Source organism: Agrobacterium tumefaciens (assembly GCF_005221385.1).
Lineage (GTDB): Bacteria > Pseudomonadota > Alphaproteobacteria > Rhizobiales > Rhizobiaceae > Agrobacterium > Agrobacterium tomkonis.
This window is the reverse complement of sequence record NZ_CP039905.1, coordinates 113,582-227,500: the sequence shown is the minus strand read 5'-3', so window position 1 is coordinate 227,500 and position 113,919 is coordinate 113,582. Positions and strand designations below refer to the sequence as shown.

Genomic DNA, 113,919 nt, shown 5'->3' with positions numbered 1-113,919 from the left:
ACTGTTCTGACCTCGGGCAACAAGGTCCGCACTGCAATTGCGTAGAGCACGCGCTGCAACTCGCGCCCTTGTCCAAGCGTGATCCGTTGGGCTCTTGGAGGCGGCTTGATACTTTTGTAGTCCGTGATCCGCGCGGCGTCGCCGGTCGCGCGAATATCCAGGCGGTCCATCCGGCCGCCGAAGACCAAGCCCGTCGGCTCAATCGGAACCGCCAAGGTTGCCTCCCATGGCACTTGTTCGGCTACCGGATCGATTTGGCCGAATGGCACCTCGGTCCAGCTTCGCGTGTCGGATCGCACCGGATCGTCGGAAGCAAGGCCTTTCGCCGTCCTGCGGGCCGCTTCTGTTACCGTATGGCGCCAGAGGATCGACGGCGGAACGGATCGTTGCAACGGCCATGCGGCGAGGATAGCCGCTGAAGAGCCTTCGATTGCTGCGTCGATTTCATCGGCGCTTGCGCGCGCGAAACCCGGCGTGGGCTCGAGCGCTGAGATCGCACCGCTGATCAACTCGTGCACGAGCTCGCCGAACGACGTTGGATCAAGCTCCAACGGGTCGGACTCTTGTCGAGCCGAGCGCCAGCCCAACGCATATCGCCAAACAAATCCCAGTGGGTCACGCAACAAACGCTGCAAGGAGGTCGTCGACTGGACCCGCATCAGGGCCGCCTCGATCGCTGGGTGATTGGCGTTCGACAATCCGTCATGTGCGGTGAGATCCGCGCGCCACTGCCAGTTTCGCCAGCAGAGCTGAGCCTGGCGCACATGGGCGAGCTGCCCGGCGTCGCGGGCGCGCGCCAGCAATCTGTCGGCTTCGCTGAAGGCGTGTTCTGGCACACGGTCGCGTTTGTGAACGACCAAGTCGCCCGGCCACAAGGTGCTTGGTGATAGCTGGCCGCCTCTGGCGTTTCGCTGAGCGCGCGACAAGACAAGTTGCTCGCGCGATTGTGCCCTTATGATCTCGAAATGAAGGCGGTCTCGCTCGGCGGTGCTCACCGGATGCAGCTTGCGGCGCTCAAGCATATGATGTGGGATTAGGGGATCGTCATGGTCCGAACGTGGCCAGGATCGGCTGGTGAAGCCAAGGAGACGTGTGAACGGTCGCGGACACGACACCAACTGCGATGCCGGACACCAGACAACGCTATTGGCCGGTTCGCGTTGATCCGCGACGCGTAGTGCTTGGAGCGATAGCGCAATTGCGTGCGGCGGGGCGCTTCGCAGTGCCTCTTCCCACATCGTCAGGCTGGCTCCGCTCAAAAGCCGCGTCCCCGCTTCGCTTCCAGCCTCTGGTCCTCGGGCAAGGAGATCGAGGATCGGCAGAAGCGTTTGCTCGGCCGGCTCGGCCGCGGCCCGCCGGGGCCTGGCCGCCGTCAGCGCTTCGCGCCATTGATCAAGCGTCCGTAACGCTGCGCCTCTCGGAATGCCGGCGAACCAATCTTCGGGAAGCGACCTGGCGAACGGCCGCGCCGGAAGGCGCCGGATTAGGCGCCAGACGCGTTCCTGGGTGAGACCTTTGACTAGAATATCGGCGAGAGCGGCGCAGGTCTGGCCGTCCGCTGTGCTCAGCGCCGGAACGCCGTGAGAAAAATGGACCGGCAGCGCCGCACTTCTCGCGTAGGCAAGAAAGTGGTCGTCCCAGTCTTGCGTCGAAGTCGCGGCGATTGCGATGTCTTCTGCCTTGACCTGGCCCGTCGATAGCAGTCGCCTAGCCCATCTCAGCGCCTCCACGACCTCGGACTTCGGATCGGCGCTCGCTTCGGCAGAAATCTGTGTGGGACCAGGGGCTGCGCACTTTCGGATCGCGCCGCCGAACCAAGGCTGCTCCACACCGTCCGGCATATCCCAGGACAGGTCGGTGACGCGCACGATCGCAGTGAGAAGCGGACGCCAAACCGGATCAACCTCGACGATTCCGGCAAGCGTGACGGATCCTAGCAGACGGCGGGCGTGATTGGCACGTTTGACGGCCGCGTCGCGAAGGTCGCGCGGTAGCAAATGGGTAGCCGGTATGCTCTCACGGATTCTCGCCTCGATCAGGGCAAGGTCGTGGAATCGCGCCGCCTCGTGGGCGAGTGAGGCTAAATCCAAGTCCGTCCGCCAGACCGAATCGAGCGATTGAAGGACCGCCCGTGGCATGCCCGGCAAACCTGCGATGTCGGCAATATCCTGAAAACCGCCGGCAGCAAGTGCTGCCTGGATCGCCGGGTAAAGTACATCGGTCCCTGCGGGTGTCGTGAACCCGCCGACAAGGCGGCCGGCGAGAAGGGGAAGCGTCAGGATTTCGCGGCCGATGGCACCGCCCATGGCGGCTGCAGCGCGAGCGCTGCGCAAAGCTAGCAAACCGTCGACGATGTGGGTAGAGCGAGTGATCATCTTGTTACTTTACGCTATTGTTCGACCGAGTCTCGATCATTGCCCAGGCTCTCGATCTACTCAAATGCTACGTAGTAAAAGCTTATGATTCCCGGGGGGATGCAATGCGTCTGAGCAAGTTGAGCATAAGAAATTTCAGGAACTTTCAATCTATCGATATTCCACTATCTGGCAATGTCGTGCTGCTTGGGCAGAATAGAGTCGGAAAAAGCAATCTGCTGTTCGCAATCCAGCTCATACTCGATCCAACCCTGCCTGACTCGGCCCGACAACTGAAGCTGACCGACTTCTGGGATGGTGGGCCGGCCGATTTCAGTGGGCCCATTGAGGTCCATTTGGAGCTCTCGGATTTCGCTACCGACATGGCCTTGACTGCGCTTTTGACCGATTTTCGCGCCGCTCACGATCCGACGGTCGCGCAGCTCAGCTACGTCTTCCGCAAGAAGTCCGACATCACTGGCGCTCCGCAATCAAGTGCCGATTGTGAGTTTCTCGTTTTCGGTGGCGGCGACGAAACCCGCTCGCTTCCTAGCAGGGTGCGTCGCCGCATCGCGATCGAGTTATTGGACGCCTTGCGCGATGCCGAAGGGCAATTGGGCAGCTGGCGCAATTCGCCATTGCGCCCTCTGCTCGAGGATGCCGTCTCCGGGATCAGCCGCGCGGACATCGACGCAGTGGCTGCCGAACTCGACAAGGCGACCAAGACGCTCGAAACGTTTCCGACGATCAAGACGCTGGAAGATGAATTGCGGGCGGGTATCGTCCATCTTTCCGGAAAGCCACACGACATCGATGCTCGCCTGAGATTCGCGCCGAACGACCCGCTGCGCCTTTTTCGGGCGATTGCGATGTTCATCGACAATGGAAAGCGTGGCATTGGGGATGCCAGTCTTGGCTCGGCCAACGTGGCGTTGTTGGCTTTGAAGCTCGCAGAATTCTCATGGCGCCGGAAGAAGAACGAACGAAACTTCTCGCTCCTTTGCATCGAGGAGCCAGAGGCGCACCTTCATCCGCAACTCCAGCGATCCGTCTTCAAGAAGCTGCTTGGCAACGTCGACGCGTCGCAGTCGATGATCGTCACCAGTCATTCGCCGACCTTGGCAGCAGTCACCCCGTTGCGCTCAATCGTCCAGTTGAAGAAGCAGGCTGGGGCGACCCAGGCATTCTCGTTGGCGAACCTGCCGGTAACGCCGGACGAGATCGACGATCTTGAAACGTATCTCAATGCGACACGCGCTGAGCTGCTGTTCGCCCGAGGCGCCATTTTCATTGAGGGAGACGCGGAGGAAGCGCTCCTGCCCATCTTCGCCTCATCACTCGGTCATTCGCTGGATGAGCTTGGGATAACGGTCTGCAATGTCGGCGGGGTCAACTTCCGCCCCTATGTAAAGCTCGCTGAAGCATTGAAGCTTCCCTATAGCGTGATCACCGACTGGGATCCTCTCGATGGCACCAAGCCTCCTCTGGGAAAGAAGCGGACTCTGGATCTCTGGCAGGATATACTCGCGGTTCGCGGTCTGCCGCTCCTCACGCCTGCGCAACTGGCAACATGGGAGCCAATGGACCATGCCGCGTTCAGCGTGAACGCAGCAAAATCTGGCATATTTCTCAACGATCAAACCTTTGAAGTGTCTGTTGCCAATACGCCCGTCCTGCTGAAACCGCTTCTCGATATCCTGGGTGAGCAGGACTTTGGCTCGGTGCGAACGGGACGCATCGCCGCCTGGCGAGCTGGTGCGGCGGTCGATGCCCCACAATTGCTTGCCATGATCGCCGACATTGGCAAGGGGCGGCTCGGCGCCCGCCTGGCGAAGAAATCCGTAGGCCTCAAGCCGCCGGCCTATATCGAAAGCGCGATCAACGCGGTCGTTGGATTGGTTGCTCATGTCTAGTGATCGCTCGCTTCTTCAGGCCCTAGCGGAGCTCAAGTCGAACCCGGAACAGTCGGCCGCTGTCGTTGAAACCGGGCATTGCATCGTGCTGGCCGGTCCCGGAAGTGGGAAGACCAAAACTCTGACCACGGCTATGGCGCGGGTTTTGGCCCAAGACGTCGCCGAACCCCGAGGTGTCGCCTGCATCACCTACAATAACGAGTGCGCTATCGAACTCGAAACCCGTCTCGCCCGCCTTGGCGTTGTTCCTGGAGATCGCGCCTTCATCGGCACCGTGCACGGCTTTGCGGCGAGCCAGGTGATTGGCCCCTATGCCCGCTGTGTGCCAATCGGCCTTCCTGCGAACTTCAGGGTTGCGACGCGATTGGAAGCGAGAGCTGCGGTGGAGGTCGCGTACAGGAACGCCATCAACGGTACCGACAATCCGCACCAGCGTTGGGAGTTCGCGTCCGAGAAGCGCAAGCGCGACGTTGATCGTTCGCGTCCTGAATGGCGTGGGCGCAATCCCGAACTGGCCGCTTTCATCGAGACCTATGAGGCGGAACTGCGGCGACAGGGTCTGCTCGATTTCGATGACATGCCGCTTCTGGCCTATCGCATGATCAAGGAAAACGTCTGGATCCGTGAGGCACTTCGCGCGCGTTTCCCGGTGTTGTTCGTCGACGAGTATCAGGATCTCGGCCATGCGCTACATGAACTCGTTCTGCTCTTGTGCTTTGAGGGCGGAATCCGACTTTTCGCCGTTGGCGATGCTGACCAGTCGATCTATGCCTTTGCCGGCGCCAATCCCGAACTCCTCGAAAGCCTTACGCGCCGCACGGATGTGCGGACCATCAAACTGCGGTTCAACTATCGTTCCGGCGGAAAAATTATTCGCGCGTCTCTGGGTGCGCTCGGTGAAGAACGCGACTACCGTGGCGTCGACGGCGCGCCCGAAGGAGATCTAAGCTTCTGGGAGGCGCCCTATGGCCTTGACTCGCAGGCGCAAGTCATCGCCGATACGATCATCCCAAAGCTTATCGAGCAAGGATTCGAGCTTGGGCAGATCGCGGTCCTTTACCGAGCCGCGTGGCTCGGCGACAAGGTCGCCACCGTAATGAAAGATGCCAACATTCCCTTTGTTCGAACCGACACCAACGCCCTGGTTAGGAGAAACTCGCGCCTTGCGCGCTTCATTGAGGAGTGCGCGCGCTGGGCGACCGGTGGTTGGCGTGATGCCGATCCACCCTATGCGCGGCTTTTGTCGCAGGCGATCACGCTTGTGTTCGGGCGGCATGCCAGCGAAGGCGAGGAACAGGATTTGTCCGCGCAGCTTATGGCGTTCCTGAATGCATCAATCGGGACTGCGGAGACGACGCATGCGTGGCTGCAGCGTTTCTCGCGAGAGCTCATAACGCCATGGAGTGACGTTGCGCGAAATTCCGAACAAGAATGGCAAGTCTGCGACGAAATGATCGCCAATACGGATCCGGCGCGTGACCTCGATCTCTCGCTGGCGCACTTCGCTGGGCGTATCGAAGGAGCAGGGCGCGTTAACCTCAGTACACTGCATAGCGCGAAGGGCAGGGAGTTTGACGCCGTCATCATGTACGGGGTCAACAACACAGATTTCCCGAGCGATCGGGATAAACGCACACCGGCCGGGCTTCGAGAAGCAAGGCGCTTGTTCTATGTCGGCGTGACTCGGCCGAAAAAACACCTCAGCCTGGTTTTTCAGGAGCAGCACTTTTCCCCTTGGGTCCTTGAACTGTTTCAAAGAAGCCAGAAAGAATAGCAGGCTGCCGCTCACTTGTAGTCGTCAAAAACTGGTCGAGATGAGACCTAAGCGCGCCGGCGAAAGACAATCTTGCGCTGTGAACTTTCAACAAGGTCGTAGGGTGCCCAGGTCATATCCACAGCGATGTTGTCGGCAGGGGTGATCAAGTGGCGTACATAGTCGAATTTGGCGAATTGACCAACGAAGTGCCGGTTGAAACCCATGGCAGTAGCAGCGTCGATTTCTCGATTTGAAAATGCGCCATCGAAGTCGCCGAGGACCAGGCAGGCCATCGTGGTTGGGTTGAGCGTCAACACGAGTTGGTATGGAACCATGCCGGGAAGCGGGAGCGCCATTGCCGGATGGTGCGGAGCGGGCATCGAGAACACTGGAGTTGTTGAGGAACGTAGGGCGATCGGAGAGCGAAGTATCATCATAAGAGCGCCTTTGAAGCTGCTCTCTGCCCATGCCGTTGATGAGGCCATTTGATTCTGCATTGCTTTGGCCAGGTTCGGATCAGCGTGCATCGCCGCGTAGGCGGCGCGTTCCTCATCGGCGAAAGCGATTTCCGCAAGCGGGTCCCTCGCCATCTGCGTGAGCTCATTCATTGTGCTTTGGTAGTGCGGCGTCCGGGCCTCGAGATGCCGTATCAGGGCGTAAAGGATCGCTCTGTCGGATTGATCGAGGGCGTCGGTCCGGCCGCTCACGATTTTTGCCCACGTGTCGCTTTGCGAGATCGGCGTTTCGACGCGACGGTTGATATCCGTTTCGGCCGACACCGGAATGCCGGCGCGCAGGTGCACATAGAAGTCACGTTCGTAGCCGAGGCTCTCGATGGAACGTTCGCCCCAGACCGCCATTGAGCCATGCTTTCCGACCGTCGTTATCCTGGCTTTCGCCTCGTCGACGGCAAAGTTTCGCAGGAAGAACTGTGGAACGTAGTGATGGTCGCGAGGTTCGTTCGTTGCCATTTTTTAAATCCAGCAGCGTGAGGGTTACGGGGTCAAAACCTGAGACCCGAGGTGACCGTGTGATCGTCTGCATGCTACCGCAATAAGTCGGCGCTACCTCGCTTGCGCAGAAAAGCACGCATTGCATCGGAAACAGGGTGCTCGACGTCGAAAACGCCGAAACGCTGGCGGAAGCGGTCCCAATGTCGATCGAGCTGGCCAAGGCGGCGGGCGTCCGGGCAGATCCAAATCCAATCAAGGCGCCACGGCCTTTCACTCGCCCCATCCTGCGGCCGGAAAGAGCACGCGCCGATGACGCGCTCCTCTTCGTCGGAGAATAGGAACCCGATCGCGTCGGGATCGTGCTGGGCTTCTAACGACCACTGTGTGAAGTCGTAGCCGAGTTCGCGCTTAAATTCGAGCGCCCGGCTGTAGACTTCTGCGCGTTTCCATTTCGGGGACCTGGCATCTACCCATGCGGCATTCAGATCTCGATTGAGTGCTTCGCTGAAGCGTCGATGCGGCTTGGGTTCGATGACGGAGAATCGCTTCCGGTGGAAAGAACGATGCAATTGCCCATCGGTCCGAGAGCCCTTGACGTACGTCATTCCGCAATCGGGGCATGTCACTGCTATCGCTTCGGGCCGCTTGCGGTACTTTGGGGACCGAGCGGTGAGCCACAACGCGTGACCGTCGTCGTCAAAGGCACATTCCAAGCGATATCCCGATGATGTCTTGAGCGACGTTATCATGCCCCTCCACTCCCGATGCGGGGCAGAAAGCGTGATCGGCGGGAGGCGGTGCCGGTTCGCCTCGTAGAAGAGCACTGAAATCTCCTCGTCGGTCAGGTGCGTTGTTGCGTCCAGACGCGGGCGAACGCGCGCGCAAAGGTCGGCGACATCGATGCGGAAGCCGAGTCGCTCCAGCCAAATGCAAAGCGCCGCGGTATCGGCCGCTGAAAGCATGTCATATCCAGAGTCGTCGTCGTTGCGGCGCTGCGGTCGAGGGAACACCGAGCGAAAAGGCAGGCCCAGCGCTCCTGCCAAAATTTTGGGGTCGACGACGGCTGGAGGATCGAGTCGGCGATCCTGTGAAAGAAGATAGTCCTCGAGATCAACGGCGGAGGCCCACCCCGACGCCGCGATGCGCCCGTCCATCGCATTTGCGCGACGTGACATCGCCGGTGCGGGCTTTTGCAAGGCACGCCACATTGCTTCTATCGTTTGAGCTTCGATCTCCATGCGGTCGCCATCAAAGTATTGCGAATCAAGAGTTTCACGAATCCGACGATACTCGCGTTACTCAAAGCGGTCTCTAGCCTAAGCCCACAGCGGATTGCATTGTGAAAGATAGGCGCTTGAACTAGCCAACCAGCCTTCGACGTGGCCGCGGATAACTATTCGGCGGCCCTCGTAACCGTTATCCAGTGTAGGACTTCTTTCGCCGTTGCAGCATCTCCAAGATCTATTAAAGCGTCACTGGACACTTCATCATTCGAACCGTCGGCCCAATGCCGAGCAGGATGGCGGCTTGGTAGAAGACTTGAGATCCTCTCCGCATGATCCAGGTCTCGCTCTCTCAGAACCCTTGCTAACAACGCCACGAACAGACGGCGGTCTTGGTCTGAGTTTAAAGCAGTCGCGATCCTATCTATAGCCTCGGTCGTTCCTCGAATGCCAACTACAATGACAAGACCGTCGGCGATCGAGGCAGGAAGTGATATTAAGGATTTAGGGGTTATCCGCGAGACCAGCTCATCGGAAAGGTACTCGACCTGGTTTATGAGAGCACCGCTCGCAGCTTCCCCAACAGCAAGCCGCTTTCCCTTTTGCGACATCTGAAAAACCTCAGATCGACGCGCGTCGTCTCCATGCTTAAGCGCGCACCCAAGGCAAGTTCGCGCGAGAACCCAGTCCTCGGTATGCCTAGCGAGTTCAACCAGCTTTGAAACTGTGGCGTCGCCAAGCGATGGAAACTCCGAGAGGAGGTCGGCCGCACCCCGAGCAATCGGATAGTTGCCATCGTCGGTACCGCGAGGGGAGTGTTTCGACCAATCATCCTGGACCAGGGTCATCAACGCATCCACGTGGTCAACGTGCGGCTTGGCCTGGAGCTGAGCAAGCAGTGCTTTTCTAGTTGGGCTAGATTTCCGCTCTGCAAGTGACAGGATCTCTTGTGGCAGCGGTCCCGCTTTGGGCGCTGCAACCGCAGTGAGCGCCTCTGCGGCTACCTTTGCATATTTGTGTCCCAGGGCGCCATCGACCACATCCGTCATGCCACGCGCGATGGCGACCTTTATGGCAAGTAGAGCGTCATCTAGCGGTCTCTCCGCCTTGATGAAGAGTTTGACGTCTTGGCTGACATCGAGAGGCTCGTGAAAAGCGAGTTCAAGGCGCAGTCTACGCACGTCATCGGGTGCATCCACGATGCTTTGTAGAAGCTCGATGGCGCTCTTCCCAACGAAAGGATGTTTTTCTTGGTAGATTGCAGAGGCCGCTGCGCCGATCTCACGTAGAGTGTCGGGTAACGCCTCAATTTTTGCCCTTGCATCGGCAGGAAGAGCGCCTCTTCTTCTGCCCGTCAATGCGCTTATGTCGGCAAGATCGATCGCCAGCTCAATCGCACTTCGGGCGTCGTTTCGACCCGAAAGCCCTGAGATCACGTTCGAAACAGCCTGCGGGCAATGGTGGAACGCGGCCCGAAGTGCGGCAGAACGGACCGTTGGATCGGGATGGCTGTCCTTCAGCCGGCGTTCAAGCTTCTCAGCAAATGTGGGCATCCAAGACGCATCGAGTGCGGCCCAAAACTCACTTTCATCTTCTGTCCCATATGAAGAAGCGTAGGCTGCCTCAAGTTCTTCAAAGGTTGGCTTTCGCGCGTCTTCCCCAACCATCGAGCGTAGCCAGCGTGAGCGCAGCGATTTTAGGTGGCGATGGGATATGAGGTGAGCGTAGCCAGGCCCCGCCCGCACCGCATCGATGTATGACTCAAGATACTTATCCGCAGTGTAACCGTCTTCATTGTCTGAAAGATGCTCAGCATAGTCCTCCGAAATCTCCTCGTTGACTATAAGAAGATGATTTTCTTCGCTGCGTTTTCGTTCTTCGTCGGTAGTGGTGTAGGCGCGAACAGCTTCATCAACGACCGACTCGAATGCGCTTAGATTCTCGAGAGCGCCGGCGGCGATCGTATCGTCGTTCGTAATGACCCCAAAGTAGACAGATCGCGTGTAAGCCCACGGTGAGGGCCGTCTTGCGAGCTTGATGCGAACATCGGAAGTCCTAGTGCAAACACTAGGAGTAGTCCTATGACGAAGCATCCGATTGAAGTGATCACGTCTGTCGAGCGCCGTCGGCGCTGGTCTCGCGAGGACAAAGAGCGGCTAGTTGCAGCCTGCCTTGAGCCTGGTGCGGTTCTTTCCGAGATTGCCCGTGCGGCCGGCATCCACGTGAGCCAGCTCTTTCGGTGGCGCAAGGAACTCTGCCGAATCGAGGAACCGAGGCCTGATACGGCGAGCACGTTGGTGCCCGTGATCGTGTCGGAGGCCTCGCCGGCAGTCCAGCCCGCCGCCACGGAAACGCCAGTCGCGCCGCAACCCCGTCGGAAGCGTAGCGATGTGACGATTGAGCTGGGCCGCGGTCGCCGTGTCCGTGTGGACAGCGACATCGACACGGAGGCGCTCGGTCGCATTCTCGACTGTGTGCTGGGTCGGCGATGATCCCGGTCCCCGCTGGTGTGAAGGTCTGGCTGGCGACAGGCCATACAGACATGCGCAAGGGTTTCCCTGGTCTGTCACTGATGGTGCAAGAGACGCTGAAGCGCGATCCGATGTGCGGACACCTGTTCGTCTTCCGCGGTCGTGGCGGTGGCCTGATCAAGGTCATCTGGCATGATGGCCAAGGAGCCTGCCTGTTCACGAAGAAGCTGGAACGTGGACGCTTCATATGGCCATCGTCGGCCGATGGGACGGTCGTGATTACCCCTGGGCAACTCGGTTATTTGCTGGAAGGGATCGACTGGCGGATGCCGCAAAAAACCTGGCGACCGACGTCGGCCGGATAAGCAAAAACGCTGGAATCGCTGGATGGAATATGATTCCATCAGGTCATGGACGATGCGGCTGAACAGCTTCCCGACGACCTTGCCGGCGCACTTGCGGCCCTGGCGGCGGAGCGTGCTCTGCGGATTGCGGCCGAGGCAGAGGCCGCGACCGCCAAGGCAGAGGCCGCCAGCGCGAAGGCGCTCGTATCGCATTCCGAGGCGCTAATCGCGCGGTTGAAGCTGGAGATCGAGAAGGTCCGCCGCGAGCTCTACGGCAGCCGCTCCGAGCGCAAAGCGCGGCTTCTCGAACAGATGGAACTGCAGCTCGAGGAGCTGGAGGCTGATGCTGGCGAAGATGAACTGGCGGCGGAGATCGCAGCCAATGCCTCGACCGTCAGGGCCTTCGAGCGCAAGCGACCATCACGGAAACCGTTCCCCGAACATCTGCCGCGCGAGCGCGTCGTCATCGCTGCCCCGACGAGTTGCCCCTGCTGCGGCTCGGCCAAGCTGTCGAAGCTCGGTGAGGACATCACGGAGACCCTGGAGGTCATCCCGCGTCAGTGGAAGGTCATTCAGACCGTGCGGGAGAAGTTCTCCTGCCGCGAATGCGAGAAGATCTCGCAGCCGCCAGCACCCTTCCATGTGACGCCGCGCGGCTTTGCCGGCCCGAACCTTCTGGCGATGATCCTGTTCGAGAAGTTCGCCCAGCATCAGCCGCTCAATCGCCAGAGCGAGCGCTATGCCCGCGAGGGGATCGACCTCAGCATGTCGACGCTGGCCGATCAGGTCGGCGCTTGTGCAGCGGCCCTGAAGCCAATCCATTCGTTAATCGAGGCCCATGTCCTGGCGGCCGAGCGACTGCATGGCGACGACACGACCGTGCCGATCCTGGCGAAGGGAAAGACCGATACGGGCCGCATCTGGACCTATGTCCGGGATGACCGGCCGTTTGGCGGGCTGTCACCGCCTGCGGCTTTGTTCTACGCATCGCGAGACCGGCGACAGGAGCATCCCGAACGCCACCTGAAGACCTTCTCCGGCATTCTGCAGGCGGATGCCTATGGCGGCTACAATCCGCTGTTCAAGGTAGATCGCGATCCCGCGCCTCTGCGCCAAGCACTTTGCTGGGCACATTCACGCCGCAAGTTCTTCGTGCTGGCCGACATCGCCGCGAACGCCAAACGTGGCAGCAAAGCTGCGCCGATCTCGCCAATGGCATTGGAGGCCGTCAAACGGATCGATGCCCTGTTCTATGTCGAACGGGAGATCAACGGTCTTGCCGCCGAGCAGCGTCTGGAGCGCCGCCGCAAAGACAGCCAGCCACTCGCCGAAGAGCTGCATGATTGGCTCCAAACCGAGCGGGCAAAATTGTCGCGCAGTTAGAGCTGGCTCGGGAAATTTGAACAGCGGGGATAAGTGGAATTTCTGCCTGACTTCGGCTTAGATGCCGTGAACAGGAGATACCATGACGAGACGACCGCGCCGGAACCACAGCCCGGCTTTCAAGGCAAAGGTGGCGCTTGCCGCTATTCGAGGCGAACAGACGCTGGTGGAGTTGTCCCAGCAGTTTGACGTGCACGCCAACCAGATCAAACAGTGGAAAGACCAGCTCCTTGAGGGGGCGACAGGCGTTTTCGGTGATGAAGCGAAGGCGGAACCGGCGGGTCCAACCGTCGATGTCAAAACACTGCACGCCAAGATCGGCGAACTGACACTGGAGAACGATTTTTTATCCGGTGCGCTCGGCAAGGCGGGATTGCTGGGCGGAAAGAAATGATCGACCGCCAGCATAAGCTATCCGTCGTGCGCCAAGCGAAGCTTCTCGGCTTCAGCCGTGGCAGTGTCTATTATCTGCCTCGTCCGGTGTCTGAGGGCGATCTGGCTCTGATGCGCCGGATCGACGAACTGCATATTGACTACCCCTTTGCCGGAAGTCGGATGTTGCAAGGGCTACTGAGGGGAGAAGGGCTGGAGGCTGGGCGGCGGCACGTCGCCACGCTGATGAAGAAGATGGGCATCGAGGCGATCTACCGTCGCCCGAACACGTCGAAACCGGCACCTGGGCACAAAATCTATCCCTACCTCCTGCGCAAGCTGGCGGTTACAAGGCCCAACCAGGTCTGGGCGATGGACCTGACCTATGTTCCGATGGCTCGCGGATTCGTCTATCTCTGCGCCGTTGTGGACTGGTTCAGTCGGAGGGTTCTGTCGTGGCGGCTGTCGATCACGATGGAGGCAGCCTTCTGCATCGAAGCAGTCGAGGAAGCGCTGGCCCGTTATGGCAGACCCGACATATTCAATACGGACCAGGGATCGCAGTTCACCTCGGTGGACTTCACGGCGGTGCTGAAGAAGGCGGAAATCGCCATCTCAATGGATGGCAAGGGTGCGTGGCGGGACAACGTGTTCGTCGAGCGGCTCTGGCGTTCGATCAAATACGAGGAAGTCTACCTCCATGCCTATAAAACAGTGTCCGAGGCCCGCGCTGGCATCGGCCGCTATCTGACCTTTTACAATAGCCGACGCCCACATTCATCCCTTGACCGGCAGACGCCGGATCAGGCCTACTTCAACGCGCTGGCACCAATGATGGTGGCAGCATAATCGAGGCGGAAATCCACTTAACAAAAAGCCCGAAACTGTTCAGACAAACCGAGCCACCTCTGTTCTCCCGTCGCCGAGGTGATAGATTACATGCTCAAGCGATGGGATGGCTTCACGTCATTCCTGGAAGACGGCCGGATTTGCCTGACGAACAATGCTGCCGAACGAGCGCTCAGAGGCTTTGCGCTCGGCAGGAAGTCATGGCTGTTTGCCGGATCGGATCGTGGTGCTGAACGTGCGGCGTTCATGGCGACACTGATCATGAGCGCCAAGTTCAATGACATCGACCCGCAGGCCTGGCTTGCCGACGTCCTCGCCAACATTGCGGACACGCCGATCAGCAGGCTCGAGCAATTGCTGCCGTGGAACTGGACACCCAAGACGCTGAGTGCTCAGGCGGCCTGACCTGCGGCCTTCGCCGGATGCTTACGATCGCGTTGCCGCATCGAGAAATGCTTCAGTGCAGTCTCCTGCCAGCTTCCGAACCGTGACATGAAATGAGTTTGGGAAATGTACGTTGTCGCTCGGCAAAACAGTTCGGATAAAATTTTCGAGAACCATTCTGACTTTGGGGTCGCGTTGCATGCGATCATACCAAGCACCATCGCGGTCGGGCTCCTTCCAGGCCAAAAGAGCTTTGAAGGTATGGTCTCGTCTATGCTTCAGCCATCGCGCCAGCTCGGACAAATTCGAATGGGTTGACCCCACCGAAGCGGCAAGATCTAGACGTGCATCGAGCGTGCGTTCTGCCAGATCCGGCATGCCTCGCTCTAGCCAAGCATCGATCCGGGCTTGATGGATATTTCCGATTTGCGGCTTTCCACTCTTTAGCCGCTGGCCGGCGAGGCGCACGATTTGGACGGCGGCTTCAATGCCCCAATCCCCGTCAGAAAGCTCCTCAGAATCAAGCAGTGTCTCGACAAGCGCCCTCAGTGCCCGCCTCACCGATTGCGGGTGATTGTCGAGTGCTGCTTCGAAACCGGCCTCGACCTTGCCGTGATAGTAGCTTAGCGAACCATCGGAGGTCTGCCGCAGGTTCCGTGCGACAATAAAGGCGCCAACCAGCTCATCCAGCTTGTCCTCAAGACCTTCAACAGCGTCTGCAAGGGGATCTTCCAGCGTTCGCAAAACGTTACCGGAAAGGCGACCAAAAGGCTTGATCAACGCCCAGATTATAGCGGCAGCTTTTACTGCTTTGCGGTGTTCAATCTGTTCTATGACCGTCTTCTCGATCGATTTGCTGTGAGCCCTGGCAATCAACTGATACAACGAGCGATCAGGCGAATTCGCGATTTCCTCTCGATCGGCGTCCTGCAGCGCGTCGAAAAACTTTCTGATTTCGAGCGGAAGGATGAGCTCGGACAGGACAGCTTCCTCGCGGGCATGCGCAAAGTTTTGCAGGTCGGTCGGTTCCTGCGCGAGCAGCTTTCTAAAGATCGCCTTCTTCTCTGATTTCCCGTAGTGCTCCGCATCGAGATCAACTCGCCATTTTGCAACGTCATCAAGTGCCCCACTTCCCGTCGCTACGTCTATACGGGTCGTTGCGATGAAAAGCCGGTCGTGCCGAGCGCTTCGAAATTCCTTCTCAAGCTGTTCGTTCCAGGGCCGAGATTCAGGTTCAAAGCGAAACTTACCCCATGGATCTTCAATGTCGTAAAGCACAGGTGGCTGCGTTCTGTCGGCCCGCAACTGATCTGGTCCCTTAGTGATAAGGACGCGTCGAAGCCCCGGAATTTCTTTTCGCAATGCGTGCCAGAGCGCTTCCGATGCCGAGGTCTTTCCACTTCCCGACTGCCCAACAATCATCAGCGCATGGCGGCTTTTGATTGCTTGCTTAAGGTCTCCCCAATTAGTCGGCGGAACATACAGGTCTTGGTCGCTTGATTTTACGATGTAGCCTTCATGCTGGGCGATGATTTCCTCGACCTCTTCTCGGGTCCAGCGGCCGTCGTACTTGCCACGAACGCGATCCCACGCTGCATCCTTCAGTGCTCTCAGGCACGCCCTCCACAAATCGAATGGAACACCGAACCTGCGGATGAGGAGTTCTCGGATATCGCTCTCGAGGCGCTCATCATCCTCACTGGCTATTAGCGCTACTCGCCCGCCAATCTTTTCCGCACTCGCCTCTGCCACCTTCTCTGGCATTTTAGATGCGGCGGGCCAACGACCAGGCCTGCGCACCGCAAGCTTATTGACGGGAGCATTTGCGGCCGCGCTGGTGACCAATAGGTATCGAGCCGATGGGTCTTCTTCCAAACGCTTAATCGCGGACTTTCTTTTTTTGCCGTGTTCGAGGAGATTGATGAGCGCCTTTTCCGTCCACGCATTGCCGGTGCGACGTTTCGCTTGAACTATCAGCCGATAATTCTTCATCGGCACGACCGTCGCGACCTTCTCCGGTTCTGCCTCCTCAAGATCGGTTTCTTTGAGGTCGGCTTCGAGGTCCTCCTCGCTGACGTGCTCCAGTGTCATCTCGCTTGTGAGCTTCGATGCAACCATGAGGTCGAGTGCCAACCATATCGAAACCGCAACCTGATAGTCGAAGCCTGCAACGGCCGAGCCTCCTGAACCGCCCGCGGCCTCATCATCGTTATGATCGTACACTCGTAAACCTTCCACGCTCTGGATGCGTCGCTTTTCGGAGGTATAGCCGATGTTTTCCCTCGAGCGACAGTATTGCTACCGAGATTTGACGAGCTTGGCATCCAACGGGGGGTACAAGTTGAGCCTGAGAAATGAGCTGGGTCAGCTCCCTTCTGGGGGCTGACTTGAGATCCAAGTTTCCTCGGGCAATTTCTAAAAATTGAATCTTCTCAAGGGAATACATATAGGGTCTCGCCGATTTTTGCTCTCCCCTCTATCTCATTTACTAACCGATCATGCCGGTAGAGCAATCGCTTAGTGGCTCGGAAACGGCAATTGTTAGGAGGAAGTTCTGCGGAAGATCCCGAGGCTCGGATTTAGTGCGCGCTGAAAGGCAGAAAGGTAGTTTTCGCCGCTCCCTTTCCAGCCGTTTTATATTGTCAACTCAGACGTCTGGAGCACGTGCGCCTATGCCCGCATCGAGCCACTGCGACCGTGGCATACTCTGCGCAGTACCATGGATAGCCCGAGGAGTTCACTGCTTACAGACTCAGTTTTGCGTGGAAACGAACAGCTGTGTTTTAAAAAAGGTGTATTCGAATATGAAGCGCTACTTCTTTCGAAGCGATTTCGGCACAAATTTATCGATTTCTTCGTCGCGAAAAGTATAGTCTTCATTCTTCTGCAAAGCTCTTTGTGCATCGGCATAGGCTTTGGCGGTAGTTTGTGGCGCCCCTAGATAAATTGCAGCCAGCTTCTTCTGTAGTTCATCCCGGCGCTTTAACACCTCTTCCGATGGGATCCCTCCCATTCGAAGATCGGCCAGCAGAGACAGATATGATTCCCGTATCGGCCATAAATTGGCGGCGGCGTCCCTGTGCTTTTGTGCGGTACCGCCTGGGTCAAAACCCTTCATGTAGCCGGAAGCCCACAGGCCGACGATCGACAGAAATGCTGTGGCAAGCTTCAGCCAAAACTGGTCGAGAAACACCACGGACAACGCCCCGGACGTGGTCAGAACGGACACGCCAATCTGACAGAGCTTATATCGCTGCAGCGTCGCTGAGCAGCGGTCGGCCATCTTTTCGTGAGTCTTGTGGGTGTAGACGACACGGCCAAAGCACTCGCGGATCTGGTCCTCAAGCGGCGAGAAGTCGTCCCGATCTGGTTGCTGTTCAAGCTGCATCAGCGCTTACCTGACTGCCTTGGATAGGAACATGGATGCGATCGGTCGCAACAACAACGCCGTTTTGGACGGCGTAGCATTCAACGATATGATCTCCCCTGAAATTGGTGTGCTCGGTTCGTCTCATGTTGCCTCGATCTCCGTCAATTTGTCCACGGATGCAGTCCCTACGGCGTGCCTCCTCGCCGCGATTCAGCACCTTCCAATAAAGGTTGAAGTCGCCCTGGACGTCGTGATCAACAACGCTGAATGTCAGCGTCTTGGCCGTCTTGAGCGGCAGGTTCAGCCGTAACATCTCTCTTAGGAACCGTTCTCGGAACCCATTTTGCGAGACCTCACAATCTAGGGTGATGCTATTGCGTATATCGACCGGATACCTGTTGTCGATAAACTCCTCGGTGTTTCTCCACGAAGAAGAGGCAAAGGCTGCCTTTTGCGCCGCCTGTTCTGCAGCAGGGAAACCGCGACCATAAATTTTGCGCCACTTTTCATTCTCGGTAGTCGAGCCCGCGGCAGCGATGGCGTCCAAAGCCAGTTCGTAGGCCTTTTTTGCCTTCCTCTGAAATTTCTTCTTCACCTTGACACGCTGGCCGCTCCCAAGAGCGGCGTAATAGTCTTGATCAGGACGTTCTGAGAGGAATTTGAAGAAATCGCGGCTCATGTAATCGTAGTAGAGGTAGCTCTTTTCATCATATTCATTCGTTGATTTTAGGAAATTATAGGTCAGTGTGTCGATCAGCAGCCCACCCATCGCAAGGCCATGTTTGTTCTTCCAAGCTCGAGCCATCTTGCAGAGGCGACGCAGGTTCTTGTTCTTCTGTACGTTCGCCTCTTTCATGGCGGCGATCTCTTCGCGGGGCTTCGTAATTTTCCATGACCCACCATCATAGGTGTCAGGGTATTTGAAGCTTCCGTCCGCCTGTTCAAAAACCGGTTGGACTTCAATATGAAAGTCTCGGTAGAGCACCTGGATGACAAGGCGATCCTTGAGAACAGTTGTGTTCGGGTAGCGGCTCTTGATCGCATTTTTGGTGTCATCGAGAAGACGAGATTGCCCGCCGTCCTTGTAACTATCCCATTTCCCGGCGGGCATAATATACAGCATGTCGAGGTCAGAAATGCCCTTGATTGCGGTCCACCTGCCGTATGAGCCAACTTGCAGAGAGTTCGAAACTTTCGAGTCGGTGTCGCGGAATTTTTTGTTTAGTGCGGCCGTAACCTCGCCGTAGCGAAGGCTAATGGTATCGTCATTGTCTACCGCAATATTGCTGAGAAACTGCTTGAACGTGTCGGCAATGCTCATCGGCCTGTTACCTCAAAAATGTGGTTTGGAGGGGAAATCGATGTGTTCATCTCATGCTGCGGCTGTCTTGCGACGAAGCCGACCCATCGGTCGGTTGGACTGGGAAAAGCTCCAACGTGAAAGGGTCACGCCGCCGGCTCAGTCCGGCACCACGGGTTTGACATGGGTGCTTCACCCTGCTTAGCCCGTCCCTTCCTTCGAAGTGCGCCCAACCGCCGTTGGGCAAGCGCCTTGTCAGGATCGTTGCACCGCACATTCGGCAAGGATGGAAGTAGCTTGTTTTCTCATTCGCATCGGTAGCCTGACGGCGAACGAGAGTCTCACGGACCGAGATGACGTAGCCTGACGACAGCTGTCTCGGGTGCGCCTTGCGTGTAAACCGGTCCTTTTTCATGAATCAGTTCCTAGATCGAGGGTGATCTCTTTGCGAAGAAGCTCTGTAGTTCGATGTATGCCGTGAAGATCCGAGTTGTGCAGGAATCGGTGGTTGATCTTTCTCAGAAAAGAGAAGGCATCTGACCGCTCATTTCAAGAGGGAAGGTTTACAAAAATGCAATTATGGGCTATTTTGTAAACTGAAATCTAGGAGATCGATATGATCGGCAACAAATTGAAGGTCGCTCGGCAAGCGGCTGGGCTGTCATTGAGGGCATTAGCGGATGCAATGAATGGCGTGGTGTCAGCGCAGGCGATTGGCAAGTATGAGCGAAATGAAGATATGCCCGGCTCCAAAGCCTTGATAGCTTTGGCCAAAGCCTTGGGTGTGTCCGAGGAATTCCTTCTAAGTGAAGATCAGCTATCCCTAGAAGGCGTGGACTTCAGAAAAAAGCTCGGAACGTCTTCCAAAGAGGAAGCTGCAGTCCAGGCGCGAGCCATCCATATGCTCGAGCGATATCTTGTGATCGAGGATCTTCTTCACTTGCGCAGTGTCGAATGGGAGCAACCGCGAAGCGCGCCATATCCAGTTTCAGACATTCGCGATGCGGAAGATGCAGCACGCTCGGTCCGTGATGATTGGGGACTTGGAAACGACCCTATCCCGCAGCTAGCCGAGCTATTGGAGGAACGAGGAATAAAGGTCCTCTCGATGGACTTGAACGACGTCGACGGTTTAGCGGCGAGGGTTCGTCGCAAGGACCGCGACGCCGCTCGGGTAATTGTTATCAAGCGGGGAACGTGGTCAGAGCGTAAGCGGTTCAACCTGGCACACGAACTTGGACATATGGTGATTGCACCAGCCGAGGGAGTCGACGTGGAAAAAGCAGCTCATCGATTCGCTGGTGCTTTTCTGATGCCAGCCGACGTCTTGCGAGCAGAAGCCGGTGCTCATCGATCGTCTATAAGTGTTGGCGAGCTTGTCGCGCTAAAGAAAAGGTTCGGGGTAAGTGTTCAGGCACTCGCTTATCGGTGCAAAGATCTGGGAATTATCAGTCAGGCGGCATGTTCACGACTATTCAAAGTTTTCGAAGAGAGAGGGTGGCGGCACTATCCTTACGAAGAGCCAGAGAGCATGGCTCCCGAACTTGAGGAACCCAAAAGGTTCGAGCGTTTATGCTATCGTGCTTTGGTTGAGGGCATATTGGGCGAGTCCCGTGCCGCTGAAATGCTCGATATTTCCGTTCGCGAACTCGACAAACGCCTGGACCAGACGGCAGTCTGACGCATGGCGATTCTGATATCCGATACCTCAGTCTTAATTGACCTGGAAAGGGCCGGCCTTCTCGAGTTCATGTTTCTTTTGCCGTTCGAGTTCGCCGTCCCTGACCTGCTATATGAACGGGAATTGGTCGGCGAAATCGGACAGACGCTTGTGCGACTCGGCTTAAGGGTAGAACCTCTGACGTCTGCTGAGGTTCGCAGGGCCACCGAGGTCAACCGTGCCCACGCTCGCCTCTCTGCTCCTGACACGTTTGCATTCGTGCTAGCGCAAACTCGGGGTTGGGGACTGCTTACGGGTGATGGAGTGCTTCGAGAGCTTGCGATTGCCGAGAGGCTTGAAATGCACGGTGTGCTGTGGGTGATTGATCAGTTCGCCGATGGTGGCCATGTGCAGTTCGAGCATTTGCATTCCGGCCTTAGTCGCTTAGCAAATCACCCCCGGTGCCGCTTGCCATCAGGCGAAATCCGCCGTCGGCTCATCCGCTTCTCGAGATAGGCCACGTTGCGCTCTGCATTGCAGATTTAATTTTTAATCAAATACTTAGCTCAATTGGCAAAGCGGATCGTAGGTTCATATCCGTTCAAGGCGTTCGATGCCAACAGCCGTCCATGCTTATCTGTTCTATCCCGGCAGACGGCAGAACTCGCCAGCCTTCAAGGTTATTGTCGAGGCGTTGAAGATTTGATGTGCCGATCAGCCGGTTGAGCTGCAAATGGCGAGCCTGATCCTCAGTTGAGCCACGCAAGCAGCCCAACCACGCCGACGGCCTGTCTTTGTGCGACTGCGTCTGGTACCGAGATTGCGTGAGTTTCTCCTCGAAGGCCGTGCTCCTCAATGTCCAGTTCCAACAACAATGACGGGCCGCTTAAAACACTGGCCGACGCTTTGCGACAGTCGGCTGCGCGACACCGAGACGCTGGGCAACATCCACTTGCCGGGCCTCGTCCGCCGGAACTGTCGGTTGAAGTCTGCCAACACAGTTTTGATGTCAGCCTCAGGGTCTTCCTCCCGCCATGGCGTCGATGATCCGGCAATCGGCCACCTGACCGAGACGGCATTCGGCTATCATCCGCCGCAGTTCCGTTTTCAGGTTCGTAAGACGGGCGATACGATCTTCCACGGCGTCGAGTTGGCTTTGGGCGATGCGGCTTGCATCCTCACACGATGCTTCCGGTTGTTCCTGGAGAGCCAGAAGAACGCGCACCGATGCCAGATCCAAACCAAGTTCCCGGGCATTCCGGATAAAGCACAGTCGTTGCGCGTCTGCTTCGCCATAGGTGCGACGGCCGTTGGACATCCTGGCTGGGATTGGGAGGACCCCGATGCGCTCGTAATAGCGAATAGTCTCTATGTTCACGCCCGATTTCTCGGATAAGTCGCCGATCTGCATTTTTCGTCTTGCTCCTGTAGTCACTACAGGTAGTACCATGGTCGAATTCGAATATCGAGGACCGACGAAATGGCAGCAGCTGCAACCGACACGATCCGCTATCAGGTGACGGGGATGGATTGTTCCTCCTGCGCCGCCAAGATCGAGGGGGCCGCGCGCAAGGTCGAAGGCGTGGCCGACGTGAAGGTATCGATCGCATCGCAGATTATGACACTGCAAGTTGACGAGCCGGCGAACCGCCTGCCTCTGCTGGAAAGCGCCATCACGGGTCTGGGTTATCAGCTTGACCGCATCGGCCCATCCAGCGACACGGCAGACGGCGATGACGACGACAGGATTCCGGACCTGTCGCATGTCACCCCGGCATATAAGAGGGCGCTCTGGATCGTCGTGCTGCTGAACGTTGGCTACGGAGTCGTTGAGATCGTCGGAAGCTTCCTCGCCGGCTCCCAGGCGCTACAGGCGGACGCCCTCGACTTCCTGGGGGACGGCATGATCTCATTCCTGGGGCTGGTCGCGGTCGGATGGGGCCTCGCCGCTCGCGCCAAGGCGGCTCTTCTACAGGGTGTTTTCCTCGGCCTGCTCGGACTTGGCGTCGTCGCGTCCACCATCTACAGGGTGTTTATCGAGCATCAGCCGGAATCCGTGCTCATGGGCGGCTTCGCGCTTGTCGCCTTCGTCGTCAACGTTCTGGCGGCCGTGGTGCTCATCCCGCACCGCAAGGGCGACGCGAACATGCGGGCGGTGTGGTTGTTTTCGCGAAACGACGCGATCGGCAATCTCGCGGTCGTGGCCGCCGCGGGCTTGGTCTGGTGGACGGGAACACAATGGCCTGACCTCGTGGTCGCGTTCGCAGTTGCAGGCCTCTTCCTTCAATCGGCGTGGTCGATCATCCGGGACGCAAGACAGGACCTCTCTGCGGCGAGGGACAGATGAGGGCGGTTGCTTCAATTGCCGTGGTCCTGGTCGGCGCGGCACTTGACCTGGGAGCGAAGGCGTGGGCGCGGGCGAGCCTTGAACCTTACGGCCCCCCCACGGACTTTCTGCCTTTGGTACCGTTGCGACTGACCTTCAACAAAGGCGTGTCGTTCAGCATGTTCGCAGTCGACGGCGAAATCGGCAAAGCAGTCCTGATCGGGGTTACGGGCATTATAACACTTGTCATCGCTATATGGGCGTATCGTTCGCGCGGCTGGCAACGGGCAGCCCTGTCGATGATCCTGGCTGGCGCGCTCGGAAACCTGATCGACCGCAGCATGAGGGGCGCCGTGACTGACTTCCTGAGCCTCCGCTTTGGTGAATGGGAGCCGTTCGTGTTCAATCCGGCCGATGTCTGGATTTCTTCAGGCGTGGCCCTTCTGTTGGTCCTGCAGACCACGCAAAGCGGAACCGCCGAGGTGGGCGACGGTACGTCAGCACGGTAACGGGGCCTAAGGGCCATTCCTGTCATTGCGGCGAGAGTGGCAGGGCGCGCTTGTGGGCCGTCGCGACGTGCGTCGCGAGGATGCGCTGAAACGCGGGTTCTCCGATCGGCTTTCCTTCCAGGAAGTCGTCGATGTCATCATACGTGACCCCGTAGACGTCTTCATCGGGCCGCAGCGGAGCGTCGGACTCCAGATCGGCGGTCGGCACCTTGAACACCAGGTCCCTCGGCGCTCCGAGATATTCGGCGAGCGCCCGCACGCGCCGCTTGGTCAGTCCGGAAAGCGGCAGGACGTCCGCAGCGCCGTCGCCGAATTTCGTGAAGAAGCCCATCAATGCCTCCGCCGCATGGTCAGTCCCGATCACCAGGCCACGAACCGCGCCGGCGAGCGCGTACTGGGCGATCATCCGCTGGCGCGCCTTGATGTTGCCAAGGTGGAAGTCCAGCCGAACGGTTTCGAACAGGTCGCCTGCGTCCCCGCAGACCTCGGCCATCATCGCGTCGGCTGCGGGCTTTATGTCGATGGTGACTACGCGGTCGGGGCCGATGGACGCGAGCCCTCTCTGAGCGTCGGCCTCGTCGGCCTGCGTGCCATAAGGCAGTCTGACCGCGATGAACTCCGCCTTATGCCCTCTGCCCCGGAGGCGGTTCACCGCAGTCTGGGCAAGCAGTCCCGCGGTGAGCGAATCCACTCCCCCGCTGATGCCAAGGACGAGCGCTCCGCACGACGAGGCTTGCATGTAATCCGCGAGGAAGGCCGTTCTGCGCTCGGCTTCCGCGGACGCGTCGAATTCCTTCGCTACTCCGAGCGCCTCGATAATCTGCAAATGTTGGTCACGCACGACAATCCTCCATAACAGCTGTGAAATCCAAACCAGGCGAGAAAGTTGCAACCTGCCGAATCCCGACTGTCTCGTGAACTTACATGGCTGCAGATCGACACGTAACCGGAGCAGGCGCGAAGTGCGTCGCTGTCGATAACGCACTTTTCCGTGAGACCTCTTCCAACCCCGATGTCTTCGTGCCAGACTATGCGGGTGAGGTTCATGAAGGTCATCCATCGACTGCTGTTCGTGACCGCCCTGCTGGGGATTGTGGTCGGTCCCTTGAGCATCGGGGCGGCGGACAGCGTAATGGCGGCCTCCGGACCCGCGATGCACGGCATGTCCGGCATGGAGATGTCAGGCGACATGCCGTGTTGCCCTGACGAAATGCCGGCCAAGCCCGACTGCAGCGGCAAGTCATGTCCTCTGGCCTTGGTGTGTACGACGGTGATCGTCGGCCAGGTGGCTAACCCGCATTCCTGGTCGTTGAATCTCGGTTGGGTCGCCCATCGGTTCCTCATTGCCCTTCATGCGGAGCTTGCCTCCTCACTGGTCGATCCGCCAGTACGTCCTCCGCGAGTCTGATCCCACGTCAGTGAACACGTCGTCGATCGGCGCGGTCGCAGGTCTTGCGTCCGTGCGGTACCGACGGCGATCCATTTTGACTGAGGACGCGGTCACGGACCCGTCCGGATGAGACATTGAATCATGGAAAATACCACCTTCAACGCGAGGACCGCGCTCCTCGCTGGCGCGATGCTGTTCAGCACCGCCACCGCTTCCTTCGCCGGAGCGCAGGACTACGAATTCCAAGCCGTGAACACGGACATCAAACAGGGACGAGGCTCGACCGTGTCGGTACGGCTGATCGACAAGCGGACGGGCAAGGCAGTCCCCGACGCCGTCATCTTCACAACGCGGATGGACATGGCTCCCGACGGCATGGAGATGATGACCACCACCGTGGAACCCTCACCCTCCACCGAGCCGGGCGTCTACGCCTTCACGACAAACCTTTCCATGGAAGGCGGATGGCGGTTCCAGGTCGCCGCCAAGGTTCAGGGCGAGCCTGAGACGGTCAAAGGCGAAGTCGTCTTCAAGGCTGTCCCGTGAGCACCTCGCGCATCATTGTCACGCTCTCCCTCGCCGCGATCGTCGGCGGGGGAGGCTATTGGGCGGGAAAGAACGATGTCGGTGCGTACCTGCGGCGATACGTTGAAGGCACCGGGATGGCCACCGAGGCTGAACCGCGACACGAAGGAACGGGAGCGGTGATCTACTACCGTCACCCGGACGGTATGGCCGAATACTCTGCCAAACCGACGAACACGGATGACGGGCGGCCATTCACACCTGTCCGGGCAAGCGAGGACATCAGCCTCGGCGCGAGCGGGGCGGTCCTGCCTGCGGCCGACACGTCATCAGTCACACCGGAACGGAAGGTCCTGTACTACCGCAACCCCATGGGCCTTCCCGACACGTCCAAGGTGCCGAAGAAGGATTCGATGGGGATGGACTATCTCCCTGTCTATGACGGCGAAGTCAGCGACAGTTCCACCGTCAAAGTGACGCTGGGCAAACTCCAGCGGACGGGGGTGAAGACCGCGCTCGCTGAAAGGATGAACGTCAGCCGGAAAATCCGAGTACCCGGAACCGTCGCACTCGACGAGCGCATGGTCAGCATCGTTTCCATGCGGGCCGACGCCTTTGTCGAAGACGTCGCGGACGTCACGACAGGAGACAGGATCACAAAGGGCGAGAATCTCTTTCACTTCTATTCGAAGGAGATCGCCACCGCCGGGGCCGAATATGCGACGGAGATGCGCAATGGCGGCAAGCCCGGGCCGGAATCTGGCTCTGCGCTCCGCCTGAAGAACCTTGGGGTGCCCTCGGCGACGATCGCCAGCATTGCGACTGAGCGAAAGGTCCCACAAAGCATTGCCTACACCTCGCCAAGGGACGGCGTCGTGTTGGAGCGCATGGCGGTCAGCGGCATGATGGCCGAGGCTGGAGACATTCTCTTCCGCATCGCTGACGTATCGAAGGTCTGGGTGATCGCCGACGTCCCCGAATACGAACTGGGCTCCGTTCGTATGGGTGCCAACGTTTCCGTCAGCGTCCGAAACGTATCCGGCACGATCTTCCGGGGAACGGTCGACCTCATCTATCCCGAGGTGCAGATGCAGACCCGCACGACAAAGATCCGGATTGAGCTTCCTAATCCCGAGGGGCAGCTGATGGCCAACATGTATGCGGAGGTGGAGATTGAAGCGGGAGCGGGAAACCCGGTCGTTGCGGTCCCCAACAGTTCAGTCATCGACACGGGCGATCGCCAGATCGTCTTCCTCGACAAGGGCGAGGGCAGGTTCGAGCCTGTCGATGTCGCTCTCGGTGTTCGAGGTGAAGACGTGACGCAGATAACCAAGGGTGTCGTCTCGGGTGACCGCGTGGTTGTGTCCGCCAACTTCCTTCTCGATGCGGAAAGCAACCTGAACGCCGCGCTCAGCGCCCTGACCGTTGACGACGAGGCGAAGCCATGATTGCCAACGTCATCGCCTGGTCGGCCCGCAACATTGTCCTCATTTTCGTCGGCGCGGCGCTGTCCATCGCGGGTGGTGTCTATGCGCTGCGCACGCTTCCGCTGGACGCCATTCCCGATCTCTCCGACGTACAGGTCATCGTCTTCACTGACTATCCGGGCCAGGCTCCGCAGGTCGTCGAGGACCAGGTTACGTATCCGTTGACGACCTCGATGCTGACAGTGCCCAAATCGAAGGTCGTGCGGGGGTTCTCGTTCTTCGGCGTGTCTTTCGTCTATGTGATCTTCGAGGACGGAACCGATCCCTACTGGGCGCGCAGCCGCGTGCTCGAATACTTGAACGCGGCCGCAAACCGGCTGCCTGACGGCGTGTCGCCAAGTCTCGGCCCGGATGCCACGGGCGTGGGCTGGGTCTACCAGTATGCCTTGGTCGCCAAGGAGCTGTCGCTCGCGGAGCTGCGTTCACTTCAGGACTGGGTAGTACGCTTCGCCGTCTCCAAGTCCGAGGGAGTGGCGGAGGTGGCCAGCGTCGGCGGCTTCGTCAAGCAATATTCCATCGTCGTTGATCCAGCCCGGCTAAGGGCCCAGAATGTCTCGCTTTCGGATATCGCCGATGCCGTGCGCTCCAGCAACCGCGATGTCGGCGGGCGCACGATCGAACTTTCCGAATTTGAGTTCATGGTGCGTGGCAAGGGCTACCTGCAGGGCATCAGGGACATCGAGAGCATTGTCCTGAACACCAGTGCGGGCGTTCCGCTGCGTCTGTCCGACGTTGCGAGAGTGGAATTGGTCCCGGACGAGCGGCGCGGGATCACAGAGCTGAACGGAGACGGCGAAGTCGCGAGCGGAATCGTCCTCCAGCGCGACGGCGCGAATGCGCTGACCGTCATCGAAAATGCGAAGGAAAGCTTGGCGGCGGTGCAGAGCAGTCTTCCGGCTGGTACCGAAATCCTGCCCGTCTATGATCGTTCGAAACTCATCGAAGCGGCAATCGAGACCTTGAAAGTCACGTTGATCGAGGAATCGATCGTGGTTGCACTGGTGACTATCGCCTTCCTTTTGCATATCCGAAGCGCGCTCGTGGCCATCATCATGCTGCCGATCGGCATTCTCATCGCCTTCATGGCCATGCGGGCGCTAGGTCTGGGAGCGAACATCATGAGCCTCGGCGGGATAGCTATCGCTATCGGTGCGATGATCGACGCGGCCATCGTCATGATCGAGAACGCCCACAAGCATCTGGAACGCGCGCCTCCTGACAAGCCTCGAGCCGAAGTGCTGATCGAGGCGGCAAGCGAGGTCGGCCCGGCGCTTTTCTTCAGCCTGCTGATCATCACGGTGTCGTTCCTGCCGATTTTTACGCTTGAATCGCAAGAGGGCCGCCTGTTCGGACCGCTCGCCTTCACCAAGACCTTCGCGATGGCGGCGGCAGCGCTGCTGTCCATCACACTTGTTCCGGCACTGATGATCCTGTTCGTCCGCGGCCGCATTGTCCCAGAACACAAGAATCCGCTGAACAGACTGCTGATCTGGATATACCGTCCGGTCATCGCGGGCGTCCTTAAGGCCAAGAGCCTGACAATCCTGGTAGCCATCGTGATCCTCGGGGTGACCGTCTGGCCCGTGCAGCATATCGGGAGTGAGTTCATGCCTGATCTCGACGAGGGCACGCTGATGTACATGCCGACAACGCTACCCGGCCTCTCGGTGACAAAAGCGGCGGAGCTCATGCAAACGCAGGATCGCATCATCAAATCTTTCCCCGAGGTCGAGTCGGTGTTCGGCAAGGCGGGTAGGGCGTTGACGGCAACCGATCCGGCTCCGACGGAAATGTTTGAGACCATCATCACCCTGAAACCCAAGTCCGAATGGCGGCCGGGCGTCACGTCTGACAGTCTGAAACAGGAGATGGACGCGGCACTTCAGTTTCCCGGTGTCTCCAACGCCTGGACGATGCCCATCCGCGCCCGCATCGACATGCTTTCGACCGGAATACGCACGCCCGTCGGCGTCAAGGTCTACGGGACCAACCTGAACGAGATGGAGAAGGTCGCTCGCGATATAGAGACCGTTCTCAAGGCGGTGCCGGGAACGTCGAGTGCCTACGCCGAGCGCGTCATCGGTGGATACTATCTCGATATCATCCCTGATCGCATGGCGCTCGGGCGCTATGGGCTTTCGATCGACGATGTCCAGGATGTCATCGGAATGGCCCTGGGGTCCGAGGTCGTGACCTCGACGGTGGAGGGCAGAGAGCGGTACGGCGTCGCCATCCGTTACCCAAGGGCTTTCCGAAGCGATCCCCAGTCCATCGCGAGGGACGTCCAGGTATCATTGCCCGGTGGCGGCACGGTTCCGTTGGGCGAGGTCGCCGAAGTCAAGCTCACGCGCGGTGCCACGACCATAAGGACGGAGAACGGCCAGCTCGCCGTCTATATCTTCGTAGACATCGCCAACCGCGACCTTGGGGGCTACGTTGCCGAAGCCCAAGAAGCCGTCGCGGCGAGCGTCGAGATGCCCACGGGCTATTCCGTCGCATGGAGCGGGCAATTCGAATATCTGGAACGGGCAAAGGACCGGCTAATGATCGTCGTCCCGCTGACGCTGGCGCTGATCTTCCTGTTGCTCTACCTGAACTTTAAGGCATTGACCGAAACACTGATCGTCATGCTGTCTCTGCCGTTCGCTTTGGTCGGCGGCATCTGGATGATGTGGTGGCTGGGCTTCAACGCTTCCGTCGCCGTCGCGGTCGGGTTCATCGCGCTTGCAGGCGTGGCGGCCGAAACCGGTGTGATCATGCTGATCTATCTCGACCACGCGCTCAGGGACGAGAAGGCCAAATCCAAGGCCGAGGGCAGGGCATTCGAAAAGGAAGACCTCGACAGGGCGATCATGATCGGGGCGGTCGAGCGTGTTAGACCGAAGATGATGACCGTCGTGGCGATCATGGCGGGTCTCGTGCCTATCCTCTGGAGCACGGGAGCGGGGTCGGAAATCATGCAGCGGATCGCCGTGCCGATGATCGGCGGCATGGTATCATCGACGTTGCTGACGTTGATCGTGATTCCCGCCGTCTACGGCTTGGTCAAGGGCTACGGGTTGAAGCGAGCACGCGAGGTGAGCCAGTTTCCGGCTTCCGTAACGGCAGAAGCTTTTTGAGAAGGAGAACGACGATGAATCGAAGAAAATTCCTTTGCACCCTGGTCGCTGTCGCAGCGTTGCCCGTCACTGGAACGGCGCTGGCGGCAGGTGAAGGCATGATCGTGTATAAGGACCCCAACTGCGGCTGTTGTTACGCGTGGGCTGCGGCAATGACAAATGCTGGGTTTGTGGTGAAGGCCGAAGAGGTAGTCGACATCGAGGTCGTGAAGGACCGTTTCAATGTCCCGACCGACCTCCGTGGCTGCCACACGGCCGTGGTCGCAGGCTACTACCTGGAGGGTCATGTGCCGCTAGAGGCGGTGACGAGACTGCTCGCGGAGAGGCCCGATCTTGCGGGCCTCGCCGTGCCGGGCATGCCTGTGGGGTCATTGGGCATGGGAGACAGCCCTAGCGCTTCATATGACGTCATGTCCGTTGGAAGGGACGGCATTGGTACCCTCTACCAAGCGGTGAGGCCTAAGATCTAACCGTAGGATGGCATGACGTTTTAGGTTGCAGCACTTTTGGGTGCGTCTTCTATTGAAGTCATCGCGGTGGTTAGTGGCCACGATCGGTGTGACCCTGCCCGCAGGTCTGGTTGATGGGTAGAAGGTTTGAATCTCTGTTGGCTAAAAGGCAGCTTGAGCTTTCCGGCTGAATTAATCCGTTTCATTGAGAGATTTTTCTTGCGCCTCTAGTGGCTAGAGGTCGTACGGTTAATCTTTCACAATGTGAGGATTTCCAGTGAGCAACTCGTTACACACTCGTTTCCGGGTAATCGGAATGGGTGGCGTCGCCTTAACCGAGTTTGGGATGCGGTAGTCTCTTCGACCTGAACTTCACGCATCAATCGACAAAGCGATTTCCCGCCAGGTCGAGATGGCGTGAGTGCGAAGCTGGCGATGGTCTGCGGCGGTCAAGTCTTTGCGGTGAAGAAGGAAGAGATTGGCGATCTGGCCGTGAGTGGAGACGAAACGCTGACATTGCCGCGCGGACTTGAAGCGCATCATGCGCCGCTCTCGTCGTCGCACAGCAAGATGGGAATTTTCAGCCTGGTTGTTCAATCCCTTGTGCGAGCGATGTTCGACCTTCGGCATCAAATCCGCCTTCGCAGCCGAATAGGAACGCAGCTTGTCGGTCAGCATCACGCGCGGGGCGATGCCTTGACCCTTGAGCAGTTTGCGCATCAGACGCAAGGCTGCTGCCTTGTTCCTTCGGCTTTGCAAGAGGGCGTCGAGAACGTAGCCGTTGGCATCGACGGCGCGCCACAGCCAGTATTTCTTTCCCTTGATCGTCACCACCATCTCATCGAGCTGCCACTTGTCGGCAAACTGGCCTCGTGAGCGGCGTCGGAGCTGATTGGCGAACTTCAAGCCAAATTTCGCCGCCCATTCCGAGACGGTCTGGAATGAGACGTTGATGCCGCGCTCGGCCAACAGATCTTCGACGTCGCGTAAACTGAGCGGAAATCGGAAATACAGCCAGACCGCATGGGTGATGATCTCGGCAGGAAAGCGGTGGCGTCTGAAGTGGGCGGCAGGGAATTCGGTCATGACAATCCGAATATCAAGTCGGCTAAAACAGGCGGTTAAGGCGACGCCACCTCCGAACCCGTACATCGCTTGCACGCCTAGAGCTTGGCCTTCGCGAAAACGTCGACCAATTCATCAAACTTTCGTCGCTGAACCTCCGCATTGCCCGAGATGATCGCTTCTTCAACGCAAAAAGCCGCATGGGCCTTCAGCACTTGAGTTTCGACCTTCGAGAGAGCGGCTTTTACTGCATGAAGCTGATGAAGGATTTCGATGCAATAGCGCTCATCCTCCACCATCTGACCGACGCCGCGGACCTGTCCGGCAATTCGGTTAAGAGAGGTCAGAATACTGCTCCTGTCTTTGTCGCACATGCCAATACCCCTACATGGTATGGGTACTGAACTCTCGAAACGCTGGTCGGTTCCGAAGGGCGTGCAACTTCTGTCTCGAACTCTTGACCACCAGCAGCGCGTGCCCACGCATACGAGATCACGGACGGGAGCTTTGGGGCCGAGCCAGAACTTAATCCACATCAAAGATTCACGGTGCTCGGCAGCGCATGCTGGGATCAACAGCAAATCGCCTGGACGCCACATCTATACGCATCACCCCCGGAGACTGCACCATGGATAGCGAGGTTCCTGCATACGGCCTTTGGTCATTGGTAATTCTCAACTCAGCGGTCTTCATTTTCTTCGCATTTTCATTCTTCAAACCCTCGACAACCCGCGATTGGCGATCGTTCGGGGCCTTTAGCGCCTTCATCGTCGCGCTATTCGCCGAGATGTACGGGTTTCCCTTGACGATATTTCTCGTCTCGGGCTGGCTGCAGTCGCGCTATCCCGGCATCGATTGGTTCTCGCACGATGCCGGGCATCTTCTGGAAGAACTTTTTGGCTGGCGCTCCAATCCACATTTCGGACCGTTCCACATAGCGAGCTTTGTCTTCATCGGCGGGGGATTCGTTCTCATCTCGGCCGCCTGGAAGGTGCTGTATGAAGCTCAGCGCACTCGGATACTTGCCACGAGCGGGCCATATGCTTGGATTCGTCATCCGCAGTACGCCGGCTTCGTGCTCGTCCTGTTCGGCTTTCTCCTGCAATGGCCCACACTGCTGACCCTGGGAATGTTTCCTTTCCTGGTCGTCATGTACTGGCGCCTCGCTCGTTTTGAGGAGCGGCAGGCAATTGCGGAGCATGGCGGCGAATATGAGCGGTACATGCGGGATGTCCCCGGCTTCATCCCTCGCTTTCTTGGCCCGCCGGCCGATAAAGCACGCCCCTAATTGCCGGCCTGACCTATCCACCTTCCGCCATTGCTGAAGGACGCGACGGCGCTAGATCACGAAAAAGGTAGAGCAAAATGACACATAGAACTTCTGTTCGCGTCGCGGTGAACGGTTTCGGCGTTATTGGCAAACGTGTCGTGGACGCGGTGCTTCGACAAGAGGACATGGAGCTCGCAGGTGTGTGCGATGTCGTCGGCGACTGGCGTTTGCGAACCCTCAGCCAAAAGGACGTCACCCTGTACGGTGCCTCGGAAGAAGCTGTTCTCAGCCTGAAGGACGCGGGGTTTGAGGTTTCTGGCACGCTCGATCATCTCCTTGACAAAGCCGACATCGTTGTCGATTGCACTCCGAAGCACGTCGCCGCAGCAAACGTCGAGCGTTACAAATCTCGCCGCATCAAGTTCATTGTCCATGGCGGCGAAAAGCATTCGGTCACAGGCCATTCCTTTGTCGCCGAAAGCTCCTTCGCCAGTGCGGTCGGACGTGATGCGACCCGCGTCGTGTCGTGCAACACCACGTCTATCGTCCGAACGCTGACCGCTCTGAAGCAGGCAGGTCTGCTGAAGCGCGCTCGCGGCACCTTGCTGAGACGGGCAACGGACCCTTGGGAAAGCCACCTTGGCGGCATAATGAATACGCTCGTTCCCGAGCCCGAGATACCTAGCCATCAGGGTCCAGATGCCCAGAAAGTCGACCCGGATCTGGATGTCGTGACCATGGCCGTGAAGGTGCCGGAGACAATTGCACATCTGCACTACTGGTCGGTGCAGCTCACGCGAAATGCGGAGAAGGAGGAAGTCCTTGACGCATTCCGCGCGTCGTCCCGGATAGCTCTGGTACGAACGGCCGACGGCCTCACCGCTATCAACACGATCAAGGAACTGATGGCTGACCTCCATAGGCCGTTCGGCAACCTATATGAAGTCGCGCTATGGGAGGACATGCTGCGCACCGAGCGGGATGAGCTCTTCTACGCCTACATGGTGGACAATCAAGCGATCGTTATTCCTGATACGATCGACGCCATTCGCGCATTGTCTGGCCTGACACAGAATGCCGAGTTTTCCATTGCACGGACCAACACCGCCCTCGGCGTCAGGCAACGGTTCTATTAACCCGCAAGCGAGTGCCGCCCAAAAGCGGCACTCATTCGGAAATGCCAGCGACTGCGCCTTTGCGCGGTCTAATCGACACATCCTCGTCCTCCTCATCGGTCTCCAGGCGCATAAGAATTGGACAGTGAGGGCGATGGTCGCCACGGCAGGCGTTAACCAACATCTTCAGTGTTTGTGCCATTTCCTGCAAGGCTTGGATCTTTCTCTCAAGTTCCGCGATATGACCCTCGGCCAACCGCTTGACCTCCGCACTCTGGCGCGACTCGTCCCGCCACAGTTCCAGAAGTCCGTTGATCTCAGCGACGGAGAAGCCAAGGTCGCGTGCGCGACGGATGAAACGCAGCATATGCACGTCTGTATCTGAGTAGTCCCGATAGCCGGACCCTGTACGATCTGCCCGTGGTATCAAGCCGGTCTGCTCGTAGTAGCGGATCATCTTGGCCGAAACGCCGGATGCTCTGGATGCTTGTCCAATGTTCATGAGCGATTTCCCTTCGTAGTGGACACCGTCCTTGGCAGGCGGCGTCACCCTTTATTAATGAGCAGCCCGAAAGCGACGAAGCCGCAGGGCATTGCCCAGCACGAACACACTCGACAAGGCCATCGCGCCCGCCGCGAACACGGGCGAGAGAAGGATACCGAATCCGGGGAAAAGCGCGCCCGCCGCCACAGGGATGAGCGCCGTATTGTAAGCGAATGCCCAGAATAGGTTCTGTCGAATGTTGCCGATTGTCGCCTTCGACAACGCTATCGCGTTGGGCACGCCTTGCAGGCTGCCTGACATCAGTACGACGTCGGCGGCTTCGATTGCTATGTCCGTGCCCGTCCCAATGGCGAGACCTACATCCGCCTCCGCCAAGGCCGGGGCGTCGTTGATTCCGTCGCCGACGAAGGCCACCTTGCCATATTGTTCCTTGAGACGGCGAACCGCATCAACCTTGCCGTCCGGCAACACCTCCGCCGCCACGTCATCGATCCCGAGTTGAGCGGCGATGGCCTTGGCGGTGCGCATGTTGTCCCCGGTGATCATCGCAACCTTCAGGCCAAGACCGTGCAACGCCTTGATTGCGGCGGGCGTGGTCTCCTTGATCGGGTCGGCCACTGCGATGATCGCCGCGATCTTTCCCTCTATCGCAGCATAGAGCGGCGACTTACCCTCGTTACCGAGACGTTCGGCCGTCTCGCTAAACTGCGCAACGTCATGACCGAGCTCGACCATGTATCGATCAGCGCCGATTTCGACGCGCCGACCCTCGACCAAAGCTTTCACACCGAAGCCTGTTACCGATTCAAAGTCAGACACCGCCGGCATCCGAACGCCTTCCGCAGCGGCCGCATCCACGATCGCCCGCGCGATTGGATGTTCCGATTTCGCCTCGACAGCAGCCACCGTACCCAGAACCTCGGGTCGGTCGAAGCCTGCGGCAAGTTCCAGATCGGTCAAGGCCGGCTTTCCTTCGGTTAGCGTACCCGTCTTGTCCACGGCGACCACACTGGCGTCTTTCAGCAACTGGAGCGCCTCGCCTTTGCGAAAGAGGACCCCCAGCTCCGCACCGCGGCCTGTGCCGACCATGATGGACGTCGGCGTAGCCAGACCCATGGCGCAGGGGCAGGCGATGATCAGGACGGCGACAGCGTTGACCAGCGCGAAGGTGAGAGCGGGCGACGGCCCGAAATACAGCCAGGAAGCAAAGGTGAACGCCGCTACCACAAAGACCGCTGGCACAAACCACATGGTTACCTTGTCGACCAGCGCCTGGATGGGAAGTTTGGAACCCTGTGCCTCCTCCACCATACGGATGATCTGCGACAGAACCGTATCCCCGCCGACCGCCGTCGCCCGGAAAGCGAAGGCGCCCTTCTGGTTGACAGTGCCGCCCACGACCACGCTACCGATCGCCTTCGAGACCGGAACAGGTTCTCCGGTAATCATCGACTCATCGACATAGCTATCACCTTCGACCACTTCACCATCGACGGGAATGCGTTCGCCGGGGCGAACCTCAACGATGTCGTCGGGAGTCACCGAACCGATCGGCAAGTCGACCGTCTTGCCATCCCTGCGAACCCGCGCAGTCTTTGCCTGAAGGCCGACCAGCCGCTTGATCGCCTCGGACGTGCGCCCTTTGGCACGGGCTTCCAGCAAGCGGCCAAGCAGGATGAGAGTGACTATGACTGCCGCAGCTTCGAAATAAACGTTGATCGTTCCAGGCGGGAGGAAGCCCGGTGCGAAGGTTGCAACCAAGGAGTAGCCGTAGGCAGCAAGCGAACCGACCGCCACCAGTGAATTCATGTCGGGCGCCATCCGCCAGAGGGCTGGAATTCCCTTGTCATAGAAGCGAATGCCCGGAACGAAGAGCACGAGGGTCGTCAGCACGAACTGGATGTACCAGCTCCACTGCATGCCGATTGTCGATTCGATCAATGCATGACCGCCTGGGATGACATGGGATCCCATTTCCATGAGAAAGACTGGAGCTGTAAGCACCGCAGCCATCGTGAAATCACGGGCCAGTTCGCGCCGCTCCGCTTCCTTTCTCTCCGCTTGCTCGGCATTTGCATCCTCGTGGTCAGGGCCGGCATTTGCGCGCACTACCTCGGCTTCGTAGCCAGCATCTGCGATGGCGGCGATCAACTCAGCCGTGTTGGCGCCGCCGCGCACCGTGGCCCGTTCCGTGGCCAGATTGACCACTGCCTCGGTAACCCCTGAAACAGCCTTCAAGGCGCGCTCGACCCGCCCGACACACGACGCGCATGTCATGCCTTGGATCGACAGCTCTACGAGGCCGGTCGGCCCTGCGGCCTGGGACGGCACCGAATAGCCGACCTTCTCGATCGCCTCGATCAGAATTGCCTTGTCAACATATGATCTGGTGGTGACATTCGCGCGTTCCGTAGCCAGATTGACCGATGCGGCCTCGACACCGGGAACAGCCTTCAGGGCTCGTTCGACTCGGCCAACGCACGACGCGCAGGTCATGCCCTCTATCGGCAGCGATATAGCTTCAGACATCTCATTGGTGCGGACGGGGGCATTCATCGCCTCTTCCTTTCTTATTCGAAGAATCAAATTCTGGAGGAGGATCAGGCTTCCAACGATAGGAAGGTCAATAGAATAAATCCTTGCATGTGACCCTTGACCTTACCATCGTTGGAAGGCCCATCTTGTTCAGCATGAGAGCCGAACAAAGGAGATTTCTCATGCTGCTCAAGATCGAAAACATGACCTGCGGCGGCTGCGCCAAGTCGGTGACAAAGGCGATCCAGTCCGTCGACCCGAACGCTACGGTCAAGCCGGACCCCGCCGCTCGCACGGTCAAGGTCGAGACGGCGGCGACCATCGCCGATATCGAACGCGTTCTGGAAGAAGCCGGCTATCCTGCGGCCGCGACCTGATGAGGATGAAACGATGAACAGGCTAACCCCGATTTTCATAGGTGGCGCAATCGCCATCAGCGTGGGCCTGGCACTTGCTCAAACCCAGATGGATAACAATGGCGCTATGCAGGGACACAATATGCCCGGCATGAACATGCAGGGCATGGACATGTCCGCCGCGGACGAACTCTCGACCAAGGCTTACATGGCCGTCATGGAAAGCATGCAGAAGAACATGCTGATGGACTATTCAGGCGATGCCGATGTTGACTTCATGCGCGGCATGATTCCCCATCATCAGGGCGCTATCGACATGGCAAAGGTCGTTCTCGAGTACGGTCGCGACCCTGAGGTCCGCAAGCTCGCAGAAGACGTGATCAAAGCCCAGGAAGGCGAGATCGCGATGATGAAGAAATGGCTCGCCGATCGTGGCAAGTAACGCCTGTCGGGCGGCTTCTTGAGCCGCCCGACCAATCCCTGCATCTTACACAGGCTCGGGAGAGGGCGCGCTATTCCGCGTTTGACCCTGTCGAGCCCGGAGACCACGACGTTGCCATAGAACGCGCCATGCTAAGCAACCTTCGGAAGGCCGGGTTGTCATTACGTGGAGACCATACGCCGCTAAATGGCAAGATTTCCCCGAGAATTGCCCGATAGCACACGCCGGGGAACTGAGCCGCAGTCATCGCCTCGCTAACGACCGTCAATCCGCGGCCCAGAGCCACGAGTGGGAGCAGGTTCTCTCGTCCGACAAAATGGACGGTAATCTCGGGGTGCTGCCCCAGACCAGCCAAGCGCTGAACCAGGTAGTCATGAATTTCTCGGCCGGGCGCCACGTCATTCACGATGAAAGTTTCATCAACGAGGTCGGTCCAATCTACCTCGTCGCGCGCGGCTAACGAGTGATCCTCCGGTAGAACCGCAAAGACGCGCTCAGACCAAAAGTACGAGGTGTCGCAATCAGACCAGAGGCGGGTGCCGGTAAGGAAGGCGACGTCAAGAGAAAACTGGCGAATCGCCGCCACATGCTCTGAAGGATTGCCATCGATGAGTTCAACCTGAACCCTCGGATGCGCGCGATGATATGCACGCAATAGTTCTGCGAGAAACCCCGAGGCAATCGATGAGAATATTCCGATCCTCACGAAGCCGCTTTCAGAACGCCCTATGGCAGCAATATCTTCGGCTCCGTCGTCAACGTTTCTGAGAATTTGTCTTGCCCGTCCAAGGAACCGTTGCCCTGCATGGGTCAGCGAGATCCCCCAGGTGTGCCGGTGAAACAGCGAGGCGCCGAATTGATCCTCAAGGTCAGCAATACATCGACTGACCGCTGATTGCGATAGCCCGATGGCCGCCCCAGCTTTGCGGAAGCTGCCATGCTCGGCCACGACCACAAAGGTGTTAAGGTGACGCAGCTCTATTGCAGGTGGTCGCCTAGCCATGTCAGCAGCCTCCTACGAGGCGCGAGGCCGTTTAATTCAGGAGATGCCAAATCCAACGGCTCGCGCCACTGTTCGGGTCCAAGCTGTCTGATACCCGCGTCGATCACCGTCGCCCCTCGTTCGCTCGTATCCGTGCAACGACGAGTCGCGCAGCGAGTAAAGGGTTTCGGATCTGGCATGTCGCGATTCGAAGTGCCGTTGGTCATGCTGCGCTCTCGCTATCTGAAGCTGATTCATTGGAGGTCAGCGGCTATCTTGGTCGGCACGCCTTTCGTGATGATTATGTCCATGTGCGCCATGCTTCCGATGCATGAAGATATGGAGTACCGGACAAGCCAGAATGAGAAGCCAAGGCAACCAGCCCAGAGTGTGAGCACGATGCTCCGTGATGAGGTAAAAGGCGGCGATTGCGAGAAAGCCATAGAAGGCGACGCTGCTCGCTGTAAGCTTGGATCGTTGAGCGTTACCGCCCGTTTGCCTATCAGAGTTCTGGTCCATATTGCTCCTCCAGTATCGCGCGTGGCCTCGGCAGGTGCATGTGTGCCGCGACACCGCCTGTAAGCCGACCGCGAGGCAACTGCTGTTGAGATAGCAATGGCCGTCTGGGGGAGTCTTTAATCTCGATTAAGGTGTCGGGAACGACGAGGCTACCCTGCGCGGTTCGCCAAAAGGCCAACCTGGACGGATCCGGTTCGACTTCTCGCACATCAATGTGGAGGGCTTCGGTGGCCAGAGGAGCTACGCCATCACTGCTTTGATCGGGAACGGACACGCCGCTCCCCGTCGACACAATTCGGCGCGCTATTGAGGAGAGCTTGGCAGATCCCTTGTGGCCCATGGACTAGGCATGTGGCAGCGCCTCGAATCCGCAAACCAGATCGTCGACCGGACACGAGCAGGAACCGATCCTCACATCTACTCCGCATAGCACGAGCCGATCGCGGTCCGCGTCTGCGATGAAGCCGCACACGAGTCTAGTTGCGCTGCTGATCGCGATCATCGCGCATGTCGCCTCACTGGTGCGGTCGGCATTCGGCATATAGTCGCGGCAGCGAGTGACCGGATCGACCAGCAGGATTCCGTCGCATTTTGCGAAGAATGGGCTCAGCATCGTCCGTCGTCGAGTGCGAGCGACGAGAACCGCAACCCAGGTCTTCCGATCTGCCCGCAACAGCGCCATCGATGACATGCGTGACCCGCTGGAACAAGTTTCTGGATGTGACGAAATCATCACCTTGCGCGCCGCACTTTAACCTCGATCAAGCACATCGACCCTCGTCCCGGCGGATTGGTCGCGTTCCCGACACGAATTGACACCCTGCCGCGAACCTCCGCCCTGGACCTTGATCTGAATCAATTTGAGGTGGCTGTACATATAGTATGTGTTCCGGATCGGGGTATTCGCTCTATGTTGAAAGGGCGAGCCGTTCGATTGCGGAATCGAGGAATGCTCAGGTATTTGGCAGCACTGATGGTCTGCATGCTCGTTCTGGCGATCCAGGCCGGGCCAGCCATGGCGCATAACGGTGATTTCACGCCGTCCGGCACCGAAATCCGGCTTGCGAACGCCGAGTTCAGGGCCTCTGCAGCGGCCCAGGAAGACTGCCCGACCGACGCCAGTTGCTGCAAAGCCATCTGCGCTCCGTGCTTTGCACCGCTATGCACTTACCAAGGCAGACTCACCATCATCGGTTCCTGGACCACCAAATCATTTGCGCCAAGGCAAACCTGCCTGCGGTCGTTCATTCTTGGCCGCGACCCTCCCGTACCCCGAAATCAAATCCTCTAGGCGGCGTTCCGCGGCTAAAACCCTGTCGCCAGATTGGATCAACACTCTGGTTCCTGGAGATTTGTCGTGTTCGCGCCCACCTGATCCCCGGCGCAAAGCTGCGTCGGCGCACAGGTCCTCACGTCAGGATTGATTGCCTGTTCGGATAGCCACCGAGACGGGCTCCGCGCCCCGGAGGTGCAACATGAACTTGGATCGCTCTTTTTTCTCCCCCGAGCCCGCCCGATCATTTCAAAGCGCCAATTTGGCCATGATCAACGGCGCTTGGAGCAGCTTGCTGCCAAACAACCCCCCAGCAGACGGCGCTTCAAACGCCGAAAATGCCATTGTTCCTCAATCATCGAAGGCTTTGACGCTCTCAAGTCACGGCACCCATACGTCTGCTTCGCTTGGCGCCGTGTCTCCTCCGATCGATGCAAACCGCCTCATTCGGGGGTTCAGGACCGGCGACCGAAAATTCGACGCAGGCAACGAAATCCTCGGTATTGGGTCCACTACCGGTTCTTTGTTCAACCTTCTTGACGGTTGGATAGCGGTATATTCCTTGCTTCCCGATGGCCGGCGACAGATCGTGCATTTCGCATTGCCAGGCGCAGTGCTGGGGGTGCTCTCGTCCGGTCACATGCCCTCAAACGTCGGCGCGCAGGCCCTGACGGACGTAGTCGTTTCCGTCGTTCCGATGTCCGTTCTGAAATCGCGCCTGCGGGAAGACCCGGAAATCGGCTTGAGACTCGCGCAATCTGTAGCGCGCGAACGCGATCTTGCCTTCGATCACCTGACGAGTATCGGGCGTCGCTCGGCACGAGAGCGCGTCGCCCATCTCCTGCTGGAGCTGTTCACGCGATATCGGGCGCAATGGCCCGGCAACCGCATCGAAGAGATGGCGCTTCCCCTAACTCAAGAACAGATCGGCGATGCGACGGGCCTGACATTCGTTCATGTCAACCGTGTCCTCAGTTCCCTGCGGAAGGAGGGAATCGTTCAATTTCAATACCGGCGTCTTCGAATCCTCAATCCGGATAAGTTGATCGAGGTCGCGGGAGTGGATGTGGAGATCGCGAAGGCGTGGCTCGATCAAAACTCTTCGCGATCAGATGATCGAAGGCGGACCACATAGGCCGGTCCGCCATGCGACAGCCGGATGCGCGTTATCGCGGTGACCAATCCCGACCGACAGGTGAATACTGGAGCAAGGGCCGATGGTCCGGCATTGGTTACCGCCTGAAGGCGGGCGTCTTCCGCTCGATCTCATGCGCACAAGCCGCCGGTCCGCCGGAAATCGTCTGTAGCGATCCCGAACGCCGGTCGTTCTTCACCCTGCCGCAGCGCTTGCGAGCGGCTCATCGGGCGTGAAGAATACGTCGGCGTGCATATCCTCGACGCGGAGCCTCCGGTTGGTGGCAACCACCATGACGGCCTCCACCATCGGTGGCGGCCCGGCGATATATGCCTTCCAGCCGTCGAGATCTGGCAGATCCTTTGCGACCACAGCATCGACATAACCGGTTCGCAAAGCCGTGCCCGACGCCTGGTCGGACAGAACAGGGGTAAATGCCAGATTTCCGTGGATGGACGCGAGACCCTCAAAGTGGTCGACGAGATACAGATCGTTTTCCGTCCGCACCCCGAAATAGACGTGAATGGGTTGTCTCATCCCCCGTGCCAGCGCGGTTTCAACGATCGACTTGATCGGGGCGAGGCCCGATCCGCCCGCCACACAGAGAATTGGGCCGGCATGCTTCTCGCGCAGAAAGGACGAGCCGAAAGGCCCCTCGACCATGACCGGGTCCCCGAGATCGAGCACTGAATGAATGAGGTTAGAGGCCACGCCATCCGGCACGCGACGAATGTGAAATTCCAGCTCGTCGGCGCCCGGCGGGTTCGCCATCGAATAATCTCGTGTCGGCGTGGCCGGAAATGTCACGCGCGCGAACTGGCCGGCCGTAAAGGAGGCAGGCCGACCGTCTTTCGGGCGAACCCGGACAATTTTGATATCGTGGGTGACATCCTCAATGCCAACAACGCTACACTGGAGGCGTCGACGTGGATGGTCGGCCAGCTCGTCCGCACCACCCAGCCATGTAACGGTGGCGTCGGTTTTGGGGATTGCCCGGCAGGCGAGTATCAGCCCCTCAGCTTTCTCCTCGACGGAGAGCGCGAAACGCGAATGCTCCCGAAGGTCGACCTCGCCGGAGTTGAGGCGGGATTTACATGACCCGCAGCGTCCGGATCGGCAGCCGTGCGGATAGGCGATGCCGCTTGCAAGCGCGGCCTCGAGTATCGTCTGGCCTAGCGCGACTTCGATGCTGGCTCCAGCCTGCGGCAGGTCCACTCGTTTGCTGTTCATGACCATATCACTCATGCGGGCGTCGACAAGTCGAGGGCGGCCATGAGTCCGGGCTTCTGGCTCGCAAACGTCCCGTAGAAGATCTGCGACCCGACGATGGTTATCGGTGCGACCCGCACCCCGGTTCGCGCTTTCGCTTCCTCCATCACTGATGGATCGGTCAGATCGCGCTCCTGGAACGTGATGTCTTGTTCTTTGAGCCAGGTCTTGAGCGCCCGGCAGTCCGGGCAAGTGGGTGTCGTATAGATGATGACGCTGTTTGTGCTGGAATGCTTCATCTGTCGTCTCCTTTCGATTTGACAGTTCTTCATCCAGCTTGCGGTTTCCAACGATGGCAGGGTCAAGAAGATTTATTAAGGGTTGACCTTACCATCGTTGGAAGCCCCAATCTCCTTGGACGCGAACAACAGAGGAGGTCCCTATGCTTCGCTTCCAGGTCCCGAACATGACATGCGGCGGCTGCGCAAAATCAGTGACCAAGGCGCTTTTGAGCGTCGACGGGATGGCCCGGATCGAGACTGATCCTGACAAACGCGAGGTCCTGATCGAGACGAGCGCCGACAGGGCAGCCCTTGTCGCCGTTCTCGAAGAAGCAGGTTACCCGGCAGACACTCCTGAATCATCGGGGTGAGAGGCGTTTCGCCACAGCGCCCTGTTTCCGAACAAGCGGGAAGAACGGTCGGCGGCGCGGCCCCATCGCCTCAGCCGAGCCGCAAGAACTTAATCTGGATCAAAGATTCGGAACGTCGGACCGAAGACCTTTGCACCGAAGATTCTGCCCTGCCGAGAACTGGCCAGTGTCACGGAACAAGAATGGCCTGCATTCCGAGTTATCGCCAATGGCCAGTGAAGGACAACATCGAATGAGCTCATCGCATAGCCAACACGGCAACCACCACGCACATCATCGGACGGCTGCCAACGGTCCGCACCACGACCACGCGGCCGCAAGCATCGTCTCGGCAGCCGGCTCAACCCATGCCGAACATACCGGGCACGGCGGACACGATCATGCGGAGATGGTCGCCGACTTTCGCCGCCGCTTCTGGGTTTCGCTCATTCTCACGCCGCCCGTCCTGCTTCTGTCTCCGATGATCCGCCATTGGCTCGGCCTGACCGAGCTATTGTCGTTTCCGGGCGACGGTCTCGTGCTCTTCGTCCTCTCGACCATCGCCTACGTCTATGGCGGCTGGCCGTTCCTGACCGGCTTCACCTCGGAGCTGCGCAAGGGCCAGCCCGGCATGATGACGCTGATCGCGCTCGCGATCTCGGCCGCCTATTTCTTCTCGGCGGCGGTCACCTTCGGGTTCCCCGGCGAAGCCTTCTATTGGGAATTGGTGACGCTCATCGCCATCATGCTGCTCGGCCACTGGGTGGAGATGCGTTCCGTCATGGGGGCTTCCCGCGCGCTGGAGGAACTGGTGCGCCTGCTTCCAGACAGCGCGACGCGGATCGATGCGGACGGCTCGACGCATGAAGTAGCGATCTCCGCCCTCCAGCCCGGCGACCGCGTCATCGTCCGGCCGGGCGCGAAGGTGCCGGTCGATGGCGAGATCATCGAGGGATCGTCCGCCTTCAACGAGGCGATGCTGACAGGCGAATCGCGGCCTGTTTCCAAGACCGTCGGCGCGCCAGCCATCGGCGGGGCGATCAACGGCGCCAATGCCGTGACGATCAAGGTGACGGCGACGGGGGACGCGACCTATCTGTCTCAGGTCATCGACCTCGTAAAGAAGGCGCAGGCGACCCGTTCCAAGACCCAGGACCTCGCCAACCGGGCAGCCGCCTGGCTCACCTATATCGCCCTCGTCGTCGGCTTCGGGACGCTTTTCGTCTGGTGGATCGTTCTCGGATCGCCCCTGGAGTTCGCTCTGGAGCGCATGGTGACGGTCATGGTCGTGGCCTGCCCGCATGCACTCGGCCTCGCCGTGCCCCTGGTGGTGGCCGTCAGCACATCGCTGAGCGCGAGCAACGGTCTGTTGATCCGCGACCGGGCCGCTTTCGAGCGCGCGCGCAATCTTGATGCAACGGTCTTCGACAAGACAGGGACGCTGACGGAAGGACGTTTCGGCGTCAGCGATATTGTCCTTCTGTCCGCTGGCGACGAAAGCCAGGAATTGGCGTTCGCCGCCGCAGCGGAGAGTCAGTCGGAACACCCAATTGCACATGGCATCGTCGCTGAAGCCAAGAAGCGCGGCATCGCGATCCCCAAGGCCACCGAGGTCAGCAATATCACCGGCGAAGGCATTACCGCCAAGGTTGACGGCGAGGAGCTTCGGATCGTCAGCCCCGGCCATCTCGCTCGGCAAGGCAGCCCGATCGATCATCCGAAGCTCAAGGAGCTGGAAGCAGACGGCAAGACGGTGGTTGTACTTGTCCGCGATGGCGCGCCGCGCGCGCTCTTCGCGCTTGCCGACATCGTGCGTAGCGAATCGAGAGAAGCCATCGCCGAACTGAATCGCCTTGGCATAAAGTCGGTGATGCTGACGGGCGATGCGAAGGGCGTTGCGGAATCGGTATCCAGGGAACTCGGCATCTCCGAATATTTCGCCGAGGTGCTTCCCGATCAGAAGTCGGACAAGATCAAGGAATTGCAATCGCGTGGCCTTTCGGTGGCGATGGTGGGCGATGGCGTCAACGATGCGCCAGCTCTTGTCCAGGCCGATCTCGGCGTCGCCATCGGCGCTGGTACGGATGTCGCCGTGGAATCCGCCGATGTGGTCCTCGTCAAAAGCGATCCGCGCGATGTGGCGGCCATTCTCGGTCTCTCGCGCGCGACCTACCGTAAGATGGTCCAGAATCTGATCTGGGCGACTGCCTACAATACCGTGGCGATCCCCATGGCCGCCGGCATCACCTTCGGGACCGGCTTCCTGATGACGCCGGCCGTAGCTGCGGTCTTCATGTCGGCCAGCACCATCATCGTCGCCATCAACGCGCAGTTCCTGCGCCGCTACCGCAGGAACGGATGACCCACATGGATACGACGAACCACGCTTCGAGCCATGTGATCCTTCCCCGTCCGGGAAACGACGCCTTTGCCCAGCGCCTCGCCAGCGAGGGCGGTTGGCCGCTCGGCAACCTCGAAACCCGGAATTTCCCCGACGGCGAAAGCTATCTCCGCATCCTGTGCGACGTGACCGACAAAGCGGTCATTTTGGTCAGCACCCTGTCTCACCCCGATGAAGGCTTTCTGCGGCTGGTCTTCGCCGCCGACGCCGTACGATCACTGGGCGCCAGAGAGGTAACGCTGATCGCCCCGTACCTCGCCTATATGCGGCAAGATCGGCGCTTTCGACCGGGCGAGGCGGTCACGTCCCGCACATTCGCAAGACTCGTATCGGCAACCTTCGATCGCCTGATTACCGTCGACCCGCACTTGCATCGCCATCCAACACTTTCGGCGATCTATTCCATTCCGACAGCGACGCTTCATGCGGCCCCGCTCCTTGCCGACTGGATAGGGTCGGAGGTCAAGGCCTCACTGCTTATCGGCCCTGATGAGGAAAGCGAGCAGTGGGTCTCGGCCATCGCGAAGCGCATCGATGCGCCACATGCGGTCCTGAGGAAAGTCCGACACGGCGATCGCGACGTCGAAATCGAACTTCCCGATCTCTCCGCCTGGCACGATCGTCAGCCTGTACTCGTGGATGACATCGCCTCATCAGGCCATACTCTTATCGAAGCGGCGAGGAAGTTGCGACTGCAAGGTCTGGCTCCGCCTGACGTCGCTGTCGTGCATGGCATCTTCGCGGGCGATTCGTATCAACAGCTTGCCCCGCTCTGCGGTCGCATCGTTTCGACCGACTCCGTTGTCCACGCCAGCAACCGTATTGAGCTTGCGCCGCTTATTGCCGCGCATCTCCGGACGGACACGGCGGCAGGGTCGGATCAGATCCGCCACCGCCGTCCTCCGGAGCCGCTCGATGCAGTGGAGCGCGCGGGCATCGACTCATTCCCCGCCAGCGATCCACCGCCATGGTTGGGGGGACATCGGTAGCGCTGTCGATAGATCGCACTCAACAAGCAGTCAAAAAAGGATCCCGAAAGCATGGCCGCAGCGACTCCCGAACTCTTCAAGGCATGGCGCGACGGCTATGGCCAGATCCGACATAGCGACGAAACCATCGAGCGCATTCAAACGCTGGCCATGTCGGGACGGATCGAACCTGATCGGCTCTACCGACTGCTCGCAGCGGCCGACCGCCTGACCTCGGCTGCCATGTGGACCATCGTCCACATGACCTATGCGAGGCGTGTCGATTTGTCCGGCGCTCCTCTGCCAGCCGACGCCTTCAAAACCGTTCCGGAGGGCCATACCGGCGGTTCGCTCAACATGGCCCCGGCTTTCGTCGGCTATCTGGTTGCCAACGCGATTTCGGCAACAACCCGATCGTGGCTTATGGGTCAGGGGCATTGCGTGGCGGCGATCGATGCAGTCAACGCGCTGACAGGCGACGTTTCGCAAGCTCAGCTCGGGCGCTATGATCGCAGCGAGAAAGGGCTGTCTCAACTCGCAGCCGATTTCTACTCCTACGCTATCGACGCGAGCGGCCGGCCGGGCGTGCCGATCGGCAGCCACGCCGGCCCAACCACCGCCGGTGCGATCTCGGAGGGCGGCTATCTCGGGTTCTCGGAAGTGCAGTACGTCCATGCGCCACTGACAGGCGAAAGCCTCGTCGCCTTTCTCAGCGATGGCGCGTTTGAGGAACAGCGCGGATCGGACTGGACGCCGCGCTGGTGGCGCTCGGAGGATTCCGGCTTCGTTGTTCCAGTGATGATCATGAACGGCCGCCGTATCGAGGAACGCGTCCAGATCGCGCAGCAAGGCGGGGCAGATTGGTTTGCCGATCATCTCAGCCTCAACGGATTCGCGCCGATGAGGATCGATGGCCGGGACCCCGCCGCCTTCGCTTGGGCCATCCTCTCAGCGGAAGAGCAGCTCACGCGCTTCGCGACCGATCCCAGCCGCCGCTATCCCGCACCCATTCCCTATGTCATCGCCGAGACTGTCAAAGGATTCGGCTTCCCCGGAGCGGGCACAAATGCCGCGCACAATCTTCCTCTGACGGGCAACCCGTCGCGAGACGAAGCGGCGCGTCAAGCCTTCAACGACGCTGCAAGGGCTCTATTCGTGCCGCCGGGCGACATTGATGACGCCGTGTCCGAGATTGCCATTCATGAGAGGCAGGGCCGCGTTCCCGAAAGCAAGCATCCTCTGGCATCCCGTAATCCCGCAGCGCCGCACCTGCCCGAACCTGACTGGTCCCAGGAAGGTTACCCCTCCGACTGCGCCATGCATGCAATAGATCGCTGGTTTGTCCGGGTCGTCGATGCCAATCCCGGCCTTCGTCCGCGGGTCGGCAATCCCGATGAACTCCGCTCGAACCATATGGGCGCAACGCTCGACAGGCTTCGCCACCGCGTAAACCAGTCGGAGCCTGGCGTTGCCGATGCCGTCGACGGCGCGGTTATCACGGCCCTGAATGAGGAAGCCGTGGCCGGTGCGGCGCTCGCCAACAAGGGCGGCATCAATCTGATCGTCAGTTACGAAGCCTTCGCGATGAAGATGCTAGGCGGCCTGCGCCAGGAGATCATCTTCTCCCGCCACCAACGGGAAGCGGGCAAAACGCCGGGCTGGATCTCCGTGCCGCTCGTCGTCACATCGCACACCTGGGAGAACGCAAAGAACGAACAGTCACACCAGGATCCGACGATTGGCGAGGCCCTGTTGGGCGAGATGTCGGATACGTCCCGCGTGCTGTTTCCCGTCGATGCGAACAGCGCTGCCGCGGCGCTGCGGTCGGTCTATCGCGGGCGCGGCCAAGTAGCTTGCCTTATCGTGTCCAAGCGCGACATGCCTCACCGTCTCGACGCCGAGGCGGCCGAGCGCTTCGTCAACATAGGTGCGGCTCATATCGACGGCGACCCGGATGGAGCGGCACTCCAGCTCGTCACGATCGGCGCCTATCAACTCGAAGAAGCTCTCAAGGCCGCCCACCGGCTGAAAGCGCATGGTCGACGGGTCGTCGTCACGGCGATTTCGGAGCCTGGACGCTTTCGGGCGCCGCGCGATCCGCTCGAGGCCGAATTCACAGCGCGCGATGACCAGCTTGCAAGCCTTTTCCCACCCGATCTGCCCCGCCTTATCGTCACTCACACCCGCCCAGAACCGATGGTCGGCCTGCTTCGACGGCTAGACGGCGGCCCGAAACGGACCGCGGCGCATGGATATATCAGTCGTGGCGGCACGCTGGATGTTTCCGGCATGCTTTTCGCCAACCGCTGCTCATGGGCGCACCTTGTCGACGCATCCGCACGGCTCTCGGACTGGTCGCGCGATGAACTGCTCACCCTGGCCGAACGCAACGCAATCGATGGATGTGGCGCTCCTGCCGATCTGTCCAAAGCACAAGATTGAGGGCAACATGCTCACACTAACTTCGCTTGGCGGTGCGGGAACCGTCACCGGCTCGAAACATCTCCTCACCAATGGCGACAAGCGCATCCTGATCGATTGCGGCCTGTTCCAGGGCCTGAAGAACCTGCGCGAACTCAACTGGGCAGCACTTCCGGTTACGCCATCGAGCATCGACGCCGTCGTCCTGACGCATGCCCACCTCGACCATTCCGGCTATTTGCCCAAGCTCGTTCGAGATGGCTTCCGCGGCCGAATCTACTCTACCGAGGCGACGCGCGACGTTGCCGAGCTGATCCTGAAGGACAGCGGCCACCTCCAGGAAAAGGATGCCGAATACGCCAATCGAAAGGGCTTTTCGAAGCACAAGCCTGCGCTTGCGCTCTACGGCATCCGCGACGCCGAGCACTCCCTCGAATTCTTCTCGCCCGAACCTTTCGACAAGCCCATTCACCTTCCAGGCAATGCGACACTGACCTTCCGCCATGCCGGGCATATCTTGGGCGCGGCTATCGCGGAAATCGAATGGGCAGGGCGTCGAGTCGCTTTCTCGGGCGATCTCGGCCGCTACGATGACCCCGTTCTTCCCGACCCCACGGCTGTCGAAAACGCCGACTACGTCGTAATCGAGTCGACCTACGGAAATCGCATCCACGATCAGGTCGATCCCACAGAGGCTTTGGGAAGCGTCATTGAGCGCACGACCGCCAGGGGCGGAACCGTTGTGATCCCCGCCTTCGCGGTTGGGCGAGCCCAATCACTTCTCTACCATCTCTGGAAGCTGAGAATGAATGGCCGTCTCGGAAAGATTCCCATCTATCTCGACAGCCCCATGGCGATCGACGCAACGGATTTGCTGCATGCGCATCGTTCCGATCACCGGCTGAGCCCGCAGGAATGCAATGCGATTTGCTCGATCGCCACCTACACGCGCGACGTTGAGGGTTCCAAGGCGATCACCGCAAGCGCCTACCCGAAGATCGTTATTTCGGCGAGCGGCATGGCCACCGGTGGACGGGTCCTGCACCATCTCAAGGCGTTTGCCCCCGACAGCCGCAACACCATTCTCTTCTCGGGTTTTCAGGCAGCCGGAACGCGGGGCCGCGCTATGATGCAGGGCTCCCGCGAGATCAAAATCCATGGCCAGTGGATCCCGGTTCGGGCAGAGGTCGCGGACCTGTCCATGCTGTCGGCGCATGCCGACGCAAACGAGCTGATGCGCTGGCTGTCCGGCTTCCGTCGGCCGCCGTCCCGCGTGTTCATCGTGCATGGTGAAGACGATGCCTCCGAAGCGCTGCGCGTGCGGATCGACCGCGAGCTTGGATGGAACGCAGTCGTCTCACGCCAGAATCAGGCTTTCGACCTATGACGATCAACAACGTCGAACCCGAGGTTCCTTCTCAGCCGACGCTACGCGTGCGGCGCCTGCGGCTGCACACTCAGCACCAGGCCGTGGTGGTGATGCGCACCGATTGCCATGTCTGCCGCTCGGAGGGTCTGTCCGCGCGCACCCAGGTCCTCGTCTCGATCGGCGCGAGACAGGTACAGGCAACGCTCTTTCAGGTCGAAGGAGATGCATTGCTCGCTCAGGATGAAGTCGGTCTTTCTGAAACAGCCTGGCAGATCCTCGGCGTTAGCGAGAATGACAATGTGACGGTGACCCATCCTCCGGCCGTGGAGTCTCTGACGAGCGTGCGCCGTCGCATATATGGCAATCGCCTCGACGCGCACGCCTTTGCCGAAATCGTGAGCGACGTGGTCGCAGGCCGCTATACCGAGGTCCATCTCGCCGCCTTTCTGACCGCCAGTGCCGCGCTTCCTCTCGACGAGAGCGAGACTGTTGACCTCACGCGCGCCATGGTCGATGTCGGCGACCGGATGAGCTGGAATGCTCCGATCGTTGTGGACAAGCACTGTGTCGGCGGGTTGCCGGGCAATCGAACCACGCCGATCGTCGTCGCGATCGTGGCCGCCAATGGCCTTGTCATGCCGAAGACGTCTTCGCGCGCGATTACCTCGCCAGCCGGCACCGCCGACACAATGGAAACGCTTGCCCCTGTCGACCTCAGCATCGAAACCCTTCGACGCGTCGTGGAAGCAGAAGGCGGATGCATCGCCTGGGGCGGGGCGGTGCATCTCAGCCCCGCCGACGACATTTTCGTCCGGATCGAACGCGAACTCGACGTGGATACCGAGGGACAGCTTGTCGCTTCCGTCCTTTCAAAAAAAATCGCCGCTGGCTCGACGCATGTGGTTATCGACATCCCGGTTGGGGCAACCGCCAAGGTGCGCAGCGAAGCGGCCGCCGATCAGCTCGCCAGTCGCCTCAGCGCCGTCGCTGCCCGTTTCGATCTGGCCCTGACCTGCGTCCAGACCGACGGTTCGCAACCCGTCGGGCGCGGCATCGGCCCAGGTCTAGAAGCCTTCGACGTCCTGGCGGTTCTTCAAAACGCGCCGGATGCGCCGGACGATCTGCGACGCCGCGCGATCCTGTTGGCGGGCGCCGCGCTTGAGATCGGTGGAAAGGCCGCAAAGGGGAAAGGTGAAGCGCTTGCGTTGGCGACCTTGGTCGACGGTCGTGCCTGGTCGAAGTTCATGGCGATCTGCGAGGCGCAAGGCGGACTTCGTGAGCCACCGAAGGCCGCACAGGTTCATCCGTTGATCGCGTCGCGCGCCGGCCGCGTCGTCCATATCAACAATCGCAAAATCGCCCGACTCGCCAAGCTCGCCGGAGCGCCGGAGTCGAAGGCGGCAGGCGTCCAAATGGCCGTCCGCCTCGGCGACGAGATCGCCAGCGGCCAGCCGCTTTTGCACGTTCACGCCGAGACGGCTGGTGAACTTGGCTACGCACTGGACTATGCCGCGCATGCAGGCGACCTTTTCGAGGTCGAAAGTTGACGTGGCGGCTGTCCATTTGGATACGCCGGCACCGTTCGGCCGGCGCATTCTCGATCTACCAGCGCTTGATGCACTGGATGGTCCTTATCCTGTGTATCATCCAGGTCCCCACGGCCTGGGCGATCCAACGCACGCACATGGCGCACCTTTTCTTGAAACCTAAACCCTTCGACCTTTTCCTGCATCAGGTTCACGCCTGGAGCGGATGGCTGATTATGGCGCTGGCGCTCAGTCAACTTATTCTGCGCTTCACATATGGCCGACCACCTCCGATCCAGGGCATGTCGGTGCTTGAGCGCATGATCGCAGGGGTCACTCATGCGGTGCTCTACGGCCTATTGCTCGCACTGCCGATCACAGGCACGATCGCTATGTACGTGACGTTCCGCATCGCTTCCCTGCACAGCCTGCTGAGCTGGATGCTTCTGGTCGTTGCGACCACTCACGCCCTCGCTGCTCTGTGGCATCACTTCTGGCGTCGCGACGACGTGCTGCGGCGAATGATCAGGAACACGAAATAGCGCGCCGGACAGTCAGCCCACGGGTAAATTCTATCTAGTCGAGCGCGCTTCTCCGCGCGAGCAGCACACTCATTTGCGGAGATTGGCGCGCAGGTCGTTTCGGTGAGCGGCCTCGCAAGCATTGATCCCTACGTGTTTGATGCAGCGCAAAGTGATCATTCTGGATCTGCGCTAGATTTGCCCCCAGTTTCTACATTCAAGCAAACCGAAGGATGAGCCGTGGTGGCCGCCGGCGTGACAATGGTCAAGGCGTTCAGAAGGTCGCATAATTGGGCGACCGCCTTGCGGCGCGGGTTTATCCTTTTCCTCGCCATCGCGTTCGGGCTTACGGCGTTTCTCACAGATGGCGGGCATCAAGCGCGTGCTGCTTCAAGGGAGGGCATCCCGGCGCTCATGACTCAAGCTGGGGATTGTGCCGACCTCCTCGTGCGCATGCCCTGCGACAACGATACCCAACGCGGCGCCGAGCACCCGTGCGACAGCGGTCACTGCCTGTCGAGCCTCGGGTGCTTCCTCTGCGCTCCGCTGAACACGGCCTGGAGCTGGCGCACGTTGAACGGCGAGACAGTCTCGCCGGCTGCATCGCCCGTGCCCTCATCCGCGGAGTTGCGTCGTCAGAAGCGACCTCCGCGATCCATCTTGGTCATCTGAGCACCTTCGGCCTGTTCTGTCCGTGTGCTCCAGCCGACCCGAGGACTGGCACAATGCCTTAGTCTTCCGACCGTGCGCGTCCCAGGCCGCCCAACGATACGGCCGAGGAGACGAGCCGTTCTGCGTGACGCCGACGTGACATAGCCTCCAATCGTCGGCTGCCGGCGAGCCAGAAAGGGCCATGCACGGACCTTGCCGAAATCGGTAGGCAGCGGCACGCGAGGAAGTCTTCGGTATCCGCACGCCGGGCCACTTTTCAAACTCACCTCAAGATGTGCTCGAGCAGCCCGCAAGGCTGCGAGCCGAGGAGCTGAATACCATGTTAAAGACCCACTCGACCCGTTCGATTTCCATCACCGCGGCAGTCCTGACAGCAACCGCGATTCGCAGACGTGCGGCCATGCTGGCCTTCGCGACGGCATCGGCCCTGGTGCTTGCTATTCCGTTCGCCGCCACCGTCCGAGCGGAGCCTGCTGCAACCGGCTTCGTCTATACGGCCGATGAATTTGGCAACACCGTTAGCCGCATCGACCTTACCACGGAAAAGATCGACATCGTTCCGGTCCCGATCACGCCCCACAACGTGCAGTTCGTATCGGGAAAAGATTTGGTGCTGGCGGTGGGCCTGCCGGTCGCCGGCAAAGCTGAAGACGCTCATGCGTCCAATGGGGCTGGCCATGGCGGCGACGGACATGGTGATGCCGCTGTCGCAGGCCAATTGATCGTCCTCGACGCGGCCGATATTTCCTCCGGCGTGAAGGCGTCGATCCCCGTGGGTGGGCATCCTGCGCATGTGATCGCAGACGCGCAAGGCAATCGCGCCTACGTCTCGAATTCCGAAGACGACAGCTTGTCGGTCGTTGATCTTGCCAAGGGCGAGGTCGTCGCCACGGTCGGCACCGGCGACTACCCCCACGGCCTGCGGATGAGCCCGGATGGAAGCGCCATCTATGTCGCGAATGTCCAGGACGGTACTGTTTCGGTTATCGACACAACGGCGCTTTCGGAAGTTGCCAGGATCAAGGTAGGCGTTGCGCCCGTCCAGGTCGGCTTCACACCTGACGGAAAGCGGGTCTATGTCTCGCTGCGCGATGAAAACAAGGTCGCCGTTATCGACACGCAGTCGCGCGAGGTGATCGCACGCATCAATGTCGGCCGTTCGCCCATCCAGGTTTACGCCACGCCTGATGGCCGGCTGGTTTACGTCGCGAACCAGGGAACCGAAACGGAGCCGGATGAGACGGTCTCGGTTATCGATGTCGTAGGCGGGAATGTCGTGAAGACCATCCAGACGGACAAGGGCGCTCACGGCGTGACGGTCGTTGCCGACGGAGCCTTTGTCTTCGTCACCAACATCGTGGCCGGGACCGTTTCCCAGATCGACGTCGGCAGCCAGTCCGTGGTCAAGACATATGCTGTCGGCAAGGGACCGAACGGCGTCACCTATCAGGCGCAGTGATGCAACGTCGGGGCGGCGCTTCGCCGCCCCGCACGACCTAAGCCTCAAACCTAGGAGCAGGACGGCCGGCATGCAGGCTTCATCAATGGACAAAGGGTCGGCGAGGCTCTATTCTTTGCCCATGCTTCGCGCGTTGCTTATCATTGTTACAACCATCTCGCTTGCCGCTGCTTCTTTTGCCGTTCAAGCACACGAGACCCGCATGTCCGGGATGTTGGAACGCGCCGCGCTGACGCAGCACATGGAGCAAGCCTCTTCTTCGATGGCCGCTTGCAGCGAAGGGAAATCCTGCAAAGCAGATGCCGGATTGTGCGCCTTCGCCTGCGCCGGAATATCGGCCTGGCTTCCGGTTGTGCGTACTTCGGCAAAGCAAATCAGCTCGCGGCAAAAATATCCCTTCCCGCCGGATGCCGTCTTCGTTGCGGCAGCTCCCGGCCGGAATGATCGCCCTCCTATATCGCGCCTCCTCTGAGCCTGCGGCGGGGCTGATCCCGCTGCGATCCATTTGGACCTTTCAGGCGGGACAGATCGTCCCGAGGTGACGAATATGACGACCTTTTCACGACGCGGCTTCCTCGCCGCCAGCGCAGCCATGCTTGCTGCATCCCATTTCCCCATCAGGGCCTACGGCCAGGACGCGGCTGCGATCCGCCTGGCCGCCACCAGCCGCACGCTCGATATAGACAATCGACCGGCCACCGTTTTCGGACTTGCTGGTCCCAACGGGCAGGGGCTGCTCCTCGATCCGGGCGAGCGATTTCGGGTGGATCTGACCAACGATCTCGCCGAGTCCACGATCATTCATTGGCACGGCCAGATTCCCCCGAACGCTCAGGACGGCGTCCCGGATATGCCGCAGCCGCTTCTTCAGCCCAGTGAAACGCGCAGCTTCGATTTCGCGCCCCAGCCCGGAACGCACTGGATGCACAGCCATGTGCCGATCCAGGAAATGCGATTGCTCGCCGCGCCGCTGATCGTCCGGAGGGCAGAAGACCTATCCGCCGATCGGCAGGAAGTCGTCCTGTTCCTGCACGACTTCGCGTTCAAGACACCGGAAGAAGTGCTGGAAGAGATCACCAGCGCAAGCGCTGATGGACATGGCGCTGCCGGCATGTCACGCGCGATGCAAGGCATGAACCATGGCGGCATGCCTGGAATGAACCAGGGCGAGGCCGGGGGAATGGGCTCGATGGCCATGGATATGGGTAACATGGCGATGGATCTCAACGACTACGACTGGGATGCCTATCTCGCCAATGACCGAACCCTGTCCGATCCCGATGTCGTTCAGGTCGAACGCGGCGGCCGGGTTCGGCTCCGTGTCATCAACGCAGCCGCAGCCACCGTTTTCTGGATCGACACGGGCGAAGCACAAGCCCGGCTCGTCGCCGTCGACGGGCATGAGGTCCAGCCGGTCGCGGGTTCGCGGTTCGGGCTGGCCATGGGGCAGCGTCTCGACCTGGAGATCGACCTTCCAAATGAGACCCGCGCATGGCCGATTCTGGCGCTCAGGGAGGGCGAACGTGAAAGGACCGGCATTATTCTCGCCCCCGCGGGCGCCACGATCGACAGGATCGATTCCCTTTCAGCGAATGACGCCCCGGCCTTCGACACGGACTTGTCTCAGGAGTCACGGCTGGTCGCTGTCGACACGCTTGCCGCCCGTCCGGTGGATCGAAGCCACATGATCATGCTCGGCGGCTCGATGCAGCCCTATGTCTGGACCATCGACGGAGCAACATGGGGCAAGCATCGGCCGGTTGCCGCAACGAGCGGCGATCGGGTGGAACTGATGTTCCACAATATGTCGATGATGGGGCACCCGATGCATCTGCATGGGCATGCATTCCAGGTTGTTGGCATCAACAGGCGACGCTTCGAAGGTGCGCGCCGCGATACCGTGTACATACCGCCGATGTCGATGGTCACTGTTGCCCTTGATGCCGGCGAGGCCGCGAGCTGGATGTTGCATTGCCATCATATGCCGCATCTGGCCACCGGGATGATGACCGAGTTCAGGATCGCTGCATGAAACCGCTCTGGATCGCGGTCGCCGCAACTCTCCTGGCGGCGGCCGGTGCGATCTTGGTCGGAAAGGGACGGTCCGGTCAGGAGGCGAGCGATCGCATCGCCCTTGGCCGGGCAGTCTATCTAGCGAACTGTGCGAGCTGTCACGGCACGAAACTCGAAGGCCAGCCCGACTGGCGCAGCCCGGGCACGAGCGGCCGCCTTCCGGCGCCGCCGCATGACGAGACCGGTCACACCTGGCATCATTCGGACAGGCAGCTCCTCGCAATCATCACCGATGGGACCGCCGCGGTGGTTGGCGGTGGCTACGAGAGTGACATGCCCGGCTTTCGGGAGGCTCTGACCTCCGCCGAGATCGAGGCTGTCCTCGACTACATCAAGAGTACCTGGCCGCAGCGAGAGGCAGACTACCAACGCCGCATCTCGAACGGCTGACACGCCGGAGGCCACGAAAACAATTTCGTGGCCCCACATCGCCATCGCGCGCCGCCCCACCACCACATTCATGCCGACGGGTTCGGCAGTTGATGGCGGCAGAGAGGGTGTTCGGCGGCCTAAAGACATAAGGATTCACAAATGAACAAGAGAAACGTCTTCGCTCTGCTCGTCGCCGCGGCAGCGGTTGCGGGCTTTGCGCTTTGGAATCGAACCGGATCGGAAGACGAAGCCAGAAGAGGAGTATCGGGCCAGGGGACGGCATTGTCGGTTGTCGTGCCTTCGTCATTGTCCGACACCGCAAAGATGGGAGAACGAGCTTTCAACGCCGTCTGTGCAGCGTGCCACGGCAAGAACGCGGCCGGAACCGATGCCGGCCCGCCGCTCATCCATCGGATATACGAACCTTCTCACCACGGAGACTACGCCTTTGAAATGGCCGTCGCCAACGGCGTGCGCGCGCATCACTGGAAATTCGGAAACATGCCTCCTCAGCCGGGTCTGACGAGGGCCGACGTCGCTACGATCGTGGCCTATGTGCGCGAGCTTCAGCGGGCGAACGGCATCAATTGAGGAGCATTGGCGGCGAGATACCCTGCCAGACCTGTCGAGGCGGGTTTGAGGAAATCGGGCGGCTGCGAGTGGAGTTGTGGTGTGATAGGATGAGGCGGCCAAGTCGCCTATGGGAGGGGTGTGCAATGCGAACTGGCATAACATGCGCATTTGTCGTTCTGGCTTTGCTGGTGTCGGCGTCAAATGCCCAAGAGGATCAGCCGTTTCATACGTCTTATTTCGCGGATGAAACGACCATCAGCCTGTCCGTGACCGTCGCGGCAACCTCTCTTGACCCGGAATATAATTTCGATGTGCAAGTCGCGCTCACAGAGCGCGGACCCGAGGGTCAGATCAGATTCATCGACCACAGCGCCCACCTTGCAAAGGTACGATGCGCCGCGCCGAAGGCCGTCATGATCGGCCAATCAGAGTTTATGCTGTCGGATTCGCCCGAGCCGGGGGATTGGAAGCAGGATCTCTGGCGCACCTTCTGCCTCCTGCCGGTCTCATGAGGAACGGGGCCGCGCTGCATCCAGCGCGGCCCTGTGCTTCACTTGACCTGGGTGACAGTCAGCTTTCCGTTGACGCGCTCGGCAACGAACTGGACCTTTGCGCCGACCTTGAGCTTTTCTAGCATCGCGTCATCAGCGACCTGGAATACCATCGTCATGGCCGGCATCTCGAGGTTCTTCAGCTCTTCATGGATGAGCGTGACCTTCTTCGCCTTCTCGTCCAGCTTCTTGACCGTGCCGCTGGTGAATTCCTGCGCGAAGGCGGCGGTGCCGAAGGCGAAGGCGACGGCGCCGGCGAGTGTGATTCTTGTGATAGCTTTCATCGTCATTTCTGTTGCTCCTTATTTCTTCGCGACCGTGACGTCGCCGTGCATGCCGGTATCGTAGTGACCGGGAACGAGGCAGGCGATCTTGAACACGCCGTCGTTGGTGAACTTCCAGACGATCTCGCCGGATTTTCCGGGCGCGAGGCGAATGGCGTTCGGATCCTCGTGTTCCATTTCCGGGAATTTCTCCATCACGGCTTTGTGCTCCATGATCTTGTCTTCCTGGTCGAGCACGAATTCATGATCGACCTCGCCCGCATTCTTGATCGCGAAGCGAACGGTCTGGCCCTGGCGGACCTTGAAGGTGCTTGGTGTGAAGATCATCTTGCCGTCATCCGTTTCCTTCATCGTGACACGGATGGTCTGGGACGCCTTGGCCTTTTCACCGGGTTCGCCAACGGCCATTTCGCCATGACCGCCCTCATGCGAACCGGATGCAAAAGCAGCGGTGGCAAACGTTGAGAGTAGCAGACCAACTAGAATGCGTTTCATAATCGTTTCCTTTGTCGTTTCTGGGAGGAAGTTAACCGTGATTGGAATGGCCAGACGGAAGTTGTGTCTTGGCATCTTTCGCTTTGACAGGCTCGGGCAAGCTCCCGGTCCATTCCCACGCCTGCGTGCCGGGAGGGTTCTCGTACCAACCCGGATCGCTGTAGTCGCCCGCTGAGATACCCTCGCGGACCTTCACCACGGAGAACATGCCGCCCATTTCGATCGGGCCGTGGGGACCCCACCCGGTCATCATGGGGACGGTGTTCTCCGGTATTTCCATCGACATTTCGCCCATATCCGCCATGCCGGCCGTCCCCATGGGCATGTATTCGGGACGGATCTGCCTGATCTTTTTTGCAACCTCCTTCTTGTCGACCCCGATGAATGTCGGGATCTCGTGACCCATGGCATTCATGGTGTGATGCGACTTGTGGCAATGGATCGCCCAGTCGCCGACGTACTTCGCGTCGAACTCGTAGGCGCGCATCGCACCGACAGGGATGTCGATGCTGACCTCGGGCCAGCGCGCCTCCGGCCTGACCCAGCCGCCATCGGTGCAGGTCACCTCGAAATCGTAGCCGTGCATGTGGATTGGATGGTTCGTCATCGTCAGGTTACCGACGCGAACACGAACCCTGTCGTTCTTGGAAACGACGAGCGGATCGATCCCTGGAAAGACGCGCGTGTTGAACGTCCAGAGGTTGAAGTCGGTCATTTCCATGATCCGGGGCACGTATGTTCCCGGATCGATGTCATAGGCGCTGAGCAGGAAGACGAAATCCCGATCCACCGGCATGAACTTCGGGTCCCGGGGATGGATGACGAAGAAGCCCATCATCCCCATCGCCATCTGTACCATCTCGTCCGAGTGCGGGTGGTACATGAAGGTGCCGGATTTCACGAGATCGAACTCGTAAACGAAGGTCTTGCCAGAGGGGATGTGAGGCTGCGACAGCCCGCCAACACCATCCATCCCCGACGGCAGGATCATACCGTGCCAATGAATGGTCGTGTGCTCCGGCAGCTTGTTGGTCACGAAAATGCGAACCCGGTCGCCTTCGACTGCTTCGATGGTCGGACCCGGTGACTGGCCGTTGTACCCCCAAAGATATGCGGTCATGCCTTCGGCCATCTCCCGCTCCACCGGCTCGGCAACGAGGTGGAATTCCTTCACCCCGTTGTTCATTCGGAACGGCAAGGTCCAACCGTTGAGGGTGACGACCGGATTGTAATCTGGGCCGACCGTCGGCTTTACCGGGGTTTGCGTGGCCGCCGAGTCCATGAGAGCGGCTTCCGGCAAGCCCATGTTGGACGTTTGCGCCCAGGTCTTACGATAACGCTGCAATGGTGGCAACTAAACCACATATGTGCTAATGTGGGTCCGTCACTTCGGGAGTATGTGAAATGAGCCGCTTGACGATCGACATAACGGACAAACAACATCAAAGCCTCAAAGCGCTAGCCGCTCTGCAGGGCAAGACAATCAAGCAGTACGCACTTGAGCGCCTGTTTCCCGGCGACGTCGAGGGAGAACGGGCCTGGGAAGAGTTAAAGACGTTGATGAATACGCGCATCAGTGAGGGGCTCGCCGGAAAACTGTCGACCAAAACCGTAGGTGAGATCCTCGACGAGGAGATTGCCGAAGGTCGCGCTTGACGGCTTACATCCTGACCGCAGAGGCAGAATCCGATCTTCGCTCGGTAATCCGTTACACACGGGCACAATGGGGTGCCGCCCAGGTACGTCAATACGTCTCGGCTTTGGAGCGAGGAATGGAGGACATTGCCGCGGGCAAAGTTCCCTTCAAGGATCTGAGCGCACTCTATCCGGCGCTGCGGATGGCGCGATGCCAGCACCACTACTTCTTCTGTCTGCCTCGAGAACATGCGCCCGCTCTCATCGTAGCGATTCTTCACGAACGAATGGATCTCATGAGGCGTTTGGCTGACCGTCTAAACGAGTGATGTTTTCACGACGGGAGGAACTCCTGCGCGCGTGCTAGATAAGGGGTCGGTTCCGGTATGGGGCGAAATGACACCCTAAGCGCCCGTCAAGCGGCGAGCGCGTTAAGGATCGGGCATTCCGGCACGTCTTCGCCAGAGCATTGCGAGATCATTGTCACGAGCACCGCTTCAATGCGCTGGAGGTCGGCAATCTTGGCGCGAACCTCGGCTAGATGCGGTTCGGTCCGGCGCTGCACCTCCGCGCAGGTCTGGCTTCTGCAATCGACAAGATGAAGCAGGCCGCGGACCTCGTCGATGCCAAAGCCGAGTTCGCGCGCCCTGAGGATGAAGCGCAGGCGGCGGACGTCGGTTTCGTCATAGATGCGATAACCGCTGGCGCTGCGCGGCGGGTCGGGTAGCAGGCCGATCTTCTCGTAATAGCGGATGGTCTCCAGATGGCAGCCGGTCGCACGGGCCAATTGGTGGCGCTGCAGTCCCTTGGCGGAAAGAAGAGAATTCATGGTGAAAATACCTCTTGAGTCTGTACTGGCTACAGAGCCTATCCTGTTTTCAGTCAGAAATCGAGGATGGTTTGCGATGAACGAAATTGGTAGCAAGACATTGAATTCTTCGAAGGCGGCCGCCGAACCGGATCGGCGCGAGGGCGGGCTCGCGGCGATAAGCGTTATCGGCGCTTTTCTGGCATCGGCCTGTTGCATCGTCCCGCTGCTCCTGGTGACACTCGGTGTATCGGGCGCATGGATCGGCAACCTGACGATGCTCGAACCCTATAAGCCCTATATCGCGGCGGCGACACTCGTGCCGCTCGGGTTTGGCTTCTGGCAGGTCTATTTCAAGCCCAAAGCCGCGTGCGAGCCGGGTTCCTACTGCGCCCGTCCGCGCTCCGCCATCATCACCAAGACCGCGCTTTGGATCGCAACGATCCTCATCGTGCTCGCCAGCACCATCGGCTGGTGGGCGCCGCTGTTCTATTGAAACGAGGAGATAACCACGTGAAATACCTGTCGAAACATCTGGTCGCCGCGGCTGCGCTTGGCTTGAGCGGTACTATTATGCTGCCACTTGCCCTTCCCGCGTCCGCACAATCCGCGTCGGAAACGGTTACCGTCAAGGAGCTGACGCAGACCTTCGCAATCGAGAACATGTATTGTGCCCTTTGTCCGGTCACCGTGCGCAAGGCCATGGAAGGCGTTGCGGGCGTGAAGTCGGTCAAGGTGGATTTCGAGGCCAAGACGGCGACGGTTGCCTATGACCCGTCGACCGCGACGGTCGCGGCCATTGCCGCTGCTTCCACCAATGTTGGCTATCCTGCCAAGGCGATCGGGAGTTGAGTCCGTGCCTGACCGGTCCATGCTTGGCGTCGGAGTGGTTGGCGTCTTGATCGCGGCGCTGTGCTGTCTGGTGCCGATCCTGCTGGTGGCGGCAGGTTTGATCGGCGTGGGAGCGCTGACAACAGCGGTCTACGGTCTGGTGCCAATTCTCATCCTCATCATTGCCGCAGCCGGTTACCTGCTGTGGCGACATCGTTCACACATCGATACCAGGAAACATTAGGAGATTTTCATGTCTGACTGCTGTGCGCCCCAAAAAGGCAATGGCCGCTACGATCTTGCGGTGATCGGTGCCGGTTCGGCCGGGTTCTCGGCCGCAATCACGGCCTCTGAGCAGGGGGCGAATGTCGCCCTGATCGGCCACGGCACGATCGGCGGCACCTGTGTCAATGTCGGCTGCGTACCGTCGAAGACGATGATCCGCGCTGCCGAGGCGCTGCATGGTGCACGCGCCGCGCATCGCTTTCCCGGTCTTGCCGGGGAAGCCAACGTCGCTGACTGGGGCCGTTTGGTCGCCGCCAAGGACGACCTGGTGACCACGCTCAGGCAGAAGAAATATGTCGACCTTCTGCCACAATACAACGGCGTCGCCTATCTGGAAGGGAAAGCGCGCCTGAATGGTCAGGGCGCTCTGATTGTGAACGGCGATCCGATCATGGCTGGCAAAATCATCATTGCTACCGGATCAGCGCCGGCCCTGCCGGACATTCCCGGCATTGGGGATGTGCCTTACCTCACCAGCACGACCGCGCTCGAGCTTTCCGAGCTGCCGCGTTCGCTGCTGGTGATCGGCGGTGGCTATATCGGCTGTGAACTGGCGCAGATGTTCGCCCGTGCCGGGGCGGAAGTGACACTTGTAACCCGCCGCCGCCTGTTGCCGGAAGCCGAGCCGGAAATCTCCGCAGCATTGACCGGTTATCTTCGCGACGAGGGCATTACCGTCCTAACCGGCCTCTCCTATCGCCGGATCGCGCGCACGGACCGCGGTGTCGAACTGACGGTCGCCATCGACGGAGCGGACGAAGTGATCGCGGCCGAGCAGGTGCTTTTGACCACTGGGCGGTCCCCGAACACCGGCGGTCTTGGCCTTGCCGAGGCGGGAGTTAAGCTATGCGGTAATGGCGGCGTCTTGGTTGATGAGCGGATGCGCACCTCAAAGCCTGGCGTCTATGCGGCAGGTGATGTCACCGGTCGCGACCAGTTCGTCTATATGGCAGCCTATGGCGCCAAGCTCGCTGCCCAAAACGCACTGAACGGTGACAGCCTTGTCTATGACAATGCGGCCATGCCGTGGGTGACGTTCACCGATCCGCAGGTCGCGGGCGTCGGCCTGACCGAACAGGCGGCTCGCGACGCCGGCTTCGAGACCAAGACTTCGATCGTATCTCTTGACCAGGTGCCGAGGGCGCTGGCCGCGCGCGACACGCGCGGGCTCATCAAACTGGTTGCCGACGCCAAAAGCGACCGATTGCTTGGTGGACAGATCCTCGCGCCCGAGGGCGCCGACAGCATCCAGACGGTGGTGTTGGCCATCAAGCACGGCATGACGGCGAAGGCGCTCGGCGAGACAATCTTCCCTTATCTCACCACGGTCGAAGGGTTGAAACTGGCGGCGCAGGGCTTCGGCAAGGACGTGGCGAAGCTGTCATGCTGCGCCGGATAGGAGGCTTCGATGGAACCTTCGAACGGATACGGCCTTGCGGGATTGCTCGCGGCTAAGATCGTCTGCTGCGGCGCGATTGTACTGGCAGCAACAGGCGCGATCAGCTTTGCCGGCCTTGCCAGTTGGCTGGTCGGCGGCGGCTACTTCTGGCTGGCAGCGGCCGTCTTGGCCATTGTCGGAATCTACTTGTGGCGGCACCGCGCGCGGGCAAATGGCAAGACCGACGGCAAAGGCCCCGTCGGTCAACCGATATACGGTCGGCGCAAGTAGTTCTGCTCAAAAGCGTCGCCGGATGTCATGTTGAGAAGGGTATTATTGCAGGCAGGGCGTTGCAAACCTTGCTGTGGGGGTTAGGTTTTTTGTCAGGGGGAAAAGTAGTCTTTTAGGAGAGGAGAATTGCATGAGCGATAACAAAAGCTTCGATCTGATCGTGATCGGAGGTGGGACGGGTGGAAATGGTGTCGCCCGGATGGCCGCTGACGCTGGCTGGAAGGTCGCCAGCATCGACGCCCTTCCTTTCGGCGGCACCTGTGCATTGCGAGGCTGCGATCCCAAAAAGATGCTGATCGCCGTGACTGAGGGCATTGACTGGGCCCGCAACTTGAGCGGCAAGGGGCTGGAAGCACAGACATCCGTCGACTGGGCGGACATGATCGCCTTCAAGCGCACGTTCACCGACGCGATGCCTGGTCGCATCGAGGGCGGGCTGGAGAAAGCCGGTATCACCGTGTTGCATGGCGAGGCACGCTTCACCGGGCGAGACAAGATCGAGGTGAATGGCGAGATCTTGTCGTCCCGGAACTTTCATATCGCCACCGGCGCTCGGCCAATGACGCTGAATATCCCCGGCGAGGAGTTGCTGGCGACTAGCACCGACTTTCTCGAGCTGCCCGAACGGCCGGACCGGGTCGTGTTCGTCGGCGGCGGATTCATTGCGATGGAATTTGCCCATATCTCCAAACGCGCAGGGGCGCGGGAAGTCACGGTTCTGGAGATGATGGAGCGACCGCTGGGCAATTTCGACCCCGACCTGGTCGGTATCCTTTCCGAGGCGACCGCCGATCTGGGGATTGACCTGCGGACCGAGGCCAAGGTTCTGAAGATCGAGAAAGACGGGTCGGATTTCACCGTTACCTATAAGACGCCGGAAGGAAAGCAGACGATCAATTGTGATCTGGTGGTTCATGCCACCGGGCGCGTGCCCAACATCGAGCATCTCAACCTGGAGGCCGCGGGCGTGGAATACGGCCGCAAAGGCATCAAGGTCAGCCCCTACATGCGGACCACAAATTCCGCCATTTTTGCAGCCGGCGACTGTGCCGACAGTGGGCCTAATCTGACCCCGGTTTCGGCCAACGAAGGCCGGATTGCAGGCAAGAACCTGCTCGCAGGAAAGGATGAGCGCGCGGTCAGTTATCCGCCGATCCCAAGCGTTGTCTTCACGCTGCCGCAGCTTTCCTCGGTCGGCCTGTCCGAAGCCGCAGCACGCGACAAGGGGCTGGCCTTTGACACGCATTTCGAAAAGACCGCCGGCTGGTACTCGTCGCTGCGGGTCGGGGCGCGCTACAGTGCCTACAAGGTTCTGGTCGAGAACGGGACCGGCCATATTCTTGGTGCACATCTGATCGGCCCCGGAGCGGAGGAACAAATCAATCTCTTTGCCATGGCTATGGGCGCAGGGCTGACCGCGAACAGGATCAAGGGCATCATCTTCGCCTATCCCAGCTATGCGTCGGACATCAGTTCGATGGTGTAGCTGATGCGGCAAGGCTGGCATTTCGATTGCGGGCGTCTCTGAAAACGCTCGACGCGACGGGGAGCAGAGTTTGGGAGGCGCCCCACCGGCAGACACACGATCGTTTCGAACGGCCAACGGCCTTACCATCGAGGACAGCATGAGCAAAGGAATGTCCCCCAGTCAGCGATTCCCGACGGTCGAGCGTCTTAGTCCTGCCCGTTCAGCAGGATTACGCCCATGACCAAGCGCCGGGTCTGTGATTCCGAGGCACCCTACGGCGATCCGGGCATGCATCTCGGCCGCCTCGCACTCGGTCTCTCCGACAGCGCCGCTGCGTCGACCGACGCGCGTGCGGTGATCCGCGATATCGGACGGTTGCTGTCCGCGGCAACGCTTCGCGTCGATCGCATCTTTGTGAGCGCGCAGCCGCTGCATCCGGCCTTCCGTGCCCGGACCTATCTCTGGCTTGCTGACGACGACAGAGTTCGTGTCATCGATTGGCCGCATGGTCTGAAGAACCGACCGGGCTATCTCGCTTCCCCGGATCATCATGTGCACACGACGCGCACGGAGCTCCGCGTTCCTCGCCTGCAGGACGTCCGAGCGTTTCGGTGCGACCTCTACGGCGAACTTAGGGCTGACGGCTTTACCGACTATCTTATCGTTCCGCTGCGCTTCGGTGATGGCACGATCAATACTCTCTCCATCGCGACACGCCGGCGGAACGGCTTTCCGGAGGTGGCTTTGGAGGGTTTTCGGCGGCTGGTCGGTCTTCTGACCGTGATACTGGAGCGCCTGGTCGCGCTCGAAAACATCGATATTACCCTGAGGACCTATCTCGGCGGGGCATCCGGCACCCGGCGGAGCGTCGGGCGACCCGGCGCCGTAACGATCCGGCGATAGAAGCAACTCGCCCGGCCGGTATGGCAACATCCGCCGTCTCCGCCAGCGCGCACCTTGAGCCACACCGCGTCCTGATCACAATCGATGCGCAGTTCCTCGACCTGCTGGACTTGCCCACTCGTCGCGCCCTTATGCCAAAGACACTTGCGGGACCGGCTCCAGTACCAGGCCTGACCGGTCTCGATCGTCTTTTCCAGCGCCTCCGCATTCATCCACGCCAGCATTAGCACCACACCGTTCGCCGCATCCGTGGCGACTGCAGGAATGAGCCCATCCGCGTTGAATTGCGGCGTCAGAATGGAGTTTTCTTCGATCGTTTCCGCGAGGTCCGCGGCCGGCGTGGTCATGGGCAAGGGCGTATCTCCGAGTGTACGGGGTATTTCGCGATTGGAGTGTGCCGGCTCAAAGGATGGTTGGTGGTTGGCGGCTGCCGGGCCGTGCTTTGGGCTCGTCACATGTGCATGTCGGGGAGGCATCTTCCCGACGAGATGAAGCCCGGCGCCAGCGCATGAGGGCATAGCCGGCGGCTCCAGCCAGGAGTGTCAGCACACCCCCTATCACGAGACCTTGCCCGCTGAACCAGCCCAAAACGCCGCCCACCGCCGAGCCGATGACTACCGGTCCAAGGCAGCAAAGCGCGACTAAAGGCGCGATGATGATCGCGGTCACGATGCCGGCGGTCGGTTTGTCGTCCAAGGCGCTCTCCGTTCTGATCGCAGATCCATAGCATCGCTGCGGCGCGGTCCATTAATCACAAGCACGACCGCGTCGGGTATCCCGATGACGCGATCGCTGCCAAAGAGATTCGTTACACCCTGTACTCGGTACAGGGTCAAGACAAAATCTTGATCGCTTGGCCACGTAGGCACTGCGGAAACAGAGATTGGTAGCGCCACGGTTCATGATGCTTGAAAACCCCAGCTACGGTCTTCAGACGACAGCGACTGCTCAACGGGTTCCACTTTCCAACGCCCTCACAGAAGCGTGATCGCAAATCGTTGAAATCCCCCTTGAGTCTGTAGTGACTACAAGGCGTAGGCTACTTCGCAAATCGCTGTTCAACGATGCAGAAAGTGAGCAATTATGGAGGCATCATCAGGTCTCAAAGGATCCCGAACGTCGGCGACCGCCGCCATCCACGTGACATCGGAACACCAGCGGGGCGGACGCCAGCAACTGCTCGCCGCCGGCGGCATTCTCGGGGCGATCGCCGTCTCGAGTTGCTGCGTCATCCCGTTTGCCCTGTTCACCGTGGGCATCGGCGGAGCCTGGATCAGCAACCTCACCGCCCTCGAACCGTATCAACCGATTTTTGCCGCCATGACGTTCGGTATCCTCGGCTACGGGTTCTATCTCGTCTATCGCGAGCCAAAGGTCGCCTGCGCTGAGGGCTCCTATTGCGCCCAGCCCAAGTCGGGACGGATCGCCAAAGCCGGCCTCTGGGTTGCCACCGTCCTCGTCATCGTCGGACTAGGGTTCCCGAGACTTGCGCCCCTGTTCCTCTAAGCCAAAGGAGAATGATCCCATGATCCGCCCTGTCGCAGTTGCCGTTCTCCTCGCTCTGCTTTCCCCGCTCGCCGCCGTGGCCGGCGAGAAGACTGTTATACTGAACGTTGACAACGCCACCTGCGCGCTCTGCGCCCCCATCGTCAAAACGGCCCTCTCTCGTGTCTCGGGTGTCACAGCGGTCCAGGTAAAGGAAGCCGACGCAATGTCGGGTGCTGTCGCCACGGTCTCTTTCGATGACGCAGTCACCGGCGTACCGACCCTCATTGCTGCGACGACCAACGCCGGCTATCCGTCGCATGTGGCGCAATAGCCGCCGGCTGATTGGCGGCGGCGGGCGGAGAGCGGTATCACCTCTCTTCGCTGCTCCACATCGGCACGCTGCTGCCTCAAAGGGTGAACGGCGCCGTCGAAAATATCCACCCGGCGGGTGCGAAGTTGCAGGTGTGTAGGAGACTGCAGCTATGGCCGCGAACACCATCGAGCAAAGTACCTTTTGGAAACGGCACCTGGACAAATTCGGGGCCGCCGGATCGGTCTTCGCGGCGCTCTGCTGCCTCGGTTCCCCGGTACTCCTTTCGATTGTATCGGCCGTCGGGCTTGGCTTCATCAAAAGAGATGCGATCCTGTTCCCATTGTTAGCAGCGTTTCTGGCCGTCACCCTACTCGGGCTATATCTTGGAACACGCAGCCATCATCAACCGTGGGCTCTCATCATCGGGGGGCTCAGTACGCTGGCGATAGCGGTCGTGTTTCTCGGTCTCATGCCAAGCCTTGTCCTGGCCTACGTCGGCATCTCTGGTTTGATCGCCGCCAGTTTTCTCAATGTCTGGCTCAGAGTACGCCAGCTAAGGAGCCGGTAACACCGAAACAATCAGTTCGCTTTTGGCGAACGGGAGACGATGTAGGCGTATCTCTGGTCATGGAGCCGGCGTTGCCCGGCGATCAACCGGCGTTCCGGTTCTCGCTCGATGTCATCGGGACCTTTATCGGGCTCAACGATTTGGCTCGCGAGCGACGATAGCGTTGCGGTTACGTTGCACGATATCGGAGACGGTGTTCTTGCTGAGCCCAAGTTCGCGACCAATGAGCCGATAGCTGCGGCCTTCAGCAACGAGCGCCAGAACTCGCGGAGCCAGACGGTCCGACTTCGGGCGCTGCCCCCGCTGTCGACCGAGTTTCTTGCCGCGCGCTTTGGCAACGGCCAAGCCCGATTTGACCCGTTCGCTGATAAGATCGCGTTCGAATTCAGCGATACCGGAGAGGAAAGTCGCCAGCATACGGCCATGAGGAGATGACAGATCGAAGGTCATGCCGTTCATGGCGATGACTGAGACCTTCCAGCTTTCCAGCTCGCGCAACGTGTTGAGGAGATCGATCGTCGAGCGTCCCCAGCGGGAGAGTTCTGTGACCAGGATGGCGTCGATATGTCTGGCCTGAGCGAGCGCCATGATCTTCTTGCGCTCGGCCCGGTCCAGCTTCACGCCCGAGCCCGTCTCTTTATATATGCCGGCAATTTTATATCCGGCACGTCCGGCGAAGGCGGTCAGATCTCGCTCCTGTCGTTCGCAGGACTGATCAGCCGTCGAAACCCGGCAATAGATGGCCACGCGCTGTCCCAATTGAACCCTCGTGGTTTTGTGGCTCGCAAAGCCTTGATTTGCATGGGGCGATTGTTGTCCAAAACAGACTGTACTTCAACAGGGACAACGCGCGCATGCCAAGACGACATATTCTCGCCGAGCGACAGCGCTCGGCGTTGCTCGACCTGCCGACGGACGAGTTATCACTGCTGAAGCATTACACATTGGGCGACGACGATCTGGCAAACATTCAGGAACGCCGCAGACCAGAAAACAGGCTGGGTTTCGCCCTGCAGCTTTGTGCACTACGCTATCCAGGGCGCGCGCTGGCTCCGGGCGAAATGATTCCGCATGAAGTCCTTTCCTTCATCGGAGCTCAGCTCGGCGTTCCGGCCGATGCGCTTCTCACCTATGCCGCCCGGCGTCAGACCCGCCAGCAACATATGGAGGCGTTGCGCGAGATCTACGGCTACAAGACATTCACGGGGCGCGGGGCCCGTGATCTGCGGGATTGGCTTTTCGATCAGGCTGAAGATGCCAGGTCGAACGAAGATCTGGCGCGGCGCTTCGTCGCGCAATGCAGGAAAATGGTGACCATCCTGCCGGCGGCGTCAACGATCGAGCGTCTGTGCGCCGATGCCCTTGTTGCCGCCGAGCGATGCATTGAGACACGGATAGCGGAAAGGCTCGACTTTAGTGTGCGCGAGCAACTGGACGGGCTTCTGACCGAAATGGTTGACGGAAACATCAGCCGTTTCATCTGGCTTCGCCAGTTCGAAGTCGGCAGCAATTCCGCATCAGCGAACCGCTTGCTTGATCGGCTGGAGTTCCTGCGCGGTCTGGAAGTCGATCCCCAGATCCTCCTAGGCGTACCGCCACACCGCATCGCGCGCCTGCGTCGGCAGGGCGAGCGTTACTTCACGGATGGCCTGCGCGACATCAGTTCGGATCGGCGGTGGGCGATCCTCGCCGTTTGCGTCGTCGAATGGGAAGCCGCGATCGCCGATGCCATCATCGAAACCCACGACCGCATCGTTGGGAAAACTTGGCGAGAGGCGAAACGGCTACATGACGAGCGGATTGCCGGTTCCAAGGCCGCAGTCACCGATACGCTTCGCGCTTTCACGGCATTGGGAGCCTCTTTGCTGGAAGCTCGCGACGATGGTGTTCCGTTGGACAATGTGTTGGCACGGTCGGCCGAATGGCATCAGCTTGAACAGCTGGTTGCCGTAGGGACGCAACTCACCAGTACATTGGCAGACGAGCCGTTGGCTCACGTCGGACAAGGGTATCATCGTTTTCGCCGATATGCGCCGCGGATGTTGCGATGCCTGAAGCTCAAGGCTGCGTCGGTGGCGGAGCCATTGATTGCAGCCGCGAAAGCCATCGGCGAAACACGTGCGCCGACATCAACAGGTATATCATTCCTGCGGCCGAATTCGAAATGGCATCGCCATCTCCGAGCGCAAGACCGAGGCGATGGTCGTTTATGGGAGGTCGCGGTGCTGTTTCATCTTCGCGATGCTTTCCGGTCTGGAGACATATGGCTGGATCATTCCCGCCGCTACGGCGATCTCAAGCAGGTGCTTGTTCCGATGACCTCGGCGCAGGCGAATGCCAGGATGGCTGTTCCTCTCGATCCTCAAGCTTGGCTGGCTGACCGCAAGGGTCGCCTTGCGGATGGTCTGAAGCGGCTGGCACGTGCCGCTCGCGACGGGACCATCCCCCATGGTAGCATTGAAGATGGAACGTTGCGGATCGACCGGTTGACCGCAGACGTTCCCGAAAGCGCAGAGGAACTGGTCCTCGATCTTTATCGTCGAATGCCGCCTGTGCGGATCACTGACATCTTGCTGGAAGTTGACGCGGCGGTCGGATTCTCGGACGCCTTTTCCCATCTCAGAACCGGAGCGCCATGCAGCGATCGGGTCGGCTTGCTGAACGTTCTGCTCGCCGAAGGGCTGAACCTAGGCCTTCGAAAAATGGCGGAAGCCTCGAACACGCATGATTACTGGCAGCTCTCGCGCCTTGCCCGCTGGCATGTCGAAAGCGAGGGCATGAACCAGGCGCTGGCGATGGTCGTGGCCGCGCAGGGCAAGCTGCCGATGTCCCGGTTCTGGGGCATGGGAAAAACCGCATCAAGCGATGGTCAGTTTTTCCCTTCGGCACGACAGGGCGAGGCCATGAACATGATCAACGCCAAGTACGGCAGTGAGCCTGGGCTCAAGGCTTATACCCACGTCAATGACCAGTTCGCGCCGTTCGCCTCACAGACTATTCCCGCAACCGTCAGTGAAGCTACGTACATCCTCGATGGCCTGCTGATGAATGAAGTCGGCCGGCAGGTCGGCGAGCAATACGCCGATACGGCGGGGTTTACCGATCATTTGTTCGGGACCAGTGCCATGCTCGGCTACCGGCTCGTCTTGCGCATCCGCGACTTACCGTCGAAACGGCTTTATGTCTTCGATCCCGCGGGGACACCCAAAGATTTACGCAAGCTGGTGGGCGGCAAAATCCGCGAAGAACTGATTGTGTCAAACTGGCCTGATCTCTTCCGCTGTGCTGCCACGATGGCCGCCGGAAAGATCAGACCGAGCCAGTTGCTCCGGAAACTCGCATCCTATCCCCGACAGAACGATCTTGCGGCCGCGCTTCGGGAAGTCGGCCGCGTCGAGCGCACTCTCTTTATCATCGAGTGGATCCTCGATACCGATATGCAGCGCCGCGCCCAGATTGGCCTCAACAAGGGCGAAGCCCACCATGCCCTCAAGAGTGCCCTGCGCATCGGCCGTCAAGGTGAAATCCGTGATCGAACCACTGAGGGGCAGCATTACCGGATCGCCGGGCTGAATCTGCTGACGGCGATCATCATCTACTGGAATACCGTCCACCTTGGCCACGCCGTCGCCGAACGGCGAAACGAAGGCCTCGATGTGCCACCCGAACTTTTAGCCCACATCTCTCCTCTGGGCTGGGCGCATATCCTGCTGACCGGCGAATATCTTTGGCCCACGGAGGCAAACGCTTAGGGTGTCATTCCGCCCCCAGCCGGAACCGACCCCTGGGTCAGTGTTTGCCGCCGATGAGGATCCCAGATGGCAATATCGGCGTCTGCGCTGACGGCGATCGTGCCCTTGCGCGGATAAAGCCCATAGGTCTTGGCATGATTGGTCGATGTCAGGGCGACGAACCTGTTGATGTCGATCCGGCCCTTCATGACACCTTCGGAAAACAGGATCGGCAATCGTGCGCCAACGCCCGGAATACCGTTCGGAACCCAGCGGAAGCTGGTACTGCCCTTCGGCGTCAGCTTTCCCTGCGGATCGTCGTATCGGAACGGGCAATGATCGGACGAAAAAACCGAGAAGACCTCCTGCTGGAGCCCTTGCCAGCATGCCTCCTGGCTGTCCGCGTCGCGCGGCGGAGGCGAGCATACGTATTTCGCGCCTTCCATGTTCAGCCCTTCCAGATTGTTTTCGGTCAGCACGAGATATTGCGGGCAGGTCTCGCCGAAGATTTTCAAACCTCGCTGGCGGGCTCGCCGGATTTCTTCCATCGCTTCTCTGTTCGAAACGTGGACGACCATCAGGGGAACATCTGAAAGTTCGGCAAGCGAGATCGCCCGATGCGTCGCTTCCCGCTCGGCGATGATAGGGCGCGAAGTCGCGTGAAACCTGGGCTCGATCTTGCCCTCGGATTCTGTCCCGGATCAGCGCCTTTGAGACAGAAGTGTTTTAATTGGGAAGAGAGGATTTTCGGCTCATCGTAGCTCTATCAAAGGAAGCGAAGATGAGACAGAAAACCGGGCCGCAGACATCGGCGGCCGAGAAGACAATCAAGGACATCCGCCGCGCGACGCGCAAGCACCATTCGTCGGAGGAGAAGATCCGTATTGTGCTGGAAGGTCTGCGTGGCGAAGACAGCATCGCCGCGATTTGCCGCCGCGAAGGGATCGCCGAGAGCCTGTATTATAGCTGGTCAAAGGAATTCCTCGAAGCGGGCAAGAAGCGGCTTGCCGGAGACACTGCCCGCTCGGCCACCAGCGATGAGGTCAAGGCGCTACGCCGTGAAAGCCGCGACCTGAAAGAGGCGCTGGCCGACCTCACCCTGGAAAACCGCCTGCTTAAAAAAAGCATGATCGCGGATGGGGGCGACGAAGAATGAGATATCCCGCCACCGAAAAGCTCGAGATCATCCGGCTTGTCGAGGGGTCTCATCTGCCAGCCAGGCAGACGCTCGACAAGCTCGGCATTCCAAGACCAACCTTCTATCGCTGGTATGATCGCTTCCAGACCCACGGTGTCGAGGGGCTGGAAGACCGGACGTCCGCACCTTCACGGGTGTGGAACCGTGTTCCCGACGATGTCCGTGACCGTATCATCACCATGGCGCTCGACCATGCCGATCTGTCACCGCGCGAGCTGGCCGTGAAGTTCACCGACACGGAACGCTATTTTGTGTCAGAGGCTTCGGTCTACCGCCTGCTCAAGGCCCACGACCTGATCACCTCGCCAGCCTATATCGTCATCAAGGCCAATGATGAGTTCAAGGACAAGACCACGCGTCCGAATGAGATGTGGCAAACCGACTTCACCTATCTGAAGGTCATCGGCTGGGGATGGTTCTACCTGTCGACCATCCTCGACGATTATTCCCGCTACATCATCGCCTGGAAACTATGCACCGGCATGAAAGTCGATGACGTCACCGACACGCTCGACCTGGCACTGGCCGCCTCGGGCTGCGACAAGGTCAAGGTCGAACACCGCCCACGCCTGCTGTCCGACAACGGCCCGTGTTACGTGGCCTCAGATCTCGGCGAATGGCTGGACAAGTACAAGATCGACCAAGTCCATGGCGCCCCCGGCCATCCCCAGACACAGGGCAAGATCGAGCGCTGGCACCAGACGTTGAAGAACCGCATCCTGCTCGAAAACTACTTTTTCCAGGAGGACCTCGAAGCCCAGATCGCCGCCTTCGTCGAGCATTACAATCATCGGCGATACCACGAGAGCCTCGATAATCTCACCCCGGCCGACGTCTACTTCGGACGCGGCCATACCATCTTGCTCGAACGCGAAAGGATCAAACGCGACACCATCAGACAACGTCGCTTGAAACACCACGCCAAAGCGGCTTAAATCAACCCGCAAACCGAGCCGGAAACTCCATTCTTCCAGAGCCCAAAAAGTCTCAAATCATTCGACGACGGACAGGATTAGACATGATGGAAAGTAGGCGTGGGGAAGCTTCCACCTGAAGTTTGAAAGTATTTTTGACCACAACCATCTTGACTATCCGTTTTGCATCGGGAGGACAATTTCGAATCAGTCTGTTCGAATATACTAATCGAATCTCATATCGCTAGCACGTTTGGTGTGGGGCATTGTTACACCACTCAGCTTCCGACGGCGACAACGGAGCAGACAAGTGGAAAACCGCCCTTTCAATCTCGCTATTCCCTGCTATGCGTCCGCTGATGCAGCGAACACGCCGTTATCGAGTATCTCGATCCATTGGCGTCTTTCCACCGTCTGATCCCGGACGAGACCGAAACCATCAATCTAGGAGCGGCGCAGACCTCCAGCTAGACCTTGGAGCTGATGCGTTTCCGACGATGACCAATTCAAGTGAACTGATCTTCCATGCGGAACCACCAAAACACGACTTCGTCTAAGCCGCTGATCGTTGGTTCTTCTCGCCGCCGATTTGCGGAGCTGCACCGTTCGCTCTATTTTGGTAGATCGTCTTCTTGCCGTATCCCCTTGCCTCTGGGCCGAGTTTGGACGCTTCAGAGCCGGGCTCGCGAATCCACTTGCGCCGGTTGAGCTTGAAGCGTTTCACCAGGGTTTCCAGCTCGCTTGCGGCGGCAGAGACGGATTCGGCAATGGCACCCATGCTGCTGACCATGCCAGCGTTTTGCTGCGTCATTTGGTCCAGCGAGTTCACCGCGGCATTGATTTCGTTCAGACTGGTCGATTGTTCTCGCGCGCCGACGGAAATGCTTTCGATGTTAGCATTGATCGACTTCACATACTCTTCAATATGTTTCAGGGCTTGACCTGTTTCACCAACGAGCCGAACACCTTCCTTTACCTCAGCCGAAGAATTGGCAATAAGACCGGAAATCTGTTTCGCAGCACTGGCCGAGCGTTGTGCGAGCTCGCGGACTTCCTGTGCGACAACGGCGAAGCCTTTACCCGCTTCGCCGGCACGCGCCGCCTCAACGCCTGCGTTGAGTGCGAGGAGGTTTGTCTGAAAGGCAATTTCGTCAATCACGCTGATGATGCTGGTGATCTCCTTTGAAGCGGATTCGATGCGTCCGATGGCATCGACGGTAGCCGTGACAACTTGAACAGAGTTTGCTGCGACCGTGTTGGCTTCGGTAACCAGTCTATGGGCTTCGGCAGTCCGTTCGGCCGACTGCCGCACTGTGACCGTGATCTGTTCCAGAGCGGCGGATGTTTCTTCAAGAGCCGCCGCCTGCTGTTCTGAACGATGAGCAATTCCGTTGGCGCTGGAACTCATGTCCCCGCTTTTTTCCGTTAACATTGACGTTTGGCTGAGGACCTCTTCCAGCGTTCCCTGGAACTTCGCTAGCGACTCATTGAAATCGTGTCTGAGGTGCTCAAACTCATCGACAAACGGCTCGTCAATCGTGATGCGTATATTGTTATCCGAGAGACGTTCAAGGCCTGCTCCGATCTGCTGCAGTGCGGTCACTCGGCCCGAGACATCGGTGGCGAATTTGACAACCTTGAAGACTTTGCCTTCGTCGTCCATGATCGGATTGTAGGTTGCCTGAATATAGACGGAACTTCCGTCCTTCCTCAAGCGCTTGAATTCGTCGTTGAAGAACTCGCCTCTCGCGAGGCGTGGCCAGAACTCGGCATACTCCTTTGATGCAAGATAATCCGCCTCACAGAAAATCTGGTGGTGCTTGCCGACAATCTCGTCAAGGGAATAGCCAAGTGTGTCGAGGAAGTTCTTGTTGGCCGTCAGAATCTTGCCATCAGGTGTAAATTCGATCACGGCCTGGGCACGGGAGAGGGCATCCAGCTTGCCCTTGCTTTCCAGGCTCTCGCGTTTGATGTCTGTGATGTCGGTTGCGATCTTCACGACCTTGATGACCTTGCCGCCACGGATAACGGGATTATAGGAAGCTTCCAGCCAAATTTCCCGACCATTCTTGCCGATCCTCTTATATTGGCCGCGGTCGAACTCACCGGAACTAAGACGTTTCCAGAATGCTGTGTATTCTGCAGACTGGGCATCATCCGGCTTGACAAACATCCGATGGCTTTTGCCGATAATCTCGTCACGACTATAACCGACCGCCTTGCAGAAGTTCTCATTGGCGTCGAGGATCGTGCCGTCGGTTTTGAACGAGATAATGGCTTGCGATCGTTCGAAAGCCTGCATGACAGAATAGAGACTGCCGGCCAGGATGGTGTTCAGGTTCACGAAAGCCTCCGCCTTGAAGAATTAGGCCTTCACTATCTAACGAACTGATTAATTTATGATTATCCATGGCGCTAATTTAACCCAGCGGGCCGAGTTCGGCATCCTATTAAAAAACGCTGTGACAAACGAGCTCAAAGCAAAGACCGCCGCGCGCTTTTAACCGAAAAACAATGGATTTGAGTAAAATCGAAAGTAGTTTCCACCGCACGCGCTTGAACTACTATCAAGGCCGCGCACAGAGGTTCCATGCCAAACTTCCGTCATAATCGCGCCAACGTCGAGATCTTTATCTGGATCGGTGCATTCGTTTTGCTCTACGGCCTTGCCTCGTATTTTAATGCCCATGAGGTTCTGGACCATTATTTCCGAGATCATGAGAGTTACAATCTCGATGAGGTGTTTACCGCTCTTAACATCGGTGGTTTCCTGGGACTGGCCTACTCTGTCCTCCGTATCAAGGATATGTCTCACGAAATCTCTCGCCGCATTCTCGCCGAGCGTGACGTCGACTGGATTGCTTTCCATGACCCACTGACAAAGCTGCCAAATCGCCGTCTTCTTGATGCCGTGGCCGCCCGGGAAGATTTCCTTTCCGGTGACCGCTATGGGGTGTTCAGCATCGATCTGGATGGGTTTAAAAAGGTCAACGATCTGCTTGGGCATGATAGCGGCGATGCTGCTCTCAAAATTACGTCCGAACGGCTGGCGGAGGTTTTCCCAGACGAGCATATCTATCGGCTAGGGGGTGACGAGTTTGTCGTGCTGGCGAAGCTTAGGGGGCAGGTCGATCTCAAAGCGCTGTCGGCCCGAATCGTACGTGCGATATCCAAGCCACTGACAATCAAAGGCGCGACGGTCGATCTTGGCGCAAGCGTTGGATATACCGTTGCAGGCATTAACGGCGGAACGCTCGCAGATGCAATCCACCAATCGGACTGCGCCATGTATGCTTCGAAAAAAATGGGCCGCAACAATGCCTCGGCCTTTACTCCGGCAATGCTTGATGAGCTCAACAATCGCATACAACTTGAGGCTCGTTTGCGCCAAGCCATGAGAGAGGGTGTAATCGAGCCCTATTACCAGCCTTTTGTAGAACTCAGCACCCGGAAGCTGGCGGGGTTTGAAGCACTTGCCCGGTGGAAAACAGCTGATGGCACCTTTATTCCCCCGTCTGATTTCATCCCGATCGCCGAAGATGCCGGGCTCATTGTCGAGCTAACAGAACAATTGTTCAGGCGAGCCTGCAAGGATGCAATGTCCTGGCCGGTCGACACCATTTTGTCTTTCAATGTCTCACCGACGCAATTGTGCGATCGGCTGCTCGGGCTGCGACTGCTGAAAATCATGGGCGAAAGCGGCCTGCCGGTTCAGCGCCTGGAAATCGAGATCACGGAAAGTGCGCTGATCAAGGACGCAGTTGCGGCCAAGGAAGTTCTGGAGGATCTTACCAAGGCGGGTATCCGGATTGCTCTGGACGACTTTGGGACCGGCTATTCGAGCCTTTCGCAGCTGTCGAATTACCAGTTCCAGAAGATCAAGATTGACAGGAGTTTCGTTCAGACATTCGAGGCAAGCGAAAGGCAGGATAAGGTCGTCCGCGCCATGATCGCGCTTGGTCATGGTTTGGGCGTTGAGGTCACCGCCGAAGGAATCGAGGAGCAAAGCCAACTGCAATACCTTCAGCAGCTTGGCTGTGATCTCGGTCAGGGCTACCTTTTCGGCCGGCCACAGCCGATTGAAGATGCCATCAGGACGTCGTTGGCGGCTGCAGGGACTGGCGAGGATTTGATGTCAGACGATGAGGGACGCCTAAAGCGAGATGTTTTGGGCAGATGACCCTTATTTGGCGAGGCGGAGACGATTTCCGCTCCCGCGAGACAATAGCGAGCGGTGCGATTTCGAGGGGCCGCGTCCCAGAAGTTCACGTGGGTTGGAGTGCCTTAGGACGATGAATCGGATCATTCACTGGTATAACCGCAGAAGGCCTGAAACACCTGTGATGGCAGCAGATCTAGTCGCGCTGCTTGCGGCGCTTCCCAACAATAGACCGATTTGCATCAGGGTCGGCATGACATATTTCGTGTTAACAGCGAGCACGGTCGCTATCGACGAGCAAGAGGGGTTGCTATTGGAGCCGCCAGTTTTAGGCGCGTAGGCGGAGTTCCAACGTTTCAATTCGGGCAAGCTATACACTCCATGCCGGTATAGGGTGGCGCCCAAGCGGTTGATCGTCAGGCGAAAACCTTATCGCCCGAGGACCTCTCCAGGTTTCATGCCTGGCCAATTCTGTGCCTTCAACCTGGGACACCGGCGTCTGCCGCCATTGCCATGCAGTCGGTAAAAGCCGTTTCACTTTGTTCTTTCCCGCCCCGCAGGGGGGGTATATGGCCACACTTTGACACAGTGCTCGACCTGGGGCACATCTTGACAATGGCCAATCGATTGACCCGAAACGTATCGCTGACACCTGAACTTGAGGCATTCATCGCTGATTGTCTCGAATCGGGTGATGGAGTGCACCCCGTTTGACCGGACAAGTCGGCTAGGTTGATTTAGCCCTGATGAACTGCCGAGGGGAAGCCATCTTGAGGGCAGAATGGGGATGGATTTCATTATAATCCGCGATCCATCCGTCGATGAGCCGGAGCGCTGTTTCGGCGTCCGGCAGAGGTGATATGCGCACTTAATCCCGTTTCAGGGTTTTGACGAATGCCTCCGACATGCCGTTCGATTGAGGGCTGGCGACCGGCGTGAAGCAAGGTGTGAGATTGAGTGCTTGTGCAAACAGCCTCGTGTCCCTCGCGGTGTAAGCAGAGCCATTGTCAGAGAGATGCTCGATAGCGTGCGGGGCTCGGGTTGCATGGAAGCGTTTCTCGACCGCCTCCAGCATCATGTCACGCACGTCCGAGCCGGAAATGCCTGCATTGGCAACCGCCGTCCATGCGATGATCTCCCGGTGGAAAGCGTCGATGATGAAGGCGAGACGGATCACCTCGCCGTTCCAGCAAGTGAACTCCAGCCCATCCGAGCACCAGCGCAGTTCGAGCGCATGACATGACCTTGCCGTCATGGATGCGGCCCTTGCGAACGGCCGTATGCTTCTCCAGCAACATGGCGTGGTTGCCCATAATGCGGTGAACCCGTTTTGCGTTGACGACAGGCTTATCGGCGGCTCGCCTTTCGCGATTGAGGAGCGCGGCGATCCGCCGATAGCCATAGGTTGGCCTTTGATCTACCAGCCTGCGAATGATGGGTAAGCTCTGCATCCTCGGCCTTGTGATAGGAGCCGCGCGGCTTCGATCGGCCTTTCCGCCGCTCGATGAGGTTGGAACGGGACACTCCCAGCGTATCTGCGACGGCCTTCATCGCGAACCGTCCTTCGGCAACAAGATCGGCCGCGATATCCGTTTTTTTGAGTCCGCTTTGGAAAGAGCTTCGTGGAGGATTTCGACCTCCATCGTCTTGCGGCCAAGCATGCGCTCCAGCTCGCGGACGCGATCGTCCAGCTTCTTCACTTCCGAATTGCCGACCACCGGCTCGTCAGAATCCACAGCTGCAGCACCTCCCTCGCTCAAGAGCCTGCGCCACCGGTAAAGCAGATTGGGCGCGACGCCATGGCGGCGAGCGGTGGACGATACCGTCTCGCCTGGTTCGAAACTCTGCTCAATGATCGTCAGCTTTTGCTCGGTTGTCCACCGCCTGCGGCGCACATCACCCGTCAGCAATTCAACATGTCGATACTCGTTAGACATAAGCCTGATGGAGTGGACGCCTTCTTCGCCACCTTGTGGCAGTATCGAGGATGTCCAGCACCAGGAGGTTGACGCAATGACCCAGATCGTTCTCATCGGCTTGGATGTCGCCAAGCATGTTTTCCAACTGCATGCCGTAGCTGCAGACGGACATGTCGTTTTCCGCCGACAGGTCCGGCGAGCACAACTCATCACGCTGCTGATGTCACTTCCCCACTGCCGGGTAGCGATGGAGGCTTGCGGCACCGCGCATTATTGGGGGCGGCAGCTGCGAGAGTTGGGGCATGAAGTGCTTCTGATACCTCCGGATTACGTCAAGCCGTTTGTGAAGAGGCAGAAGAACGGTGCTGCTGACGCCGAGGCCATCGCGGAGGCGGCGCAGCGGCCGGACATGCGCTTCGTTCATGTGAAGAGTGAGGCATCGCAGGCCGCGAGTATTGTCTTTCGCGCACGAGATCTGGTGGTACGCCAGAAGACCCAGCTTCTGAATGCGATACGAAGCCATTTGGCGGAATTTGGTTACATCTTCCCTCAGGGTGCCGCCGCTTCTGCAAAGATGCAGGAGATCATCGAGAGTGATGATAATCTGCCGCCCGCAGCTCAAGGCATCCTGCGTTCACTATAGCAGCATCTCTCATCGTGTGAAGCTCAGCTAACAGAGTTCGACAGGGAAATCCAAAAGCGGGCGCGTGACGACCTTGATGCGAGTCGATTGACTTCTGTGCCAGGGATCGGACCTGTGACAGCGGCAGCAATCGCGGCCCTGGCTCCCGATCCGGCGACTTTCCGGAAGGGACGTGACTTCGCGGCATGGGTTGGCTTAACCCCGCTCGAGCGATCCACCGGAGGAAAGCAGCGGTTCGGACGAATATCCAAGATGGGCGAACGGACGCTCAGACGTCTGCTGATCATGGGGGCCAGTGCCGTCGTTTCTTGGGTAAGGCGTGGGAAGATCAGGCCAAGCGCTTGGCTTGCCAGCATCCTCCACAGAAAGCCACCGATGCTCGCGATCGTAGCGCTAGCGAACAAGATGGCTCGCATCGCCTGGGCAATTCTAAAGCACGGAGGGTCTTACATGCAGCCAGCCTGACGAATTCCCGCGCAGCAATGAAGGTCTAAGGATTGAATGGCCGAAGAGTTTGAACGGGGCTCGGAGAACCTGATTGAGGATAAGTGCTGACAGCACGTAAGCCTGAAGTGGATCGAGCTCGCGTAATCCATACTGGCTGGCGGCGGTGCTTCGCCGCAAAAGAAGCCGAACACATGTCCGCACCAAACTTCGACGCCGTCAAACAAAGATTCTTCTTGCGACCCCGGAGGCGTCACACATGTCCTCAAGCCTGTGCTTGAGCCTTTCTGCTTATGCCGACTGCCCGGTCAAAATGGGGTGCAGTTCAAGCACCACTGTTCGCGGCCAACTCGCCTGGGCGCACGATTGGCATATTCGCGAGGAAGGGGACACGGCCGCGCACGCCATTCTCGTCAACGCCAAGAGGCAATTGCCTCTGGCAAGCTTGTGGGGCGATGGAACAACGTCATCCTCCGATGGCCAGTATTTTGCGGCGGGCGGACACGCCGAGGCGATCGGCGACCTCAACGCCTGCTATGGTCCCAACCCCGGCGCCAACTTCTACGGTTCACCTCTGACCGGTCCGGCGTTTTCTACATCATCGCCATGAATGCCAATGCGAGCGAAGCCATCTATGTCCTCGACGGACTGCTCTATCATGGAAGCGATCTCCCCATCGAAACCCACTATGTCTATACCGGCGGGGTAAGCGATATGAGCTTCGCCCTTTGCCATCTCGTTGGTTTCCAGATTGTGCCCAGGCTGCGCGGTTTCAAGGATCGCAAGCTCTATCTCTTCCGGGCGACACACCTCCCGAAAACCTTGCATCGCTCGTTGGCGACCCCATCGACCTCGAGCGGAACAAGGCAAACTGGAACGACATCCTGCGGCTGGTCGCGCCGATCCGTTCCGGGCTGGTTCGGCTTTCGACCCTGTTGGCAAAGCTGTCCGCATTCCCACGCCATAACGGACTGCCGTTAGCGCTACGCGCTCTCGGTCGCATCAATCGGTCCATCTGTCTGCCTCAGTGGTGGCAGAACCCCGAAATGCGCAGGAACGCGACGGCCGGCCTCAACAAGAGCGAATCCCAGAACACCTTGGCCCGTGCGCTGTTCTTCAACCGGCTCGGAGAACTGCGAGACAGGACCTTCGAGAGTCAGTTCTACCGGGCGTCCGGGCTGAACCTGCTGTTCAATGCCATCGTCTACTGGAACACTCTCTATCTCCAACCGGCCTTCGCCCAACTCAACCGGGAGGGTATCGCCCGACCTAGTCAAACAGATCACCCCGCTCGGGTGGCGACACATCAGGCTCAGTGGCGATTACATTTGGACCTCGACGGAAAGCCTCGATCTCAGGCCGCTACGGCGCGAAACATCCATCCTCGCAGCGTGATCACCATACGTTCTCAAAAGTCGGACAGATTCAACACTTTCGTGTCGTGACGCCGCTTTGGCCTGGTGGTTCAAGCGGCCTTGTCTGATGGTGTCTTTGCATGAGACCTGCTCCGGCAGATTTCTTTTTGGCCGTTAACCCATCATTAACCGCAGTGCCACACTATGAGCGTGCGCGGGACCAGAAGACCGCGCTCCAACGTATGGTAGTGCATCGTGAGGGAACCCGCCGAGAATGGTGGGTTCCTTTGCTTGAAGCGAAGTAAAGTGGCAAGACCATGGCGCCCGAAGAGTTTCGCCGTTGCCTGTACAATCTCCAGTGGTCACTTCCAGACTTGGCAGAAGTACTCCAATGCGATCTGTCAGTCGTGGAGGCAATGAGCCGAGGTAAAGCAAATGTCCCGCCGCTGCTGGCTATCTGGCTCAGGCTACTCTCAAAAAACACACTGGGGCTCGTGCAGACATACACTTACAACTAGGCCTTGGTGAAGGGCCAGTGAGCTACCGGAACAATCCAGCTTCGCTCACGTTCGCGCCTTTACAACGACGAACGTAACAAAAAGTTGACTGACCAATGCCACGCTCAGTGCTTACTTGAATCAAAATAAATAAACAGGGATATGTGGAGAGCCGTATGACGGTGCACACCAGCCAAACGTTCATAGTATGTTTGACATCTGCGCCCATGAGACAGAACTGGCATCGTAAGGTTAACGGAACTTGGAGTTTGATAGGCGATGAAGGGGCATGACCACCCGTGATCCGCTCTACCGTCGCCACCGCTTTCCCGCTGAAATCATTGCCCTCGCGGTGTGGCTCTAGTTCCGCTTCCCTCTGAGCCTGCGGATGGTCGAAGACATGCTGGCCGTGTAGAAAAGTAGGGACCTTCGAGACATCCTTGTTTTTGACTTTCGATCACAAGGATAATCGCGATGATGACATTCCGACGGGAAGTTTCACATAAGATGCGCGTTCTTCAACATGCCGAGCGTCACGGTGACGTATCGCAAACCTGCCGCTATTTCGGTATTGGCAGAGCCAGTTTCTATCGATGGAAATCGGCTTTCGAGCGCTATGGCGAGGCCGGGCTTGAGAACCGATCCTCCGCACCAAAAAATCCCGCTAACCAGAAGCCTGCAGAAATCATCGAGAAAGTCTTGCATCTGCGCACCAGATATCATCTCGGCCCGATGCGCATTTCCTGGTATATGAGCCGGTACCATGCCATCACCATCTCTGACGCCTGCATCTATAGAATTCTGAAGCGGAACGGGCTTAGTCGGCTTCCCGGCGGTACGCGTGTTAGGAAAATCCATACCCAGAGATACGAGCAGCGCGTGCCGGGGCATCAGATACAGGTCGACGTAAAATTCCTGAAATTTGAAGGCGTTGACGGCAAGGTCGTCAAGCGCTTCCAATACACGGCAATCGACGATGCCACCCGCATCCGGGCCTTGAAGGTCTATGATCGCCACACCCAGGCCAACGCCATAGACTTCATCGACACCGTAATCGCCAAATTCCCGTTCCGCATTCGCGAAGTGCGCACCGATAATGGGCACGAGTTCCAGGCCAAATTCCACTGGCACGTCGAAGACCAGGGCATCCGGCACGCCTATATCAAGCCAGCGTCGCCCCAACTAAATGGAAAAGTCGAACGGTCACACCGCACTGATGATCAAGAGTTCTACCAGCTTTTGTCATATACAGACGACACCGACCTCGTTCAAAAGCTCAGCGAATGGGAGAGGTTCTACAACCTTGCAAGGCCGCATGGCGCTTTCAATGGAAAGGCACCTTACGAAATCCTCCGCGAACGCCTATAATCCAAACAAGGATGTCTCATCGCCCTTCAGAAGATTACACGGTCGTGTTGACGCCTGTTCCGAGCAACGAGCATTACGCATACGCGGTGGTTAATGACCAGCGTGTGATCATTGACCCTCGCACCCATACCGTGGTGCAGATCGTCCGATAGTCCCGGGCCAATCAACCGTTTCAAACGAGCCGGAAGCTGCCACGCAGCATTCCGGCTTTTTGTTGCAATGAGCCCGCGGCCGTTTATGGCCGGGGTACAGGCTCCCAAGCCTTATGCCTGTCCCATAAGCGGGGCGCCAGGAATCAGGAGTTGAATTGTCTTGTCGATGAAGGCGCTTTGCGCTTGTGGCACGCCGACTTGCCTCAATGCGATAAAAAATTGTCTTCGCCGATGACTTGATCTCTGAGACCGGCACCTAAATGTCCCGGCAGCAGCCTCAACAGTGAAACTCATCGGACATGGAAAAACATACCGAAGAACGCCTTGGGGCCATTGTCGAGTCGTCGTTCGACGCGATCACCAGCAAGGATCTCTCCGGCACGATCGTCAGTTGGAATAAGGCCGCCGAGCGAATGTTCGGCTATTCCGAGGTGGAAGCTGTTGGACGCTCTATCTACTTGATTGTCCCCGACAACAAGCGGGATGAGGAGGCAGAGAGGCGATGTCACGTTATCGAGCGGTGATTGCGCTCTGCCGACGGCTCTCGGAAATCAGGCAACCGCGCCCGTCACAGCTTTCCAATGCGCAATTGCGCGGATGCGATGGATGTGGGTGGCGAGAGCGGAGCGGTTATGACGTGGGGTGACAAAGAGATTTCGCAGCGCCGAGAAAATCGAGATGAAACGCTGCAAGCCTCCGGCTGATCGGAAACCCTGCATCGTCCGCTCTCGTTTTCGAAGCGGCAGGTGAGAGTTTTCCGCTCGGTTGTTGAGACCTTTATGGGACCGGTGTTCAACCGTTGGCATAATGTCACGCCTGGCTGCGCCATATGAGCGGAGCTTGTCGGTGACGATCCGCCTTGGCGGCATGCCTGTTTTCTTCAGTAACCTGATGAGCAATCGCTTCGCGGCCTTGGTGTCGCGTCGGCTCTGAACAATCTCATCGAGAACGTAGCCATCTTGATCAACGGCACGCCAAAGCCGGTGCTTCCTGCCCGCGATGGAAATCACCACCTCATCCAGATGCCAGACATCCTGAAGCGAAGACCGCCGGCGACGAAGCTGCTTTGCGTAGGCCGGTCCGAATTTCAGACCCCATCGCCGGATCGTTTCATACGAGACGACGATGCCACGCTCCAGCAGCAACTCCTCGGCCAGGCGCAGGCTCAGCGGGAACCGAAAGTACAGCCAGACCGCATGGGCGATGATCTGTTGCGGGAAACGGTGACGCTTGTAGCTGATGGCCGGTTTCTTCATCCCACCGTCTCTACCCACCACTCACTCACAGGAGGTTTACGTGACAACGCCCTCCGCTTCGATGATGGCGATCAACGGAAGAATCCAGCGGGAAGGGGACGTCGTTCACCTTGTCGCGCAGCGGCTATTCGACCTGTCGGACGATCTCGGCCGGCTGGGCGAGCGGGACGAACAATTTCCCTTGCCGCATGGCCGGGGCGACGAATTCGCGCGTGGCAATGGCGCACCGGACCCGCGCGAGCGGCCAAAAGCGGCGGCGCCCGCGCGCGACATCTATGTACCCGACCTTTTGATCGATCGACTAAAGGTCAAGAGCCGGAATTTTCATTAGTTGCCACCTCGAACCGACCATTGCGGATCGAATCGAGCGCAGTTGCAGCGGAAGCCGAGGAGTCTTGTAGGTCTTACCTACTAGGCAGCGACGTCACCAATCAGTGACCCAGCTGGAATATTCCATTCCTTGCTGAGCTTTCGGATCTGTTCGAGATTGATTTCCCGCTTGCCATTCAAAAGATCGGCAGCCCGCGCTTTAGAGCCGATAACGGCTACCAGATCCGCACGAGTGTAGTTGTTAGCGGCCATCACCGACTTGACCACCTCGACCGGGCTCGCAGCCGGGATTGGATATTTTTTGCCTTCATACTGTTCGATCAGAAGAACGAGCGCGTCAAAATGAGCCGCTTCTTCAGTGCCTTCTTCAGGTTCGTTCTCGAAATACGGCCGAACTTCCTTCAGTGCGGCGTTGTACTCGTCTTCGCTCTGAAGGGTTCTGAAAGCTTTCAAATTCAACATATCGACCTCCTCACATCAGAGTTTTGCGACGTCAATCGCGTCATACTGAGCATGCGTACCGACAAACAGAACGAAAATCCGTTTCGTCCGAAATGCGACCAAACCTACAATTCTATATTTGTTGCCACCCACATCGAAAATCACTTTGTTGCCCGCGACGATGTCGGCCGAGTTGAAGGTTTTCTTCAGCTCACTGAAATTGCTCCAGCTTGCCTTTGATGCGGTTGCATACCATTCCGTCATCGCCGCTTCAGCCGTCTCTCTTGGCGCTCCTTTCGGCAGGTCGCTCCAGAATTTGACCAACGCGGACTTGGCGATAACGTTCACGTAGGCTCCTGTATATCGCGTTCCCAATCTGGAAACAAGCTCAAAATTCCCAATTTGGAAACCAGCATTCGAATCCAAAATTGCGCCGCATAAAATCTCAGTCGGTCTTGCCGATCAACCCCATCCAGTCCACGCGAAAACGCTCGCGGTGACGGTTCTGCGCCACGGCCACGAGCGCCCTGTGAAGTCACTCGTCGATCAGAAACTTGAGGAACTCGGGTCTGCCGGATCGTCAACGTGGGCGGCGGCTCGTCGCCCATCACGAGGCCTCATGCGACCTGGGGTCCGTGGTTGAACCTTAACGCCCAGGCGCCGATTGCCTGGCTATTGTCAGCGCGTATTGCTGTCAGCCGGGAGAAGCCCGGCACGAGTGTCGGCTTCGCGTCGAAGGTCACCGGGATCGAATAGATGTCCGCCGCGTAACGGTTCTGGAACCTCGCCTCGGCCCTTTCGACGAAGGTCGGCCCGATATCCCGAAAAATCGAAAGCAGGAGGAGGACGATCAAGGTGCCCGCGACAACCAGCGACGTGCCGAACGGGGTTATGAAGGAATTGAACGCGGTCGCGAAAAGATAGATCGTCGAAGGCAGAAGGATGACCAACGCGAAGAGGGTCTTCTCCCACCAGAACCGTGGGGCGCGCGGGAGGTCCTTGGTCGCTTCGGTCATATCGCTTCTCCGAATTCATTTGTCGATGAAAACATAGAGTAATGCGGGTGGCGGATCAATTACCGATACCGCCCATAACGCGCATTTCGTAACGTTATATCATATCGCATAAGATGCCTTATGGAACTAACTCATTGCTTCGTTTTTAATATCAATCCGCTCTAAGCACCCGCACCGGCCTGCGATCCATATATCATGTCACCAGGACTATCTCGCCCGCGAAACTCGTCACACTCGATCGCCACGCGAACTGGAAGTGCTCAATCGCATCCGGACGCACGCTGCAAAAGACGCTTTTCTGCGTGCTGAATCTACGAATCTCAACCGTGGGCTGTCAATCGGCATCGAAACGGGGCTCTGACTCACTTTTGATGAAATCAAGTGCTGGCTGATGTTGGTTTCACGCAAGGAATCAATACCATGGGCCATTCGCTCAGATCGTCGACGCTCGTCCCTCGCGGCTTTATAGTCGACAATACAGCCATTGATGACGACGTCATGTTGATCGCAGTCCGGCCGACGAGCAAAGCAAGCTTTTGCCCAATCTGTGGAACAAGGTCGGAACGAATCCACAGTCGATATCAACGACGCCTGGCTGACCTGCCCTTGGTGGGAAAGCCCGTTCGGCTTGTCATTGAAGCGCGCCGGTTCCACTGCGATGCAGTGCTATGCGGTCGTTGAATCTTCGCCGAGCGCTTCGACGGAGACATTCTCGCGCCTTCGGCGCGGCGAACCGCCAGGCTTGACCACATCGTCCATCATCTCGGACTTGCACTGGGTGGCAGGCCAGCGGCCACCTTTGCCAAAAGGCTGATGTTGCCGGTCAGCAACGATACGCTGCTGCGCGTCGTGCGGCGACGCGGCAGTCCGCGCTTTGTCCCACCCACCGTGATCGGTATCGACGACTGGGCGTGGCGACGAAATCAACGCTATGGGACCATCATCTGCGATCTGGAACGGCGCAAAACCATTGCTCTCCTGCCGGATCGGGAGCCGTCGACGGCCCAGGCCTGGCTCTCGGACCAACCTCAGATCAGCATCGTCGCTCGCGACCGCGGCGGCGGTTACGCGACGGCTGCAGCCAAGGCGTTGCCACACGCCACCCAGGTCGCTGACCGCTGGCACTTAATGGAGAACGCCAGCCGGGCATTCCTCGATGCGGTGCGCAAATCGATGCGCCAGATCCGAACTGCGATCGGAGCGGCCACGATCAACCCCGAACTGCTGACGGCCGCCGAGAGGATCCAGTACGAGGGATATCTTCGACGGGAAGACACCAACGCCGCAATTCTCGACATGGCCAAGTCCGGAGCAACAATCAAGGAGATCGTGCGCCGGACCGGATACAGTCGCGGCCTTGTCCGACGCGTACTGCGTGGTCAACGTTCGGATGTCTTCCGCGTCCGTGAGAACTCGCTTGAACTCTACCTGCCCTGGCTTGACGCTCAATGGATGGCCGGACACCGGAATGGAACGGAGCTATGGCGGCAACTCAAGAGCCAAGGGTTCCGCGGCTGTCTTCGAGTTGTCACCGAGTGGGCCACACGCCGTCGAAAAGCAGAGAAGGTCGATGCGGGCGCGTTGAGCCGAGCGCCTTCGGCCAGGACCATTGCACGTCTCATGACCATCGGCCGCGACGACCTTTCCAAATCTGAGACCGTGACGGTTGCGGCGATTGAGGGTGGCGTGCCGCTGCTGGTTGAGGCGCGGGAAGTCATCGCCGCCTTCCAGGCCATGATCCGCAAGAAATCTCTCGCTGATCTCGATCCGTGGTTGGAACGCGCTCGATCGGGCTTGGTCGCCTCCTTCGCCAACGGTGTCGTTAGAGACCGAGCAGCCGTCAGCGCAGCGATCTCTTCACCATGGTCCAACGGCCAGACGGAGGGGCAGATCACCAAGCTCAAACTTGTGAAACGCCAGATGTACGGCCGCGGAAAAATTGATCTCCTCCAAGCCCGCGTCATCGGCGCGGGATAAAATCCATCACCACCAAAACTGCGTCAGAGCCACACCTACCTGCCTCGTCCATCTGGAGCGCAATCGCTACAGCGTGCCGGCATCCTTCGCCAACCGACCGGTGAGCTTGCGCGTCTACCCTGATCGGGTCGTCGTCGCCGCAGAAGGTCAGATCGTCTGCGAGCATCGTCGCGTCATCGATCGCTCCCATGACCGACCGGGACAGACCATTTACGACTGGCGGCACTATCTGGCGGTGGTGCAGCGCAAGCCAGGCGCTCTGCGCAATGGCGCACCGTTCGCCGAACTCCCCGAAGCATTCGGGACCTTGCAGCAATATCTCCTGAAGAAGCCAGGTGGTGATCGCGAGATGGTCGATATCCTGGCGCTCGTCCTTCAGCACGATGAACAGGCCGTGCTATCGGCGGTCGATATGGCACTGAAGTCCGGCGTTCCGACCAAGACGCATGTGCTGAACCTGCTGCATCGACTTGTCGATGGCAAATCCTTCACGCCGCCAACCCTCGACGCACCACAGGCCCTGACGCTCACCAATGAGCCCAAGGCCAATGTCGAACGATACGATACCTTGAGAAAGACGGAGGTCCGCAATGCGTCATAACCCAGCAAGCGGCGCGATCGTTATCATGCTGCGTCAACTGAAGATACATGGCATGGCCCACGCCGTCGGTGATCTGACCGAGCAAGGATCGCCGGCGTTCGAGGCTGCCATTCCAATCCTGTCCCAGCTTCTCAAGGCGGAAACGGCTGAACGAGAGGTCCGATCGACCGCATATCAACTCAAGACGGCACGCTTTCCGGCCTACCGTGACCTGAACGGCTTCGACTTCGCCAGCAGCGAGATCAACGAGGCGCTCGTGCAGCAACTCCATGGCTGCGACTTCCTCAACGACGCCAACAACATCGTCCTGGTCGGCGGTCCCGGCACGGGCAAGACGCATATCGCCACGGCCATCGGTGTCCAGGCCATCGAGCATCATCACAAGCGGGTTCGGTTCTTCTCGACCGTGGAATTGGTCAATGCTCTCGAGCAGGAGAAGTCCCAAGGTCGTCCAGGACAGATCGCCAACCGCCTGGCACACTCCGATCTCGTGATCCTGGACGAACTCGGCTACCTGCCATTCAGTGCTTCAGGCGGTGCGCTGCTATTCCATCTGCTGAGCAAACTCTACGAGCACACGAGCGTCATCATCACGACGAACCTCAGCTTCAGCGAATGGGCCAGCGTGTTCGGCGATGCAAAGATGACCACGGCATTGCTCGACCGGCTTACCCACCACTGCCACATCTTGGAAACCGGAAACGACAGCTTCCGCTTCAAAAACAGCTCGGCCCATGAGCCCAAAACGACGAAGGAGAAACGCAGGAACTTGACCACTACGACCAGCACAAACGATATCTAAAGGCGGGTCACTTCTCGGTGGAAACGCCGGGTCAGCTCTCAGTGGAAATCAACAAGCCTCGGACGTTTTGAGCGCATATGCACGGGAGTCGGGGATAGGTGCGATACTCGCCCTTCCGCCAAACCCTCACCGCATGATAACGTTACGCGCTGGCGGCCAATTCGACAGGCACGCGCTCCAACTCATCAACATAACCTTCTTTGATATTTCGGATCGCTGGCAAAGTCGCGATAAAGGCGGCGACGCAGGACGGATCGAACTGACTGCCAGCGCGGCTACGGATGTGAGCGACAGCCTGCTCGACGCTCCAAGCCTCTTTATATGGTCGGACGGTCGTGAGCGCGTCAAAGTTATCGGCAATAGCCACGATACGGCCGGCGAGCGGGATTTCCTCACCGGACAATCTACGCGGATAGCCCTGCCCGTCCCATCGCTCGTGGTGAGACCCCGCGATTTCTGCCGCGAGACGGAGAAGGCTTGACCGAGATTCATTCAGGATATCGCAGCCGATCAAGGTGTGCGTCTGCATCTCCGAGAACTCTTGTTCGGTGAGCTTGCCCTTCTTCAGGAGGACCGCGTCACGTATACCGACCTTCCCGATGTCATGCATCGGCGACGCCAGCCTGATGTTGGAGCAGGTCTCGGGTGGGAGGCCCAGCGCCTGCGCGATGGCTTCGGAATATGCCGCGACACGCTTGGTATGCAGGCCGGTTTCCGAGTCCTTGTAGCTGGCCGCAATCGAAAGGCGGTCGATGATTTCCTCCTCGCGCGCTCTGATTTCCTCCGTCGCCTTCTCGATTTCCTGGCGCAGCCACTCCGCCTTGTCCGCCAGTTTGTTACGGGCCTCGACCAAAGCGACGAGATTGCGCATCCGCGCCTGGAATTCCAGCGGGTTTACGGGCTTTGTTAGAAAGTCGATCGAGCCAGCGTCCAGGCACGTCATGCGGGTCGCGAGGTCAGTGTCAGCCGTGACCATGACATAGGGCTTGTCACGGTATTTTTCGAAGAAATTGATCTCGCGAAGCAACTCGACACCGTTGTAACCCGGCATCTGGTAATCGACCACGGCGATGTCGAATTCCAGTTTCGGCATCGCGGCGAGGACCTCCGCCGGGTCGGTAAAGGCCAACGGTTCGCAACCCTTGATCTTCGACACCAGCTTCGAAAGAAACATGAGGTTGGTACGGTTGTCGTCCACAATAAGAATGCGCATGCACTGTCTCCTCATGCGGCCCGTTTTGTCCGCTGCGTTTCTATCTCGGCGGCGATGGCCGCCAGTCCGGACTGGGAAGCACGTTTCTCCCTAAGAGACTGCGCGATGAGTGCGACGCTATCGAAACCGAGGTTTCCCGCTGCGCCCTTTAGTGTATGCAGCAACCGATCAACCTCATCTGACCTCTCATGTATCATCGCCTTGGCGAGATCAGCGAGAATTTGAGATGCGTCGTCAAAGAACGCGTCCAGCAATTCGTTATACGCATCATCCCCAAGCGCCTCGACTATCTCGGCTTGACGGTTGTTCAACGCCTCGTCCGGGACGATCACAGGATCCGATGCCACGTCAACCCCTGCACCACCCTTTCCGCGAACCTCGAAAGTGGAAATAAGCCGGGCGAGTTGGTTCTTCGTCACGGGTTTGGATTGGAACCCGTTCATGCCGGCGGCCGCGCACAGACGGCGGTCGTCTACTGAGGCGTTTGCGGTCATGGCGACTATCGGTATGTCGTTTCCCGTGCCGCGGATCGCCCTTGTCGCCTCTATTCCGTCCATACGCGGCATCTGCATGTCCATCAGCACCAGGTCGAACCGAGACGCGGAAATCATTTCGACCGCTTCGGCTCCGTCGCTAGCCACCTCGACACCCTGTCCGAGATGGCGAAGAAAGCCAGCCGCGACCTGCTGGTTTACAAGGTTATCTTCCACAAGCAGGATGCGGAGATTGGGTATCACGCCAGCAAAGTCAGCTGGAGCTTCAGACAGCACCGTGGCCCTCTCGTCGGCCCTGTCAACCGGGATTTCAAACCAAAATGTGCTACCCTGTCCCTTGGCACTCCGCACGCCGATCCGGCCGCCGAGGGATTCGACGATTTCTTTGCAGATGATCAATCCCAACCCGGTTCCGCCGTAGTTTCTGGAAATGCTCGCATCGACCTGGGAGAAGGGTTTGAACAGGCGGCCCTGCCCTTCCTCGTCGATCCCGATCCCCGTATCGGTAACCGCGAACTTCAATAGCGTACGGTCATCGCTGTCTTCCTCAGAGAGCTTCACCGCGACCATGCCGTTCGACGTGAACTTTATGGCGTTGCTTAGGAGATTGAGGACGACCTGACGCAAACGGGTCTGGTCTGTCATCACGACAGTTTTGCTGTGTTCGTTGGGCAAATCGGCGACGAGCGTATTGCCCTTCTCCGCAGCCCGGTCGCGGAGCATTCCCACGGTATCGGACACCAGAGCGCCGACATCGACAGGAGCGAGTTGGACATCGATCTTGCCGCTTTCCATCTTCGCGAAGTCGAGAATCTCGTTGAGGATTTCCAGCAGCGATTGCCCGGAGCGGCGGATTGTCTGGACCGCTCCGCGAACGCGCTCGGGCAGGTCCGACAGCTCGAGAAGTTCCGCCGTCCCGAGAACAGCGTTGAGCGGCGTGCGGACTTCGTGTCCCATGGTCGCCATGAATTGCGACTTGGCCCTGTTCCCCGCCTCCGCGGCGGCAAAGGACTCCCTCAGCTCCCGCGTCATATCCTCGAATTCAAGACCTGCCGCCCGGACGGACTTCAACTGCCGCCTGAGGGATATGACGAGGATGCCGACGCTGAGCGAGAGGACTGCGGTCACGGCTCCCGTCTTGAGCTGAAGTGATTGCAGTGCCTCCCTCGCGTCCGCGCGCTCGGCACTGACCTTGTTGTTAGTGTTGGTCAGCAACTCTTCGGTGTTCTTCATCAAGCCCTTCATGTCGGAAACGAATTCCGCGAGCACGCCGGCGTCCAGATGATGCCCCGCCGCGATCCCGTCGAACATCGCGGCTTTCGACATAACTGCGGGCTCGATATTCGAGACAAGCTGGGCCAGGCCGGGGGTTTCGCCCAGGCGGAGGTCCAGATTAGCCTTTTTGAGAAGCGCCATACGGGAATACAGGATGTCGTACCGTATCGTCAGATTTGAAACGGTTTCGTCCGAGAGATCTCGACGTACGAGCATATCGTAGGCGACCTCGCTCAGCCGCCTCGTTTCCCGGTCAAGCTGGTAGACGGACCACAGGGCGTTCTCGCGGATTCCGTCCTGTAGCTCCTGATATTTCCCGTAAATTCCAGAAAGAAGGTAGATAAGGCCAATCAACAGCAAGACGGCAAAACCCTGCAGGAACGCAGTGCCCTTGCTAACACGCCGAATGACATCCCCGTTCTTCCCGGCTCTGTCCATGGTTACTTGACCTCGATCGACTTGATCTGCCAGACGGACCGCGAAAAGTACTTTTCGTTGTAGAGCGATTGGTCCTTGTCAAACGGATAGATCATGAACAGCGGCCCCTTGTCGCGAACTGACATCGTGTCGCCGTTCATCCTCGATGCCAGAATGCTGTCGATCTTGGTGGCATCCTCCATCGGCACCTCGGCCGCGTAGTCATTGAGAGCGACGAGCTTGATACTTGTCCCCTTGGCCCCGGCCGCTTCGAGAACCGCGCGGAGCAGCGGTCCGGAAAACTCGACCTTTCCGGTCGTCCAGGGGGTTTCCATCGTTCCCTTCCGCCCGGGCAACGCCTCAAGCATAGCAAGGTCGAACTCGGCCGATTTCCCGGCGTTCGGGTGGGAGAGCTCGCCTGAGACGGTCAGAATGACCTGCCCTTTCGGCGCGTCGAGCGCGAAAGCCTGACTGGCAAGGAGGGTTGCGGCAAGGGCCGCGATGCGGATTGCGGAATGCATTGGGGAATCCTCGCGTTCGCCGAAGCGGGAGGCCTCGACCGTCAAAAACGACATGCCAGGAGGGCTGGTGTCCACGCGTCTGCCATGGGAGCAGACCTGTGACGGACCGTCGTCATGACGGCCTGGGCAAGATGCCCGACACCCCAAATTTAGGGCAGAGTCGTTGAACGAACGTGAATCAGTCCGTGAAAATGCGGTGTAACTCTCTTTGCGAGTCGCCCAGATCGTCGGCATGGTTAAGCCGAGCTTGAGACTGGCGCTTTGGGACGTTTGATGGACGCAAGATGAACGCAGCGGAGATCATGCCGCCGCCGCGTTCATCGATATTTTCGGGGAAAACTGCACCTAAAGCGTCGATAGAAAGTTGAAATCGCCCGAATGATTAAACTTATAGGTATCCGCATTAACCTGTACTTAATACTTTGCCCCCAGATTTGGTGCCAAGGACGCGCACCGATCCCGAGAAACGTTGAATATGCTAAGCCAAGCCAAAATCGCTGAATTGCCTGACGATCTGGCATCCCTACCGCGGCATCGCCGGATGAGCGACGACGCCGCGGTGGCGTTGGCAAAGCGCGCCGTTCCTTTCGATTTCGTTAGCGTCAGCGGTTTCGATCTCGGATCGTATAAGGTCGGCAACTTCAACAGCGTGACCTCAAGCTTTCCCCCGGCCTTTGTGGAGGCCTATGCCGGAGAAAAGCTCTACCTAAACGATCCAATGGTTTTGGTCGGAAAAGACGGCGCTGATGTCGTGACCGAAGAGAGCGTAGCGGGCCGTTATGAGATGCCCCAGCGTCTCGCCTACCTTTTGCGCACCTTCCGCATATCCCGTCGGATCGCTTTCTTCCTGCGTCGCAGCGGACACAATTACGGTTCCGTCGTCTTCGCAAGGGACGGCGCGCCATTCGGGGCCGACGAGGCCGAGTATCTGGGCATGATCGCCACCCCTCTCCACGAGCGATTGACCCGCCCGCTTCTAGACCGGTTCGGCCCACAGATCGTCGGACTGCTCGACGGTGAAGTTGAATGCATACGCCTAGCCGGCCAGGGGATGACCAGCGAAGAAATCGCCTTTGCGTCGAGGTTTACCCGCGAGACCGTGGACAGCTACCTCAAATCGGCAACAAAAAAGCTACAGGCGCGCAATCGCGCACATGCGATCGCAATTGCCATCCGGCATCGGCTGATAGACTAAATCAGTCCCAATCCCAAACATGATCAAGTGCTGTCTTTTTGGGCAATTTCCCAAAAAGAACGCATTCGCTCGGCTTGTCGCGATTTTCTTAATCCTCCGTTAGGAGGTCACCCCTATTTTCGGGGTTATCGAAGGAAGACGGCCTCCACATTCCCGGCTTTCGAGATTGACCAGCGAGCCAAAAGCGCCGGCCACCACACTTCATCATTAACAAGACACCGGACGGTTGACCCGTCCCGGGTCTTCCATGTCCGACATTGGCGACTGCCCGCTCATCCGGGCAGCGGCTGCTTCTGCACGCTCTCGCCATCGGCAACAAAGAGGAATGCATATGAAAATACCGTATTTCAGTCAGTCCGACAGCGATGCCGTATTGTCCGCCATGAGCAAGTCGCAGGCGATCATCGAATTCGACCTGAACGGAACCATCCTCACCGCAAACACCAACTTCTGCGCGGCTCTCGGTTACGAGCTCTCCGAGATCGTCGGCCGCCATCACCGGATGCTCGTCGATTCCGTCGAAGCGAGTTTGCCTGAATACCGCACATTCTGGGACCGTCTCGCTCAGGGCCACTTTGACCGCAAACAGTACCGCCGCATCGCCAAGGGCGGGCGCGACGTCTGGATCGAAGCGTCGTACAATCCGGTTTTCCGCCGGGGCAAGCCATACAAGGTCGTCAAGTTCGCGACCGATATTACCGCGATCAAACAGAAGGCCGCCGAAGACGCGGGAAAGCTTGACGCGCTCTCGAGGGCGCAGGCGGTCATCGAATTTACTCCGAACGGTGAAATTATCACCGCTAACGAAAACTTCCTGAAGACCGTTGGCTACCAGCTGTCCGAGATCGTCGGAAAGCACCATTCGATCTTTTGCGATCAGGACTATACCCGCACGCCCGACTACCGTGTTTTCTGGGACCGCCTGCGCTCCGGCGAGTTTGTGTCGCAGGAATTCATGCGGATCGGCCGCGCGGGCAACAAGGTCTACATCCAGGCTTCTTACAACCCGATCTTCGGCGTGGACGGAAAGGTCTTCAAGGTCGTCAAGTTCGCCACGGACGTTACGGGTCGCGTTGAAAACGTACAGGCCCTCGGAAATGGCCTGCAGATGCTCTCTTCCGGAAACCTCTGCGCCGACCTGCCCAAGTCTTTCATTCCGGCACTCGAACAGCTTCGGGTGGACTTCAACAATACTTCGGGAAAGCTCCGCGCCACCATGAAGGCTGTCCGGCAAAACGCACAGGCGATCGCCGCCGGCTCGTCTGAAATGAAGACGGCAGCCGACGACCTTGCGAAAAGGACCGAGCAGCAGGCGGCCTCGGTCGAAGAGACGGCGGCCGCGCTCGAGGAGATCACCCAGACGGTCTCCGACTCCAGCCGTCGTGCCGATGAAGCGGGACGCCTCGTCGTTTCCGCCCGCACCAATGCCGAAGAATCTGGCCGAGTGGTAGCCCGCGCGATCGATGCGATGGGAGCGATCGAGAAATCGTCCAAAGAGATCGCCAATATCATCGGCGTCATCGACGACATCGCCTTCCAGACCAACTTGCTGGCGCTAAATGCAGGCGTCGAGGCAGCCCGCGCGGGCGAGGCTGGCAAAGGCTTCGCGGTCGTCGCCCAGGAGGTCCGCGAGCTGGCGCAGCGGTCTGCCGGGGCGGCAAAAGAAATCAAGGCCCTGATCGGGCTCTCGGGCGAGCAGGTGAAAGCGGGCGTCTCGCTGGTAGACGAGACGGGCCAGTCGCTCTCCCGGATCGTATCGCAGGTGAAGGACATCGACGTCAACGTCGCGGCGATCGTGGAAGGTGCGCGGGAACAAGCCGTCGGTCTGCGCGAGATCAACATATCGGTCAACACGATCGACCAGGGGACGCAGCAGAACGCGGCCATGGTGGAGGAGTCGAACGCCGCCAGCCATGGACTGTCCGGCGAGGCAGACGCGCTGTTCAACCTTGTAAGCCAATTCAAGGTCGACGAAGGCGGGGCTCTCGATGTCGCGGTGCCAACGACCTACGCAAGGCCAGAAACCGCGCCGACACCCGTGCATGCGCTTCGCCGCAGAGTGAGCCAACAGATCAGGGGCGGCAACGCGCTCGCCCAGGCGTGGGAGGACTTCTGATGTTGGCCAGCTCATTCAGACAGACCGCGGCGAGCGACATGGACATCATCGCGTTCAGCCTTCGGGGTCAGGAATTCTGCGTCGAGACGACGAAGGTCCGCGAAATCCGGGGGTGGGTTGCCTGCACCCCCGTGCCCCACGCCCCCGAGGACGTACTGGGCGTCATCAATCTCAGGGGTGAGGTCGTCCCGATCATAGACCTCGCGGGACGCTTGGGGATGGGAATGACGCACGGAACCGAGCGTTCGGCAATCGTGGTGGCGGAAGTCGGCAACGAGGTCTTCGGCCTCCTCGTTGACAGCGTTTCGGATATTCTGACCGTCGACAGTGCTTCGGTGCAGCCCGTTCCGGAAGTGGTCGCCACGGTGGAGCTGCAGTTCGCGGCGGGAATGCTGACGTTGGAACAGGGAATGATCTGTCTTCTCAACCTTTCCAGGCTTCTCGGGGCGAGGAGGGACCAGACCAACGGGCCGAGCAAAGATGTCGTCCTCTGTCTCCCCGCGCGTCATTGACCTTGTCACAGCGCTGATGGATGAAGGATGCGAGATGTGGAGCGTCGGCCGGGGCTACTGCATCGGCGAGCCAACCTACGAACCACACGCGACCAACGTTAAACGCATCCTTGACCGTTTCGGTCCAAGAGACCACCTCCTCGAAGAGATATCCGCGTATCTGGCGCAGATCGGCCGCTCATTCGACCGGCCGATCTGATTCAGGCAGCATCTGCAGCACCTAAGGCGCTATCGTATCTCCGCTTCCGGACCATCCCCTTCCAGACTTCATTTGTCGCGGCCGGGTTTGCCTAGTTCGGGTGACCGCTATAACGCGGTTACTCCCTTGACCGCCTATGCGGGCAAGGCCCTTCCGCGCCGCAAAGGCGGGCCGTTCGCTGGCTGCGTCCACAACGGTAAAATCGGGCTTTTTTGCGGAGCTCGCGTTGAGCATTAGGCAATCAACCGTCGTCTGATCGCCTCCGCGATTGCCTGAGTTCTGTTCGAGGCTCCGAGCTTCTTGACCGCCGACTTGACGTAGCTGTTGACGGTATCGACCTGATACCCGGTGGCCTTGGCTATCCCATCGCTGGTCAAACCGAGACTTGCCTGAGACAGACACGCCATCTCGCCTTTGGAGAGGCGCAAGTGTTCGGCTGCGAACTTTTCCATCAGCGGCTTCGTGACGACGGTGTGGATCGTTTCAGCAACCAGCGAGAGGAAGGTCAGTTCCTCGTCATCGAACGGCGTGGCCCTGGTAACGCCAACCGCTCCGTATGTGACGCTCTCGCGCGCGATTGGGAAAAGGGTCCTATTGTGTACGCCGAATGTGCGCTGAAGATACAGCAAGCGCTGTGGCGGCGAGTGCTCGGCATAGACCTCGTGCTCGACCACCACCGATTTCGCCGCTTTGGCGGCCGCAACAAAAGGGTCCTCGGCGTATAAGCGGTCAGCGTGATAGGCTTCCACGTAACCAGGGGGAAGGTCCGTGTCGATCGAGAAGCCGTTTCCGAAGCGGTAGTGGTCGACGTCAAGACCAGAGATGAAGATGTAGTCGAACGGGACGGCACGGCGCAGTCTTTCGATAATGTCGTTCTTCCCGAAAAAGCGGTGATTGGGAACAGAACGCAGGTCGATATTGTCAATCGGCATCGAAACGGGGCTCTGACGCAGTTTTGGTGGTGATGGATTTTATCCCGCGCCGATGACGCGGGCTTGGAGGAGATCAATTTTTCCGCGGCCGTACATCTGGCGTTTCACAAGTTTGAGCTTGGTGATCTGCCCCTCCTCTGGCCGTTGGACCATGGTGAAGAGATCGCTGCGCTGACGGCTGCTCGGTCTCTAACGACACCGTTGGCGAAGGAGGCGACCAAGCCCGATCGAGCGCGTTCCAACCACGGATCGAGATCAGCGAGAGATTTCTTGCGGATCATGGCCTGGAAGGCGGCGATGACTTCCCGCGCCTCAACCAGCAGCGGCACGCCACCCTCAATCGCCGCAACCGTCACGGTCTCAGATTTGGAAAGGTCGTCGCGGCCGATGGTCATGAGACGTGCAATGGTCCTGGCCGAAGGCGCTCGGCTCAACGCGCCCGCATCGACCTTCTCTGCTTTTCGACGGCGTGTGGCCCACTCGGTGACAACTCGAAGACAGCCGCGGAACCCTTGGCTCTTGAGTTGCCGCCATAGCTCCGTTCCATTCCGGTTTCCGGCCGTCCATTGAGCGTCAAGCCAGGGCAGGTAGAGTTCAAGCGAGTTCTCACGGACGCGGAAGACATCCGAACGTTGACCACGCAGTACGCGTCGGACAAGGCCGCGACTGTATCCGGTCCGGCGCACGATCTCCTTGATTGTTGCTCCGGACTTGGCCATGTCGAGAATTGCGGCGTTGGTGTCTTCCCGGCGAAGATATCCCTCGTACTGGATCCTCTCGGCGGCCGTCAGCAGTTCGGGGTTGATCGTGGCCGCTCCGATCGCAGTTCGGATCTGGCGCATCGATTTGCGCACCGCATCGAGGAATGCCCGGCTGGCGTTCTCCATTAAGTGCCAGCGGTCAGCGACCTGGGTGGCGTGTGGCAACGCCTTGGCTGCAGCCGTCGCGTAACCGCCGCCGCGGTCGCGAGCGACGATGCTGATCTGAGGTTGGTCCGAGAGCCAGGCCTGGGCCGTCGACGGCTCCCGATCCGGCAGGAGAGCAATGGTTTTGCGCCGTTCCAGATCGCAGATGATGGTCCCATAGCGTTGATTTCGTCGCCACGCCCAGTCGTCGATACCGATCACGGTGGGTGGGACAAAGCGCGGACTGCCGCGTCGCCGCACGACGCGCAGCAGCGTATCGTTGCTGACCGGCAACATCAGCCTTTTGGCAAAGGTGGCCGCTGGCCTGCCACCCAGTGCAAGTCCGAGATGATGGACGATGTGGTCAAGCCTGGCGGTTCGCCGCGCCGAAGGCGCGAAGCAACCCTTTCGGGACATCGAGCGAACCAGTCTTGCTTCGCTGATACGGGTTAACCAGCCGGGCCATCGATAATGGGCTCCGCTCTTCTAATGGCGGTGAGCTGGACCTACTCGACAAATTCGACCATGACGCCCGGCTTGACCATGCCGGCCAGTTCCTCGACGTCCCAGTTGGCCAGCCGAACACATCCATGCGATCCAACCTTGCCTATCAGTTCCGGTTCAGGCGTGCCGTGTATGCCGTAGGTCGGCTCCGTCAGGTCGATCCACACGGTACCCACAGGACCGTTCGGCCCGCTCGGCAGCTCAAGGATTTTCTTGTTGTTGCCCTGCTGAAAATTGATCTTCGGATTGTAGGTGTACGTCGGCATTCGCGACACGCCCTTGACCTTGTGTGTCCCGGTTGGAGAGGGTGAATCCTCGCTGCCGATCGTCGCTGGATAGACCGCGAGCAGCGAGCTGTCGTCGGCAAAAGCGAAAACCTGCGCCAGTTTGCGATGAACCTCGATCCGCTTGACCGATCCGGTCCTGGCAGCGCCGGGAATGGCGACAGCGATCGTTTCGCCCGGCTTGAAGGCCGCCGTCGGATTGAGGGCCTTGATCAGCGCGATATGCATGTGGAACCGCTCGGCCAGCTTCTCCGCAATGCTGGTGTAGCCGAGATGCTCCATCCTGGCCTGTTCGGCATAGTCTTTCGGAATGCTCTCGACGATATCCTTGCTGTCTTCCTGAATGATGGCATAGGCCTGGATGGCCGGGGCATCATCGGTCAAGCGGCCCAATACGTCGGGATCGAGCTTCCCATCCACTGGCAGACGTTGAAGCGCCTCGAAGCCGGCGATCGCTTTCGTCAGGTTGTCGCCGAAATACCCGTCGATGACGCCCGGCGATGAACCAGCCCGGTCGAGCAGGACCTGCAGATGCACGATGGCGGGATTGGGCTCGGTCTGTTTTTCCGCCGGCGCCTCGATCGGAAGGGACGCGATCGCCGCGGTATTGACGGCTTGTGCGTCGATCGGCGCTGCAAAGGCTGGGGAACAGAGCGTTAGAGCGGCGGTCAGTGAAAAGTACCGAAAGGCATTCTGCATGGAGGCTACCGATAAATTAGGGAGAGACTCTCCACCCGGTGGATGGAGAGGCTTCATTGGAGAAAGGTCAAGCAAGGAAGAAGGCCGCCGTTTCCGGCGGCCTTCATCTTGTCAAATCGTGCGGCGAGTGGTGGTTTCGGCCAGAAGCAACGCCTTCTTCGTGCCGTAGGAACCGCCGAACCAGGCCGCCACAGCCCCGAGCAGGAGGGCGAAGAAGCCAAGGATCGCGCCGGCCGACACTGCCTTGGTGGCCGTCTGGGCGGCATCGAGCGCCTGCTGCTTTGCGGCAGCGATGTTATCGCGGTAGGTCTTCTCGTACTGCTCGACCTGGGTGCGGGCCTGATCTACCGGGATGTTCTGCGCCTTGGCGATCGCATCAGCGGCGCGATTGCGGGCATCTGCGGCCTTTGCCTGGTCACCGGTCACCGCGGCCTGGACCGCCGAAACGGCTGCATCACGCAGGGCTGCCGGATCGTTGCCGCCAGACGCGTCACGGATCTGTTGCTCGATCCCGGCCATCGGGTTTGCAGAAGTCGCAAGGGCAGGGGCTGCCGACGTGGCAGCGGTCGCGGCCGTTTGGCCGACACCGCCGACAATGCTCGACAGACCGCTGAACGCGCCGCCGATGAGGGCACCGACCGACGTGGTCAGCAGGTAGAGGATGACAAGAGTGGTGACAGCCCAGGTGGTTACGCCCTGATACCCGCCGGTCGAGCGGCTCGGACGTCCGGAAAGGCGGCTGGCGGCATAACCGCCGACGAAGGAAGCAATGATACCGGCCACAACGAACCACGCGCCACCGGCAATGGAGAAGGTGCTCGCATTCGGGTTGTCGTAGGTTGCCGGATCGATCACGGCGGCGCCAATGCCCACGCCTAGAAGATTGAGGAGAAACTGGACGGCAAGTGCCAGAACGACGCCGGCGAAGATCGCACCCCATGACACCTTATGCAAAGTGGCCGTAAGGGAGGGGTCGACATAGGCCGCTTCGCGCGACACGTGGACGGAGACAGGTTCGGTCATGGTGCATCCTCTTCATCACGGGAATGTGAGTGCCATACTAACGCCGCAATCGCCGTTCGGTTCCCGTCCAGCAGGATACAAAAAAGACCGGCGATGGGATCGCCGGTCTCTGCTGCAGTTACATCAAACGAAGAGCCTTGATTAGTCCTTGCGGACAATACGATCGGACCGCTCGTCTTCGACTTCCACCTCGGTATGGCGGACGCTATCGTTGATGGTCTCCTCGCGCTGCTCGGCGGTCTTGCGCAGCGCGATCTCTTCGACAACGCGCGCATCCTTCGAGACGACAGCCTCTTCATGGTGCTCTTCTGCCTCAATCGTGCGGTCGACGAAGGCGTTTTCCGTTCCAGTCACCGGGCGATCGACGGCGCGGCGCTCGATGCTGACGTTTTCGTCGCGCAGCGATACCTGTTCGCTGACAGGATTTTCGACCACGTAAGAACGGACACGCACGCGGCCATGATTGAGGTCACGCTTGCCGACGCGAAGCTCTTCCTCGACCACCGGGATAACCTCTTCACGGCCGGCCTCCAGAGCTGCCGTTCCGGTTGCGCTGGCACGATTGGCGGAGGCGCCATACGAACTCACGGTCTCCTGCTGGTTCCACCCTTCCGAGCGCCAGCTCTCTGCGCGCTGATCGAGATCGATGCTGCCCTCGTCATCGAGGATATCGATCACCTTGTCATAAGAGGCGGCGGTGACGTTGCTGACCGTCACAAGATAGCCACCGCGGCGAAGACCTTCGGAATAGACGGCGCGGTCCTCGTCGGGAAAGAAGAAGTCTTCCAGCTTCTCCCAAAAGCCCTTGTGCTCGGAGGCAACTTCAGTCGAGGTTGTAGACTCCTTGCCGGCGACGACGCGAATGCCGTCGCGGGCAATCCCGGCTTCGACAAGGCGTTCGACGGCGGCATCCGCATCGCTGCGGTTTTCGAAGAAGGCCGTCACGGTGTTAGACGAAGAGGCGCCGTATGACGATGTGGTTTCGCTGTAGGTCATGAGTTTCTCCTTTTCTCGGATTGATAATTAGCTCAGGGGTCGTCGCGCTCGATGCTGGCACGTTGCTTGCGCAGTTCGACCGGAATGGAAACGTCCTCGGTGGTGGCGACGCGGCGGATGTGGATCTCTTCGACCAGCATCAGACGCTTCTCGACAACGAGAACCTCCTCCATCACAGGCACGATGGTCACGTCACCGTCCGTGCGAACGGCCGGCGCTTCTGACACTTCACGTCCGATTGCCACACGCGTGACCTCGACATTCTCGCTGTCGAGGCGTGCCTCCGCTGCTTCTGTAACAAACTCGGTTTTGGTGCTGACGCGGACGCTGCCGTCGCGCACGGCGCGCTTGTCGATGACAAGCTGTTCTTCGATCAGCGAGAGTTTCTCGTCAGGCTTGGTCATCCGCATTCCAGATTGTTGCAACCAGCATTGAACGAGCGGAATCCAACTTTGTTCCTTGGAAAAGGTCACACGTCACCAGCTGCGCAAAAATCGCCCAAGGCCGGAACAAAGTATTGACGCAGTGATTTTGTCGCTCACGAAGAAAGGTTGGATAAGCATGGTGAATATTCTGATCGTCGAAGACCAGTGGCTGTTATCGAGCGCGGTCGAAGAGGCAGTGTTGTCGCTTGGGCATGAGGCCATCGGGACGGCAACCACGGCAAAGGAAGCGTACGAGCTTGCCGACAAGGCTCAAGTTGCATTTGTCGATGTCAATCTCATCGATGGTGCGACCGGACCGGAAATCGGCCGACGCCTGGCGGCAGACGGCGTCACCGTCGTCTTCATGACCGGCAACCCGGAACAGCTTGGCTCAGGCGTCGATGGCGCCCTCGGGGTGATCTCAAAGCCGGTGATGGACCTTGAATTGGTCGAGACGATCCAGTTCGCAACGGATCATCACGCCGGGCGGGACTGTATCGCTCCTAAGCGGTTTATTGCGTTTCATTGACGACGACTACTCGGCGAGACCCTTCTATTCGTCGAGCTCGTTTCGTGTGACGCTCGCCAACTCGTGGAGCCCCTCGGCGCGGCCTGGCTCCTCGACAGCGGCCAGAATAACCGCGTAGAAGGCGGCCCGACATATTTCTTTTTTTAGACGCAGCAGCGTGTTTCTTTCTGACCGCGTCTACGAGATCCTTCGGTCGCATTGCCGGGAGAGCGAGTTCGGCGATCGTCCGCGCGATATCCTCAATGTCTGATGCCAGTTCTCTTGCCATCACCTTCTCCATTCGAAGATGAGATAGCGAAGGGAGATGACAGCGCGATGTCAGAACGCGTCTGGTCCGCTCAAAGTCAGATTTGCATTCTCAGGCGCGTTTCCGGATGCGTCAGGTCAGGCCTTGCCCCCAACGATACGTTTCGCCGCTCAAGCGAGAGTGTGTAGGCGGGTAAATTCCGTCAACTTCCCGACTGAAGCCGCATCTTGCGCAAGCGCTCGGTCTTCAGCCGCCGCTCCTCCGCCTCCGCCTTGATTGACGCCATGGCGCTGGCATGCGTTGCGTCGAAGCGTTGCTTCCTGTCCGCCAAGGAGCTCTTCTCGCGGTTTCGTTTTTGTGGAATGTCGTCATCTTTCCATCACGATGAACTAATGCTCAGCAAAACAGCGACAAGTAGAGGGGGACGTCAACAAGAAGAATGTACGACAGGGTACGGTGCTGATGCCGACGATCCCAAATCTCCGCAGTTCAGGCTTAGGAGTTGGAGAAGGCACGACAGCGGCAAGAGGAGGACAAGGGCGATCTCGATAAAGGCCTCGAAGATACCTTTCCCGCGTCGGATCCTGTTTCTCACACGATAACGTCCGTACCGGCAGGCCGCACCGACCCGAAAGAGGCTGAGCGCGTCAAAGCCAGCGCTCCTGAGAACCAGCAAAGCGAGGATTTCACAAGTAGCGTTCGCGGCTGAATCAAGGAAAACCCGCTCACTGCTGTAGCCCTCACAACTGCGGTCGCCTGGATCTTTGGCGCGACCCGCTAATCGGGACGACTGATGTGAAGACCTCAATTGACGGCCCGCTACCCGCGCCCCCTTCCGGGCATGCCACGTCGCGTCCGACATCAGGCTCGGTTCTGAAGAAGCTTGGCCCTGGCCTAATCACTGGAGCCGCCGACGACGATCCAAGTGGGATCGCAACCTACTCCCAGGCCGGCGCCTAGTTCGGCTTCAACATGGTCTGGACCATGTTACTGTCTTATCCGCTGATGTCGGCAATCCAGCTTGTCAGTGCCAGAATTGGCCGCGGGACCGGATCGGGGCTGGCGGTCAACATGGGTGCCATCTGGCCGAAATGGCTCGTCACCGGGTTGGTCTGTCTGCTATTCGTTGCCAACTGCATCAATATTGGCGCGAACCTCGCGGCGATGGGTGCGTCGGTCGAGCTCGCGACGGGAATGCCGAGCCTGCCGATCACCATCTTCTTCGCCCTCTTGTCACTAGGGCTGCAGATGTTCATTCCCTATGAGCGATATGCCAACATCCTGAAGTGGCTGACGCTGGTCCTGTTCGCCTACATCGCCGTCCTGTTTGTGGTAAAGATCGACTGGATGGCGACGTTGAAAGGATTTGTCTGGCCAACCTTTCCCTTGAACACCGACAGTTTCACCGTGGTCGTTGCGATCCTCGGCACGACAATCAGTCCGTACTTGTTCTTCTGGCAGTCGAGCCAGGAGGTGGAAGAGATCGTTCGCAGGACGAAGCCAAGCCGCTTGAGGAGGCGCCGCGTCAAGCTCCCAAAGAGCTCAACCGGATCGAGCTTGATACCCTCGCGGGTATGGCCGTTTCCACCATCGTCGCTGTCGCGATCATGATGTGTGCGGCTGCGACACTGCACGCTAATGGCAAGACGGATATCAAGTCGGCGGCTGATGTCGCCGAAGCGCTGAAGCCGATCGCCGGCAATTTTGCCTTTGTCCTGTTCAGCCTCGGCATCGTTGGAACCGGATTGCTGTCGATCCCGGTACTGGCTGGCTCTGCGGCATATGCCTTCGCCGAAACGCAGGACTGGATCTGTTGGTTTACATTGAGGAGTTGATCATGCCCAAACTTGCGCTGTACGTGCCATTGAAGGCCAGGCCCGGAAAGGAGAGCGATGTCGCCGATTTCCTGACCTCGGCGTTAGCGCTCGTTCAAGCTGAGCCCGGTACCCTGACTGCGTATTCCGGTGATGCCGGACAAGCGCTAAACCGGAGGGGGATCACCCACCCGGAGGGCCGAGACGTATTTCATGGAAATGCGGCCGGTGCTGCAGGCCGCAGGCCGAAGCATGGGGAGACGGGTTTAGTGCTTGTGGGGGAGAGAGGGCAGAGCGCCTTTCTCCCCTCTCAGTGCGCTGAATAAATTCGCCTTCCGGCCCGAAGGATATATTCCGGCACAGATAGCTGCCAGGCGGCTACGCGCCGTCATTTCCGTCATTCGAGGGCGCCAGAACACATCCTGGAAGCAGTCATTCTCCACTATGGAGCTATCGCTGCCTGTATCGGTAGCTCAAGCGTGAAAACGCTGCCCAACCCCGGACCATCACTCCATACCGAAACATCGCCGCCGTGTAACTCCATGAGTTGTTTGACGAGGGCGAGGCCGATCCCAAGTCCCCCATGAGCATGATTCCGATGCTCTTCGACTTGCTCGAACATCCTGAAAATTGCGCCAGCGGCCTCGGCACTGAGGCCGAGACCATTGTCAGTGACGCTGATGCGATAGGTGCGCGGAAGTAATTCCAGCGCTACCTCAATCTGACCGCCCATCGGCGTGTATTTTGCGGCATTGTTCACGAGGTTTGAAACGCACTGCGTCAGCCGAACCTTGTCAGCGAACATCATGCACGGCTGATCCGGAACGTTGATGGACAAAGCATGGTTTCGCTCCTCGATTGCCTCTTTTGTCATATCCAGCGCGGAGTGAATGGCATCTCTCAAGTCAAAGTCAGACTTTACGAGATTGATTTTGCCCTGCGTTATCCGTGACACATCGAGCAGGTCGTCAACGAGCCTGATGATGTGGTCCATCTGTTGGTGCATGAGGCCATGGATCTGCTCCACCTTGCCAGCATCCGGCTTTCTCGAAAGAAGCTTCAGCCCGCCATTGAGAGCGGCAAGTGGGTTGCGCAGTTCATGGACGAGAACGCCGATGAACTCGTTCTTACGCTTGTCGGCGAGCTGAAGCGCGCGAGTCTGTGCCTCGAGAAGGTCGCGCTGTTCGGAAATCATTTTACGCTGACGATAGAGCTCTGCAAAAATCTCTGCCTTGCTGCGCAGAATATCCGGCTCGATCGGTTTTTGAATAAAGTCGACGGCGCCCGCTTCATATCCCTGGAACCGCCGCTCGGCTGTATGGGTACCGGCAGTCACGAAAATGATCGGAACCCGCCGTGTCCGCTCATTGCCTCGCATAAGTTCGGCAAGTTCGAAGCCGTTCAGTCCTGGCATCTGAACGTCAATCAGCGCCAGTGCCACATCATGTTGGAGCAGAAGCTCGAGAGCCTCATCGCCGGACCGCGCCTTCAATAGCATCAGCTCGTCGCGTTGTAGCAGAGCTTCCAGAGAAAGCAGGTTCTCTGGAAGGTCGTCAACCAAGAGGAATTTGACGTCAGTGTTCATTTTCGATGTTCTGCAAATAGGTTGAAATCTTCGACAAGGTCAAAACTTGAGCGCTTGGGCATGCGCGGATGGCAGCTTCGGGCATGGCCCGAGCGAAAGCCTCGGACGGATCCTGAACGATTGCCGTTCCGCCAGAACGAACGACGGCCGAAAGGCCTTGGGAACCGTCATGATTGGCGCCCGTCAGGACAATAGCTGTCAGTTGGCTGCCCCAGGCGTCTGCCGCGCTCTCGAATGCCACGTCGATCGATGGCCGCGAGAAGAGAACCTCTTCCTCGCTGGATAAAGCGACATGCGTTCGCCCCTCGAGCGACAAATGATAATTAGGGGGCGCGAAGTAGATGAACCCGGCTTCCACGGGCTCCTTGTCTTCCGCCTCGATCGCGCGAAGCTGACATTTGAGGTCAAAAATCGCGGCCAGCACACTGCGTTTGTTTGGCGGTAAGTGCACCACGACGAAGATAGGATACGGATAAGTCGCAGGCAGTGGCGGCAATATCATGGACAGCGCTTCCAGCGCCCCAGCGGAGGCGCCGATGATGATCGCACCGTTCGGATTGTCCTTCACGAGCCGATCCTCTGATAGATCTTCTCATCTCGGACGAACTCCCGGAAGCCATCGGCGTGTGCCGAAAACCGCAGTGTTTCCTTCGAGCCCAGCCCGAGAAAGCCGTTGCGTGGCAGCGCATCCCGGAAAAGACCGACAGCCCTGTCCTGGAGATCCCGGTCGAAATAGATCATGACGTTCCGGCAGGAGACCAGATGCATCTCACCAAAGACCTGGTCCGTCACAAGACTATGATCTGAGAACACGACATTGCGCCGCAGGCTTTTGTCCAGGATGCACCGGTTGTAGCCCGTCGTGTAATAGTCAGACAAAGATCCCTTGCCGCCGGAGTCACGATGGTTCTCGGTGAACAATCTGACCCGTTCGATGTCATAAATTCCGGCTTCCGCCTGGGCGAGGGCCTCTGGATTGATATCCGTCGCATAAAAGAGGGTTCGCTCCTCAAGCCCTTCCTCGCGAAAAAGGATGACAAAGGAATAGAGCTCTTCGCCCGAACTGCATCCGGCAATCCAGATCTTCAAGGAGGGGTAAGTGCGAAGATGCGGAACGACCTTCTCCCGGATCGCCGCGAAGTAGGACGGGTCGCGAAACATCTCGCTGACCTGGACCGTAAGGAAGCGGAGCATGTCGTCAAGCATCTCGGGATGATGAAGGACGCGCTCCTGCATGGCTGAGATGGTCGCAAAGCCCAACTGTTCGCGTGCCTGGCGCAACCGCCGCCGGATCGACGACATGGCGTAGCTGCGAAAGTCATAGTGGTAGCGATGATAAAGCGCCTCCAGCAGCAGCCGGATCTCTATATCCTCCACCTTTTCGAACGTCTCCGTCATTGCGGCATCCAGACGCGCACGAGAGACAGAAGCTTTTCGACGTCAAGCGGCTTTGCCATGTAGTCATTGGCGCCGGCTTCGATGCAGCGCTTCTGGTCGTCCGGCATGGCCTTTGCCGTCAAGGTGATGATCGGCAACTTCTGCCATGCTGAGTTCTTGCGGATGTGGCGGGTAGCGGTGAGGCCATCCATGACCGGCATCATTACATCCATCAAAACCAGATCGATCCGCCCGTCTGGGTTTGTTATCGATTGCTCCAGTTTTTCCAGCGCCTCCTCGCCGTTTCTGGCGATATCGACGATCACCCCGCGTGGTTCGAGGATGTTGGTCAGGGCGTAGACGTTGCGCACGTCGTCCTCGACGATCAGAATGCGGCGCCCTTCCAGCAGTTCATCGCGATTGCGCGCTTTGCGGATCATTTGCTGCTGCTCGTCCGGCAGCTCGGAGACCACCTGGTGCAGGAAGAGGGTAACTTCGTCGAGAAGACGCTCCGGCGATTTTGCACCCTTGATGATGATAGATTTCGAGTAACGGCGAAGTCTCTGTTCTTCTTCGGACGAGAGAACGCGTCCGGTGTAGACGATGACAGGCGGGAAGGAATGCATGCCCGCTTCGCTCAACGTTTCCAGAAGCGCAAAGCCGGATGTATCTGGTAACGACAGATCCAGCACCATGCAGTCGAAGGTCTGTTCAGCCAGCAACGAGATGCACTCTGCCGCAGTCCCGGCCCCCACCGTTTCGACGTCATGCGACCACAGGAGTTTCGACAGAGCGTCCCGTTGAACGGCGTTATCTTCAACGATCAACACGCGCCGCAGCGTTTGTTCGGCTTTCGCGCCTAGGGACTCGATCATCGACACCAGGTGATCGCGTTGTACGGGCTTCAGCGCGTAGCCGACGGCGCCCAATGAGAGAGCCCGGTCGGAATAATCTTCGGCGGAGAGGATGTGGATCGGAATATGGCGCGTCCGCACGTCACGCTTCAGGCGGTCAAGCACCGAGAGGCCGGATTGATCCGGAAGACCGACATCGAGCAGGATGGCGTTCGGCAGATACTGATGGGCGAGTTCCAGGGCTTCTTGAGCGGTTCCGGCTACGAGCGCCTGGAACTTCAGCTCACGGGCGAGATCGCGCAGGATGAGTGCAAAGGATTGATCGTCCTCGACAATCAGCAGCTTGCGGGCCGTCGGCTCGGATGCTGCACGGTCGTCATCGACGATTGCGACTGCCTTCGGCTTTTGTGCAATGGTCTCTGCTTCAGCGCGCAAGACGGGTTCTGCAGCGGACGCGACGGGCGGGGCAAAATCCTGTTTCGGAGCCTGGACCAGCGCACTGTCGAACTCGGCCGGAATGACGATGGTAAACGTGCTGCCTTGGCCGAGCTTGCTCTCCAGCCGGAAGCGGCCGCCGAGCAGGCGCACTAGTTCGCGGGAGATCGAAAGCCCGAGCCCGGTGCCACCGAACTTGCGGCTGATGGTGCTGTCTGCCTGATGGAAGGCCTCGAAGATCCGCTTCTGCTGTTCTTCGGCAATCCCGATGCCGCTGTCCTTGATCGCAAAGGCCAGTTGATTGTCGCCGTGACGGCTGACCGCGAGCGACACACTGCCCTTCTCCGTAAACTTCAGGGCATTCGCCAAAAGGTTCTTCAACACCTGCTCCAGGCGCTGCGGATCGGTCTGGATGACGGCCGGCACGCCGGCCTCCACGGAGACGTTGAGCTGGAGGCCCTTGTTGGTTGCGAGCGGTTCGAACATGTGGCGCAGTCCGTTGACGGTCCGTTCGATGGACACCGCTTCCGGATTTATCTCGACATGGCCCGCCTCGATCTTGGAGAGGTCGAGAATGTCATTGATCAGATTCAGGAGGTCATTGCCCGAAGACTGGATCGTCTGGGCGAACTGGATCTGCTGTGCCGTTAGATTGCCTTCGGAATTGTCGGCCAGAAGTTTGGCAAGGATGAGCGAAGAGTTGAGTGGTGTGCGCAGCTCATGCGACATGTTCGCCAGGAAGTCCGATTTGTAGCGGCTGGCAAGTTCCACTTCCTTTGCCTTGGCTTCGATTGCGTCCTTTGACCGTTCCAGATTGTCGCGCTGCCGTTCCAGTTCCTCCGCCTGTTCTTCAAGCTGGGAGTTGGTCTGTTCGAGTTCCGCCTGCTGCTGTTCCAGGCGGGTTTGCTGTTCGCGAAGCGCGCGCCCCTGTTCTTCGAGCTCTTCGTTGGAAACGCGCAGCTCCTCGCCCTGCACCTGCAGCTCTTCCGATTGCCGCTGGGTCTCTTCCAAAAGAGCCTGGAGGCGGGTTCTGAATTCCGCTGATCGGATGGCGACAGCAATCAGCTCTGAGACCTGTTCAAGAAGAACTAACGTCTGATCGCTGATGGGAGACAGGAAGCCGAGTTCGAAAACGCCTCTTATGTCCCCTTCAACGATCGCAGGCGCCAAGGCGAGATAACGTGGCTTCTGCTGTCCAAGAGCCGAGCCGAAGTTGATATAGCCATCCGGAACCTCGCCAACCGCGATCGGACGGTGATCCCGCAACACATGGCCGAACAAGCTGTCGTTTTGGCCAAAGCTCGTAGGCAGGATCACGTCTGCAGGTACGCCGTGGACGGCCATGCGATGAAAGCGGCCGGCATTTTCGACATAAATGGCACCTGCAACGGCACCGAGATAGTTGGTGAGGAAGCCCAGGATGTTTTCGCCAAGTTTCGCGATTTGCTGCTCACCGCTGACGGATGCAGCCAAGCCCAATTGTGCATCCCGCAACCACTGTTCGCGCTTCTGCGCCAGAGTGGATTTTCTCACCAGTGCGGAGATCGCGAGGGTCAGGACGATGCCAAGCAGCCCCGAAGCTAGCGCGCTCGCCCAGGCAATAATGTATGACGCATTCATCTCCTCAAGGCGCTGGCTCCGCTCTTCACCAGCCTCGTTACGCAGTTGGGAGATGACGTTGCGGATGCCGTCCATGTCGCTGCGGCCGCGGTCTGATTTTACAAGGGTCAACGCTTCG

The 113,919-nt window shown here is 59.0% G+C and carries 97 protein-coding genes and 13 pseudogenes (2 of these 110 only partly in view); 65 read left to right on the top strand and 45 right to left on the bottom strand.

What is annotated here, in order from left to right; all coding sequences use genetic code 11:
- Nucleotides 1–2,375, bottom strand: partial view of a PD-(D/E)XK nuclease family protein gene (locus CFBP6623_RS26240; RefSeq protein ID WP_080843357.1) — the 5' portion only. 277 nt of this gene lie to the left of the window's left edge; the window shows 2,375 of its 2,652 coding nt (coding positions 1–2,375); its start codon is at nucleotides 2,373–2,375; the stop codon falls past the left edge of the window.
- Nucleotides 2,376–2,479: 104 nt separating this feature from the next.
- On the opposite strand from CFBP6623_RS26240, the gene CFBP6623_RS26235 reads away from it, so the two are divergent.
- Nucleotides 2,480–4,267 carry an ATP-dependent nuclease gene (locus tag CFBP6623_RS26235; RefSeq protein WP_080843356.1) on the top strand — a complete coding sequence of 596 codons (1,788 nt, stop codon included), beginning with the start codon at nucleotides 2,480–2,482 and terminating at the stop codon, nucleotides 4,265–4,267.
- Complete coding sequence (locus tag CFBP6623_RS26230) at nucleotides 4,260–6,041, top strand: ATP-dependent helicase (protein ID WP_080843355.1); 1,782 nt, start codon at nucleotides 4,260–4,262, stop codon at nucleotides 6,039–6,041. Before CFBP6623_RS26235 ends, CFBP6623_RS26230 begins: the two co-directional genes overlap by 8 nt.
- Nucleotides 6,042–6,088: 47 nt before the next feature.
- On the opposite strand, the gene CFBP6623_RS26225 is transcribed toward CFBP6623_RS26230, so the two are convergent.
- From CFBP6623_RS26225 to CFBP6623_RS26215, 3 genes are all read right to left on the bottom strand, one after another.
- Entirely contained in the window at nucleotides 6,089–6,994 is a 906-nt protein-coding gene (locus CFBP6623_RS26225) for a DUF4238 domain-containing protein (RefSeq protein ID WP_080843354.1), read from the bottom strand.
- Between the two features lie 74 nt (nucleotides 6,995–7,068).
- Nucleotides 7,069–8,214, bottom strand: a complete 1,146-nt coding sequence (locus CFBP6623_RS26220; RefSeq protein ID WP_080843353.1) for a C2H2-type zinc finger protein — start codon at nucleotides 8,212–8,214, stop codon at nucleotides 7,069–7,071.
- Nucleotides 8,215–8,369: 155 nt separating this feature from the next.
- Entirely contained in the window at nucleotides 8,370–10,292 is a 1,923-nt protein-coding gene (locus CFBP6623_RS26215) for a hypothetical protein (RefSeq protein ID WP_080843352.1), read from the bottom strand.
- A gap of 9 nt (nucleotides 10,293–10,301) precedes the next feature.
- Between CFBP6623_RS26215 and tnpA the strand changes: the two genes are divergently transcribed.
- The 5 genes and pseudogenes from tnpA to CFBP6623_RS26185 all read left to right on the top strand — a co-directional run.
- On the top strand, nucleotides 10,302–10,691 hold the full coding sequence (gene tnpA, locus CFBP6623_RS26210) for an IS66-like element accessory protein TnpA (RefSeq protein WP_175415501.1): 390 nt from the start codon (nucleotides 10,302–10,304) through the stop codon (nucleotides 10,689–10,691).
- Nucleotides 10,688–11,035 carry an IS66 family insertion sequence element accessory protein TnpB gene (gene tnpB, locus CFBP6623_RS26205; RefSeq protein ID WP_080842789.1) on the top strand — a complete coding sequence of 116 codons (348 nt, stop codon included), beginning with the start codon at nucleotides 10,688–10,690 and terminating at the stop codon, nucleotides 11,033–11,035. Before tnpA ends, tnpB begins: the two co-directional genes overlap by 4 nt.
- A gap of 45 nt (nucleotides 11,036–11,080) precedes the next feature.
- Nucleotides 11,081–12,391 (top strand): annotated as a pseudogene (gene tnpC, locus CFBP6623_RS26200) (IS66 family transposase); the annotation flags it as partial.
- A gap of 88 nt (nucleotides 12,392–12,479) precedes the next feature.
- A protein-coding gene (locus CFBP6623_RS26195; protein ID WP_113731869.1) for an IS3 family transposase occupies nucleotides 12,480–13,618 on the top strand; the annotation gives its coding sequence in 2 pieces (ribosomal slippage) (nucleotides 12,480–12,738 and nucleotides 12,738–13,618; 1,140 coding nt in all).
- A 63-nt stretch (nucleotides 13,619–13,681) separates the two neighbouring features.
- A pseudogene (locus tag CFBP6623_RS26185) lies at nucleotides 13,682–14,023 on the top strand (IS66 family transposase); the annotation flags it as partial.
- A 21-nt stretch (nucleotides 14,024–14,044) separates the two neighbouring features.
- On the opposite strand, the gene CFBP6623_RS26180 reads toward CFBP6623_RS26185, so the two are convergent.
- The 3 genes from CFBP6623_RS26180 to CFBP6623_RS26170 form a co-directional block, all read right to left on the bottom strand.
- Nucleotides 14,045–16,225: a hypothetical protein gene (locus CFBP6623_RS26180; protein ID WP_080843351.1), complete on the bottom strand. Its 2,181-nt coding sequence runs from the start codon at nucleotides 16,223–16,225 to the stop codon at nucleotides 14,045–14,047.
- A gap of 589 nt (nucleotides 16,226–16,814) precedes the next feature.
- Entirely contained in the window at nucleotides 16,815–17,390 is a 576-nt protein-coding gene (locus CFBP6623_RS26175; RefSeq protein ID WP_080843350.1) for an SLATT domain-containing protein, read from the bottom strand.
- A complete protein-coding gene (locus CFBP6623_RS26170) occupies nucleotides 17,380–18,693 on the bottom strand; it encodes an SMODS domain-containing nucleotidyltransferase (RefSeq protein ID WP_080843349.1) in 1,314 nt (437 codons plus the stop codon). The genes CFBP6623_RS26175 and CFBP6623_RS26170 overlap by 11 nt, the downstream gene beginning before the upstream one ends.
- Before the next feature lie 595 nt (nucleotides 18,694–19,288).
- On the opposite strand from CFBP6623_RS26170, the gene CFBP6623_RS26165 reads away from it, so the two are divergent.
- Together CFBP6623_RS26165 and CFBP6623_RS26160 are read left to right on the top strand one after the other, a co-directional pair.
- Nucleotides 19,289–20,353 (top strand): XRE family transcriptional regulator, encoded by a 1,065-nt coding sequence (locus tag CFBP6623_RS26165; RefSeq protein WP_080843348.1) that lies wholly within the window; start codon nucleotides 19,289–19,291, stop codon nucleotides 20,351–20,353.
- Between the two features lie 3 nt (nucleotides 20,354–20,356).
- Nucleotides 20,357–20,848 carry a hypothetical protein gene (locus CFBP6623_RS26160; protein WP_080843347.1) on the top strand — a complete coding sequence of 164 codons (492 nt, stop codon included), beginning with the start codon at nucleotides 20,357–20,359 and terminating at the stop codon, nucleotides 20,846–20,848.
- Nucleotides 20,849–21,347: 499 nt separating this feature from the next.
- On the opposite strand, the gene CFBP6623_RS26155 is transcribed toward CFBP6623_RS26160, so the two are convergent.
- A complete protein-coding gene (locus CFBP6623_RS26155) occupies nucleotides 21,348–21,743 on the bottom strand; it encodes a MerR family transcriptional regulator (protein ID WP_080843346.1) in 396 nt (131 codons plus the stop codon).
- A gap of 69 nt (nucleotides 21,744–21,812) precedes the next feature.
- On the opposite strand from CFBP6623_RS26155, the gene CFBP6623_RS26150 reads away from it, so the two are divergent.
- Nucleotides 21,813–22,679 (top strand): cation diffusion facilitator family transporter, encoded by an 867-nt coding sequence (locus CFBP6623_RS26150; RefSeq protein ID WP_225341519.1) that lies wholly within the window; start codon nucleotides 21,813–21,815, stop codon nucleotides 22,677–22,679.
- On the top strand, nucleotides 22,676–23,167 hold the full coding sequence (gene lspA / locus CFBP6623_RS26145; RefSeq protein WP_080843345.1) for a signal peptidase II: 492 nt from the start codon (nucleotides 22,676–22,678) through the stop codon (nucleotides 23,165–23,167). The genes CFBP6623_RS26150 and lspA overlap by 4 nt, the downstream gene beginning before the upstream one ends.
- A gap of 22 nt (nucleotides 23,168–23,189) precedes the next feature.
- Here the strand turns inward: lspA and nadE are convergent, their stop codons facing one another.
- Nucleotides 23,190–24,008: an ammonia-dependent NAD(+) synthetase gene (nadE, locus tag CFBP6623_RS26140; protein ID WP_230175143.1), complete on the bottom strand. Its 819-nt coding sequence runs from the start codon at nucleotides 24,006–24,008 to the stop codon at nucleotides 23,190–23,192.
- Nucleotides 24,009–24,212: 204 nt separating this feature from the next.
- On the opposite strand from nadE, the gene CFBP6623_RS26135 reads away from it, so the two are divergent.
- The 5 genes from CFBP6623_RS26135 (at nucleotide 24,213) to CFBP6623_RS26115 (ending at nucleotide 30,158) form a co-directional block, all read left to right on the top strand.
- Nucleotides 24,213–24,575, top strand: coding sequence for a hypothetical protein (locus CFBP6623_RS26135; protein WP_225341520.1), 363 nt, complete (start codon nucleotides 24,213–24,215; stop codon nucleotides 24,573–24,575).
- 123 nt (nucleotides 24,576–24,698) lie between these two features.
- Entirely contained in the window at nucleotides 24,699–25,103 is a 405-nt protein-coding gene (locus tag CFBP6623_RS26130; RefSeq protein ID WP_080843343.1) for a FixH family protein, read from the top strand.
- Nucleotides 25,100–26,530, top strand: coding sequence for an efflux RND transporter periplasmic adaptor subunit (locus tag CFBP6623_RS26125; protein ID WP_080843342.1), 1,431 nt, complete (start codon nucleotides 25,100–25,102; stop codon nucleotides 26,528–26,530). Before CFBP6623_RS26130 ends, CFBP6623_RS26125 begins: the two co-directional genes overlap by 4 nt.
- A complete protein-coding gene (locus CFBP6623_RS26120; protein ID WP_080843341.1) occupies nucleotides 26,527–29,688 on the top strand; it encodes an efflux RND transporter permease subunit in 3,162 nt (1,053 codons plus the stop codon). The genes CFBP6623_RS26125 and CFBP6623_RS26120 overlap by 4 nt, the downstream gene beginning before the upstream one ends.
- Nucleotides 29,689–29,702: 14 nt before the next feature.
- Nucleotides 29,703–30,158 carry a DUF411 domain-containing protein gene (locus CFBP6623_RS26115; RefSeq protein ID WP_080843340.1) on the top strand — a complete coding sequence of 152 codons (456 nt, stop codon included), beginning with the start codon at nucleotides 29,703–29,705 and terminating at the stop codon, nucleotides 30,156–30,158.
- Between the two features lie 351 nt (nucleotides 30,159–30,509).
- On the opposite strand, the gene CFBP6623_RS26110 is transcribed toward CFBP6623_RS26115, so the two are convergent.
- A complete protein-coding gene (locus tag CFBP6623_RS26110) occupies nucleotides 30,510–31,223 on the bottom strand; it encodes an IS6 family transposase (protein WP_037095196.1) in 714 nt (237 codons plus the stop codon).
- 77 nt (nucleotides 31,224–31,300) lie between these two features.
- Complete coding sequence (locus CFBP6623_RS26105) at nucleotides 31,301–31,576, bottom strand: metal-sensitive transcriptional regulator (RefSeq protein WP_080843339.1); 276 nt, start codon at nucleotides 31,574–31,576, stop codon at nucleotides 31,301–31,303.
- A 254-nt stretch (nucleotides 31,577–31,830) separates the two neighbouring features.
- On the opposite strand from CFBP6623_RS26105, the gene CFBP6623_RS26100 reads away from it, so the two are divergent.
- On the top strand, nucleotides 31,831–32,490 hold the full coding sequence (locus CFBP6623_RS26100) for a methyltransferase family protein (RefSeq protein ID WP_080843338.1): 660 nt from the start codon (nucleotides 31,831–31,833) through the stop codon (nucleotides 32,488–32,490).
- A 77-nt stretch (nucleotides 32,491–32,567) separates the two neighbouring features.
- Nucleotides 32,568–33,608 (top strand): type II glyceraldehyde-3-phosphate dehydrogenase, encoded by a 1,041-nt coding sequence (locus CFBP6623_RS26095; protein WP_080843337.1) that lies wholly within the window; start codon nucleotides 32,568–32,570, stop codon nucleotides 33,606–33,608.
- Between the two features lie 31 nt (nucleotides 33,609–33,639).
- Here the strand turns inward: CFBP6623_RS26095 and cueR are convergent, their stop codons facing one another.
- Together cueR and CFBP6623_RS26085 are read right to left on the bottom strand one after the other, a co-directional pair.
- Nucleotides 33,640–34,089: a Cu(I)-responsive transcriptional regulator gene (gene cueR, locus CFBP6623_RS26090; RefSeq protein WP_080843336.1), complete on the bottom strand. Its 450-nt coding sequence runs from the start codon at nucleotides 34,087–34,089 to the stop codon at nucleotides 33,640–33,642.
- Nucleotides 34,090–34,143: 54 nt separating this feature from the next.
- Nucleotides 34,144–36,648, bottom strand: coding sequence for a heavy metal translocating P-type ATPase (locus CFBP6623_RS26085; protein WP_080843335.1), 2,505 nt, complete (start codon nucleotides 36,646–36,648; stop codon nucleotides 34,144–34,146).
- Nucleotides 36,649–36,809: 161 nt separating this feature from the next.
- On the opposite strand from CFBP6623_RS26085, the gene CFBP6623_RS26080 reads away from it, so the two are divergent.
- Nucleotides 36,810–37,004 carry a heavy-metal-associated domain-containing protein gene (locus CFBP6623_RS26080; RefSeq protein ID WP_080843334.1) on the top strand — a complete coding sequence of 65 codons (195 nt, stop codon included), beginning with the start codon at nucleotides 36,810–36,812 and terminating at the stop codon, nucleotides 37,002–37,004.
- A gap of 13 nt (nucleotides 37,005–37,017) precedes the next feature.
- The gene (gene copM / locus CFBP6623_RS26075; RefSeq protein WP_080843333.1) at nucleotides 37,018–37,425 is read left to right on the top strand and encodes a CopM family metallochaperone; all 408 of its coding nucleotides are present in this window, start codon (nucleotides 37,018–37,020) and stop codon (nucleotides 37,423–37,425) included.
- 70 nt (nucleotides 37,426–37,495) lie between these two features.
- Here copM and CFBP6623_RS26070 read toward each other — a convergent pair whose 3' ends face one another.
- Nucleotides 37,496–38,428: a LysR family transcriptional regulator gene (locus CFBP6623_RS26070; RefSeq protein WP_080843332.1), complete on the bottom strand. Its 933-nt coding sequence runs from the start codon at nucleotides 38,426–38,428 to the stop codon at nucleotides 37,496–37,498.
- 243 nt (nucleotides 38,429–38,671) lie between these two features.
- Entirely contained in the window at nucleotides 38,672–38,926 is a 255-nt protein-coding gene (locus tag CFBP6623_RS26065; RefSeq protein WP_080843331.1) for a DUF2933 domain-containing protein, read from the bottom strand.
- A 961-nt stretch (nucleotides 38,927–39,887) separates the two neighbouring features.
- Between CFBP6623_RS26065 and CFBP6623_RS27045 the strand changes: the two genes are divergently transcribed.
- Nucleotides 39,888–40,217, top strand: a complete 330-nt coding sequence (locus CFBP6623_RS27045) for a hypothetical protein (protein WP_137002612.1) — start codon at nucleotides 39,888–39,890, stop codon at nucleotides 40,215–40,217.
- 184 nt (nucleotides 40,218–40,401) lie between these two features.
- Nucleotides 40,402–41,334: a Crp/Fnr family transcriptional regulator gene (locus CFBP6623_RS26055; protein ID WP_225246838.1), complete on the top strand. Its 933-nt coding sequence runs from the start codon at nucleotides 40,402–40,404 to the stop codon at nucleotides 41,332–41,334.
- Nucleotides 41,335–41,529: 195 nt separating this feature from the next.
- Here the strand turns inward: CFBP6623_RS26055 and CFBP6623_RS26050 are convergent, their stop codons facing one another.
- Nucleotides 41,530–42,564, bottom strand: coding sequence for a 2Fe-2S iron-sulfur cluster-binding protein (locus CFBP6623_RS26050; protein ID WP_080843376.1), 1,035 nt, complete (start codon nucleotides 42,562–42,564; stop codon nucleotides 41,530–41,532).
- Nucleotides 42,565–42,575: 11 nt separating this feature from the next.
- Nucleotides 42,576–42,842: a glutaredoxin family protein gene (locus tag CFBP6623_RS26045; protein ID WP_080843328.1), complete on the bottom strand. Its 267-nt coding sequence runs from the start codon at nucleotides 42,840–42,842 to the stop codon at nucleotides 42,576–42,578.
- 143 nt (nucleotides 42,843–42,985) lie between these two features.
- Here CFBP6623_RS26045 and CFBP6623_RS26040 point away from each other — a divergent pair, with 143 nt between their 5' ends.
- The 13 genes from CFBP6623_RS26040 (at nucleotide 42,986) to CFBP6623_RS25980 (ending at nucleotide 58,041) form a co-directional block, all read left to right on the top strand.
- Nucleotides 42,986–43,195: a heavy-metal-associated domain-containing protein gene (locus CFBP6623_RS26040; protein ID WP_080843327.1), complete on the top strand. Its 210-nt coding sequence runs from the start codon at nucleotides 42,986–42,988 to the stop codon at nucleotides 43,193–43,195.
- A 232-nt stretch (nucleotides 43,196–43,427) separates the two neighbouring features.
- Nucleotides 43,428–45,536 (top strand): heavy metal translocating P-type ATPase, encoded by a 2,109-nt coding sequence (locus CFBP6623_RS26035; protein WP_080843326.1) that lies wholly within the window; start codon nucleotides 43,428–43,430, stop codon nucleotides 45,534–45,536.
- Between the two features lie 5 nt (nucleotides 45,537–45,541).
- Nucleotides 45,542–46,564, top strand: a complete 1,023-nt coding sequence (locus tag CFBP6623_RS26030; protein ID WP_080843375.1) for a ribose-phosphate pyrophosphokinase — start codon at nucleotides 45,542–45,544, stop codon at nucleotides 46,562–46,564.
- A 51-nt stretch (nucleotides 46,565–46,615) separates the two neighbouring features.
- On the top strand, nucleotides 46,616–48,985 hold the full coding sequence (locus CFBP6623_RS26025) for a xylulose 5-phosphate 3-epimerase (protein ID WP_080843325.1): 2,370 nt from the start codon (nucleotides 46,616–46,618) through the stop codon (nucleotides 48,983–48,985).
- A 7-nt stretch (nucleotides 48,986–48,992) separates the two neighbouring features.
- The gene (locus CFBP6623_RS26020; RefSeq protein ID WP_080843374.1) at nucleotides 48,993–50,351 is read left to right on the top strand and encodes an MBL fold metallo-hydrolase RNA specificity domain-containing protein; all 1,359 of its coding nucleotides are present in this window, start codon (nucleotides 48,993–48,995) and stop codon (nucleotides 50,349–50,351) included.
- Nucleotides 50,348–51,880 (top strand): thymidine phosphorylase family protein, encoded by a 1,533-nt coding sequence (locus CFBP6623_RS26015; protein ID WP_080843324.1) that lies wholly within the window; start codon nucleotides 50,348–50,350, stop codon nucleotides 51,878–51,880. Before CFBP6623_RS26020 ends, CFBP6623_RS26015 begins: the two co-directional genes overlap by 4 nt.
- Complete coding sequence (locus CFBP6623_RS26010) at nucleotides 51,877–52,401, top strand: cytochrome b (protein WP_052114352.1); 525 nt, start codon at nucleotides 51,877–51,879, stop codon at nucleotides 52,399–52,401. Before CFBP6623_RS26015 ends, CFBP6623_RS26010 begins: the two co-directional genes overlap by 4 nt.
- Nucleotides 52,402–53,371: 970 nt before the next feature.
- Nucleotides 53,372–54,511: a cytochrome D1 domain-containing protein gene (locus CFBP6623_RS26005; RefSeq protein WP_225246839.1), complete on the top strand. Its 1,140-nt coding sequence runs from the start codon at nucleotides 53,372–53,374 to the stop codon at nucleotides 54,509–54,511.
- Nucleotides 54,512–54,581: 70 nt separating this feature from the next.
- The gene (locus CFBP6623_RS26000; RefSeq protein WP_115672697.1) at nucleotides 54,582–54,983 is read left to right on the top strand and encodes a hypothetical protein; all 402 of its coding nucleotides are present in this window, start codon (nucleotides 54,582–54,584) and stop codon (nucleotides 54,981–54,983) included.
- A gap of 75 nt (nucleotides 54,984–55,058) precedes the next feature.
- Nucleotides 55,059–56,543 (top strand): multicopper oxidase family protein, encoded by a 1,485-nt coding sequence (locus tag CFBP6623_RS25995; protein ID WP_037094843.1) that lies wholly within the window; start codon nucleotides 55,059–55,061, stop codon nucleotides 56,541–56,543.
- Nucleotides 56,540–56,974, top strand: coding sequence for a c-type cytochrome (locus CFBP6623_RS25990; RefSeq protein ID WP_077546207.1), 435 nt, complete (start codon nucleotides 56,540–56,542; stop codon nucleotides 56,972–56,974). Before CFBP6623_RS25995 ends, CFBP6623_RS25990 begins: the two co-directional genes overlap by 4 nt.
- A 141-nt stretch (nucleotides 56,975–57,115) precedes the next feature.
- A complete protein-coding gene (locus CFBP6623_RS25985) occupies nucleotides 57,116–57,547 on the top strand; it encodes a c-type cytochrome (protein WP_037094849.1) in 432 nt (143 codons plus the stop codon).
- A 125-nt stretch (nucleotides 57,548–57,672) separates the two neighbouring features.
- Nucleotides 57,673–58,041, top strand: coding sequence for a hypothetical protein (locus tag CFBP6623_RS25980; RefSeq protein WP_052821447.1), 369 nt, complete (start codon nucleotides 57,673–57,675; stop codon nucleotides 58,039–58,041).
- 38 nt (nucleotides 58,042–58,079) lie between these two features.
- Here CFBP6623_RS25980 and CFBP6623_RS25975 read toward each other — a convergent pair whose 3' ends face one another.
- Genes CFBP6623_RS25975 through CFBP6623_RS25965 form a run of 3 tightly spaced genes read right to left on the bottom strand, consistent with a single transcriptional unit; the run spans nucleotide 58,080 to nucleotide 60,213 of the window.
- Nucleotides 58,080–58,364: a copper-binding protein gene (locus CFBP6623_RS25975; protein WP_077546222.1), complete on the bottom strand. Its 285-nt coding sequence runs from the start codon at nucleotides 58,362–58,364 to the stop codon at nucleotides 58,080–58,082.
- Between the two features lie 18 nt (nucleotides 58,365–58,382).
- On the bottom strand, nucleotides 58,383–58,859 hold the full coding sequence (locus CFBP6623_RS25970; RefSeq protein WP_080843321.1) for a cupredoxin domain-containing protein: 477 nt from the start codon (nucleotides 58,857–58,859) through the stop codon (nucleotides 58,383–58,385).
- A gap of 31 nt (nucleotides 58,860–58,890) precedes the next feature.
- Nucleotides 58,891–60,213, bottom strand: coding sequence for a multicopper oxidase family protein (locus tag CFBP6623_RS25965; protein ID WP_080843320.1), 1,323 nt, complete (start codon nucleotides 60,211–60,213; stop codon nucleotides 58,891–58,893).
- 50 nt (nucleotides 60,214–60,263) lie between these two features.
- Between CFBP6623_RS25965 and CFBP6623_RS25960 the strand changes: the two genes are divergently transcribed.
- Both CFBP6623_RS25960 and CFBP6623_RS25955 read left to right on the top strand, forming a co-directional pair.
- Nucleotides 60,264–60,515: an antitoxin gene (locus tag CFBP6623_RS25960; protein WP_080843319.1), complete on the top strand. Its 252-nt coding sequence runs from the start codon at nucleotides 60,264–60,266 to the stop codon at nucleotides 60,513–60,515.
- Entirely contained in the window at nucleotides 60,512–60,823 is a 312-nt protein-coding gene (locus CFBP6623_RS25955; protein ID WP_080843318.1) for a type II toxin-antitoxin system RelE/ParE family toxin, read from the top strand. Before CFBP6623_RS25960 ends, CFBP6623_RS25955 begins: the two co-directional genes overlap by 4 nt.
- 86 nt (nucleotides 60,824–60,909) lie before the next feature.
- Here the strand turns inward: CFBP6623_RS25955 and CFBP6623_RS25950 are convergent, their stop codons facing one another.
- A complete protein-coding gene (locus CFBP6623_RS25950; protein ID WP_052642499.1) occupies nucleotides 60,910–61,323 on the bottom strand; it encodes a MerR family transcriptional regulator in 414 nt (137 codons plus the stop codon).
- Nucleotides 61,324–61,399: 76 nt separating this feature from the next.
- Between CFBP6623_RS25950 and CFBP6623_RS25945 the strand changes: the two genes are divergently transcribed.
- The 7 genes from CFBP6623_RS25945 to CFBP6623_RS25915 all read left to right on the top strand — a co-directional run bounded on the left by CFBP6623_RS25945 (nucleotide 61,400) and on the right by CFBP6623_RS25915 (nucleotide 66,458).
- On the top strand, nucleotides 61,400–61,798 hold the full coding sequence (locus CFBP6623_RS25945) for a mercuric transporter MerT family protein (RefSeq protein ID WP_052642501.1): 399 nt from the start codon (nucleotides 61,400–61,402) through the stop codon (nucleotides 61,796–61,798).
- A gap of 17 nt (nucleotides 61,799–61,815) precedes the next feature.
- Nucleotides 61,816–62,154 carry a heavy-metal-associated domain-containing protein gene (locus CFBP6623_RS25940; protein ID WP_225246255.1) on the top strand — a complete coding sequence of 113 codons (339 nt, stop codon included), beginning with the start codon at nucleotides 61,816–61,818 and terminating at the stop codon, nucleotides 62,152–62,154.
- Between the two features lie 4 nt (nucleotides 62,155–62,158).
- Nucleotides 62,159–62,377, top strand: coding sequence for a hypothetical protein (locus CFBP6623_RS25935; RefSeq protein ID WP_125302879.1), 219 nt, complete (start codon nucleotides 62,159–62,161; stop codon nucleotides 62,375–62,377).
- Between the two features lie 9 nt (nucleotides 62,378–62,386).
- Complete coding sequence (merA, locus tag CFBP6623_RS25930; protein WP_052642505.1) at nucleotides 62,387–63,817, top strand: mercury(II) reductase; 1,431 nt, start codon at nucleotides 62,387–62,389, stop codon at nucleotides 63,815–63,817.
- Nucleotides 63,818–63,826: 9 nt separating this feature from the next.
- The gene (locus tag CFBP6623_RS25925) at nucleotides 63,827–64,087 is read left to right on the top strand and encodes a hypothetical protein (RefSeq protein WP_052642507.1); all 261 of its coding nucleotides are present in this window, start codon (nucleotides 63,827–63,829) and stop codon (nucleotides 64,085–64,087) included.
- 130 nt (nucleotides 64,088–64,217) lie between these two features.
- The gene (locus tag CFBP6623_RS25920; RefSeq protein WP_052642509.1) at nucleotides 64,218–65,573 is read left to right on the top strand and encodes a dihydrolipoyl dehydrogenase family protein; all 1,356 of its coding nucleotides are present in this window, start codon (nucleotides 64,218–64,220) and stop codon (nucleotides 65,571–65,573) included.
- Nucleotides 65,574–65,792: 219 nt separating this feature from the next.
- Entirely contained in the window at nucleotides 65,793–66,458 is a 666-nt protein-coding gene (locus tag CFBP6623_RS25915) for a hypothetical protein (protein WP_052642511.1), read from the top strand.
- Here CFBP6623_RS25915 and hisI read toward each other — a convergent pair.
- Both hisI and CFBP6623_RS25905 read right to left on the bottom strand, forming a co-directional pair.
- A complete protein-coding gene (hisI, locus tag CFBP6623_RS25910; protein ID WP_077472851.1) occupies nucleotides 66,389–66,805 on the bottom strand; it encodes a phosphoribosyl-AMP cyclohydrolase in 417 nt (138 codons plus the stop codon). The genes CFBP6623_RS25915 and hisI overlap by 70 nt on opposite strands.
- 55 nt (nucleotides 66,806–66,860) lie before the next feature.
- Nucleotides 66,861–67,154, bottom strand: a complete 294-nt coding sequence (locus tag CFBP6623_RS25905; protein WP_077472850.1) for a hypothetical protein — start codon at nucleotides 67,152–67,154, stop codon at nucleotides 66,861–66,863.
- A gap of 444 nt (nucleotides 67,155–67,598) precedes the next feature.
- Here CFBP6623_RS25905 and CFBP6623_RS25900 point away from each other — a divergent pair, with 444 nt between their 5' ends.
- The 3 genes from CFBP6623_RS25900 to CFBP6623_RS25890 all read left to right on the top strand — a co-directional run bounded on the left by CFBP6623_RS25900 (nucleotide 67,599) and on the right by CFBP6623_RS25890 (nucleotide 68,827).
- Nucleotides 67,599–67,964, top strand: a complete 366-nt coding sequence (locus CFBP6623_RS25900; RefSeq protein ID WP_225246253.1) for a mercuric transporter MerT family protein — start codon at nucleotides 67,599–67,601, stop codon at nucleotides 67,962–67,964.
- A 19-nt stretch (nucleotides 67,965–67,983) separates the two neighbouring features.
- On the top strand, nucleotides 67,984–68,277 hold the full coding sequence (locus tag CFBP6623_RS25895) for a cation transporter (RefSeq protein WP_052642517.1): 294 nt from the start codon (nucleotides 67,984–67,986) through the stop codon (nucleotides 68,275–68,277).
- A gap of 151 nt (nucleotides 68,278–68,428) precedes the next feature.
- The gene (locus tag CFBP6623_RS25890) at nucleotides 68,429–68,827 is read left to right on the top strand and encodes a MerC domain-containing protein (protein WP_052642519.1); all 399 of its coding nucleotides are present in this window, start codon (nucleotides 68,429–68,431) and stop codon (nucleotides 68,825–68,827) included.
- A 132-nt stretch (nucleotides 68,828–68,959) separates the two neighbouring features.
- On the opposite strand, the gene CFBP6623_RS25885 is transcribed toward CFBP6623_RS25890, so the two are convergent.
- Nucleotides 68,960–69,586: a recombinase family protein gene (locus tag CFBP6623_RS25885; RefSeq protein ID WP_052642521.1), complete on the bottom strand. Its 627-nt coding sequence runs from the start codon at nucleotides 69,584–69,586 to the stop codon at nucleotides 68,960–68,962.
- A gap of 95 nt (nucleotides 69,587–69,681) precedes the next feature.
- On the opposite strand from CFBP6623_RS25885, the gene CFBP6623_RS25880 reads away from it, so the two are divergent.
- Complete coding sequence (locus CFBP6623_RS25880; protein ID WP_080843317.1) at nucleotides 69,682–72,579, top strand: Tn3 family transposase; 2,898 nt, start codon at nucleotides 69,682–69,684, stop codon at nucleotides 72,577–72,579.
- On the opposite strand, the pseudogene CFBP6623_RS25875 reads toward CFBP6623_RS25880, so the two are convergent.
- Nucleotides 72,579–73,250: pseudogene (locus CFBP6623_RS25875) on the bottom strand (amidohydrolase family protein); the annotation flags it as partial. The gene CFBP6623_RS25880 and the pseudogene CFBP6623_RS25875 sit on opposite strands and share 1 nt — an antisense overlap.
- Before the next feature lie 89 nt (nucleotides 73,251–73,339).
- Between CFBP6623_RS25875 and CFBP6623_RS25870 the strand changes: the two are divergent.
- Nucleotides 73,340–74,691, top strand: a protein-coding gene (locus CFBP6623_RS25870; protein WP_137002611.1) for an IS3 family transposase whose coding sequence is annotated in 2 segments (ribosomal slippage) — nucleotides 73,340–73,676 and nucleotides 73,676–74,691 — 1,353 coding nt in all. Because the reading frame shifts where the segments join, the coding sequence is not laid out codon by codon here.
- A gap of 532 nt (nucleotides 74,692–75,223) precedes the next feature.
- Here CFBP6623_RS25870 and CFBP6623_RS25865 read toward each other — a convergent pair.
- Nucleotides 75,224–76,972, bottom strand: coding sequence for a methyl-accepting chemotaxis protein (locus tag CFBP6623_RS25865; protein WP_080843373.1), 1,749 nt, complete (start codon nucleotides 76,970–76,972; stop codon nucleotides 75,224–75,226).
- Nucleotides 76,973–77,260: 288 nt separating this feature from the next.
- On the opposite strand from CFBP6623_RS25865, the gene CFBP6623_RS25860 reads away from it, so the two are divergent.
- Nucleotides 77,261–78,850 carry a putative bifunctional diguanylate cyclase/phosphodiesterase gene (locus tag CFBP6623_RS25860; RefSeq protein ID WP_080843316.1) on the top strand — a complete coding sequence of 530 codons (1,590 nt, stop codon included), beginning with the start codon at nucleotides 77,261–77,263 and terminating at the stop codon, nucleotides 78,848–78,850.
- Nucleotides 78,851–79,556: 706 nt separating this feature from the next.
- On the opposite strand, the pseudogene CFBP6623_RS25855 reads toward CFBP6623_RS25860, so the two are convergent.
- Nucleotides 79,557–80,766, bottom strand: a pseudogene (locus tag CFBP6623_RS25855) (IS3 family transposase).
- Between the two features lie 76 nt (nucleotides 80,767–80,842).
- Here CFBP6623_RS25855 and CFBP6623_RS25850 point away from each other — a divergent pair.
- From CFBP6623_RS25850 to CFBP6623_RS25810, 6 genes and pseudogenes are all read left to right on the top strand, one after another.
- Nucleotides 80,843–81,856: pseudogene (locus CFBP6623_RS25850) on the top strand (IS110 family transposase).
- Nucleotides 81,857–82,094: 238 nt separating this feature from the next.
- A pseudogene (locus CFBP6623_RS27280) lies at nucleotides 82,095–83,280 on the top strand (Tn3 family transposase).
- 696 nt (nucleotides 83,281–83,976) lie between these two features.
- Nucleotides 83,977–84,048: pseudogene (locus tag CFBP6623_RS25825) on the top strand (IS6 family transposase); the annotation flags it as partial.
- 113 nt (nucleotides 84,049–84,161) lie between these two features.
- Entirely contained in the window at nucleotides 84,162–85,055 is an 894-nt protein-coding gene (locus CFBP6623_RS25820) for an IS481 family transposase (RefSeq protein WP_080843313.1), read from the top strand.
- A 38-nt stretch (nucleotides 85,056–85,093) separates the two neighbouring features.
- Nucleotides 85,094–85,207 (top strand): annotated as a pseudogene (locus tag CFBP6623_RS25815) (DUF1236 domain-containing protein); the annotation flags it as partial.
- Between the two features lie 299 nt (nucleotides 85,208–85,506).
- Complete coding sequence (locus CFBP6623_RS25810) at nucleotides 85,507–85,731, top strand: PAS domain S-box protein (protein WP_052821468.1); 225 nt, start codon at nucleotides 85,507–85,509, stop codon at nucleotides 85,729–85,731.
- A gap of 27 nt (nucleotides 85,732–85,758) precedes the next feature.
- Here the strand turns inward: CFBP6623_RS25810 and CFBP6623_RS25805 are convergent, their stop codons facing one another.
- Complete coding sequence (locus CFBP6623_RS25805) at nucleotides 85,759–86,463, bottom strand: IS6 family transposase (protein ID WP_072492843.1); 705 nt, start codon at nucleotides 86,461–86,463, stop codon at nucleotides 85,759–85,761.
- Between the two features lie 55 nt (nucleotides 86,464–86,518).
- On the opposite strand from CFBP6623_RS25805, the pseudogene CFBP6623_RS25800 reads away from it, so the two are divergent.
- Nucleotides 86,519–86,794 (top strand): annotated as a pseudogene (locus tag CFBP6623_RS25800) (DNA polymerase III subunit alpha); the annotation flags it as partial.
- An 80-nt stretch (nucleotides 86,795–86,874) separates the two neighbouring features.
- Here CFBP6623_RS25800 and CFBP6623_RS25795 read toward each other — a convergent pair.
- The 3 genes from CFBP6623_RS25795 to CFBP6623_RS25785 all read right to left on the bottom strand — a co-directional run bounded on the left by CFBP6623_RS25795 (nucleotide 86,875) and on the right by CFBP6623_RS25785 (nucleotide 88,250).
- Nucleotides 86,875–87,255, bottom strand: coding sequence for a helix-turn-helix domain-containing protein (locus CFBP6623_RS25795; RefSeq protein ID WP_052821450.1), 381 nt, complete (start codon nucleotides 87,253–87,255; stop codon nucleotides 86,875–86,877).
- Nucleotides 87,256–87,270: 15 nt separating this feature from the next.
- Nucleotides 87,271–87,582, bottom strand: a complete 312-nt coding sequence (locus CFBP6623_RS25790) for a type II toxin-antitoxin system HigB family toxin (protein ID WP_052821451.1) — start codon at nucleotides 87,580–87,582, stop codon at nucleotides 87,271–87,273.
- 269 nt (nucleotides 87,583–87,851) lie between these two features.
- Nucleotides 87,852–88,250 (bottom strand): hypothetical protein, encoded by a 399-nt coding sequence (locus tag CFBP6623_RS25785; protein WP_052821452.1) that lies wholly within the window; start codon nucleotides 88,248–88,250, stop codon nucleotides 87,852–87,854.
- A gap of 420 nt (nucleotides 88,251–88,670) precedes the next feature.
- On the opposite strand from CFBP6623_RS25785, the pseudogene CFBP6623_RS25780 reads away from it, so the two are divergent.
- From CFBP6623_RS25780 to istB, 3 genes and pseudogenes are all read left to right on the top strand, one after another.
- Nucleotides 88,671–90,227, top strand: a pseudogene (locus CFBP6623_RS25780) (ISL3 family transposase).
- Between the two features lie 25 nt (nucleotides 90,228–90,252).
- Nucleotides 90,253–90,828 (top strand): annotated as a pseudogene (locus CFBP6623_RS25775) (Mu transposase domain-containing protein); the annotation flags it as partial.
- A complete protein-coding gene (gene istB / locus CFBP6623_RS25770; protein WP_052821389.1) occupies nucleotides 90,818–91,630 on the top strand; it encodes an IS21-like element helper ATPase IstB in 813 nt (270 codons plus the stop codon). The pseudogene CFBP6623_RS25775 and the gene istB, both read left to right, overlap by 11 nt.
- Nucleotides 91,631–91,772: 142 nt before the next feature.
- Here the strand turns inward: istB and CFBP6623_RS25765 are convergent, their stop codons facing one another.
- The 3 genes from CFBP6623_RS25765 to CFBP6623_RS25755 are packed head-to-tail and all read right to left on the bottom strand — an operon-like array spanning nucleotide 91,773 to nucleotide 95,550.
- Nucleotides 91,773–92,843, bottom strand: coding sequence for an HD domain-containing phosphohydrolase (locus tag CFBP6623_RS25765; RefSeq protein ID WP_052821388.1), 1,071 nt, complete (start codon nucleotides 92,841–92,843; stop codon nucleotides 91,773–91,775).
- A gap of 11 nt (nucleotides 92,844–92,854) precedes the next feature.
- Nucleotides 92,855–95,050: an ATP-binding protein gene (locus tag CFBP6623_RS25760; RefSeq protein WP_052821387.1), complete on the bottom strand. Its 2,196-nt coding sequence runs from the start codon at nucleotides 95,048–95,050 to the stop codon at nucleotides 92,855–92,857.
- 2 nt (nucleotides 95,051–95,052) lie between these two features.
- Nucleotides 95,053–95,550, bottom strand: coding sequence for a molybdopterin-dependent oxidoreductase (locus tag CFBP6623_RS25755; RefSeq protein WP_052821391.1), 498 nt, complete (start codon nucleotides 95,548–95,550; stop codon nucleotides 95,053–95,055).
- 541 nt (nucleotides 95,551–96,091) lie between these two features.
- On the opposite strand from CFBP6623_RS25755, the gene CFBP6623_RS25750 reads away from it, so the two are divergent.
- The 3 genes from CFBP6623_RS25750 (at nucleotide 96,092) to CFBP6623_RS25740 (ending at nucleotide 99,373) form a co-directional block, all read left to right on the top strand.
- Complete coding sequence (locus CFBP6623_RS25750) at nucleotides 96,092–96,745, top strand: helix-turn-helix transcriptional regulator (RefSeq protein ID WP_167379204.1); 654 nt, start codon at nucleotides 96,092–96,094, stop codon at nucleotides 96,743–96,745.
- A 331-nt stretch (nucleotides 96,746–97,076) separates the two neighbouring features.
- Nucleotides 97,077–98,861 carry a methyl-accepting chemotaxis protein gene (locus tag CFBP6623_RS25745; RefSeq protein WP_052821390.1) on the top strand — a complete coding sequence of 595 codons (1,785 nt, stop codon included), beginning with the start codon at nucleotides 97,077–97,079 and terminating at the stop codon, nucleotides 98,859–98,861.
- Nucleotides 98,861–99,373, top strand: a complete 513-nt coding sequence (locus tag CFBP6623_RS25740; protein WP_052821385.1) for a chemotaxis protein CheW — start codon at nucleotides 98,861–98,863, stop codon at nucleotides 99,371–99,373. Before CFBP6623_RS25745 ends, CFBP6623_RS25740 begins: the two co-directional genes overlap by 1 nt.
- Nucleotides 99,374–99,805: 432 nt before the next feature.
- Here CFBP6623_RS25740 and CFBP6623_RS25735 read toward each other — a convergent pair whose 3' ends face one another.
- The 6 genes and pseudogenes from CFBP6623_RS25735 to CFBP6623_RS25710 form a co-directional block, all read right to left on the bottom strand.
- Nucleotides 99,806–100,504: a helix-turn-helix transcriptional regulator gene (locus tag CFBP6623_RS25735; RefSeq protein WP_052821384.1), complete on the bottom strand. Its 699-nt coding sequence runs from the start codon at nucleotides 100,502–100,504 to the stop codon at nucleotides 99,806–99,808.
- Nucleotides 100,505–100,543: 39 nt separating this feature from the next.
- Nucleotides 100,544–101,889 (bottom strand): annotated as a pseudogene (locus CFBP6623_RS25730) (ISL3 family transposase); the annotation flags it as partial.
- Nucleotides 101,890–101,915: 26 nt separating this feature from the next.
- Nucleotides 101,916–102,896: a L,D-transpeptidase family protein gene (locus CFBP6623_RS25725; RefSeq protein WP_052821158.1), complete on the bottom strand. Its 981-nt coding sequence runs from the start codon at nucleotides 102,894–102,896 to the stop codon at nucleotides 101,916–101,918.
- Nucleotides 102,897–103,007: 111 nt separating this feature from the next.
- Entirely contained in the window at nucleotides 103,008–103,919 is a 912-nt protein-coding gene (locus CFBP6623_RS25720) for a hypothetical protein (RefSeq protein ID WP_052821156.1), read from the bottom strand.
- A 141-nt stretch (nucleotides 103,920–104,060) separates the two neighbouring features.
- Entirely contained in the window at nucleotides 104,061–104,915 is an 855-nt protein-coding gene (locus CFBP6623_RS25715) for a YsnF/AvaK domain-containing protein (RefSeq protein WP_052821155.1), read from the bottom strand.
- 32 nt (nucleotides 104,916–104,947) lie between these two features.
- The gene (locus CFBP6623_RS25710; protein WP_080843310.1) at nucleotides 104,948–105,319 is read right to left on the bottom strand and encodes a YsnF/AvaK domain-containing protein; all 372 of its coding nucleotides are present in this window, start codon (nucleotides 105,317–105,319) and stop codon (nucleotides 104,948–104,950) included.
- A 55-nt stretch (nucleotides 105,320–105,374) separates the two neighbouring features.
- Between CFBP6623_RS25710 and CFBP6623_RS25705 the strand changes: the two genes are divergently transcribed.
- On the top strand, nucleotides 105,375–105,869 hold the full coding sequence (locus tag CFBP6623_RS25705; RefSeq protein ID WP_137002610.1) for a response regulator: 495 nt from the start codon (nucleotides 105,375–105,377) through the stop codon (nucleotides 105,867–105,869).
- A gap of 449 nt (nucleotides 105,870–106,318) precedes the next feature.
- Here CFBP6623_RS25705 and CFBP6623_RS27215 read toward each other — a convergent pair whose 3' ends face one another.
- A complete protein-coding gene (locus tag CFBP6623_RS27215) occupies nucleotides 106,319–106,447 on the bottom strand; it encodes a hypothetical protein (protein ID WP_263635088.1) in 129 nt (42 codons plus the stop codon).
- 464 nt (nucleotides 106,448–106,911) lie between these two features.
- On the opposite strand from CFBP6623_RS27215, the pseudogene CFBP6623_RS25695 reads away from it, so the two are divergent.
- Nucleotides 106,912–107,930, top strand: a pseudogene (locus tag CFBP6623_RS25695) (Nramp family divalent metal transporter); the annotation flags it as partial.
- A gap of 442 nt (nucleotides 107,931–108,372) precedes the next feature.
- On the opposite strand, the gene CFBP6623_RS25685 reads toward CFBP6623_RS25695, so the two are convergent.
- The 4 genes in view from CFBP6623_RS25685 to CFBP6623_RS25670 are tightly spaced (each overlapping or abutting the next) and all read right to left on the bottom strand, a layout consistent with a single transcriptional unit that may run on beyond the window.
- Entirely contained in the window at nucleotides 108,373–109,515 is a 1,143-nt protein-coding gene (locus CFBP6623_RS25685; RefSeq protein ID WP_072492898.1) for a hybrid sensor histidine kinase/response regulator, read from the bottom strand.
- Nucleotides 109,505–110,083, bottom strand: coding sequence for a chemotaxis protein CheB (locus CFBP6623_RS25680; protein WP_072492897.1), 579 nt, complete (start codon nucleotides 110,081–110,083; stop codon nucleotides 109,505–109,507). The genes CFBP6623_RS25685 and CFBP6623_RS25680 overlap by 11 nt, the downstream gene beginning before the upstream one ends.
- Nucleotides 110,080–110,913 (bottom strand): CheR family methyltransferase, encoded by an 834-nt coding sequence (locus CFBP6623_RS25675; protein ID WP_072492896.1) that lies wholly within the window; start codon nucleotides 110,911–110,913, stop codon nucleotides 110,080–110,082. Before CFBP6623_RS25675 ends, CFBP6623_RS25680 begins: the two co-directional genes overlap by 4 nt.
- On the bottom strand, nucleotides 110,910–113,919 hold the 3' portion of the coding sequence (locus tag CFBP6623_RS25670) for a response regulator (RefSeq protein WP_072492895.1). Its footprint extends 437 nt past the window's final position; the window shows 3,010 of its 3,447 coding nt (coding positions 438–3,447); its start codon lies off the right edge, out of view; its stop codon occupies nucleotides 110,910–110,912. Before CFBP6623_RS25670 ends, CFBP6623_RS25675 begins: the two co-directional genes overlap by 4 nt.

What these genes read in the sequence shown, in the direction of transcription:
- CFBP6623_RS26235 (WP_080843356.1), top strand. Translation starts at nt 2,480, where the DNA reads ATGCGTCTGAGCAAGTTGAGCATAAGAAATTTCAGGAACTTTCAATCT.
- CFBP6623_RS26230 (WP_080843355.1), top strand. Translation starts at nt 4,260, where the DNA reads ATGTCTAGTGATCGCTCGCTTCTTCAGGCCCTAGCGGAGCTCAAGTCG.
- CFBP6623_RS26225 (WP_080843354.1), bottom strand. Translation starts at nt 6,994, where the DNA reads ATGGCAACGAACGAACCTCGCGACCATCACTACGTTCCACAGTTCTTC.
- CFBP6623_RS26220 (WP_080843353.1), bottom strand. Translation starts at nt 8,214, where the DNA reads ATGGAGATCGAAGCTCAAACGATAGAAGCAATGTGGCGTGCCTTGCAA.
- CFBP6623_RS26215 (WP_080843352.1), bottom strand. Translation starts at nt 10,292, where the DNA reads ATGCTTCGTCATAGGACTACTCCTAGTGTTTGCACTAGGACTTCCGAT.
- tnpB (WP_080842789.1), top strand. Translation starts at nt 10,688, where the DNA reads ATGATCCCGGTCCCCGCTGGTGTGAAGGTCTGGCTGGCGACAGGCCAT.
- CFBP6623_RS26175 (WP_080843350.1), bottom strand. Translation starts at nt 17,390, where the DNA reads ATGCAGCTTGAACAGCAACCAGATCGGGACGACTTCTCGCCGCTTGAG.
- CFBP6623_RS26170 (WP_080843349.1), bottom strand. Translation starts at nt 18,693, where the DNA reads ATGAGCATTGCCGACACGTTCAAGCAGTTTCTCAGCAATATTGCGGTA.
- CFBP6623_RS26165 (WP_080843348.1), top strand. Translation starts at nt 19,289, where the DNA reads ATGATCGGCAACAAATTGAAGGTCGCTCGGCAAGCGGCTGGGCTGTCA.
- CFBP6623_RS26160 (WP_080843347.1), top strand. Translation starts at nt 20,357, where the DNA reads ATGGCGATTCTGATATCCGATACCTCAGTCTTAATTGACCTGGAAAGG.
- CFBP6623_RS26155 (WP_080843346.1), bottom strand. Translation starts at nt 21,743, where the DNA reads ATGCAGATCGGCGACTTATCCGAGAAATCGGGCGTGAACATAGAGACT.
- CFBP6623_RS26150 (WP_225341519.1), top strand. Translation starts at nt 21,813, where the DNA reads ATGGCAGCAGCTGCAACCGACACGATCCGCTATCAGGTGACGGGGATG.
- lspA (WP_080843345.1), top strand. Translation starts at nt 22,676, where the DNA reads ATGAGGGCGGTTGCTTCAATTGCCGTGGTCCTGGTCGGCGCGGCACTT.
- CFBP6623_RS26135 (WP_225341520.1), top strand. Translation starts at nt 24,213, where the DNA reads ATGAAGGTCATCCATCGACTGCTGTTCGTGACCGCCCTGCTGGGGATT.
- CFBP6623_RS26130 (WP_080843343.1), top strand. Translation starts at nt 24,699, where the DNA reads ATGGAAAATACCACCTTCAACGCGAGGACCGCGCTCCTCGCTGGCGCG.
- CFBP6623_RS26120 (WP_080843341.1), top strand. Translation starts at nt 26,527, where the DNA reads ATGATTGCCAACGTCATCGCCTGGTCGGCCCGCAACATTGTCCTCATT.
- CFBP6623_RS26115 (WP_080843340.1), top strand. Translation starts at nt 29,703, where the DNA reads ATGAATCGAAGAAAATTCCTTTGCACCCTGGTCGCTGTCGCAGCGTTG.
- CFBP6623_RS26110 (WP_037095196.1), bottom strand. Translation starts at nt 31,223, where the DNA reads ATGACCGAATTCCCTGCCGCCCACTTCAGACGCCACCGCTTTCCTGCC.
- CFBP6623_RS26105 (WP_080843339.1), bottom strand. Translation starts at nt 31,576, where the DNA reads ATGTGCGACAAAGACAGGAGCAGTATTCTGACCTCTCTTAACCGAATT.
- CFBP6623_RS26100 (WP_080843338.1), top strand. Translation starts at nt 31,831, where the DNA reads ATGGATAGCGAGGTTCCTGCATACGGCCTTTGGTCATTGGTAATTCTC.
- CFBP6623_RS26095 (WP_080843337.1), top strand. Translation starts at nt 32,568, where the DNA reads ATGACACATAGAACTTCTGTTCGCGTCGCGGTGAACGGTTTCGGCGTT.
- cueR (WP_080843336.1), bottom strand. Translation starts at nt 34,089, where the DNA reads ATGAACATTGGACAAGCATCCAGAGCATCCGGCGTTTCGGCCAAGATG.
- CFBP6623_RS26085 (WP_080843335.1), bottom strand. Translation starts at nt 36,648, where the DNA reads ATGAATGCCCCCGTCCGCACCAATGAGATGTCTGAAGCTATATCGCTG.
- CFBP6623_RS26080 (WP_080843334.1), top strand. Translation starts at nt 36,810, where the DNA reads ATGCTGCTCAAGATCGAAAACATGACCTGCGGCGGCTGCGCCAAGTCG.
- copM (WP_080843333.1), top strand. Translation starts at nt 37,018, where the DNA reads ATGAACAGGCTAACCCCGATTTTCATAGGTGGCGCAATCGCCATCAGC.
- CFBP6623_RS26070 (WP_080843332.1), bottom strand. Translation starts at nt 38,428, where the DNA reads ATGGCTAGGCGACCACCTGCAATAGAGCTGCGTCACCTTAACACCTTT.
- CFBP6623_RS26065 (WP_080843331.1), bottom strand. Translation starts at nt 38,926, where the DNA reads ATGGACCAGAACTCTGATAGGCAAACGGGCGGTAACGCTCAACGATCC.
- CFBP6623_RS26055 (WP_225246838.1), top strand. Translation starts at nt 40,402, where the DNA reads ATGAACTTGGATCGCTCTTTTTTCTCCCCCGAGCCCGCCCGATCATTT.
- CFBP6623_RS26050 (WP_080843376.1), bottom strand. Translation starts at nt 42,564, where the DNA reads ATGAACAGCAAACGAGTGGACCTGCCGCAGGCTGGAGCCAGCATCGAA.
- CFBP6623_RS26045 (WP_080843328.1), bottom strand. Translation starts at nt 42,842, where the DNA reads ATGAAGCATTCCAGCACAAACAGCGTCATCATCTATACGACACCCACT.
- CFBP6623_RS26040 (WP_080843327.1), top strand. Translation starts at nt 42,986, where the DNA reads ATGCTTCGCTTCCAGGTCCCGAACATGACATGCGGCGGCTGCGCAAAA.
- CFBP6623_RS26035 (WP_080843326.1), top strand. Translation starts at nt 43,428, where the DNA reads ATGAGCTCATCGCATAGCCAACACGGCAACCACCACGCACATCATCGG.
- CFBP6623_RS26030 (WP_080843375.1), top strand. Translation starts at nt 45,542, where the DNA reads ATGGATACGACGAACCACGCTTCGAGCCATGTGATCCTTCCCCGTCCG.
- CFBP6623_RS26025 (WP_080843325.1), top strand. Translation starts at nt 46,616, where the DNA reads ATGGCCGCAGCGACTCCCGAACTCTTCAAGGCATGGCGCGACGGCTAT.
- CFBP6623_RS26020 (WP_080843374.1), top strand. Translation starts at nt 48,993, where the DNA reads ATGCTCACACTAACTTCGCTTGGCGGTGCGGGAACCGTCACCGGCTCG.
- CFBP6623_RS26015 (WP_080843324.1), top strand. Translation starts at nt 50,348, where the DNA reads ATGACGATCAACAACGTCGAACCCGAGGTTCCTTCTCAGCCGACGCTA.
- CFBP6623_RS26005 (WP_225246839.1), top strand. Translation starts at nt 53,372, where the DNA reads ATGTTAAAGACCCACTCGACCCGTTCGATTTCCATCACCGCGGCAGTC.
- CFBP6623_RS26000 (WP_115672697.1), top strand. Translation starts at nt 54,582, where the DNA reads ATGCAGGCTTCATCAATGGACAAAGGGTCGGCGAGGCTCTATTCTTTG.
- CFBP6623_RS25995 (WP_037094843.1), top strand. Translation starts at nt 55,059, where the DNA reads ATGACGACCTTTTCACGACGCGGCTTCCTCGCCGCCAGCGCAGCCATG.
- CFBP6623_RS25990 (WP_077546207.1), top strand. Translation starts at nt 56,540, where the DNA reads ATGAAACCGCTCTGGATCGCGGTCGCCGCAACTCTCCTGGCGGCGGCC.
- CFBP6623_RS25985 (WP_037094849.1), top strand. Translation starts at nt 57,116, where the DNA reads ATGAACAAGAGAAACGTCTTCGCTCTGCTCGTCGCCGCGGCAGCGGTT.
- CFBP6623_RS25980 (WP_052821447.1), top strand. Translation starts at nt 57,673, where the DNA reads ATGCGAACTGGCATAACATGCGCATTTGTCGTTCTGGCTTTGCTGGTG.
- CFBP6623_RS25975 (WP_077546222.1), bottom strand. Translation starts at nt 58,364, where the DNA reads ATGAAAGCTATCACAAGAATCACACTCGCCGGCGCCGTCGCCTTCGCC.
- CFBP6623_RS25970 (WP_080843321.1), bottom strand. Translation starts at nt 58,859, where the DNA reads ATGAAACGCATTCTAGTTGGTCTGCTACTCTCAACGTTTGCCACCGCT.
- CFBP6623_RS25960 (WP_080843319.1), top strand. Translation starts at nt 60,264, where the DNA reads ATGAGCCGCTTGACGATCGACATAACGGACAAACAACATCAAAGCCTC.
- CFBP6623_RS25950 (WP_052642499.1), bottom strand. Translation starts at nt 61,323, where the DNA reads ATGAATTCTCTTCTTTCCGCCAAGGGACTGCAGCGCCACCAATTGGCC.
- CFBP6623_RS25945 (WP_052642501.1), top strand. Translation starts at nt 61,400, where the DNA reads ATGAACGAAATTGGTAGCAAGACATTGAATTCTTCGAAGGCGGCCGCC.
- merA (WP_052642505.1), top strand. Translation starts at nt 62,387, where the DNA reads ATGTCTGACTGCTGTGCGCCCCAAAAAGGCAATGGCCGCTACGATCTT.
- CFBP6623_RS25925 (WP_052642507.1), top strand. Translation starts at nt 63,827, where the DNA reads ATGGAACCTTCGAACGGATACGGCCTTGCGGGATTGCTCGCGGCTAAG.
- CFBP6623_RS25920 (WP_052642509.1), top strand. Translation starts at nt 64,218, where the DNA reads ATGAGCGATAACAAAAGCTTCGATCTGATCGTGATCGGAGGTGGGACG.
- CFBP6623_RS25915 (WP_052642511.1), top strand. Translation starts at nt 65,793, where the DNA reads ATGACCAAGCGCCGGGTCTGTGATTCCGAGGCACCCTACGGCGATCCG.
- hisI (WP_077472851.1), bottom strand. Translation starts at nt 66,805, where the DNA reads ATGACCACGCCGGCCGCGGACCTCGCGGAAACGATCGAAGAAAACTCC.
- CFBP6623_RS25895 (WP_052642517.1), top strand. Translation starts at nt 67,984, where the DNA reads ATGATCCGCCCTGTCGCAGTTGCCGTTCTCCTCGCTCTGCTTTCCCCG.
- CFBP6623_RS25890 (WP_052642519.1), top strand. Translation starts at nt 68,429, where the DNA reads ATGGCCGCGAACACCATCGAGCAAAGTACCTTTTGGAAACGGCACCTG.
- CFBP6623_RS25880 (WP_080843317.1), top strand. Translation starts at nt 69,682, where the DNA reads ATGCCAAGACGACATATTCTCGCCGAGCGACAGCGCTCGGCGTTGCTC.
- CFBP6623_RS25865 (WP_080843373.1), bottom strand. Translation starts at nt 76,972, where the DNA reads ATGCAGGCTTTCGAACGATCGCAAGCCATTATCTCGTTCAAAACCGAC.
- CFBP6623_RS25860 (WP_080843316.1), top strand. Translation starts at nt 77,261, where the DNA reads ATGCCAAACTTCCGTCATAATCGCGCCAACGTCGAGATCTTTATCTGG.
- CFBP6623_RS25820 (WP_080843313.1), top strand. Translation starts at nt 84,162, where the DNA reads ATGATGACATTCCGACGGGAAGTTTCACATAAGATGCGCGTTCTTCAA.
- CFBP6623_RS25810 (WP_052821468.1), top strand. Translation starts at nt 85,507, where the DNA reads ATGGAAAAACATACCGAAGAACGCCTTGGGGCCATTGTCGAGTCGTCG.
- CFBP6623_RS25805 (WP_072492843.1), bottom strand. Translation starts at nt 86,463, where the DNA reads ATGAAGAAACCGGCCATCAGCTACAAGCGTCACCGTTTCCCGCAACAG.
- CFBP6623_RS25795 (WP_052821450.1), bottom strand. Translation starts at nt 87,255, where the DNA reads ATGTTGAATTTGAAAGCTTTCAGAACCCTTCAGAGCGAAGACGAGTAC.
- CFBP6623_RS25785 (WP_052821452.1), bottom strand. Translation starts at nt 88,250, where the DNA reads ATGACCGAAGCGACCAAGGACCTCCCGCGCGCCCCACGGTTCTGGTGG.
- istB (WP_052821389.1), top strand. Translation starts at nt 90,818, where the DNA reads ATGCGTCATAACCCAGCAAGCGGCGCGATCGTTATCATGCTGCGTCAA.
- CFBP6623_RS25765 (WP_052821388.1), bottom strand. Translation starts at nt 92,843, where the DNA reads ATGCGCATTCTTATTGTGGACGACAACCGTACCAACCTCATGTTTCTT.
- CFBP6623_RS25760 (WP_052821387.1), bottom strand. Translation starts at nt 95,050, where the DNA reads ATGGACAGAGCCGGGAAGAACGGGGATGTCATTCGGCGTGTTAGCAAG.
- CFBP6623_RS25755 (WP_052821391.1), bottom strand. Translation starts at nt 95,550, where the DNA reads ATGCATTCCGCAATCCGCATCGCGGCCCTTGCCGCAACCCTCCTTGCC.
- CFBP6623_RS25750 (WP_167379204.1), top strand. Translation starts at nt 96,092, where the DNA reads ATGAGCGACGACGCCGCGGTGGCGTTGGCAAAGCGCGCCGTTCCTTTC.
- CFBP6623_RS25745 (WP_052821390.1), top strand. Translation starts at nt 97,077, where the DNA reads ATGAAAATACCGTATTTCAGTCAGTCCGACAGCGATGCCGTATTGTCC.
- CFBP6623_RS25740 (WP_052821385.1), top strand. Translation starts at nt 98,861, where the DNA reads ATGTTGGCCAGCTCATTCAGACAGACCGCGGCGAGCGACATGGACATC.
- CFBP6623_RS25735 (WP_052821384.1), bottom strand. Translation starts at nt 100,504, where the DNA reads ATGCCGATTGACAATATCGACCTGCGTTCTGTTCCCAATCACCGCTTT.
- CFBP6623_RS25725 (WP_052821158.1), bottom strand. Translation starts at nt 102,896, where the DNA reads ATGCAGAATGCCTTTCGGTACTTTTCACTGACCGCCGCTCTAACGCTC.
- CFBP6623_RS25720 (WP_052821156.1), bottom strand. Translation starts at nt 103,919, where the DNA reads ATGACCGAACCTGTCTCCGTCCACGTGTCGCGCGAAGCGGCCTATGTC.
- CFBP6623_RS25715 (WP_052821155.1), bottom strand. Translation starts at nt 104,915, where the DNA reads ATGACCTACAGCGAAACCACATCGTCATACGGCGCCTCTTCGTCTAAC.
- CFBP6623_RS25710 (WP_080843310.1), bottom strand. Translation starts at nt 105,319, where the DNA reads ATGACCAAGCCTGACGAGAAACTCTCGCTGATCGAAGAACAGCTTGTC.
- CFBP6623_RS25685 (WP_072492898.1), bottom strand. Translation starts at nt 109,515, where the DNA reads ATGAACACTGACGTCAAATTCCTCTTGGTTGACGACCTTCCAGAGAAC.
- CFBP6623_RS25675 (WP_072492896.1), bottom strand. Translation starts at nt 110,913, where the DNA reads ATGACGGAGACGTTCGAAAAGGTGGAGGATATAGAGATCCGGCTGCTG.